At 66.6% G+C, this 112,700-nt stretch carries 107 protein-coding genes, 4 tRNA genes, 1 other RNA gene, 3 pseudogenes and 1 other annotated feature (1 of these 116 cut by a window edge); of the genes and pseudogenes, 49 read left to right on the forward strand and 66 right to left on the reverse strand.

Translation table 11 applies throughout. From position 1 onward, the window contains the following. The 4 genes from BLT81_RS09450 to BLT81_RS09465 form a co-directional block, all read right to left on the reverse strand. Positions 1–114, reverse strand: the beginning of a protein-coding gene (locus tag BLT81_RS09450; protein ID WP_019193823.1) for a hypothetical protein. Its footprint begins 258 nt before the window's first position; 114 of the gene's 372 nt are visible here — the first part of the coding sequence; it begins with the start codon at positions 112–114; its stop codon lies beyond the left edge, outside the window. A gap of 96 nt (positions 115–210) precedes the next feature. Next, complete coding sequence (locus BLT81_RS09455) at positions 211–960, reverse strand: succinate dehydrogenase/fumarate reductase iron-sulfur subunit (protein WP_019193822.1); 750 nt, start codon at positions 958–960, stop codon at positions 211–213. Further along, positions 960–3,032, reverse strand: coding sequence for a fumarate reductase/succinate dehydrogenase flavoprotein subunit (locus BLT81_RS09460; protein WP_019193821.1), 2,073 nt, complete (start codon positions 3,030–3,032; stop codon positions 960–962). Before BLT81_RS09460 ends, BLT81_RS09455 begins: the two co-directional genes overlap by 1 nt. Positions 3,033–3,055: 23 nt before the next feature. Beyond that, positions 3,056–3,829 (reverse strand): succinate dehydrogenase cytochrome b subunit, encoded by a 774-nt coding sequence (locus tag BLT81_RS09465; protein WP_019193820.1) that lies wholly within the window; start codon positions 3,827–3,829, stop codon positions 3,056–3,058. 391 nt (positions 3,830–4,220) lie between these two features. Between BLT81_RS09465 and ramB the strand changes: the two genes are divergently transcribed. Next, entirely contained in the window at positions 4,221–5,624 is a 1,404-nt protein-coding gene (gene ramB, locus BLT81_RS09470; RefSeq protein ID WP_019193819.1) for an acetate metabolism transcriptional regulator RamB, read from the forward strand. Positions 5,625–5,707: 83 nt separating this feature from the next. Further along, positions 5,708–6,166 (forward strand): SRPBCC family protein, encoded by a 459-nt coding sequence (locus tag BLT81_RS09475; protein ID WP_019193818.1) that lies wholly within the window; start codon positions 5,708–5,710, stop codon positions 6,164–6,166. A gap of 72 nt (positions 6,167–6,238) precedes the next feature. Here the strand turns inward: BLT81_RS09475 and lpdA are convergent, their stop codons facing one another. Further along, positions 6,239–7,651, reverse strand: coding sequence for a dihydrolipoyl dehydrogenase (gene lpdA / locus BLT81_RS09480; protein WP_196794466.1), 1,413 nt, complete (start codon positions 7,649–7,651; stop codon positions 6,239–6,241). 248 nt (positions 7,652–7,899) lie between these two features. Here lpdA and BLT81_RS09485 point away from each other — a divergent pair, with 248 nt between their 5' ends. From BLT81_RS09485 to rfbB, 5 genes are all read left to right on the forward strand, one after another. Continuing rightward, positions 7,900–9,375 carry an alpha/beta hydrolase gene (locus tag BLT81_RS09485; protein WP_019193816.1) on the forward strand — a complete coding sequence of 492 codons (1,476 nt, stop codon included), beginning with the start codon at positions 7,900–7,902 and terminating at the stop codon, positions 9,373–9,375. A gap of 497 nt (positions 9,376–9,872) precedes the next feature. Next, positions 9,873–11,030: an alpha/beta hydrolase gene (locus BLT81_RS09490; RefSeq protein WP_019193814.1), complete on the forward strand. Its 1,158-nt coding sequence runs from the start codon at positions 9,873–9,875 to the stop codon at positions 11,028–11,030. A 25-nt stretch (positions 11,031–11,055) separates the two neighbouring features. Continuing rightward, positions 11,056–12,300, forward strand: coding sequence for a M1 family metallopeptidase (locus BLT81_RS09495; RefSeq protein ID WP_019193813.1), 1,245 nt, complete (start codon positions 11,056–11,058; stop codon positions 12,298–12,300). Beyond that, positions 12,297–13,475 (forward strand): hypothetical protein, encoded by a 1,179-nt coding sequence (locus BLT81_RS09500; RefSeq protein ID WP_019193812.1) that lies wholly within the window; start codon positions 12,297–12,299, stop codon positions 13,473–13,475. Before BLT81_RS09495 ends, BLT81_RS09500 begins: the two co-directional genes overlap by 4 nt. Before the next feature lie 9 nt (positions 13,476–13,484). Then, positions 13,485–14,471, forward strand: coding sequence for a dTDP-glucose 4,6-dehydratase (gene rfbB / locus BLT81_RS09505; protein WP_040421025.1), 987 nt, complete (start codon positions 13,485–13,487; stop codon positions 14,469–14,471). Positions 14,472–14,841: 370 nt separating this feature from the next. Here rfbB and BLT81_RS09510 read toward each other — a convergent pair whose 3' ends face one another. Genes BLT81_RS09510 through BLT81_RS12725 form a run of 3 tightly spaced genes read right to left on the reverse strand, consistent with a single transcriptional unit; the run spans position 14,842 to position 16,114 of the window. Further along, positions 14,842–15,294 carry a hypothetical protein gene (locus tag BLT81_RS09510; protein WP_019193809.1) on the reverse strand — a complete coding sequence of 151 codons (453 nt, stop codon included), beginning with the start codon at positions 15,292–15,294 and terminating at the stop codon, positions 14,842–14,844. Further along, positions 15,294–15,707 (reverse strand): hypothetical protein, encoded by a 414-nt coding sequence (locus tag BLT81_RS12720; protein WP_155860810.1) that lies wholly within the window; start codon positions 15,705–15,707, stop codon positions 15,294–15,296. Before BLT81_RS12720 ends, BLT81_RS09510 begins: the two co-directional genes overlap by 1 nt. A gap of 11 nt (positions 15,708–15,718) precedes the next feature. Further along, positions 15,719–16,114 carry a hypothetical protein gene (locus BLT81_RS12725; protein ID WP_155860809.1) on the reverse strand — a complete coding sequence of 132 codons (396 nt, stop codon included), beginning with the start codon at positions 16,112–16,114 and terminating at the stop codon, positions 15,719–15,721. A 482-nt stretch (positions 16,115–16,596) separates the two neighbouring features. On the opposite strand from BLT81_RS12725, the gene BLT81_RS09520 reads away from it, so the two are divergent. Then, the gene (locus tag BLT81_RS09520; RefSeq protein ID WP_172812389.1) at positions 16,597–17,151 is read left to right on the forward strand and encodes an IS3 family transposase; all 555 of its coding nucleotides are present in this window, start codon (positions 16,597–16,599) and stop codon (positions 17,149–17,151) included. 71 nt (positions 17,152–17,222) lie between these two features. Here BLT81_RS09520 and BLT81_RS09525 read toward each other — a convergent pair whose 3' ends face one another. From BLT81_RS09525 to BLT81_RS09535, 3 genes and pseudogenes are all read right to left on the reverse strand, one after another. Further along, complete coding sequence (locus BLT81_RS09525) at positions 17,223–17,567, reverse strand: hypothetical protein (protein ID WP_019193807.1); 345 nt, start codon at positions 17,565–17,567, stop codon at positions 17,223–17,225. A gap of 149 nt (positions 17,568–17,716) precedes the next feature. After that, positions 17,717–19,199, reverse strand: a pseudogene (locus tag BLT81_RS09530) (multicopper oxidase domain-containing protein). A gap of 71 nt (positions 19,200–19,270) precedes the next feature. After that, entirely contained in the window at positions 19,271–19,846 is a 576-nt protein-coding gene (locus BLT81_RS09535) for a CueP family metal-binding protein (protein ID WP_019193804.1), read from the reverse strand. A 403-nt stretch (positions 19,847–20,249) separates the two neighbouring features. Here BLT81_RS09535 and BLT81_RS09540 point away from each other — a divergent pair, with 403 nt between their 5' ends. From BLT81_RS09540 to BLT81_RS09550, 3 genes are all read left to right on the forward strand, one after another. After that, a complete protein-coding gene (locus BLT81_RS09540) occupies positions 20,250–20,972 on the forward strand; it encodes a response regulator transcription factor (protein WP_019193803.1) in 723 nt (240 codons plus the stop codon). Next, positions 20,969–22,096, forward strand: coding sequence for a sensor histidine kinase (locus BLT81_RS09545; RefSeq protein ID WP_019193802.1), 1,128 nt, complete (start codon positions 20,969–20,971; stop codon positions 22,094–22,096). Before BLT81_RS09540 ends, BLT81_RS09545 begins: the two co-directional genes overlap by 4 nt. Positions 22,097–22,203: 107 nt before the next feature. Continuing rightward, on the forward strand, positions 22,204–22,530 hold the full coding sequence (locus BLT81_RS09550; protein WP_019193801.1) for a heavy-metal-associated domain-containing protein: 327 nt from the start codon (positions 22,204–22,206) through the stop codon (positions 22,528–22,530). A gap of 6 nt (positions 22,531–22,536) precedes the next feature. Here BLT81_RS09550 and BLT81_RS13115 read toward each other — a convergent pair whose 3' ends face one another. After that, complete coding sequence (locus BLT81_RS13115; RefSeq protein ID WP_019193800.1) at positions 22,537–22,773, reverse strand: hypothetical protein; 237 nt, start codon at positions 22,771–22,773, stop codon at positions 22,537–22,539. On the opposite strand from BLT81_RS13115, the gene BLT81_RS09555 reads away from it, so the two are divergent. The 4 genes and pseudogenes from BLT81_RS09555 to BLT81_RS09570 all read left to right on the forward strand — a co-directional run bounded on the left by BLT81_RS09555 (position 22,708) and on the right by BLT81_RS09570 (position 27,483). Next, positions 22,708–24,813, forward strand: coding sequence for a copper-translocating P-type ATPase (locus BLT81_RS09555; RefSeq protein WP_231908938.1), 2,106 nt, complete (start codon positions 22,708–22,710; stop codon positions 24,811–24,813). The genes BLT81_RS13115 and BLT81_RS09555 overlap by 66 nt on opposite strands. A 52-nt stretch (positions 24,814–24,865) precedes the next feature. Beyond that, positions 24,866–25,528, forward strand: a complete 663-nt coding sequence (locus BLT81_RS09560) for a DUF305 domain-containing protein (RefSeq protein WP_019193799.1) — start codon at positions 24,866–24,868, stop codon at positions 25,526–25,528. A gap of 188 nt (positions 25,529–25,716) precedes the next feature. Next, positions 25,717–26,235, forward strand: coding sequence for a hypothetical protein (locus tag BLT81_RS09565; RefSeq protein WP_019195194.1), 519 nt, complete (start codon positions 25,717–25,719; stop codon positions 26,233–26,235). A 41-nt stretch (positions 26,236–26,276) separates the two neighbouring features. Further along, positions 26,277–27,483 (forward strand): annotated as a pseudogene (locus BLT81_RS09570) (IS3 family transposase). On the opposite strand, the gene BLT81_RS09575 reads toward BLT81_RS09570, so the two are convergent. The 3 genes from BLT81_RS09575 to BLT81_RS09585 form a co-directional block, all read right to left on the reverse strand. Further along, on the reverse strand, positions 27,467–28,018 hold the full coding sequence (locus tag BLT81_RS09575) for an LGFP repeat-containing protein (RefSeq protein WP_231908939.1): 552 nt from the start codon (positions 28,016–28,018) through the stop codon (positions 27,467–27,469). The pseudogene BLT81_RS09570 and the gene BLT81_RS09575 sit on opposite strands and share 17 nt — an antisense overlap. A 147-nt stretch (positions 28,019–28,165) precedes the next feature. Then, a complete protein-coding gene (locus tag BLT81_RS09580; RefSeq protein ID WP_155860793.1) occupies positions 28,166–28,423 on the reverse strand; it encodes an integrase core domain-containing protein in 258 nt (85 codons plus the stop codon). A 388-nt stretch (positions 28,424–28,811) separates the two neighbouring features. Beyond that, positions 28,812–29,102: an IS3 family transposase gene (locus BLT81_RS09585; RefSeq protein WP_172812390.1), complete on the reverse strand. Its 291-nt coding sequence runs from the start codon at positions 29,100–29,102 to the stop codon at positions 28,812–28,814. After that, positions 28,992–29,120 (reverse strand) — a sequence feature (AL1L pseudoknot). It overlaps the preceding gene by 111 nt. A gap of 345 nt (positions 29,121–29,465) precedes the next feature. On the opposite strand from BLT81_RS09585, the gene BLT81_RS09590 reads away from it, so the two are divergent. After that, the gene (locus BLT81_RS09590; protein ID WP_083337246.1) at positions 29,466–30,704 is read left to right on the forward strand and encodes an IS256 family transposase; all 1,239 of its coding nucleotides are present in this window, start codon (positions 29,466–29,468) and stop codon (positions 30,702–30,704) included. 187 nt (positions 30,705–30,891) lie between these two features. Here BLT81_RS09590 and BLT81_RS12730 read toward each other — a convergent pair whose 3' ends face one another. Continuing rightward, positions 30,892–31,269 carry an LGFP repeat-containing protein gene (locus tag BLT81_RS12730; protein WP_231286583.1) on the reverse strand — a complete coding sequence of 126 codons (378 nt, stop codon included), beginning with the start codon at positions 31,267–31,269 and terminating at the stop codon, positions 30,892–30,894. A gap of 190 nt (positions 31,270–31,459) precedes the next feature. Between BLT81_RS12730 and BLT81_RS09600 the strand changes: the two genes are divergently transcribed. The 8 genes and pseudogenes from BLT81_RS09600 (at position 31,460) to BLT81_RS12735 (ending at position 39,249) form a co-directional block, all read left to right on the forward strand. Continuing rightward, entirely contained in the window at positions 31,460–32,788 is a 1,329-nt protein-coding gene (locus tag BLT81_RS09600; RefSeq protein WP_019193796.1) for a sugar nucleotide-binding protein, read from the forward strand. 3 nt (positions 32,789–32,791) lie between these two features. Continuing rightward, positions 32,792–33,655, forward strand: coding sequence for a glucose-1-phosphate thymidylyltransferase RfbA (gene rfbA, locus BLT81_RS09605; protein WP_019193795.1), 864 nt, complete (start codon positions 32,792–32,794; stop codon positions 33,653–33,655). Positions 33,656–33,666: 11 nt separating this feature from the next. Continuing rightward, positions 33,667–34,491, forward strand: a complete 825-nt coding sequence (locus BLT81_RS09610) for a glycosyltransferase (protein ID WP_019193794.1) — start codon at positions 33,667–33,669, stop codon at positions 34,489–34,491. A 13-nt stretch (positions 34,492–34,504) separates the two neighbouring features. After that, a complete protein-coding gene (locus BLT81_RS09615; protein ID WP_019193793.1) occupies positions 34,505–35,203 on the forward strand; it encodes a glycosyltransferase family 2 protein in 699 nt (232 codons plus the stop codon). After that, positions 35,200–35,541 (forward strand): DUF2304 domain-containing protein, encoded by a 342-nt coding sequence (locus BLT81_RS09620; RefSeq protein WP_019193792.1) that lies wholly within the window; start codon positions 35,200–35,202, stop codon positions 35,539–35,541. Before BLT81_RS09615 ends, BLT81_RS09620 begins: the two co-directional genes overlap by 4 nt. A gap of 380 nt (positions 35,542–35,921) precedes the next feature. After that, on the forward strand, positions 35,922–37,085 hold the full coding sequence (locus BLT81_RS09625) for an AMP-binding protein (RefSeq protein ID WP_019193791.1): 1,164 nt from the start codon (positions 35,922–35,924) through the stop codon (positions 37,083–37,085). Between the two features lie 61 nt (positions 37,086–37,146). Then, complete coding sequence (locus BLT81_RS09630) at positions 37,147–37,602, forward strand: DUF4442 domain-containing protein (RefSeq protein WP_019193790.1); 456 nt, start codon at positions 37,147–37,149, stop codon at positions 37,600–37,602. Between the two features lie 481 nt (positions 37,603–38,083). Beyond that, positions 38,084–39,249: pseudogene (locus tag BLT81_RS12735) on the forward strand (IS3 family transposase). A gap of 51 nt (positions 39,250–39,300) precedes the next feature. Here the strand turns inward: BLT81_RS12735 and BLT81_RS09650 are convergent. The 10 genes from BLT81_RS09650 to BLT81_RS09695 form a co-directional block, all read right to left on the reverse strand. Next, positions 39,301–40,125: a hypothetical protein gene (locus tag BLT81_RS09650; RefSeq protein WP_019193787.1), complete on the reverse strand. Its 825-nt coding sequence runs from the start codon at positions 40,123–40,125 to the stop codon at positions 39,301–39,303. A gap of 143 nt (positions 40,126–40,268) precedes the next feature. Then, the gene (locus BLT81_RS09655; protein ID WP_019193786.1) at positions 40,269–41,285 is read right to left on the reverse strand and encodes a restriction endonuclease; all 1,017 of its coding nucleotides are present in this window, start codon (positions 41,283–41,285) and stop codon (positions 40,269–40,271) included. Positions 41,286–41,322: 37 nt separating this feature from the next. Next, positions 41,323–41,691, reverse strand: coding sequence for a PH domain-containing protein (locus BLT81_RS09660; protein ID WP_040421023.1), 369 nt, complete (start codon positions 41,689–41,691; stop codon positions 41,323–41,325). Then, positions 41,682–42,059, reverse strand: coding sequence for a hypothetical protein (locus BLT81_RS09665; RefSeq protein WP_019193784.1), 378 nt, complete (start codon positions 42,057–42,059; stop codon positions 41,682–41,684). The genes BLT81_RS09660 and BLT81_RS09665 overlap by 10 nt, the downstream gene beginning before the upstream one ends. Before the next feature lie 98 nt (positions 42,060–42,157). Next, a complete protein-coding gene (locus BLT81_RS09670; protein ID WP_155860808.1) occupies positions 42,158–42,490 on the reverse strand; it encodes a hypothetical protein in 333 nt (110 codons plus the stop codon). A 284-nt stretch (positions 42,491–42,774) separates the two neighbouring features. Then, positions 42,775–43,002, reverse strand: coding sequence for a hypothetical protein (locus tag BLT81_RS12740; protein ID WP_155860807.1), 228 nt, complete (start codon positions 43,000–43,002; stop codon positions 42,775–42,777). A 19-nt stretch (positions 43,003–43,021) separates the two neighbouring features. After that, the gene (locus BLT81_RS09675) at positions 43,022–44,209 is read right to left on the reverse strand and encodes a VG15 protein (RefSeq protein ID WP_019193782.1); all 1,188 of its coding nucleotides are present in this window, start codon (positions 44,207–44,209) and stop codon (positions 43,022–43,024) included. Continuing rightward, complete coding sequence (locus BLT81_RS09680) at positions 44,206–45,198, reverse strand: hypothetical protein (protein ID WP_231286582.1); 993 nt, start codon at positions 45,196–45,198, stop codon at positions 44,206–44,208. The genes BLT81_RS09675 and BLT81_RS09680 overlap by 4 nt, the downstream gene beginning before the upstream one ends. 1,166 nt (positions 45,199–46,364) lie before the next feature. After that, positions 46,365–46,440: transfer RNA gene (locus BLT81_RS09690), tRNA-Thr, on the reverse strand. Between the two features lie 74 nt (positions 46,441–46,514). After that, a complete protein-coding gene (locus BLT81_RS09695; RefSeq protein ID WP_040421022.1) occupies positions 46,515–47,714 on the reverse strand; it encodes a DNA polymerase III subunit delta' in 1,200 nt (399 codons plus the stop codon). 57 nt (positions 47,715–47,771) lie between these two features. Here BLT81_RS09695 and BLT81_RS09700 point away from each other — a divergent pair, with 57 nt between their 5' ends. After that, complete coding sequence (locus BLT81_RS09700) at positions 47,772–49,298, forward strand: adenylate/guanylate cyclase domain-containing protein (RefSeq protein WP_019193779.1); 1,527 nt, start codon at positions 47,772–47,774, stop codon at positions 49,296–49,298. 88 nt (positions 49,299–49,386) lie between these two features. Here the strand turns inward: BLT81_RS09700 and BLT81_RS09705 are convergent, their stop codons facing one another. Both BLT81_RS09705 and topA read right to left on the reverse strand, forming a co-directional pair. Continuing rightward, a complete protein-coding gene (locus BLT81_RS09705; RefSeq protein ID WP_019193778.1) occupies positions 49,387–50,001 on the reverse strand; it encodes a hypothetical protein in 615 nt (204 codons plus the stop codon). Beyond that, positions 49,998–52,931 carry a type I DNA topoisomerase gene (gene topA / locus BLT81_RS09710; RefSeq protein ID WP_040421020.1) on the reverse strand — a complete coding sequence of 978 codons (2,934 nt, stop codon included), beginning with the start codon at positions 52,929–52,931 and terminating at the stop codon, positions 49,998–50,000. Before topA ends, BLT81_RS09705 begins: the two co-directional genes overlap by 4 nt. A gap of 226 nt (positions 52,932–53,157) precedes the next feature. Between topA and BLT81_RS09715 the strand changes: the two genes are divergently transcribed. Continuing rightward, positions 53,158–53,784: a DedA family protein gene (locus BLT81_RS09715; RefSeq protein WP_019193776.1), complete on the forward strand. Its 627-nt coding sequence runs from the start codon at positions 53,158–53,160 to the stop codon at positions 53,782–53,784. A 41-nt stretch (positions 53,785–53,825) separates the two neighbouring features. Here BLT81_RS09715 and BLT81_RS09720 read toward each other — a convergent pair whose 3' ends face one another. Next, positions 53,826–54,029 carry a cold-shock protein gene (locus BLT81_RS09720; protein ID WP_019193775.1) on the reverse strand — a complete coding sequence of 68 codons (204 nt, stop codon included), beginning with the start codon at positions 54,027–54,029 and terminating at the stop codon, positions 53,826–53,828. A gap of 215 nt (positions 54,030–54,244) precedes the next feature. Here BLT81_RS09720 and BLT81_RS09725 point away from each other — a divergent pair, with 215 nt between their 5' ends. After that, a complete protein-coding gene (locus BLT81_RS09725; protein WP_019193774.1) occupies positions 54,245–56,578 on the forward strand; it encodes a DEAD/DEAH box helicase in 2,334 nt (777 codons plus the stop codon). A gap of 7 nt (positions 56,579–56,585) precedes the next feature. On the opposite strand, the gene BLT81_RS09730 is transcribed toward BLT81_RS09725, so the two are convergent. From BLT81_RS09730 to ssd, 7 genes are read right to left on the reverse strand one after another with little or no spacing between them, the layout of a single operon-like run. Next, on the reverse strand, positions 56,586–56,924 hold the full coding sequence (locus BLT81_RS09730; RefSeq protein WP_019193773.1) for an Rv3654c family TadE-like protein: 339 nt from the start codon (positions 56,922–56,924) through the stop codon (positions 56,586–56,588). Beyond that, a complete protein-coding gene (locus BLT81_RS09735; protein ID WP_019193772.1) occupies positions 56,924–57,217 on the reverse strand; it encodes a hypothetical protein in 294 nt (97 codons plus the stop codon). The genes BLT81_RS09730 and BLT81_RS09735 overlap by 1 nt, the downstream gene beginning before the upstream one ends. Continuing rightward, positions 57,217–57,438: a DUF4244 domain-containing protein gene (locus BLT81_RS09740; protein WP_019193771.1), complete on the reverse strand. Its 222-nt coding sequence runs from the start codon at positions 57,436–57,438 to the stop codon at positions 57,217–57,219. The genes BLT81_RS09735 and BLT81_RS09740 overlap by 1 nt, the downstream gene beginning before the upstream one ends. A gap of 40 nt (positions 57,439–57,478) precedes the next feature. After that, complete coding sequence (locus tag BLT81_RS09745; RefSeq protein ID WP_019193770.1) at positions 57,479–58,051, reverse strand: type II secretion system F family protein; 573 nt, start codon at positions 58,049–58,051, stop codon at positions 57,479–57,481. Continuing rightward, positions 58,048–58,815: a type II secretion system F family protein gene (locus BLT81_RS09750; RefSeq protein WP_019193769.1), complete on the reverse strand. Its 768-nt coding sequence runs from the start codon at positions 58,813–58,815 to the stop codon at positions 58,048–58,050. The genes BLT81_RS09745 and BLT81_RS09750 overlap by 4 nt, the downstream gene beginning before the upstream one ends. After that, positions 58,815–59,924: a TadA family conjugal transfer-associated ATPase gene (locus BLT81_RS09755; protein WP_019193768.1), complete on the reverse strand. Its 1,110-nt coding sequence runs from the start codon at positions 59,922–59,924 to the stop codon at positions 58,815–58,817. Before BLT81_RS09755 ends, BLT81_RS09750 begins: the two co-directional genes overlap by 1 nt. After that, a complete protein-coding gene (gene ssd / locus BLT81_RS09760; RefSeq protein ID WP_019193767.1) occupies positions 59,921–60,970 on the reverse strand; it encodes a septum site-determining protein Ssd in 1,050 nt (349 codons plus the stop codon). The genes BLT81_RS09755 and ssd overlap by 4 nt, the downstream gene beginning before the upstream one ends. Positions 60,971–61,378: 408 nt before the next feature. Here ssd and BLT81_RS09765 point away from each other — a divergent pair, with 408 nt between their 5' ends. From BLT81_RS09765 to BLT81_RS09775, 3 genes are all read left to right on the forward strand, one after another. Beyond that, positions 61,379–62,263 (forward strand): HAD family hydrolase, encoded by an 885-nt coding sequence (locus BLT81_RS09765; protein WP_019193766.1) that lies wholly within the window; start codon positions 61,379–61,381, stop codon positions 62,261–62,263. Positions 62,264–62,421: 158 nt separating this feature from the next. Continuing rightward, positions 62,422–63,018: a phage holin family protein gene (locus BLT81_RS09770; protein ID WP_019193765.1), complete on the forward strand. Its 597-nt coding sequence runs from the start codon at positions 62,422–62,424 to the stop codon at positions 63,016–63,018. A gap of 91 nt (positions 63,019–63,109) precedes the next feature. Beyond that, positions 63,110–64,012, forward strand: coding sequence for an alpha/beta fold hydrolase (locus BLT81_RS09775; protein ID WP_083337268.1), 903 nt, complete (start codon positions 63,110–63,112; stop codon positions 64,010–64,012). On the opposite strand, the gene BLT81_RS09780 is transcribed toward BLT81_RS09775, so the two are convergent. The 4 genes from BLT81_RS09780 to nth are packed head-to-tail and all read right to left on the reverse strand — an operon-like array spanning position 64,009 to position 67,382. Next, positions 64,009–65,199, reverse strand: a complete 1,191-nt coding sequence (locus BLT81_RS09780) for a MarP family serine protease (protein ID WP_019193763.1) — start codon at positions 65,197–65,199, stop codon at positions 64,009–64,011. The genes BLT81_RS09775 and BLT81_RS09780 overlap by 4 nt on opposite strands. A gap of 53 nt (positions 65,200–65,252) precedes the next feature. After that, positions 65,253–65,969: an NUDIX hydrolase gene (locus tag BLT81_RS09785; protein ID WP_019193762.1), complete on the reverse strand. Its 717-nt coding sequence runs from the start codon at positions 65,967–65,969 to the stop codon at positions 65,253–65,255. Then, positions 65,966–66,559 (reverse strand): TlpA family protein disulfide reductase, encoded by a 594-nt coding sequence (locus BLT81_RS09790; protein WP_019193761.1) that lies wholly within the window; start codon positions 66,557–66,559, stop codon positions 65,966–65,968. Before BLT81_RS09790 ends, BLT81_RS09785 begins: the two co-directional genes overlap by 4 nt. Position 66,560: 1 nt before the next feature. Then, complete coding sequence (gene nth, locus BLT81_RS09795; RefSeq protein ID WP_019193760.1) at positions 66,561–67,382, reverse strand: endonuclease III; 822 nt, start codon at positions 67,380–67,382, stop codon at positions 66,561–66,563. A 307-nt stretch (positions 67,383–67,689) separates the two neighbouring features. Here nth and glxR point away from each other — a divergent pair, with 307 nt between their 5' ends. Then, a complete protein-coding gene (gene glxR / locus BLT81_RS09800; RefSeq protein WP_019193758.1) occupies positions 67,690–68,373 on the forward strand; it encodes a CRP-like cAMP-activated global transcriptional regulator GlxR in 684 nt (227 codons plus the stop codon). Positions 68,374–68,438: 65 nt separating this feature from the next. Here the strand turns inward: glxR and BLT81_RS09805 are convergent, their stop codons facing one another. The 4 genes from BLT81_RS09805 to BLT81_RS09815 are packed head-to-tail and all read right to left on the reverse strand — an operon-like array spanning position 68,439 to position 70,331. Further along, entirely contained in the window at positions 68,439–69,251 is an 813-nt protein-coding gene (locus BLT81_RS09805) for an MBL fold metallo-hydrolase (RefSeq protein WP_040421017.1), read from the reverse strand. A gap of 49 nt (positions 69,252–69,300) precedes the next feature. Further along, positions 69,301–69,774, reverse strand: coding sequence for a RidA family protein (locus BLT81_RS09810; protein ID WP_019193756.1), 474 nt, complete (start codon positions 69,772–69,774; stop codon positions 69,301–69,303). A 2-nt stretch (positions 69,775–69,776) separates the two neighbouring features. Further along, complete coding sequence (locus tag BLT81_RS12745) at positions 69,777–69,932, reverse strand: DUF4177 domain-containing protein (RefSeq protein WP_155860805.1); 156 nt, start codon at positions 69,930–69,932, stop codon at positions 69,777–69,779. 39 nt (positions 69,933–69,971) lie between these two features. Then, entirely contained in the window at positions 69,972–70,331 is a 360-nt protein-coding gene (locus BLT81_RS09815) for a WhiB family transcriptional regulator (RefSeq protein ID WP_019193754.1), read from the reverse strand. Between the two features lie 214 nt (positions 70,332–70,545). Between BLT81_RS09815 and BLT81_RS09820 the strand changes: the two genes are divergently transcribed. Continuing rightward, positions 70,546–72,948, forward strand: a complete 2,403-nt coding sequence (locus BLT81_RS09820) for a transglycosylase domain-containing protein (protein WP_019193753.1) — start codon at positions 70,546–70,548, stop codon at positions 72,946–72,948. Between the two features lie 9 nt (positions 72,949–72,957). Here BLT81_RS09820 and BLT81_RS09825 read toward each other — a convergent pair whose 3' ends face one another. Then, the gene (locus BLT81_RS09825; RefSeq protein WP_040421015.1) at positions 72,958–73,407 is read right to left on the reverse strand and encodes a GatB/YqeY domain-containing protein; all 450 of its coding nucleotides are present in this window, start codon (positions 73,405–73,407) and stop codon (positions 72,958–72,960) included. Between the two features lie 35 nt (positions 73,408–73,442). On the opposite strand from BLT81_RS09825, the gene BLT81_RS09830 reads away from it, so the two are divergent. Further along, a complete protein-coding gene (locus tag BLT81_RS09830) occupies positions 73,443–74,354 on the forward strand; it encodes a metallophosphoesterase (RefSeq protein WP_019193751.1) in 912 nt (303 codons plus the stop codon). A gap of 76 nt (positions 74,355–74,430) precedes the next feature. After that, positions 74,431–74,507, forward strand: a tRNA-Pro gene (locus BLT81_RS09835). Positions 74,508–74,620: 113 nt separating this feature from the next. Here BLT81_RS09835 and BLT81_RS09840 read toward each other — a convergent pair. After that, positions 74,621–75,802, reverse strand: a complete 1,182-nt coding sequence (locus BLT81_RS09840; protein ID WP_083337269.1) for an IS1249 family transposase — start codon at positions 75,800–75,802, stop codon at positions 74,621–74,623. A gap of 293 nt (positions 75,803–76,095) precedes the next feature. Beyond that, entirely contained in the window at positions 76,096–77,490 is a 1,395-nt protein-coding gene (locus BLT81_RS09845; RefSeq protein WP_019193750.1) for a hypothetical protein, read from the reverse strand. Between the two features lie 157 nt (positions 77,491–77,647). Here BLT81_RS09845 and BLT81_RS09850 point away from each other — a divergent pair, with 157 nt between their 5' ends. The 6 genes from BLT81_RS09850 to BLT81_RS09875 are packed head-to-tail and all read left to right on the forward strand — an operon-like array spanning position 77,648 to position 83,582. Next, positions 77,648–80,563 (forward strand): DUF4040 family protein, encoded by a 2,916-nt coding sequence (locus BLT81_RS09850; RefSeq protein WP_040421013.1) that lies wholly within the window; start codon positions 77,648–77,650, stop codon positions 80,561–80,563. Further along, on the forward strand, positions 80,560–81,015 hold the full coding sequence (locus tag BLT81_RS09855; RefSeq protein ID WP_019193748.1) for a cation:proton antiporter subunit C: 456 nt from the start codon (positions 80,560–80,562) through the stop codon (positions 81,013–81,015). The genes BLT81_RS09850 and BLT81_RS09855 overlap by 4 nt, the downstream gene beginning before the upstream one ends. After that, positions 81,012–82,544, forward strand: a complete 1,533-nt coding sequence (locus BLT81_RS09860; RefSeq protein ID WP_019193747.1) for a monovalent cation/H+ antiporter subunit D family protein — start codon at positions 81,012–81,014, stop codon at positions 82,542–82,544. Before BLT81_RS09855 ends, BLT81_RS09860 begins: the two co-directional genes overlap by 4 nt. Beyond that, positions 82,544–82,978, forward strand: coding sequence for a monovalent cation/H+ antiporter subunit E (locus tag BLT81_RS09865; protein WP_019193746.1), 435 nt, complete (start codon positions 82,544–82,546; stop codon positions 82,976–82,978). The genes BLT81_RS09860 and BLT81_RS09865 overlap by 1 nt, the downstream gene beginning before the upstream one ends. A gap of 2 nt (positions 82,979–82,980) precedes the next feature. After that, positions 82,981–83,247 carry a hypothetical protein gene (locus BLT81_RS09870; RefSeq protein WP_019193745.1) on the forward strand — a complete coding sequence of 89 codons (267 nt, stop codon included), beginning with the start codon at positions 82,981–82,983 and terminating at the stop codon, positions 83,245–83,247. Continuing rightward, a complete protein-coding gene (locus BLT81_RS09875; RefSeq protein ID WP_019193744.1) occupies positions 83,247–83,582 on the forward strand; it encodes a Na+/H+ antiporter subunit G in 336 nt (111 codons plus the stop codon). The genes BLT81_RS09870 and BLT81_RS09875 overlap by 1 nt, the downstream gene beginning before the upstream one ends. Positions 83,583–83,710: 128 nt before the next feature. Here the strand turns inward: BLT81_RS09875 and BLT81_RS09880 are convergent, their stop codons facing one another. Beyond that, positions 83,711–85,306, reverse strand: a complete 1,596-nt coding sequence (locus tag BLT81_RS09880; protein WP_019193743.1) for a catalase — start codon at positions 85,304–85,306, stop codon at positions 83,711–83,713. 151 nt (positions 85,307–85,457) lie between these two features. On the opposite strand from BLT81_RS09880, the gene BLT81_RS09885 reads away from it, so the two are divergent. Together BLT81_RS09885 and BLT81_RS09890 are read left to right on the forward strand one after the other, a co-directional pair. Beyond that, positions 85,458–86,009, forward strand: a complete 552-nt coding sequence (locus BLT81_RS09885; protein WP_040421011.1) for an RNA polymerase sigma factor — start codon at positions 85,458–85,460, stop codon at positions 86,007–86,009. A 99-nt stretch (positions 86,010–86,108) separates the two neighbouring features. Further along, a complete protein-coding gene (locus BLT81_RS09890) occupies positions 86,109–87,488 on the forward strand; it encodes a YkvI family membrane protein (protein ID WP_019193740.1) in 1,380 nt (459 codons plus the stop codon). Positions 87,489–87,571: 83 nt separating this feature from the next. On the opposite strand, the gene BLT81_RS09895 is transcribed toward BLT81_RS09890, so the two are convergent. The 3 genes from BLT81_RS09895 to BLT81_RS09905 form a co-directional block, all read right to left on the reverse strand. Then, positions 87,572–88,051: a hypothetical protein gene (locus tag BLT81_RS09895; RefSeq protein ID WP_155860804.1), complete on the reverse strand. Its 480-nt coding sequence runs from the start codon at positions 88,049–88,051 to the stop codon at positions 87,572–87,574. Between the two features lie 126 nt (positions 88,052–88,177). Next, entirely contained in the window at positions 88,178–89,209 is a 1,032-nt protein-coding gene (locus BLT81_RS09900) for an aspartate-semialdehyde dehydrogenase (RefSeq protein WP_019193738.1), read from the reverse strand. 26 nt (positions 89,210–89,235) lie between these two features. Beyond that, positions 89,236–90,501, reverse strand: coding sequence for an aspartate kinase (locus BLT81_RS09905; RefSeq protein ID WP_019193737.1), 1,266 nt, complete (start codon positions 90,499–90,501; stop codon positions 89,236–89,238). 123 nt (positions 90,502–90,624) lie between these two features. Between BLT81_RS09905 and BLT81_RS09910 the strand changes: the two genes are divergently transcribed. The 5 genes from BLT81_RS09910 (at position 90,625) to BLT81_RS09930 (ending at position 96,616) form a co-directional block, all read left to right on the forward strand. Next, a complete protein-coding gene (locus tag BLT81_RS09910; protein ID WP_019193736.1) occupies positions 90,625–91,494 on the forward strand; it encodes a DMT family transporter in 870 nt (289 codons plus the stop codon). Between the two features lie 207 nt (positions 91,495–91,701). Then, positions 91,702–93,540: a 2-isopropylmalate synthase gene (gene leuA, locus BLT81_RS09915; protein WP_019193735.1), complete on the forward strand. Its 1,839-nt coding sequence runs from the start codon at positions 91,702–91,704 to the stop codon at positions 93,538–93,540. 45 nt (positions 93,541–93,585) lie between these two features. After that, positions 93,586–94,620 (forward strand): exonuclease domain-containing protein, encoded by a 1,035-nt coding sequence (locus tag BLT81_RS09920; RefSeq protein WP_019193734.1) that lies wholly within the window; start codon positions 93,586–93,588, stop codon positions 94,618–94,620. Between the two features lie 3 nt (positions 94,621–94,623). Beyond that, positions 94,624–95,904, forward strand: a complete 1,281-nt coding sequence (locus BLT81_RS09925; RefSeq protein WP_019193733.1) for a Mur ligase family protein — start codon at positions 94,624–94,626, stop codon at positions 95,902–95,904. Next, positions 95,897–96,616 carry a type 1 glutamine amidotransferase gene (locus BLT81_RS09930; RefSeq protein WP_019193732.1) on the forward strand — a complete coding sequence of 240 codons (720 nt, stop codon included), beginning with the start codon at positions 95,897–95,899 and terminating at the stop codon, positions 96,614–96,616. Before BLT81_RS09925 ends, BLT81_RS09930 begins: the two co-directional genes overlap by 8 nt. A 676-nt stretch (positions 96,617–97,292) precedes the next feature. Here the strand turns inward: BLT81_RS09930 and recR are convergent. The 9 genes from recR to ffs form a co-directional block, all read right to left on the reverse strand. Then, on the reverse strand, positions 97,293–97,919 hold the full coding sequence (recR, locus tag BLT81_RS09935; RefSeq protein WP_019193731.1) for a recombination mediator RecR: 627 nt from the start codon (positions 97,917–97,919) through the stop codon (positions 97,293–97,295). Between the two features lie 64 nt (positions 97,920–97,983). Beyond that, positions 97,984–98,334: a YbaB/EbfC family nucleoid-associated protein gene (locus BLT81_RS09940; protein ID WP_019193730.1), complete on the reverse strand. Its 351-nt coding sequence runs from the start codon at positions 98,332–98,334 to the stop codon at positions 97,984–97,986. A gap of 70 nt (positions 98,335–98,404) precedes the next feature. Beyond that, positions 98,405–100,378: a DNA polymerase III subunit gamma and tau gene (locus BLT81_RS09945; RefSeq protein ID WP_040421009.1), complete on the reverse strand. Its 1,974-nt coding sequence runs from the start codon at positions 100,376–100,378 to the stop codon at positions 98,405–98,407. A 56-nt stretch (positions 100,379–100,434) separates the two neighbouring features. Further along, positions 100,435–101,034 carry an RloB family protein gene (locus BLT81_RS09950; protein WP_081582873.1) on the reverse strand — a complete coding sequence of 200 codons (600 nt, stop codon included), beginning with the start codon at positions 101,032–101,034 and terminating at the stop codon, positions 100,435–100,437. A gap of 3 nt (positions 101,035–101,037) precedes the next feature. Beyond that, positions 101,038–102,363 carry an AAA family ATPase gene (locus BLT81_RS09955; RefSeq protein WP_019193727.1) on the reverse strand — a complete coding sequence of 442 codons (1,326 nt, stop codon included), beginning with the start codon at positions 102,361–102,363 and terminating at the stop codon, positions 101,038–101,040. A 61-nt stretch (positions 102,364–102,424) separates the two neighbouring features. Continuing rightward, positions 102,425–102,970: a suppressor of fused domain protein gene (locus BLT81_RS09960; RefSeq protein WP_019193726.1), complete on the reverse strand. Its 546-nt coding sequence runs from the start codon at positions 102,968–102,970 to the stop codon at positions 102,425–102,427. Further along, the gene (locus BLT81_RS09965; RefSeq protein WP_019193725.1) at positions 102,971–104,242 is read right to left on the reverse strand and encodes an aminotransferase class I/II-fold pyridoxal phosphate-dependent enzyme; all 1,272 of its coding nucleotides are present in this window, start codon (positions 104,240–104,242) and stop codon (positions 102,971–102,973) included. It abuts the gene before it with no gap. Positions 104,243–104,307: 65 nt separating this feature from the next. After that, on the reverse strand, positions 104,308–104,481 hold the full coding sequence (locus tag BLT81_RS12750) for a hypothetical protein (RefSeq protein WP_155860803.1): 174 nt from the start codon (positions 104,479–104,481) through the stop codon (positions 104,308–104,310). An 11-nt stretch (positions 104,482–104,492) separates the two neighbouring features. Further along, positions 104,493–104,589, reverse strand: an RNA gene (gene ffs, locus BLT81_RS09970) — signal recognition particle sRNA small type. Between the two features lie 124 nt (positions 104,590–104,713). Between ffs and BLT81_RS09975 the strand changes: the two genes are divergently transcribed. Beyond that, positions 104,714–104,802: transfer RNA gene (locus BLT81_RS09975), tRNA-Ser, on the forward strand. 59 nt (positions 104,803–104,861) lie between these two features. On the opposite strand, the gene BLT81_RS09980 is transcribed toward BLT81_RS09975, so the two are convergent. Together BLT81_RS09980 and gluQRS are read right to left on the reverse strand one after the other, a co-directional pair. Continuing rightward, complete coding sequence (locus BLT81_RS09980; protein ID WP_172812392.1) at positions 104,862–106,406, reverse strand: RNA-binding domain-containing protein; 1,545 nt, start codon at positions 106,404–106,406, stop codon at positions 104,862–104,864. 567 nt (positions 106,407–106,973) lie between these two features. Continuing rightward, on the reverse strand, positions 106,974–107,864 hold the full coding sequence (gene gluQRS, locus BLT81_RS09985; protein WP_019193723.1) for a tRNA glutamyl-Q(34) synthetase GluQRS: 891 nt from the start codon (positions 107,862–107,864) through the stop codon (positions 106,974–106,976). 18 nt (positions 107,865–107,882) lie between these two features. Here gluQRS and BLT81_RS09990 point away from each other — a divergent pair, with 18 nt between their 5' ends. Further along, complete coding sequence (locus BLT81_RS09990; RefSeq protein WP_019193722.1) at positions 107,883–108,530, forward strand: queuosine precursor transporter; 648 nt, start codon at positions 107,883–107,885, stop codon at positions 108,528–108,530. On the opposite strand, the gene tgt is transcribed toward BLT81_RS09990, so the two are convergent. The 4 genes from tgt to BLT81_RS10010 all read right to left on the reverse strand — a co-directional run bounded on the left by tgt (position 108,515) and on the right by BLT81_RS10010 (position 112,655). Continuing rightward, entirely contained in the window at positions 108,515–109,762 is a 1,248-nt protein-coding gene (gene tgt / locus BLT81_RS09995; RefSeq protein WP_019193721.1) for a tRNA guanosine(34) transglycosylase Tgt, read from the reverse strand. The two genes, BLT81_RS09990 and tgt, sit on opposite strands and share 16 nt — an antisense overlap. Next, positions 109,763–112,213, reverse strand: coding sequence for an MMPL family transporter (locus BLT81_RS10000; protein ID WP_019193720.1), 2,451 nt, complete (start codon positions 112,211–112,213; stop codon positions 109,763–109,765). A 105-nt stretch (positions 112,214–112,318) separates the two neighbouring features. Beyond that, positions 112,319–112,406, reverse strand: a tRNA-Ser gene (locus BLT81_RS10005). Between the two features lie 39 nt (positions 112,407–112,445). Continuing rightward, the gene (locus BLT81_RS10010) at positions 112,446–112,655 is read right to left on the reverse strand and encodes a CsbD family protein (RefSeq protein WP_019193719.1); all 210 of its coding nucleotides are present in this window, start codon (positions 112,653–112,655) and stop codon (positions 112,446–112,448) included. Between the last annotated feature and the right edge of the window lie 45 nt (positions 112,656–112,700).

Raw genomic sequence — 112,700 nt, forward strand, 5'->3', positions numbered from 1 at the left:
CGCGCCCAGCGAGACTGGGTCGTAGCCCTCGATGTAGGAGTCCTCGATACGGGCCACATAGTCCGGGAAGGACTCGTTGCGGATGTCCGCCACGGATTGGTTGGAGTTAGCCATGTCGCTCAGTTCCTTCGTTCGCCTCGGAAAAAGGGGTTCTCTGCCTCAGTATATGGCACCCCGTCAACGGCGCCCGGTCAGCGCCGCGTCGTTGTTTTAGTCGTCGCCGCCGCGGAACGCTGCGCGGGCGCGCTCGGCGTTGATGGCGCCCACCGCGTCGAGCGGGATGCCCGCCGGGCAGACGTCCGCGCACTCGCCGAACAGCGAGCAGTGGCCGAAGTTGGTCTCCAGCTCGTCGACCATCTGGCGCGCGCGCTTGCCGCGCTCCTGCTTGCCCAGCGGGAGCAGCTTGAGGTGCTTCAGCTTTGCGCCCGTGAACAGGTGCGCGGCACCGTTCGGGCAGGCCGCGACGCAGGCTCCGCAGCCAATGCAGGCGGCGTAGTCGAGCGCAAGCTCGGCGTCGTGGTGGTTGACGTGCAGCGTGTCGGCGTCGGGGGCGGTGCCAGCGGCGACGGAGACGTAACCGCCCTGCTGCATGACGCGGTCGAGCGCGGAGCGGTCCACCGCGAGGTCCTTGATCACCGGGAACGCACCGGAGCGGAACGGCTCGATGCGCAGGGTGTCGCCGTCCTTGTAGTTGTACAGACGCTGCAGGCAGGCCGTCGTGTTCTGGCCGGCGCCGTGCGGGCGGCCGTTGACGCTCACGCCGCAGGTGCCACAGATGCCTTCGCGGCAGTCGGAGGCGAAGGTGAAGGGCTCCTTGCCCTCCTCGACGTACTTATTGTTCACGTGGTCGAGCAGCTCCAGGATGGACATCTGCTCGACGGCGTCGTCGACCTGGACCGTCTCGTAGCTACCTTCAGCATCGGGTCCGGCCTGACGCCAGATCTCAAGTGTCAGTTTCATTACTTGTAGTTCCTTGCCATCAGAGGGATCGAATCGAAGTGCAGGGGCTCGGCGTGGCGGATGAACTCGCCCTCGCCGGCCGGCTCCCAGGCGGAGACGAAGCACCAGTTTTCGTCGTCACGCTGCGCCTCGCCGTCCTCGGTGAGGTGGTCGAGGCGGTAGTGGGCGCCGCAGGACTCGTCGCGGTCGAGGGCATCAATGCACATGAGCTCGCCGAGGTTGATGTAATCCACCAGGCGGATAGCGGCCTCGAGCGTCTGGTTCATGTCGTCCGCCGAGCCCGGGATGGAAATGTTGGCCCAGAAGTCATCGCGCAGCGCGCGGATCTTCTCAATGCCCTCCTGGAGGCCCTCGACCGTGCGGGACACGCCGCAGTACTCGTAGAGGAGGTCGCCGAGCTGCTCGTGGAAGTACTCCGGGCCGTGCGGCTCGGGGCCCTTGACGCTCATCAGGCGCTGGATCAAGTCCTGAGCGCGCTGGACGGCCTCCTGCGCCTCCGGGGAGTCGGCGGCCGGCGCGTCTTCGCCGAGGTGATCCGCCAGGTAGTTCGGGATGGTGAACGGCAGGGTGAACCAACCGTCCACGGAGGCCGACAGCAGCGAGTTCGCGCCGAGGCGGTTGGCGCCGTGGTAGGTCCACGAGCACTCGCCGGCGGCGAAGAGGCCGTCGATGGAGGTCATCTCGTTGAAGTCGGTCCACAGGCCGCCCATGGTGAAGTGGACGGTCGGCGCGATGCGCATCGGGGCCTTGTAGGGGTCCTCACCGGTGGAGTCCTCGTACATCTCGAAAAGGTTGGAGTAGCGCTCGCGGATGGTGGACTCGCCGAGGCGCTCGATAGCATCCGTGAAGTCGAGGTACGCCGAGTTGTGCAGCGGACCCACGCCATAGCCGTCGTTGAGCTGCTGGGAAATGGCGCGCGAGGCGACGTCGCGGGGAACGAGGTTGCCGAAGGCCGGGTAGCGGCGCTCGAGGAAGTAGTCGCGCTCCTCCTCGGGGATCTCGTTCGGGTCGCGGTCGTCTTCCTTTTCCTTCGGCGTCCAGATTCGGCCGTCGTTACGCAGCGACTCGGACATCAGGGTGGTCTTCGCCTGCCACTTGGCGTTGACCGGAAGCCCGGTCGGGTGGAACTGGATGAAGCAGGGCGAGGCGAGGTAGGCGCCGCGCTCGTAAGCGCGCATCATCGCGGAGGAGTTGGAGTTCTTCGCCAGCGTGGTCTTGTGGTAGACGTTGCCGTACCCGCCGGTGGCGAGGATCACGGCGTGGCCGGTGAACGGGGCGATCTCACCGTTGATGAGGTTGCGGGTGACAATGCCGTTGCAGTGCTTCTTCCCGTCCTTCTCGGTGATGATCAGGTCCATCAGGTCGTGGTGGGTGAAGATCTCCACGTTGCCCAGGTGGATCTGACGCTGCAGGGCCGACGCGGTGGACAGCTGCAGCTGCTGGCCCGTTTGGCCGCGGGTGTAGTACGTGCGCGAGACCTGCACGCCGCCGAAGGAGCGGGTGGCCAGGGTGCCGCCGTACTCGCGGGCGAACGGTGCGCCGATGGCGTTCATGTGGTCGATGACGCGGACGGACTCGATGGCCAGGCGCCAGCAGTCGGACTCGCGGCAGCGGTAGTCGCCGCCCTTGACGGTGTCCTTGACGTGGCGGTACGCGCCGTCGTTGTCGACCTTCTTGCCGCGGGCGGAGTTCACGCCACCCTGCGCGGCGATGGAGTGCGCGCGGCGGGGAGCGTCGTGGTAGGTGAACACCTTGACGTTGTAGCCAAGCTCGCCGAGCGCGGCGGCCGCGGCGCCGCCGGAGAGGCCCGTGCCCACCACGAGTACGGTGAACTTGCGGCGGTTGAGCGGGGAGACCAGGTTCATGTGGTCCTTCTGGTACTCCCACATGTCCTTCATGCGGACCTCGTGGCGGTTCGGCTCCGCGCTGTCGAGGATGAGGCCGGGGGTCACGCCGGGGACAACGGAGTCGGGCTGACGGAAGGCCTGCGGGGCGCCGGCGGCGGTCGCCTCGGTGGCCGCGGGCTGCTGGGACTCGGACCCGGAGCCCTGCGGGTTAATGGATGTAGTCATGTGAATGTTCTCCTAATCAGCCGTTACCGCTCGAAATTGGGGACCCAGCCGAGCATGATCGCGATCGGCATGACGACGTTGCCGAGGACGACGAGCGCCGGGAGGATGTAAGCGAGAATGACCATGATCGCGTGGCCACGCTTGCCCAGCCACCCGAGGTCGGAGACCGCGAGGTAGATACCGTGGGTGAGGTGGAGCAAAAGCGCCAGGTTGGCCACGATGTAGATCAGGGCCACCCACCAGCGGCTCGGATCAAAGGTGGCAATCAGGTTGTTGCGCACCGCGCCGTGGACGAACTCGTCGGATGCGACGACCTCGCCCAGCGTCATGTCGAGGATGTGGAAGATAACGAAGAGCAGCAGGATGACGCCCGTGATGAGCATCGAGCGCGTCGCCGTGGACTGCCAGCCGCCCATGAGGCCGGTGCGCTTGAACTTGCCGCGGGACCGAGAAGAGCGGGCGCGCAGCGCGAAGGCGCCGTAGATGTGCAGGACAAGGGCGACCAGCAGGACGATGCGGATCACCCAGAGGAGAACGCCCTCCGGCAGCAGCGGCGCACCCATGGTGCGCAGGAACTCGGCGTACTCGTCGATCGGGGCCACGCCGTTGCTGTGCAGCGGCATGAAGATCTTAAGGTTGCCCACCATGTGGCCGAGGACGAACAGTCCGAACAGGATGCCCGTAATGGCCATGGTGAGCTTAATGGCCCACGTCGGGAAAGACGGCTGCTCGCGCAGCGGCTTTTCAGTAATTTTTCCGTGACGAACTGCGTCACGATCTGCGTTTTGAACAGTCATGGCACCTCCAGTGTCGTACTCACCTTACGAAATGCGCCGAACCTTCACCTACTTCTCCGCCCCCGAACGGCCCCCACCACCACCTCGCGCACCGCGGCCCCGCCGAAGGCGGTCGTGTCCCCCAGCGCCACGAAAGCCCACTCCCAGCGTTTTCCGAGCCGAGTCCGCTACCCCGTCGCGCCACAACGGGCATATGTGACCTTCGTCACTACCCGCGCGCGGGTATGGCCCGTGCCCCTCACGTGACCCCAAAGGGTGTCAAACTTTCGACTGTTAGGCAGCACTAACCCCTCGTCACCCCAGTGGCCTGTACCGATGCACATGCGAAGACTTTTCACACTTCTTCGCACACATGCGTGCCCGCTCCGCGCGGGGGTGGTTAGATAAAGCCATGCCCAAGACCTACGTGGGGTCGCGGCTGCGGCAGCTGCGCCGCGAACGCAACCTGAGCCAGGCCTCCCTCGCCGCCGCCCTCGAGCTCTCCGCGTCCTACGTCAACCAAATCGAGCACGACGTGCGGCCACTGACGGTGCCGGTGCTCAAGCGGATCACCGAGGCCTTCGGAGTCGACGCCACCTTCTTCTCCCGCGACGACGATTCGCGGCTGCTCGCCGAGCTGAAAGACGTCGTGGAGGACCAGGAGCTGGGCACCCCCCAGATCGAACTGCAGGAGCTATCGGAGCTGGTCTACCGCCACCCATCCGTCGCGCGCACGGTCGTGGAAATGCACCGCCGCTACAGCAACGCCCGCGACAAGCTCACCCTGGCCACGGACTCGCGTGTCTCCTCAGCCGAGAGCCTGTCCATGCCGCACGACGAGGTCCGCGACTTCTTTTACTCGCGCCAGAACTACCTCGACGACCTCGACCACGCCGCCGAGTCCCTCGCGGAGCTGATCGGCGTGGAGCGCTTTGGCATCCACACCACTGAGCGCGAGCTCACCCGCCGCATCACGCGCGAGCACGGCATCGAGGTGACCACGATCCCCGCCGAGGAGGGCGTCCTCCACCGCCTTGACATCGAGCGCGGAGTGCTTACCCTGTCCCCCATCCTGTCGTCGGGCCAGCGCGCCTTCCGCATCGCCTCCGAGCTGGGCTACCTCGAGGCAGGCTCGCTTATCGACGCCCACGTCGCCGCCGAGCCCTTTTCCACCGAAACCGCGGCCAACCTGGCACGGCGCGGCATCGCCTCCTACTTCGCCGCCGCCACCCTGCTGCCCTACACGCTCATGCACACCGAGTCGGAGCGCCACGGCTACGACGTCGACTACCTCTGCCACGTCTTCGGCGTCGGCTACGAGACGGTGGCCTCCCGCCTGTCCACCCTCCAACGCGCCAACATGCGGGGTGTTCCGTTTACCTTCGTGCGCGTCGACCGCGCGGGCAACATCTCCAAGCGCCAGTCCGCCACCGGCTACCATTTCTCCACCTCGGGCGGCACGTGCCCGCTCTGGGGCATTTACGAGTCCTTCGCCCGCCCCGGGGAATCCGTGCGCCAACACGCGATGATGCCGGACGGGCGCACCTACTTGTGGATCGCCCGCGCCGTGCGCCACCACCGCTTCCAGTTCAACGAGACGGAAAAGCTCTTCGCCATCGGCCTCGGCTGCGAGGCGCGCCACGCCGACCGGACCATCTACGCGCGGGGGCTACTGCTTGACGACGCCACCCAGGCCACCCCCATCGGCGCCGGCTGCCGCGTCTGCCCGCGCGAAAACTGCCCCCAGCGCGCCTTTCCCTCGATCCAGCACGGCATCCACGTCGACCCGCACACCACATCGATCGCGCCCTACTAGCCCGCGGCGAGCTCTCACCGCCTCCAACCAGCACCAGCACCTGCACAGAACCGCGGTAGGCGTTTTTCTCTACACTGGGCGCCATGACTGAGACCAAGAACACCGTAAACCGAGTCATCGACGCCCCCGCCGACCAGATCTTCGACCTTCTGTCCAACCCCGAGCGCCACCCGGAGACCGATAACTCCGGCATGGTCGCCTCCGCGGACCAGGCAGAGCGGATCAAGGCCGTCGGAGACGTCTTCACCATGAACATGAAGAACGACGACGGCGACTACCAGACCCGCAACGAGGTCTTCGCCTTCCAGGAGAACAAGGTGATCGGCTGGAAGAACCTCGAGAACATCACCTCCAACGTCACCGTTGGCGCGAAGTGGCTCTACGAGCTCGAGCCGGTCGACCCGGACCACACCAGCGTGACCCTGACCTACGACCGCTCCGAGCTCGCTGACGACGACCTGCTGCCCATGACCGAGAAGTTCGACGACGACTTCCTCGAGACGAGCCTCGACGCCGTCGCGGCCGCCGTCTCCGGCGCATAAACCCCGAACCACACCGACACAAAAGGAGCTCACCGGTACGGTGAGCTCCTTTTGTGCGTCGTCACGCGATGCCTACAGGTTGATCATGTGGCCTTCGACGCCGTGGGCGACCTCCTTGAGTGCCTCGGACAGCGTCGGGTGGATGTGGATGTTGCGCGCGATCTCCTTGGAGGTGAGGTCGAAGCGCTGCGCCAGGGTGATCTCGGGCAGCAGCTCGGAGACGTTCGCGCCGACAAGGTGCGCGCCGAGGATTTCGCCGAACTCGCCGTCGGCGACGAGCTTGGCAAAGCCCTGCGACTCCGCGAGGCCGAGGGCCTTGCCGTTTGCCGAGTAGGGGAAGGTGGCCACCTTGATGTCGCGGTCCGGCCACTTCTCGCGGGCTTGGGCTTCGGTGTAGCCCATGGAGGCGACCTGCGGGTTACAGAAGGTGGCGCGGGGCGTCATCATGTAGTCGTCGATAAGCAGGGTGTCCTCACCGGCGATGACTTCGGCGGCGATGATGCCCTGGGCCTCGGCCACGTGGGCGAGCTGCAGCTTCGCGGTGACGTCGCCGATGGCGTAGATGCCGTCGACGTTCGTGCGCATGCGCTCGTCGATCGCGATGGCGCCGCGCTCGGTGAGCTCAACGCCCGTGTTCTCCAAGCCGTAGCCCTCGGTGCGCGGGGCGAAGCCGACAGAGATCATGACACGGTCGACGGTGAGGGTCTCGGTGTCGTCCGAGTCGTTCTTCTTCACGTCAACCTCAACAGAGTCGCCGTTGTCGCGCACGGCGGTAGTGGCGTGGCCGGTGAGGAGCTTGACGCCGAGCTTCTTGTACTCGCGGGCGATGGCCTTGGACACGTCCTTGTCCTCGTTCGGCAGCACGCGGTTCATGTACTCGACGACGGTGACCTCGACGCCGTAGTTGGACAGCACGTAGGCGAACTCCATGCCGATCGCGCCCGCGCCCACGATGACCATCTTCTTCGGGGCCTCGGGGTTGAGGATCTGCTCCTCGTAGGACACGACGTTCTCGGAGAGCTCGATGCCCGGCAGGGTGCGCACCACGGAGCCGGTGGCGATGATGCAGTTGTCGAAGGTGACGGTCGTGCCCTTGTCGTCGCCCTCGGTGATCTCGATGGTTTTCGTGTCCTTGAAGGTGCCCACGCCGTTGATCTCGGTGATCTTGTTCTTCTTCATCAGGAAGTGCACGCCGCCGACGATCTTCTCGGAGACCTTGCGCGAGCGCTTGTGTGCGTCCGCGTAGTCGAACTCCACATCGCCCTTGATGCCAAAGGTCTTGGCGTCGTGCTTAAAGATGCTGGCGACCTCGGCGTTCTTGATCAACGACTTCGAGGGGATGCAGCCCACGTTCAGGCACACACCGCCCCAGTACTTCTTCTCAACAACGGCGACTTTCTTTCCCAGCTGTGCAGCGCGGATCGCGGCGACGTACCCACCGGGGCCCGCGCCGAGGACAACAACGTCAAAATGTTCGTTACTCACGCCCACAAGGATACGTGCGTCTCAGCCACCGTGGCGGGGTGGAGCAAAATTATTCTCTGCGCGGCGGCATATATTGCCCTTCGCGTTGTAATGCCGCACACTTCTGGCAAGATATTCCCAGAGACTGCCACGGTATCGCCTCGGTCCCGTCCCGGTTCGGGCCAGGTAGGTACACGGGCAGCGCCACCACGCACATACGAGGCCGTGGGCTCACCGATCCACCCCCGACAACGAGTAAAGCGAGTCGCATGAAAATCACACGCCCCGCCGTCGCCGCCTCCGCGGCCATCGCCATTGCGCTCGGCGCCATTCCCGCCACCGCTCACCTGTCCGCGGAGCCGCTGAGCGAGCCCCCGCTGCACGAGCCGACGGTCAACTTCCGGCACGCCAAGTCGACGCTCGCCGCGGAGGCGGGCGACACCTCCGTACTGGAGCAGGCTCTGGCCAAGCTGACGGAGTCCGGCGCTGCCTCGAACGAGGGGAAGGACACCACGGACGCCGGCGCCGCTCAGCCCGCGACGAGCCAGGGTACGAAGAGCCCGAAGGCAGCGGCGCCCGCCGCTGCGGTGGCCCCTACTCTGCCCGCCGGGGAGTCGGGGGCCGCGATCGCGCAGACTGCCGCTACCCAGGGCGCTGCCGAGCAGGGCGCGAGCGAGCAGGACGCCGCTGCTGAGGACCCCGCCGAGCAGACCGTCCAGGGCGTCACGCAACTGGCCGCCGCGCCGGTGGACTACCAGGGCAAGCCCCAGACGTGGTTCGGCACGGTCCAGCGCAACGCGCAGTGGGAGGCGCTGTCGGTGCACTCCCCCGCGATGGAGCGCGACATCCCGGTCGCCGTGCGCTGGGCGACCGACACCGCGGGCCAGCGCGTCCAGGGGGCGCCGACGGTGTACCTGCTCAACGGCGCCGGCGGCTCCGAGCAGAACACCGACTGGATCGCCCAGGCGTACTCCCAGGTGGAAAAAACCTTCCGCGGCCAGGCCGTCAACGTGGTCATCCCGATGGAGGGCGCATTCTCCTACTACGTCGATTGGCAGTCCGTCCCAGCACAGAACACGTACTACAAGGGCAAGCAGCTGTGGACGACCTTCCTGGGCGACGAGCTGCCCCAGGCCATCGAGGCTCACCTGGGTGCAAACGGGAAGCGCGCCGTCGTGGGCTTCTCCATGTCTGCGACGTCCGCCCTTCTCCTCGCAGAGCAGCGTCCCGGCACCTTCGACGCCGTTGGCGCCTTCTCCGGCTGCCCGGCGACCTCCACGCCGGTGCCGTACTTCGCCACACAGCTCACCCTCAACCGCGGTGGGGCGACCCCGGAGCAGGTGTGGGGCCCGATGGGCTCGGACTACAACCGCTCTAACGATGCCCTCGTCAACGCTGAAAAGCTGGCCGGCACCGCGCTCTACGTGTCCAACGCGTCCGGCCTGGCCGGCGAGACCGACCTTCTCGGCTACTACCTCAACGACGACAGCTCGAACTTCCCGCAGGCGTCCTCCAACGCGTTCACGCTGCAGGTCGAGGGCGGCGTCATCGAGGGCGTGACCAACAGCTGCACCCACGACCTCAAGGCGAAGCTGGACAGCAAGGGCATCCCCGCGAACTTCAATTTCCGCAACACCGGCACGCACTCGTGGCCGTACTGGCTCGACGACCTTTCCATTTCCTGGACCGAGACCATCGGCCCGGCGCTGACCGGCAAGCCCTCTGCGGAGCTCGGCCCGAAGTAAGAATCGCGCCGGGCCCCGCTCCCCGAGCGTTAACCATCGCCGCGGACATAAAAAAACCGCCCCTATTCAGGGGCGGTTTTTTCGTTCCCGCCGCGCGCGGCGGGCGCTGCTGCCCGGCGCCTTAGAAAAGGCCCAGCCCCAGTGCGATGTTTGAGGAGGTCGAGGAGCCGAGGTGGACCAAGTGGCCGAGGGCCTCGTTGATCTGCAGCTGAATCTGTTCAATCGGGTGCATAGGTAGTCCTTCCAGGTTGGAGATTGGTATGTCCGCGTCGTACGGCTTGTACGTCGCCGTGGGCAGGGCAATTGTTACACAGTGAACCAAACCTCGCTAGTAACAATTTTCACATAAGTAACAATGGTATGTGTGTTTCGGGTCGTGCCCGGCGGGGAAATCAGCTACATTAACCTCGATACCCAGCTAGCATGCCGCAGACTGCCTTCCGGCGTGCCGCGGGGTGTGAAAACGCTGAAAGCCGCCTATTCGAAGGAACCTTCCAATGACCATGTCACGCTCGGCCCTCGCCCTGGCCGCTACTTTCTCTCTGGCGCTCGGGATCGCCCCCGCGGCCGCCCACGCAGACGCCCCTGCTTCTGACGCCTCCCAGGCCGCGGCCCAGGACGGCGTCCGGGAGGGCACCGTCAAGGCCTGGGACGCCCCGAACGATCCGCCCCTCGTGGTGGGCACCTCCAGGCCGCAGGGCTGGGTGCAGCAGGTCGACCACAAGAATGTGTTGTCCTACAAGGTCTACTCGCCGTCGATGGACCGCGACATCCCCATCGCCGTCATCCCTGCGACCGACGCCGAGGGCAACCGTGTTGCAAACGCGCCGATCGTCTACTTGCTCAACGGCGCTGGCAGCGCCGAACAAGACGCCGACTGGCTGACGCGCTTTGGCACCCGCGACTTCTTCGCGGGCAAGGGCGTGAACGTGGTCGTGCCGCAGGACGGCGCGTTCTCCTACTACACCGACTGGGTCCGCGACGACATCGAGTCCATGTACATCAACGGCCCGCAGAAGTGGGAGACCTTCCTCACCCGCGAGCTGCCCGGACCCATCGAGCGCACCCTCAACGCCGACCAGCGCCGCGCGATCGTCGGATTCTCCATGTCCGGCACCTCCTCCCTGGTGCTGCCGACCCACAACCCGGGCTTCTACGACGCCGCCGCCTCCTTCTCCGGCTGCGCCGCCACGTCCTCGCCGCACGCGTACAACTACGCGCGCCTGACCGTCAACCGCGCCTCGGGCTCGGGCGACTTCCGCACCGTCACCCCCGAGATGATGTGGGGCCCGATGGGCGGGCCGTACAACGTCTACAACGACGCGCTCGCCAACGCCGAGAAGCTCCGCGGCACCGCGCTGTACATCTCCACCGGTACGGGCCTGGCCTCGGAGACCGACATGGTCGGCTTCCTCGCCGGGCAGGGCGTCCCGCCGGCGATCGGCTCGATCGGCGCGGCGCAGCTGCAGATCGAGGGCGGCGTCATCGAGGCCGCCATCAACCAGTGCTCGCACGACCTGCGCGCCAAGCTGAACAAGCTGGACATCCCGGCCCACTACGAGTTCCGCAACAAGGGCACTCACTCCTGGCCGGTGTGGCGCGAGGATATCCAGAAGGCGTGGTTTACCACCATCGCCCCGGCCTTCGGCATGTAGGCCACCCCCGAGTAGACTAGCCCGGGTGAAAACCCACAGGCTGCGCTCGACCCCGATCCCCGGTACCCGCGACGAGTACACGGGGGTCGACTTCAACCTGGGGTTCCATGTCACCCACTACCACCTCGACATGGACTACAAGGTCGGGCCGAACAGGCTCGCCGCCACGGCGACGCTGACCCTCACCAACTGGCGCGACGTCGAGCACATGACGCTCGACTTGGACGAGAACCTCCGGGCCCGCCAGGTCGACGCCTCCGGCGGCATCGCGGTCGCGAAATTCCGCCAGTCGGGCGGCAAGCTGCGCATCCGCTTCGCCGAGGCGGTGCCGGTGGACTCCGAGTTCACCCTGCGCATCCGCTACCAGGGAAACCCCCGCACGAAGCCCACCGCGTGGGGCGCGCTGGGCTGGGAAGAGCTCGACAACGGCTCGCTGGTCGCCAACCAGCCCAACGGCGCCTCGACGTGGTTTCCCTGCGACGACACCCCCGACGAGAAGGCGACCTACTCCTTCGATATCCGCACCGACCGCGGCTACACCGCGGTGACCAACTTCACTGCGGCCCCAATGGCCTCCTACCTGGCCACGGTGCAGGTGGGCCAGTACGCCCGCCGCCGCCTTGGAGAGGACACCTACGCGTGGCTGCCCGCCGGGACGCAGCCGGGGGACCTCACCGCGCAGCAGGAGATGCTCGAGGTCTTCCGCGACCTCTTCGGCCCGTACCCCTTCGAGCGCTACGAGGTCGTGGTCACGGAGGACCCGCTCGAGATTCCGCTGGAGGCGCAGGGCATGGCCATTTTCGGTGCCAACCACCTGCGCGGCAACGAGCGCCTGATCGCCCACGAGTTGGCCCACCAGTGGTTCGGCAACTCCCTCGGCATCGCGCAGTGGAACGACATCTGGCTCAACGAGGGTTTCGCCTGCTACGCGGAGTGGCTCTGGGCCGAGCACACGGGCGAGGCGATCGACGACATCGTCCGCGAGCACTACGGCCGGCTCCCCGCCCCGAGCTTCCCGCTGGGAGACCCCGGCGCGCGGCACATGTTCGACGACGAGGTGTACAAGCGTGGGGCGATCACGCTGCATGCTTTACGACGCCACATCGGCGACCCGGGCTTCTTCGCCGGCCTGCGCCAGTACGTGGCGAGGAACGCCCACGGGATCGTCGAGCCGTGCGACCTCGCGGCCGCACTGCGCCCGCACGCCGACGGCGTCGACGAGGTGCTCGACGCCTGGCTCAACCACGCCGTGCTTCCGGAGTGCCCGTGAGAAGCCTGTCCCTCGCCACCATCTTCGCGGCCGTCTCCGGCTTCGTCGTGCTGTGGGTGGCGCAGTGGGCCCTCGATGCCGACACGGACTACCGCTACTTCGCGGCGTTCTGGGGCCTATTTTTCGCCTCCGCCGGGCTGATCGACGGCCTCACGCACGAAACCACCCGCGCCGTCGCCGCCACCGGCGACACCGGCCGCCGCGGCAGCGCGCGGCCGTGGCGTGTCGCCGCCTGGCTCGCGGTGGCGGCCGTCGTCGCCGGCGCGGTGGGCGGGGTCCTGTTCATGCCGCACGTCGTCCCCCCCGCCCCCGGTCAGGCCACCGGGCTTCTCGTCGTCGGCCTCGCCAGCTACGTGGCGCAGGCGGCGCTGTCGGGGGTGCTCAGCGGCACGCGGATGTGGGACCGCTACGCGGGTCTCGTGGCGCTCGACTCGGGCGTCCGGCTCGTCCTCGCGCTGGTGGCGTGGTGGGCCGGGTGGGGCCTCGGGGCCTTCCTGCTGATCACGGTGATCGGGGCGGCGAGCTGGGTGGTGTTTCTGCGCCGCGGGTTGGGCGGCGAGGTGGACGTCGACAAGCGAGCCTTTGCCCGGCGGGTGGGCTCGGCGATGCTGGCCTCGGGGGCCTCTGCGGCGCTGATCACGGGCTTCCCCACGGCGGCGAACGCGGCGTTCCCCCTGTCGGAGGGGGCGGCGGTGTCGGCGATGATCAACGCCGTGATTCTCACCCGCGCCCCCGTGCTCGTGCCGCTGCAGCGCTTCCAGTCCGCGCTGGTGGTGCGCTTCGTGGACCACCGCGGCAGCATCTACCGAGCTCTCGTCGCCCCCATCGCCGCCGTGCTGGGCGTGGGCGCGGCGGGCTTCGTGGCGGCGTGGGCGTTCGGCCCGTGGATCCTGCGGCTGGCGTTCACCCCGGAAATGTTCGTGCCCGGGCCCATGCTGGGGGCGCTCACGTTCGCCTCGGCGCTCATCGGCGCGCTGATGATTACCGGCATCGCGGTGCTCGCGCAGGACAAGCACGCGTGGTACGTCGCCGGCTGGGGCGTCGCCTCCGTCGTGGCGTTTAGCCTCATGTTCGCCCTGCCGTTCGACGTCGCGACGACGGTGATCGTCGCCCTCGTCGTCGGGCCCCTGGCGGGCGCGGCCGTCCACGCCGTCGGCCTGGCGCGGGCCGTATAGTTACACGGCATGGGAAGAATGCTCGTCACGGGAGGCGCCGGGTTCATCGGCTCCAACTTCGTGCGCCTAGTGCGCGAGCGCGGGGTGGCCGAGGTGGTCGTGCTCGACGCGCTGACCTACGCCGGCAACCGCGCCAACCTCGACGGCTGCGACGTCGAGTTCGTCCACGGTAGCGTCACCGATGCCGCGCTGGTGGACGAGCTCGTGGCCCGCTGCGACACCGTGGTGCACTTCGCGGCGGAGTCCCACAACGACAACTCGTTGGCCGACCCCTCCCCCTTCGTCCAGACGAACCTCGTGGGCACGTTCACGCTGCTCGAGGCGGTGCGCGCCCACGGGGCGCGGTTGCACCACATCTCCACCGACGAGGTCTTCGGCGACCTCCCTCTCGACGGCGACGAGGCCTTCACCGAGGACACCCCCTACAACCCCTCAAGCCCCTACTCGGCGACGAAGGCCGGCTCCGACCACCTGGTCCGCGCGTGGATCCGCAGCTTCGGCATCGATGCGACGATCTCGAACTGCTCGAACAACTACGGCCCCTACCAGCACGTGGAGAAGTTCATCCCGCGCCAGATCACCAACCTCCTCACCGGGCGCCCCGCCAAGCTCTACGGCAGCGGCGCCCAGGTGCGCGATTGGATCCACGTCGACGACCACAACGACGCCGTGCTCACCATCCTCGAGCGCGGCCGCAGCGGGCACACCTACACCATCGGGGCCGGACCCAGCCGCACCACCAACAAGCAGGTCGTCGAGCTCATCTGCGAGATCATGGGCGGCGAGTACGTCCACGTGGCCGACCGGCCAGGCCACGACCAGCGCTACGCCATGGATGCCACGAAGCTGCGGCGCGAGCTGGGGTGGAGCCCGCGCTACAGCCCCACCATCCGTGAGGGCTTAGAGCGCACCATCGCCTGGTACTCCGAGAACGAAAGCTGGTGGCGGGGCGTGAAAGAGGGCGTCGAAAAGCGGTACGCGCAAAACGGGCAGTAGAAGGCGCTAGGAGTAGCGCAGCAAGGCAACTTCTTTGCTGCCCTCCTCCCCGAACTCGTGAACCTCCTTGTCCACGATGATCTCAGCTTTAGGGTCGATCTCCGTACCCGGCTGTGTACCATCAGGGCACGCATTGATGCTCCGCGGGTCAAACCACTCCACATGCGGTTTTGCGTCTTGTCAAGGTTGAAGGTGCCGCCGCCTGTTTCTTTGATCAAGGCCCGGTGGTCGTCGGGTAATGTCCGGCCGACGGCATGCTCGATTGCGGTGAGGCGGGCATTGTCGGCCGGTTCAGCGGGTTTCGAAAACGAATGTGTAAAAGGTCATTGTTGTTTTCATTTCGGCGCAGGCTGTGTGGAGCGCCTATTGCCTAAAATTCCGGTTCGACGGTTTCTGCGAGAAATTCTTCGTGGGACCAGTATGTCCGGTCCCAGTAGCAGATGAAGTCACGCGGCTCGATCGTGATGTAGTGATCCGGAAGGACGAGGCCATACTCCTGGGTGATAACTTGTAGGCCCTTTGCTTCGAGTGCCTGCGCTGTTTCATCGACCGGTAGGCTGTTGTCTGGGCCGATGGGGACGCCGAGGAAGGTGACGTTGTCGTTGTTGAAGTCCACTCGGGCGGTGACGCATCTGCCGTCTTCGATGATCGAGACGATCTTCCACATCTCTTCCTCCGCACCGTCATTGTCGATGAGGAGGAAGCCCTCGAGGTCGGTACCGGATCCCTTCTTGTTGAAGAAATAGTCGTCGAGAAGGGCGATGTTTTCCTCGACCGTGCCGCCGAGATTGAAGTGCAGCGGCAAATCAAAAGTGAAATCCATTAGTCGCCTTTCGGGTTAGCGTCCGGATCCATCGCGGTCCAACAGATGGTGGCAGTTTCTCCTTCGAAAACGTAGAACGACACTCCGGTGCCAGTGACCGTGATGCCGCCTGATTCTTTCTTTGTGGGGATATCGCGTTTTTTCAACTCGTTTTGGAATTTGGTGGCACGCATGGGTACCGGAATGCCCAGGAACGTGTCGCCTGGTTCCAGCGATAAGACCTCGCATTCGGTAGAGAGACCCTTTTCGAAAAGTATTTTCACGTAGCGACTCTCTCCATTGAAATCAGCTGTTCCTCTTAAGGTTTCCATGGACAAAAGATCGCGTCGGAAGGGGTCGGCAATTCGGGATGCAAGGTCGTCGATGTTTTTCCCGAACTCGAGCGGTTCAGGCGGATGAGTAGAAAATTCCATGCTGGGGTCTCCTAGGTGAGTTGGTTTGGGTTGACGCGTGGGGAAGGTGATTTGGTGATGAAGCCTTCTTTCAGTGCGTATTCGATTGCCTCGTCCAGGGCTTCATCATATCGACCTTCGAATTGGGGTTGAGTTAGAAAATCGTATTCCATTTGGAAGATCTTATCCGTATCACCTTTCTTGAATAATTCAGCTTGGAGTTCACGATACCGCTTAGCTTCTTTCTTAGGCCCCCAGCTTTCTGTCAGTCTGTGATCCTCCGGGGTCATTTGGATAGCGGGTGCGTTACTCGGGTTGAGCCCCTTTCTTCCCAGTCCTCCTGCGGCATCAGGATTGCTCTTGATAACCTCCTGCGCTATCAGGTGGTGGCGGTGAAGCTGGATGCCTGTTACGTGTGTCGCGTTCAACCTGTAGTAGCTGCTACCGCGCAATGGCTGTTCAACGGTAGACTTTACGCTACATCTTAAGGATTCTGCTAGGAGGAATGCTGCAGGTGCAGCGTGAGCGGTTCGGTGTGTCGGTGGGGCTGTCGCACTAATTGCTTGGTTCGCCCCGGGTTTAATAGAGGGTAGGAATTTGGAAAAGGAGCCCTACACATGCCCTCGAAGTACACGCCTTAAGTTGAGGCAGCGCGCCATCGAACTGGTGCTGCACGCGCAAGCTGACCCTGACACGTCTCGTGGTGCGATATCCCGCATCGCTGTCGAGCTCGGAATCAGTCAAGGAAACTCTGCGCGGCTGGGTCCGCGCTCATAAACAATCCGGCGCGGCAACCCCGGGCGGAATCTATGGATCTTGCAGCAGAAAACCGCAGACTGCGAGCTGAACTGATTGAAGCGAAGCGCGCCAACGAGATTTTGAAAAGAGCATCAGCTTTTTTCGCGCCCGCGTGCGAGCGCCCACACACGCAGTCGTCCGGTTCATCGACGACAACCGGGAGGAATTCGGGGTCGAACCGATTATTCGCGCCCTTTCAGCAACCAACGCGAAAATCGCCCTGAGCACCTACTACGCCCACAAATCCCGGCCTGAATCATCTCGATCTATCCGCGACCGACAACTACGCAACACTTTGCGTGCCATCTACGACGACAACTACTCCTGCTATGGAGCGCGCAAACTATGGGCCGAGATCAACCGCCGAGGCGATGTCGGTCACCTCGCCCGGTGCACCGTTGAGCGCCTCATGGCACTCGAAGGCATCCGTGGTATCCGGCGCCGGAAGAAAAAGCCTTCCACCCGCAGCGCTGCCCCCGATAACTGCCCATCCGATGTGGTCACACGCGACTTTTGTGTCGATGCGCCGAACCGACTGCAGGTCGCGGACATCACCTACATCCCCACACGTGCCGGATGGGTGTACGCCTCGTTCGTCCTCGACGCGTACACCCTGCGAGATTGTTGGCTGGCAGATCACCAACCACATGCGCCCATCACTGGCTAAAGACGCACTTGACATGGCCTTGTCAGCGCGCTTGCGCGCCGGTGACAACGTCTCCGGTCTGATCCATCACTTTAGACAGGGGCGTGCAGTACAGGTCGGTCGTCTACGGACAGACCCTGGCTCAGTCGCAGGTTATCGCCTCGGTTGGCTCGCAGGGGCCCGACCTCGCCTTCAAAATCAGACAGGCTGATCTCCTCACCCTCCTCCATCAGCGACGGGCCGGAGAAGTCCGGCAGCGGGGCACGTTCCTCCTTTGCGTAGATAATCTCGGTTTGGCCTCCTGGTGAGTGGAACTGGAAGGTGCCCCCGACGGCGACGGCGTTTCGGGCGCCGTCGCCTGAGGAACAGGCCGTCAGGGTCACGGCGCTGAGCACCGCGGCAACCGCGATGGCGGCTCTGCGGGGTGTGCTCGGCATGGATTAGATCTCCTTATTCCGGGGCGGTGGGTACGAAGACGGTGTTCTGGTTGTCCCGGAAGACCACAACACCGAGGAAGGTCATCGTGCTGCCCGGTGGGTGGTCTGCAGCGACCCAGCTCACCCCAGCGACCGACCATGCTGTGGGGTTAGGCGTACCGCAGGGAACTCATCATCCCAGTTTCCTGGTGATAAGCGTTGTGGCAGTGAAACGCCCACTCACCGGGGTCGTCGGCGATCAAGTCCGCGTTCACCGTTTCGCCGGGGAGAATGAGGACAGTGTCCTTGCGCAGACCGCTACTTCCGGGCAGAGCCCAGGTATGCCCGTGCAGGTGCATCGGATGGGGCATGGCCGTGGGGTTGTGCATCCGCATCCGCAGGCGTTGGCCTTCTTGGACTGTGCCCGGGGAATCAGCACCGTCGATGCGCAGTCCCCACTGGTAGGGCATCATCTGGCCGGTTAATTCGACCGCTGTTTCCTTATCCACGTCACCGGCCGGGAGCAGGGCTCGTTCCGCCGGCTCAAAGGACGTCAAGAAGGTACCGGGGGCAGTGAGTTCGGGGAAGGTAGTCTCTGGTGCGGGGGTCTGGCCCGCGGCGGTCCGGATGACGGCAAACGCCCAGTCGTCCTTGCCGGCGGCCAGGGCGGTCAGGGGAAAGACCCCATCACCGAGTACCACCTCCACGTCGACGCGTTCACCCATCGAGAGGTAGAACGACTCGATGTCGTGGGGACGGACCGGGAAACCGTCGACGTGGGTGACGGTCATGCGGTGGCCACCGAGAGCCACCTTGAAGATGGTGTCAGCGCCGGAGCTGATGAACCTCAGGCGGGCTTTATCCCCCGGTCAGGCATTAAACGTTCGGTGCGCCCGGGGAATGCGTCCGTTGATGAGGTAGTGCGGATACATCACATCGCCGGCATCCCCGCCCAGTACCCGGTCCGGGGTGCCGTGCGTCATCTGGCCGTGACCTCCCATCCCCTTCTTCCCGTTATGGTCGCCCGAACCCATTCCGGTGAGCTTGTCGAGCTCATCGTCGGGAGTGCCCTGAATGCCATTTACCCAGTCGTCGAGCACGATGGTCCACTCGACGTCCTGGTCCTCAGCGTCGTCCGGGTCGCGGACAATCAGTGGGGCGTGCAGACCCCGGTCGAGTTGTAGGCCGGAGTGGGAATGGTAGAAGTAGGTGCCACCGTGGGGGACTTCAAAAACGTAGGAGAAAGACTCGCCAGGTTCAATGGGGTCCTGGGTCATGCCGGGCACACCGTCGGCTGCGTTGTGGAGTGCGATGCCATGCCAGTGGATGGAGGTGCTCTCAGGCAGTTCATTGGTGATATCGACCTGGAGGACGTCGCCGGCGGTGGCCTCAATGGCCGTATCCCTGGTGTCAGAGACGTATCCCCACGTCTTGGCTTCGATGCCGCCGATATCCAGGGAGAGGGGCCGGGGTGGTCAGTGTCCGGCGCACCGTCGGCTCACCGAGCGCAGTGGGGGTGGGAGTGGGGCGAAGGGAGGGATCTGGTGCCGAGGCAGCGGGTCCAGGGTCGCTGGTGCAGGCGGCCACGGCCCCGGTGCCGGCGAGGACGAGCCCGCCGAGCAGAAACTGTCGTCGGGAAAACGCGTTCATCATGATTTAACCTTCCTTGGTGTTAGATTTCAGTGACACGGGAGACAGGCGCAGGTGAGGACCCTGCTGAGCCATCACGTCAGGCGCAGGTCTGTGACACAGGTGGCGCCGTCGTCGGTGGTGGAAAACTCCGTGGTGCCGGTACGCCCCTGGTAGCTGACCTCAATCAGGCCGGTGGCATCATCGGGAAGCCAGAAGCCAATAAACCCGTTGTCGAAGGTGGTTGTCGCCTCGTCCACCAGCACCTCACCGGTCGCCTCATCGGTGATCGTGACCTGGATATCCTCATTGTCGAGTTCCCCCAGGCAGGTCGTGAGGCTGTGGTAGAAGCAGTCGTGGGTGGAGGTGAGATAGGGTGCGATCGAGACATACGTCTGATTGTCGGGAAGATCGACCATGACTTCCTGGTCATCGCTCGAGAGCAACAGTTCATCGGCGCGCACTGAGGCGATCAGATCCGTGGGACGCTCTGTGACCTTCTGCCGGTCGAGGTGATCAATGATCTCCACCGCGTCCATGGCGGCCAGGCCATGGACAGTCAGGAATGTGTCCTGGGACACCGTCCCATCGGCGGTGGGTTCCGGGTCGGCGGCCGAACACCCCGTGAGGGCGAGGGCGAGGGCGGCGGCTGCGATCGCTGCTCGTTTCACGTCAATCTCCTTGGATCGTGGTAGGGCCATAAGAAGACACCGCCTCAAGGTCGATGCCATACCTTTATCTAGCACGGGTGCCTGACGGACTAGAATCCAAAAACCCTGCTCACAGTCTTATAACAGGGCGAAAAGGGGGTGAATTCGGTGGGCTGGGTCACCACCGGGGCACCACCCCACAGTCGTGGGCGATGTCCTTCTACCCGCCCCGGGTATGCGGTGCAGGCAGTGAAATCCCTGGTGGCGCCTGCTGAACCGACCAGGGGAGGCGATGCCGCCGGCCCGGGTTGGGGCACAGGGGTGACGGCGGTCGAAGGGTGATGTTTGAAGATTTGATGAAGTTTTCCCCGCCGGGCACTGAGCGAGGGTGGTATTCCCCCTGGCCGGAGCGATACTGGGGTCTATGGCTGACCGCACACCGACCACCGCCACGCCCCCGGGGCGGGTGCTGGTCGTCGATGATGAACAATCCCTGGCTCAGATGGTGGCCTCCTACCTCATCCGGGCCGGCTTCGATACCCGCCAGGCGCACACCGGCACCCAGGCCGTGGACGAGGCCCGTCGCTTTTCCCCCGATGTTGTGGTGCTGGATCTGGGGCTGCCCGAACTCGACGGCCTGGAGGTGTGCCGACGGATCCGCACCTTCTCGGACTGCTACATCCTCATGCTCACCGCGCGTGGCAGCGAGGACGACAAGATCAGCGGTTTGACCCTGGGGGCGGATGACTACATCACCAAACCTTTTAGCATCCGGGAACTGGTGACCCGGGTGCATGCGGTGCTGCGCCGCCCGCGCACCAGCACCACCCCACCGCAGGTGACCACCCCCTTGATCGTTGGTGACCTCATCCTTGACCCCGTCGCCCATCAGGTGCGGGTGGGGGAGACGACCGTGGAGCTCACCCGCACGGAGTTCGAGCTGCTGGTTGCCCTGGCCCTGCGCCCCGGCCAGGTGCTGACCCGCCACGACCTGGTCACCGAGGTCTGGGACACCGCCTGGGTCGGTGATGAACGCATCGTCGATGTCCACATCGGCAACTTGCGTCGCAAGCTCGGTACCGACACCCGGGGCCGGGGGTTTATCGACACCGTGCGTGGCGTGGGCTACCGGGTGGGGCAGCCATGAATCACGGACCCGGCCTGACCTTCCGCTTCCTGGCTGCCCAGGTGTTTGTCGTGGTGATTAGCCTGCTGGTGGCCTCGGCCGTGGCCACGGTGGTGGGCCCGACCCTGTTCCATGATCATATGTTGATGGCCGGCCGGGAGGACCCCTCGCTGGAGCTGTTCCATGCCGAGCAGGCCTACCGGGACGCCAACCTGATCACCCTGACCGTCGCCCTGCCCACTGCCTTGATCAGCGCCCTGCTGGCCAGCCTGTGGTTATCGCGTCGCCTGCGCACCCCCCTGCAGGATCTCACCCGCGCCGCTACCAGCCTGGCGGCCGGCAACTATCGTATCCGCGTGCCCGCCGCAGAAGCAGGCCCCGAGGTCACCACCCTGGCGCATGCCTTCAACGCCATGGCCGACCGGCTGGAACACACCGAACAGGTCCGCCGCCAGATGCTCTCTGATCTGGCCCACGAAATGGGCACCCCCTTATCGGTGCTCACGGCCTACCTCGATGGTCTCCAGGACGGGGTCGTGGACTGGAATAATGCCGCCCACACGATCATGGCTGACCAACTCACCCGCCTGACCCGGTTGATGGAAGACATCGACGATGTCTCCCGGGCCCAGGAACACCGGATCGATTTGGACCTGGCGGAGGAAGGGCTCGGGGATCTGCTCCATACCGCCGCTGCTGCCGCGGGGGAAGCTTATGCTGACAAAGGCGTCGATTTACAGGTCGAGACCATTACGGACACCGCCCGGGTGCTCGTGGACCGGCAACGCTTCGGCCAGGTGATGAGCAATCTCCTGTCGAACGCGCTACGGCACACCCCGGCCGGCGGGCAGGTCCGGATCGGCGTCCACCGACAGGGGGAGTCCACCGCGCTCATCCACGTCGCCGATGACGGCGAGGGCATCCCACCTGGCCAGCTCGGACACATCTTCGAACGCTTCTACCGGGGGGATGCCGCCCGCAGCCGGGACAACGGCGGGGCCGGTATCGGCCTGACCATCTCCAAGGCATTGGTCGAGGCCCACGGCGGCACTCTCACCGCCACCTCCCCCGGACCCGGTCGCGGAGCGGTGTTTGCCCTCCGCCTCCCGCTGTCCCCTCCCGACAGTGAGGAGGCTGCTCGGTGACCACACCCTGCCCCGCGTGAGGGCCGTGCCCGCCACCCCTTGAAAATATACCCCGGGGGGGTATATGCTAGGCATCGCCCATCCCGCCGACCAGTAGGAGCTTTCCCATGATCACCTCCCCGCCCCGCCTCTTGCCGATGGCCTCCCACGGCTGCAGCTGTTGCGGACCTGCCTCACGTGCCGACACCGCCTCCATCCCTGCCGCCAGCGACTCGTCAGCGGGAGGGTCCTCCCCTAGCTACCAGGTCACCGGCCTGACCTGCGGGCACTGCGCGAAAAGCGTGACCCAGGCCCTTCAGGCCCTCCCCCAGGTCGACGACGTCCAGATTGATCTCGCTGCTGGTGGTGTTTCCACCGTCACGGTCACCGGTGCCGTACCTCCGGAGATGGTTCGCCGGGCCATCGAAGAGGCCGGCTACACCGTCTTATCCTGATCAGTTTTACCCATCATCTCGACCCTGACCGGGTTGAGCGGAAGGAACGTCATGAGCACTCCCCACCATTCCGGTGATCACTATGGTGATCACCCCGCTCCGGAAACAGACCACACCCACCACCCGGATCATGCCAGCCACGAACACCACGCAGATACCGACACCCACGGCCAGGCGATGCCCCACGATCACCCGCACTCCGCCCTGGACGAAGACCACCGCGTTCATGGTCACGGCGAACACGCCGGACACAGCACCGCAATGTTTCGGGACCGCTTCTGGTGGTCGCTGATTCTGTCCATTCCCGTCGTTATTTTCAGCCCCATGGTCGCCCACCTGCTCGGCTACCACCTCCCGGCATTCCCCGGATCCACCTGGATCCCCCCGGTGCTGGGCACGATCATCTTCGTCTACGGCGGAACGCCTTTCCTCAAGGGCGGATGGAACGAACTGAAATCCCGCCAACCCGGGATGATGCTCCTGATCGCCATGGCCATCACCGTGGCGTTTGTCGCCTCCTGGGTCACCACTCTGGGGCTGGGCGGTTTTGACCTGGACTTCTGGTGGGAGCTGTCCCTGCTGGTGACCATCATGCTGCTGGGCCACTGGCTGGAGATGCGTGCTCTCGGGGCCGCGTCCTCCGCGCTTGACGCGCTGGCTGCCCTGCTGCCGGACGAGGCCGAGAAAGTCATCGACGGGACCACCCGCACCGTGGCCATCTCCGAGCTGGTCGTCGACGACGTCGTGCTGGTGAGGGCCGGTGCCCGGGTGCCGGCCGACGGAACCATCCTCGACGGAGCCGCCGAATTCGATGAGGCGATGATCACCGGCGAATCCCGTCCCGTCTTCCGCGACACCGGTGACAAGGTGGTCGCCGGTACCGTGGCCACCGACAACACCGTCCGCATCCGGGTGGAGGCTACCGGCGGGGACACCGCCCTGGCCGGGATCCAACGCATGGTTGCCGACGCCCAGGAGTCCTCCTCCCGGGCCCAGGCCCTGGCGGATCGGGCGGCGGCGTTGTTGTTCTGGTTCGCGCTGATCTCCGCTCTGATCACCGCGGTGGTGTGGACCATTATCGGCAGCCCGGACGATGCCGTGGTGCGCACGGTCACGGTGCTGGTCATCGCCTGTCCGCACGCTCTGGGCCTGGCGATTCCGCTGGTCATTGCGATCTCCAGCGAGCGGGCCGCGAAATCCGGGGTGCTCATCAAGGACCGGATGGCGCTCGAGCGGATGCGCACCATCGACGTGGTGCTCTTCGACAAAACCGGCACTCTGACCGAGGGGGCGCACGCGGTCACCGGTGTCGCCGCAGCTGTCGGCGTCACCGAGGGCGAGCTGCTGGCCCTGGCCGCCTCCGCGGAGGCCGACAGCGAGCACCCCGTGGCCCGCGCCATCGTGGCGGCCGCGGCCGCCCATCCCGAGGCCTCCCGTCAGCAAATCCGTGCAACTGGTTTCAGCGCCGCCTCCGGCCGGGGGGTCCGGGCCACTGTCGATGGCGCTGAGATCCTCGTGGGCGGGCCGAACATGCTGCGCGAGTTCAACCTCACCACCCCGGCCGAGCTCACCGACACCACCAGCGCCTGGACCGGGCGTGGGGCCGGTGTGCTCCATATTGTCCGCGACGGTCAGATCATCGGTGCGGTGGCCGTCGAGGACAAGATCCGCCCCGAATCCCGCGCCGCCGTGAAAGCCCTGCAGGACCGCGGGGTGAAGGTCGCGATGATCACCGGCGACGCCCAGCAGGTGGCCCACGCTGTCGGTCAGGACTTAGGCATTAATGAGGTCTTCGCCGAGGTCCTGCCCCAGGACAAGGACACCAAGGTCACCCAGTTACAGGAGCGTGGCCTGAGCGTGGCCATGGTCGGCGACGGTGTCAACGACGCCCCCGCTCTGACCCGCGCGGAGGTCGGTATCGCCATCGGGGCCGGCACGGATGTGGCCATGGAATCCGCCGGAGTGGTCCTGGCCAGTGATGACCCTCGTGCAGTGCTGTCGATGATTGAGCTCTCGCAGGCCAGCTACCGCAAGATGATCCAGAACCTCATCTGGGCCTCTGGCTACAACATCCTCGCCGTGCCGCTGGCCGCCGGCGTGCTCGCCCCGATCGGGTTCGTGCTGTCCCCGGCCGTGGGCGCGATCTTGATGTCTGCCTCGACCATCGTGGTGGCCCTGAACGCCCAGCTGTTGCGCCGCATTGATTTGGATCCGGCCCACCTGGCTCCGACCGACGGGAAGGAGGAGAAGGCTGCTATGAGCTCTGCAGCCCCCGTCCGCTGACTTTCAATCCTTCATCGACTCCCCCATACACAACCTCCGAAAGGGAACCCCCATGAAGCGCACCATCACCATCGCCGCTCTCGCCTTGACCTCCATTCTGGTTTTGTCCGCCTGCGCAGATAACACTGAGGGAGAAAACACCGACACCACGACCATCGCCACTACGTCCGCCCCCGACACCACCGAAACGACCGGGGCCACCACGGATCCTGAGACAGAGACGGGGGCGGCCGGAGAGGTCTCCGCCGAGCACAATGACGCGGACATCATGTTCGCGCAGATGATGATCCCGCATCACCAACAGGCCGTGGGGATGAGTGAAATCCTCCTGGCCAAGGACGATATCCCGGCCGAGGTCATCGAGTTCGCCCAGGGTGTTATCGATGCCCAGGGCCCGGAGATCGACCGGATGAATACCATGCTCGAGACCTGGGAAGAAGATCCGGTCACCGGTGATATGGGTGAGATGGACCATGGCGGGATGAGTGGAATGATGAGCGAGGAGGACATGACAGCCCTCGAGGACGCCCAGGGCACCGAGGCTGCCCGGCTATACCTTGAGCAGATGACCGCCCACCATGAGGGCGCCGTCGATATGGCCCGCGATGAGGTCACTGATGGCCAGAACCCGCAGGCCATCGCTCTGGCTGAGCAGGTCATTGAAGATCAGGAGGCCGAGATCGCCGAGATGGAGCAGATGCTCAACGAGCTCTGAACAAGGACGTTCCCCGACCACCCCAGATGAGAAACACGACCATACAGCCATCGTGTTGCGCGGTCGTATCTAGTAACACCGTGGTGAGTATCGAGTAACACATTGGTGAGTACCCAATAACAGTCCGGGGGAGGATTCTGGTGACCGCGTGACTTCAGGGCACGCGGCGTTACCAGAGGAGTCTGATTGTGACTGACTACCGGGCGGTAATGGATCAAGTGTTGAAAGGCTGGTCTGTCCGCCAAATCTGTTCGAGTTCGCGGTGCTCGCACACCACCGTGCAAAAGGCTCGCGATTCGCTGGTGGAACACAACATCACAACCCGTGAGCAACTTCGTGGGGTTGCGGATCATGAGCTGGCGGGCTGGTTCGTCGACGGGCGCAGCCATGCTCAGGGGGATTTCGTCCCGATCGATTTCGACGCTGTCGCCAAAGCGCGCATCGGGCGCAACAAGGTGACCTTGCAGGTGCTGTGGGGCCGCTACACCGCACAGCCTGGGGGCACAGGCCAGCGGTACTACAGCTACGAGCGGTTTCGGCAACTTGTGGCTCAACACGTTGATGCAGCCGGGCTGAGCGCCAGGATCACCCATGCCCCGGGCCATACGATGCAGGTGGACTGGGCAGGCACGAAGATGCGGTTGTTTGACCCCACCGGCGGACAAGGCTCGAAGGTCAGGGACCTGACCCCCTGTTGGTGGACATAGGCTAGCCCCGGTTGATAGCCGGAGGAAGGTAGTCTCAGTCCATGCCTCGTAAGTCCTACTCTGAGGAGTTCAAGCGCGACGCGGTCGCGATGTATGAAGACACAGACGGTGTGTCTTGTAACTCGGTTGCTCATGATCTCGGTGTTAACCGTGGCAGTCTCGCTGCCTGGGTCACACGCTATGGCACGGGCAAAAAAGCCCGCGCGATTGATGCTGCAGCTCGAGCGCGAAAAGCATCGGATTCAGAGCGGATCCGACAGCTCGAGAAGCACAACCGGCTTCTTCAAGAAGAGCGAGATATCCTTCGCACCGCGGCGCAGTATTTTGCGAAAGAGATGGGCTTGTGATCCGCTTCAAGTTCATCTGGGACCATCGCACCGAGTTTTCGGTCACACGGATGTGCGACGTGCTGAAGGTGCGGCGATCTTCCTATTACAAGTGGAAAAACACGCAGGCCGCGCGCCGTCAAAAGGTTGTTGACGATGCTGTTCTTGGTGCTCGTATCCGCACTGTGTTCACCGACGAACACGGACTCTACGGAGCCAAACGCATCGCCGCGGCGTTGAACGACTCTGATTCGGGGGCGCATGAAGTGGTCAATCACAAACGCGTTGCACGCATCATGAAGGCCATGGGCATCCAGGGGTTTGACGAAGAAACGCCGCGTACGCACCACCGTGGCAGATACTGGCCGCAGTGTCTTTTTCGGATCTTGTTCGCAGGCAGTTTCATGCCCCGGCGCCGAATCGCGTGCTCGTCGGCGACATTACCTACCTGCCGGTATCCGGTGGCGGCAATATGTATCTTGCCACCGTGATCGATTGTTATTCCCGCAGGCTGGTGGGATTTTCTATTGCTTGCCACATGCGCGTCGATCTGGTTATCGATGCGTTGGACTCAGCGCGGCGCGCCCGGGGCAGTCTGAAAGGAGCGATTTTTCATTCCGATCACGGCAGTGTCTATACCTCGAAGGCATTTCGCTCACGATGCACGATGCTAGGGGTGACCCAATCGATGGGGGCGGTGGGAACCAGCGCAGACAACGCGCTGGCGGAGTCGTTCAACGCGACATTGAAACGCGAGGTGCTGCACAACCGGAAATGCTTCGACTCGATGCTGCACGCCAGACGGGACGTCTTCGCCTGGTGTGTGCGCTACAACCAGAAACGCAGACACTCATGGTGCGATTATCTCTCGCCCATCGAGTACGAAAACCGCACCTGCGGTAAACTCACCCTGACCGCATAAGTTCAATTCCCTGTGTCCACTTTCCCGGGGTCGGGCCCTTCTCATCCGCCGGTGGGGCGGTGACCTCGTCGAAACGGATGGTCAGCAGGCGACCAGCTCCCTCGGGGTGGTCGGCGGCTGTTTTTAGGGTGAATCCGGTATCCGAGATGCGGTCAACGGTGACTTTTCCGCTGCGCCCACCGACACCGGTGAGAGTGCATACCGCACCCAGGGTGATTTCTTTCGGACACCCCGTTAGCGGGAAGTACTTGTCCATGTTCTGAATCAGTTCGCGGTGTGCGCCCGCGGCGTGCCAGCGAGGAAGGTCTTCTTTTGCGAAAAGGGGGTAGACCTGCCGGTAGCTGGAGTAGGCCTTGTTGTCGAACTTTTCCAGGGCTATACTGGTGGGCTCTAATGCTTGGATGGAACCACCGATGAAGTTTTGTTTTATCCCGCCGCCGGCGGTGTACGGATCCGACGACGGGAATCCGAGGGGGCTTTTCTCCCAGTCGGCTTTGGCCCAAAAGTCGCGAATCTTCCCGCTAACCGTGCGCACACCACCTGTAGGCGAGTAGTAGATCGATCCGTTCTGAAAGTGGTTGTACTTGCCTTTCCGTCCGGGGTTGTCAACTCATCGGTGGTGGGATAGCCCAACGGCCCGGTGTCAAGCCCTGGGTTGTGTAGGGGGTCCTATTGTTGTTGGTTAGGCCGCTTGGGTGTTCGCGGCGGTGTATTCCTGATGGGCCTGGCGGGGTGGGCGGTACCCTAGCGCCGAGTGCAAGCGGCGGTTGTTGTACCAGCCGACCCATGTCGACGTCGCGACGAGAACATCTCGCAGTGCCGGCCAGGTCCTACGGTCGATGAGTTCAGCTTTGAACACTGAGTTCAGCGCTTCTGCCATCGCGTTGTCGTAGGAGTCTCCCCGCGAGCCAACCGAGGCGATAACCTGCGACTGAGCCAAGGTCTCTCCGTAGACGACCGACCTGTACTGCACGCCCCTGTCTAAAGTGATGGATCAGACCGGAGACGTTGTCACCGGCGCGCAGGCGCGCTGACAAGGCCATGTCAAGTGCGTCTTTAGCCAGTGATGGGCGCATGTGGTTGGTGATCTGCCAGCCAACAATCTCGCAGGGTGTACGCGTCGAGGACGAACGAGGCGTACACCCATCCGGCACGTGTGGGGATGTAGGTGATGTCCGCGACCTGCAGTCGGTTCGGCGCATCGACACAAAAGTCGCGCTTGACTAAGTCGACTGGGCAGTTATCGGGGGCAGCGCTGCGGGTGGAAGGCTTTTTCTTCCGGCGTCGGATACCACGGATGCCACGATGCTGTCGAGTGCCATGAGGCGCTAGGCGGTGCACCGGGCGACGTGACCGACATCGCCTCGGCGGTTGATCTCGGCCCATAGTTTGCGCGCTCCATAGCAGGAGTAGTTGTCGTCATAGATGGCACGCAAAGTGTTGCGTAGTTGTCGGTCGCGGATAGATCGAGATGATTCAGGCCGGGATTTGTAGGCGTAGTAGGTGCTCAGGGCGATTTTCGCGTCGGTTGCTGAAAGGGCGCGAATAATCGGCTCGACCCCGAACTCCTCCCGGTTGTCGTCGATGAACCGGACGATTACGTGTGTGGGCGCTCGCACTCCGCCGCGAAAAAAGCTGATGCTCTTTTCAAAATCTCGTTGGCGCGCTTCGCTTCAATCAGTTCAGCTCGCAGTCTGCGGTTTTCCGCTGCAAGATCCACCGATTCAACCCGGGGTTGCCGCGCCGGATTGTTTATGAGCGCGGACCCAGCCGCGCAGAGTTTCCTTGACTGATTCCGAGCTCGACAGCGATGCGGGATATCGCACCACGAGACGTGTCCAGGTCAGCTTGCGCATGCAGCGGTTGCGTCCGCTAGCGTGGTGTACCTGTGACTGTCGGTGAGGGACCTCATGAACGTGTGAGGCGGCCACCGCAGTACCTTTCGAATCAATTCCAACATCTCCTCGAAAGGAACCAACGCGATGACCGCTGGACCCAATCATATCGACCCGACCGCCTACCTTGATGAGCTGCTCGCCCAAGCATCCCCGGATCTGATGCGTCAGATGCTGCAGGACTTCATCAACCAGATCCTCTCCACCCAAGCAGACAGCATCTGCGGGGCCGACTACGCCACAGTCAGCGACACCCGCACCAACCACCGAAACGGCTACCGCCACCGCGACCTGGACACACGCGTGGGCACCATCGACGTGAGAATCCCGAAACTTCGCCACGGATCATTCTTCCCCGACTGGTTGTTGGAGCGCCGCTCACGAGCAGAACGCGCCCTGGCCACCGTCGTAGCCACCTGCTACCTCAAGGGGGTCTCCACCCGCCGCATGAACGACCTTGTCGCCACCCTCGGGATCACCAACCTGTCGAAGTCACAGGTGTCTACCATGGCCAAAGAACTCGACGTGATGGTCGAAGACTTCCGCACCCGCCCGTTGGACACCGGCCCCTACCTCTATGTTTCCTGCGACGCGCTGACGATGAAGGTGCGTGAAGGCGGGCGCGTCGTCAAAACCAGCGTGCTGCTGGCCACCGGGGTTAACGCCGACGGGTACCGGGAGTTGCTTGGTATGCAGGTCGCCACCGCCGAATCGGCCGCGTCGTGGACCGGGTTCTTCCGCGACCTGAAAGCCCGGGGCCTGGATCAGGTGTACCTGGTCACCAGCGACGCCCACCTAGGCATCCAAGCCGCTGTGGGTGACTGCCTACCCAACGCATCCTGGCAGCGGTGCCGCACCCATTTCGCGAAGAATCTGTCATCGATGGTGCCGAAAACCCAGTGGCCGACATTGTCGGCGATGTTTCACACGATCTTCCAACAACCCGACGCCCAGGCCGTGTGGGACCAGGCCCGAGACGTCATTGAGTTTTGCCAGCAGAAGTTCCCCCATGTGGCGGATTACCTGGAGGAATCCTTGGACGACCTGCTGGCGTTTACGAACGCGCCGAAAGCGGTGTGGACGAAGGTGTGGTCAAACAACCCCACTGAAAGGCTCAACCGGGAGATCAGACGTCGCACCGACGTCGTGGGGATCTTCCCCAACCGCGACGCCGTCGTGCGTCTGGTCGGGGCGGTACTCGCCGAGCAACACGATGATTGGATCCAGCAGAAACGCTACATGTCGCTAACCAGCCTGGAACAGACCAAGACGATGATGACAGCCACCGTCATTGATGCCGGCGAATCCACTCAGGAGGTTGCATGAGCCCACGCCAGCACCGAGCTCGTGACGGCCCCTGACACCGTCATCCTGCTTGTTCATATCGGAAGGCAGATACACCACCACCGTGGACTTGACCCATGCAGCACCAATTCGATGGCACGCTGCCTCAACTTAAGGCGTGTACTTCGAGGGCATGTATAGGGCTCCTTTTCCAAATCCCTACCCTCCATTAAACCCGGGGCAAACCACCACCCCGGCCTAAAAAACCGCGCCGAAACGGCCTACAACAACTTGACAAAACACAAGGTGTTTTCAACTCATCGGTTACGGGGTAGCCCAGTGCGGCGTTTTCCCGCCCGAGATCGCCCCATTTGTCGCGGATGCGTCCTCCGATCTGGTGGGCGGTGCCGTTGTCGACGTTGGGGTGCCAGTAGATGGAGGCGTCGCGTTGGAAGACCTGGAAACGACCGTTCCATGCAGCCACACTCTCCGGTGTGGTGGCATCCCCGAACCTGCCCCATCCACCAAGCCGGTGGTAGGTCTCCTCAATTCTCCCGCCGATCCAGTAGCCGTGGAACACTGCGGCCGAGGCGGTAGCCACCGTCATTGCACACACCATCACAGCGCCAGCGACAACAGCCGTAACCCGTGCACCGAGCCTCACGGCACACCACCTCACACACAGTAAATAACAACGCTTCTCTACGAAACCTTTGGACATCCGAAATACTAAGACACCCCCGGCACACTTCCTCACATCCAGGAAGAACCTTCCACCCCGCCTACACTTGATCCCCATGAGCCCTACCCCCATCAACGGCCTGGAAATCCACCCCCTGACCATCCACGAGGACAACCGCGGCTGGTTCAAGGAAAACTGGTCCGGCCAGCGTCTGCGCCCGGCGCAGAACAACGTCTCCTTCAACGCCCGGCGCGGCGCGACCCGCGGCATGCACGCCGAGCCGTGGGACAAATGGGTCTCCGTCGCCTCCGGGCGCGTCTACGGCGCGTGGGTGGACATGCGCGAGGGCTCGCCAACCTACGGTGTGACCTGGGGCACCGAGATCGGTCCCGACACTGCCGTGTTCGTCCCGCGCGGGGTGGCCAACGGCTTCCAGGCGCTCGACGACGCCACGAGCTACATCTACCTGGTCAACCAGCGCTACAACCCCGAGGGCGACTACGCGTTCTGCTCCTACCGCGAGATCGAGTGGCCGCTCGAGCCCACGGAGCTCTCGGCCGCGGACGCAACCCACCCCATGCTTGCCGACGCCACCCCCGTCGCCCCCCAAAAAATCCTCGTCACCGGCGCGAACGGCCAGCTTGGGCGCGCGCTGCGCGCCGTGTACTCAGCGGGCGAGGCCGAGTTTTTCGGCCGCGAGGAACTCGACATCACCGCCCCCGGCGAGCGCGACTGGTCGCGCTACCGCGCCATCATCAACTGCGCCGCCTACAACGACGTCAACGGCGCGGAGACCGACCGCGAGCGCGCCTGGGCGGTCAACGCCAGCGCCGTGGCGGGCCTGGCGCGCATCGCCGACGAGCACGATCTCATCCTCGTGCACGTCTCCAGCGACTACATCTTCGACGGGTGCACCGAGGTGCACACGGAGGAGGAGCTGCCCTCGCCGCTGTCGGCCTACGGGGCGTCGAAGGCCGCCGGCGACACCGCCGCGCAGACGGCGCGCAAGCACTACGTCATCCGCACCTCCTGGGTCTTCGGCGAGGGCGAGAACTTCATGGAATCCATGGCGCGCCTCTACGAACGCGGCGTGCAACCCAGCGTGATCATGGACCAGCGCGGCCGCCCCACCCACGCCGAGGACCTTGCCAAGGGCATCGCGCACCTTCTGGCCACGGGCGCCGAGTACGGGGTGTACAACATCACCTCCGCGGGCGATACCGCCGGGCGCGACGAGATCGCCATGGCCGTCTTCGCCGGGCTCGGCGGCGACCCGGCGGACGTGCACCCGGTGACCACCGCGCAGTACGCCGCCCTCGCTGGACCGGAGGCGCCGCGCCCGGCGGAATCGACACTCAGCCTGGACAAGATCACGGCAACGGGCTTCACGCCCTCGCACTGGCGCGCCGCGCTGGCCATCTACCTCGCGCTTCGGGGGGCCTAAACCGTGAAAGGCATCATCCTGGCGGGCGGGTCGGGCACGCGGCTCTACCCCATCACCAAGGGCATATCCAAGCAGCTCATGCCCATCTACGACAAGCCGATGATCTACTACCCGCTGAGCACCCTCATCAGCGCCGGCATCCGCGAGATCCTCGTCATCACCACCCCCGAGGACGCCCCCGCTTTTCGACGCCTCCTCGGCGACGGCTCCCAGTTCGGCGTCATGCTGGACTACGCCGTGCAGCCCTCGCCCGACGGCCTGGCCCAGGCCTTCATCATCGGCGAGGATTTCATCGGCGAGGATTCCGTGGCCCTCGTGCTCGGCGACAACATTTTTGACGGCTCCGGTCTGACGGAGGTGCTCGGGCAGGTCCGCGACATCGAGGGCGGCGCCATCTTCGCCTACGAGGTCTCCGACCCGCAGCGCTACGGCGTGGTGGAGTTCGACGACTCCGGCACGGCCCTGTCGATCGAGGAAAAACCCGAGCACCCAAAGTCCCCCTTCGCGGTGGTGGGCCTGTACTTCTACGACAACAGCGTGGTCGACATCGCCCGCCGCATCACCCCCTCGGCGCGCGGCGAACTGGAGATCACCTCGGTCAACGAGGCCTACCTGCGCCGCGGCGCCCTCACGGTGCACCGGCTCCACCGCGGCGACGTGTGGCTCGACACCGGCACCATCGACTCCATGAGCGAGGCGAGCTCGTACGTCGAGGTCATCCAGAAACGCACCGGGACCGTCATCGGCTCCCCCGAGGTCGCGGCCTACCGCGAGGGGTTCATCTCCCGGGAATACCTGCGCCAGCTCGGCGAGACGATGCTGAAATCCGGGTACGGGCGCTACCTCATCGACGCCGCACGGGACTAGGATTAGCCGCCGTGGCCACCGTTTCCGCTCTCCTGTCCGCCTATCGCGGCACCCCCGCCGACGAGCTGCGCACCGCGCTCGACTCTTTGCTCGCCCAGACCCGCCCCGCCGACGAGATCGTCCTCGTCTTCGACGGGTCCGTCTCCGACGAGGTCGCCTCGACCGTCCGGGGCTACGGCGACGCGGTGCGCGTGGTCGCGCTCGAACGCAACGGCGGCCTCGGCCCCGCGCTTCAGGCGGGGATGGAGTCCATCGACTCCGACTATGTACTGCGCCTCGACACCGACGACGCCGCCTACCCGCAGCGGCTGGAGAAACAGCTGGAGTTCATGGAGGCCCACCCCGAGGTCGCCGCCCTGGGTTCGGCCGTGACCGAGTTCCAGCACGAGGCCGAGCTGGGCGACCCCGCCGCGCTGCGGGTGCGGGCGCTGCCCGAGCACCACGCCGAGCTCGCGCGTTACGCGCTGATCAACTCGCCGCTCAACCACCCCTCCGTCATGCTGCGCACCGCCGACGTCACCGCCGCCGGCGGGTACAGGGGCGTGCACTTCATGGAGGACTACGACCTGTGGGCGCGGCTCATCGCCGCGGGCTACGCGCTGCACAACCTGCCCGAGCCGCTGACGCACTTCCGCGTCAGCCCCGCTCAGTTCGCGCGCCGCACGGGGCGCGGGATGTTCCAGGCGGAGCGCCAGATGCAGGCCAACCTGCTGCGCTACGGCCTCATCGGCCCGTGGCGGGCACGCGCCAACCTCGTCGTGCGCACCGCGTACAGGCTCCTTCCCACGGCCGTCCTGACCCGCGTGTACGCCAAACTTTTCCACCGCGCGGGGTAACCTAATCGGTGCGATGAACAAGATTCAGGATTACTCAGATACCTGGCTGGTGGTCCCGTGCTTCAACGAGGGGCAGGTCATCCAGTCGGTCATCGAGCACGCCCGGGAGACCTTCCCGAACGTCGTGGCCGTCAACGACGGCTCCAAGGACAACTCCGCCGACGCAATTCACGCGGCGGGCGCCCACCTGGTCAACCACCCCGTCAACCTCGGGCAGGGCGCCGCGCTGCAGACGGGCATCGAGTACGCGCGCTCGCAGCCGGGGGCGCGCTACTTTGTAACCTTCGACGCCGACGGCCAGCACCAAGTCAAAGACGTCGTGCGCATGGTCGCCCGGCTACGCGAGGAGCCCCTCGACATCGTCGTGGGCACCCGCTTCGCCGGGCAGGACAACTCCCAGGTGCCGTGGATCAAGCGCGTGGTGCTCAAGACCGTCGTCTTCCTCTCCCCCCGCACGCGCCGCCTCGGGCTGTCCGACGCCCACAACGGCCTCCGCGCCTTTAACAAAAAAGTCGCCGACGAGATGAACATTCGAATGAACGGCATGTCCCACGCCTCCGAGATCGTCGCCATGATCGACGACCGCAACTGGCGCGTCTCCGAGGAGCCCGTGGACATCCTCTACACCGAATACTCCATGAGCAAGGGCCAGTCTCTCATCAACGGGATCAACATTCTGGCCGACGGCTTCGTCGCAAGGAGACTCCCGTGATCCAGATCCTCCTGCTGCTTGCAGCGTTCCTCCTCGCCCTGTACTTCTTTGTCAACCGCCGCAAGGCGAACGCAAAGGCGTGGGTCAAGGTCGGCTTCTTCGCCCTCGTTCTCGCCGCCATCTGGGCGATTCTGCGCCCCGACGACGTCACCGTCGTGGCCAACTGGCTCGGCGTGGACCGCGGCACCGACCTCATGCTCTACGTGCTCATCGTGGCCTTCTTCTTCACCACGATCTCCACGTGGACCCGCTTCCGCGAGCAGGAGCTGCGCTACGCACGCCTCGCCCGGGCCGTGGCGCTGCAGAACGCGGTCGCCCCAGAATCGCGCACGCCATAGCTTCTTCCCTAGCCCACCCCGACGTGCTCCGCGTGGATGGGGTGTGGGCGGTCTTCGGGCCGGGGCCGCGAGATGTTCTCGTCGCGGCGTCGACATGGGTCGGTTGGTGCAACAACCGTCGTGTGCACTCAGCGCTGGGGTACCGTCCACCCTGCGAGGACCATCAGGAATACACCGCCGCGAAAGCCCAAGCGGCCTCATCAACAACAATAGGGCCCTCTACAAAACTCGGGGCTTGGCAAACCCCCAAAACATCACCAAGATCCGAAACCCGATACACCACTACCCAAGACTAGACCCAACTGGCCGGTACCTTCGCCGAAAACAATGTCAACGTCCTTTTCATCGACGACGAGTTCGCCGACCGCATCCCGGAGGACATGGAGGGCATCACGGTGGTGTGGGCGCACACCACCGCCGACCACGGCGATGACGACACCATCGAGCGCATTGTGCTCAGCGGCGACGACGATCTGCCCCCGCTTTCCATCTTCCCCCCGCACGGCAACATCGTGCTCATGTCCTCGGGCACCTCGGGCGTGCCCAAGGGCATCCTGCGCCCCGAACCCGTGCTCCCCTTCGTCGTCGCGGGCTACCTCGAGGCCGTCCCGTGGCGCCGGGCGATGACGGTGCAGGTCACCGCGTCCATGTTCCACACCTGGGGCTGGTCCGCCGTCAACATCGCCTTCGCCGCCCGCAACACCGTGGTCACCCAGCGCGTGTTCGACCCGGAAAACGTCTTCCGCCAGATCCAGAACTTCCGCTGCGACGGGCTCGTCTCCTCGCCCATCTTCTTCAAGCAGATGCTCGACCTGCCGGGCAACGAGAAGTGGAACACCTCGACCCTGAAATTCATCGCCTCCGCAGGCAACGCTCTCACCCCGGTGCTCGTCGAGCGCACCATCGACCGCTTCGGCCCCATCCTGGCCAACTACTACGGCTCGACCGAGCTCGCCCTCGCGGCGTGCGCCAGCGCCGACATGATCGCCGCCGACCCCACCATCGCCGGCAAGATCCCGCCGGGCACGATCCTTCGGCTTTACGACGACAACGGCAACGACGTCCCCCGCGGCGAGGTCGGGCGCATCTTCCTCACCAACGAAACGGCTTTGACCGGCTACTCCAACCCCGACACCGAGCTGGTCACCATCGACGGTCTCGTCGACATCGGCGACCTCGGCTACATCGATGACAACGGCTACCTCCACGTGCTGTCCCGCAGCGACGACATGCTCATCGTCGGCGGCGAAAACGTCCACCCCCAGTCCGTCGTCGAGGTCCTCGAGCGCATGCCCGGAATCCACGAGGTCCACGCCGGCGGCGTCGACGACGAGCACACCTTCAAGCGCGTCGCCGTCTGGGTCGTGCGCGAGGACACCGAGGCGGGCCGCGCCCTGACCGCCGCCGGCATCCGCGACTGGGTGCGCGACAACTTGGCCGACCATTCCATCCCCCGCGACGTCAACTTCGTCGACTCCCTGCCGCGCAACGCCACCGGGAAGGTCGTCGCCCGCCATCTCCCGCCCTCGACCCGCGAGGATTAAGGGGCGCCTGTGGTGCGCGTCACGTAGAATCGCTACGCAAACGTACACTTAAGGAGCCCCCATGCACTTCTCCCCCAAAGCGCTGCGCCGCTTCATGTTCCTCTGGCCGCCCTTCCTCGGCGCCGGAATCCGCGTCGCCGAGTTTGCGGACGACGGCTCTCGGGTCGTCGTCACGCATAAGCTCACACGGCTCAACCGCAACGCCGTGGGCACCGCGTTCGGCGGCACCATCATGGCCATGACCGACCCCTTCTTCATGCTCGCCTCGATGGCGCGGCTGGGGCGCGACTACCGGGTGTGGGACGTCGCGGGCGAGGTGCGCTTTGTCAAACCCGGCAAGGGGCGGCTCACCGCCACCATGGAGATTCCCGACGAGACGTACGAGCTCATCGCCGAAAAGACGGCCGGCGGGGAGAAGTACCTGCACTGGTTTGACACCACCGTCGTCGACGAGGAGGGCGACGCCATCGCACACGTGCGGCGCCAGGTGTACTACCGGCGCAAGCGCAGCAAGTAGCGCAGCGCTCCGCGTGCCCGTCAGCGCGGTGACACGGTCAATGTTCGGCACGGCCACCGCCGGAATGACGAGGTCGAAGCATTGCCGAAAACTCGGATTTTTGGCAAAACTCCAGGTAAAAGGCCCCTATGAGGGCTCATGATCGTTCGGGCGTGCCCGCGGTGCGGATTTCCGGCGCCCGTCGGGCCGCCCTCACTTGTGCTGCGGTGCAGCTGGGGTCGCCGGCCTTCTTTCACCACCGGTAAACAGCACGCTGCCGCTCCGCGTGCGCAGCACCCGTGGGTGTCAAGCGCCTTCCCCCGCCGATTTGCGGTGCGCATTCGCGCCGGATGGTCGGTGGAGCTCTGCTCTGCCGCGGCGCGGGAAATGAGGAAAACCCCAGCTAGAATGAACTGCTGCCCATTAGTTGGAGGGGCTGGTGCACGAGTAGGTGACATCTGATCTGGCTGGCCCTGCGGGGCCGGCCTGGAAGGATGTTACTATGCCCAAGCCCTACCCCCAGGAGTTCCGTGACGACGTGGTGCGCGTTGCTCAGAACCGCGAAGACGGTGTGACTATCAGGCAGATCGCTGCCGACTTCGGTATCCACCCGATGACCCTGAACAAGTGGATCCGCAAAGCCGACGTGGAGGCTGGGATCACACCTGGCACGACCGCCGCAGCGTCCCAGGAACTGCGCGAGGCCAAGCGGCGCGTGCGTCTGCTTGAACAGGAAAACGAGGTCCTGCGCCGCGCGGCGGCGTACCTGCCCCAGGCGAATCTGCCGGGAAAAGGTGGTACCCGCTCGTGACCGAGCTCGCCGCTGACGGTGTCCCCGTCGCGGTGGCGTGTCGGGTACTTGGAATAGCTCGTCAGCCCTACTACCGGTGGCTGAAGAACCCGATCACCGACGCCGAGCTCGCCGAGGCGTACCGGGCCAACGCTCTATTTGACGCCCACCGAAAGGACCCGGAGTTCGGCTACCGCTACCTCGCCGACGAGGCCGAAGCCGCGGGCGAGAGGATGTGCAGGCGTACCGCTTGGCGGATCTGCTCCGCCGGCGGCTGGAAAAGCGCCATCAGCGAGAAAGGTCGGGGTCGGCACCGCAAGGCCGGGCCTTCCGGTCCATGACGACCTCGTCGAGCGGGATTTCACCGCCCACCGTCCAAACGAGTTGTGGCTGACCGACATCACCGAGCACTGGACGGGCGAGGCAAAGCTCTACCTGTGCGCGATCAAGGACGTCTACTCGGGGCGGATTGTCGGGTATTCGATCGACTCGACAATGAAATCCCGGCTGGCCGTCAACGCGCTCAACAGCGCCGTCGCCAGGCGAGGCGACGTGACCGGCTGCGTTCTACACAGCGATAGAGGATCGCAATTTCGCTCGCAGAAGATGCAGATGGCGATCACCCATCACGGGCTGATCGGCTCGATGGGCAGGGTCGGGGCGTGCGGCGACAACGCAGCCATGGAGAGCTTTTTCTCGCTGCTACACAACAACGTCCTGGATCGTCGATCCTGGGCAACCAGAGACGAGCTCCGCGCGGCGATCGTGCACTGGATCGAGCACACATACCACCGCCGTAGACGGCAAGACCGCCTCGGCAGATTGACCCCATCGAATTCGAGACCATCATCAACAACGAGGCCCTTCAGGCCGCGTGACTAACCATGTCACCTATCCGTGCATCAGCCCCAGATCCGCTACTTGGCTTCCTACGGGGCGTCACGTCCTAAGCCCTCCAAGACGATCCACGCCTCGGCTGTGGTGTAGATGATTGAGAAGGGTAACTCGCTACCGTCTTCGGTGAACCAGAACATGACCGGGCCGTTAGTCCCGAAAACATGCTCCTCCGGGAGATTTACCGGCGCGCCGGTGAGGATTGTGGTCTCAGCAATTACCCGCGCACCTGTCTCGTCCATGTTGGCCGCGAACTGCTGGCGGATGTCCGCAACCGCCGTAGACGTACCCAGAGCGTTTGGGATTGAAGATTCGTATGTGAGCTGCTGCGCCGGGACGGTGATGTGGGTGAGCGGTCGTTGAAGCTTTTTGTCCTCCGCTCCCCTCCGCCATCGCGCCTCGTAGTGCCGCGTTCTGGCGAGGAGCTCAAACCCTTCGAGCTCCGCTGGGGCCTGCTTTAACTCGGCGAACCAGGCTCGGATTGGAGCGCCGCCGGCCGTAGTTGCGCGCATGGGCACCGCGGCGACAACCGCATCGCCACAGTTCACCACCGTTGCTTTGCCGAGGTGGACTCCCCAGACCTCGGAGCCGTTGTACGCCGTGAATTCCTCTGCGAATGGGGCGAGAGTTTCATCCCACCGCAGCAGCCCTGTATCAATCTTCACAGTCACCGAAGAGGCAGTGCAGCTCACGTCGGCGAGAGAACGCAGGACCCGCGGCGCACCCGGCCGGAGCGCCTCGCCCGGCTCGAGGCCGAGAACCTCAGCCGCAATCTTCAGCGTCGTCGGGTCGAACGCCGCTACGCCGCCGTTAAGGGTGAGCGGCGCGACTGCCCTGTCGGAATTACCTGGCGTCGACATTTCTTCTCCTTCCTAGCGCCGCTTTTGCGTCTGTCCTCTTTGGTCTGTCACGGCATCTCGATGATCCGTTGTCCGCACCAGCCTCGCCTGTAATCAGCTCAGCTCGGTTCCTTCGCAGAGGTGGTCATTCTCGAATCGAAGGCTCACTCCGCGCTGGTGTCGACGGCCATCACCGGGCGAAGCGGCACTACCTTGCGCCACTTCTCCGGCAACTTCTCGTAGTTCGCGATGACTAAGGCAGCGAATTCGCTGCCCCCGATCAAACGGAGTCGGGCGTTCTGCCTTTCAATTATTTGGGCGTCCCGAGTGAAGCTCCCAGTGGTGACGAACAAGAGTGAGCTCCCCCAGCCAGCTCCCACCAATTGCTGGACGTCAGGTACCGTTACGGATCCAATTATTTGCTTGCACTGCACCATGATCTGCGGCGGCTCCACGCCCAACGGGTCTTTGTGCGCAATCACGTCAACCCCGCCGTCTCTGCTGTACGGAGTGACCCGGGCGCGGTACCCGAGAGCGCGGAGCACATCTGCGGTGAGGCTCTCGAACTCGGCTGGTGTGATCTCTTTACTCACTGCTTCGAGCACAAAGTCCCCCGTCGCCTGCTCGATGCGAGCGGCATTCGGCATCTCAGGGGTCGGCTCGTCCGAGTCGGTGACATCAGCGACGGGCTGCGCCTGGGGAGTTGTCACCCGGTCGCCTTCGAAAACCGCGAGAATTTCCTGCTGATGGCGTCGCACGGAAAAGAGCGTGACCGCTGATCCCAGTTCATACAGCGCACTCTGGCTGAACTCGTTGCGCGCTACACCCGTTTTGAGCCACTCAACTGGACGGCGGTGACGGTGGAGCGGCGCATCTGACTCGTAGTAGTACTCACCTGAGATGCGACCGATGTTGATGGTGCTGTCAGGCCTGTAGGGTGCAACAACCAAGTCACCGGGTTCCATCACGTGAGCGAACCGGTAGACCACGCCGGCATGAGTACTAATGCGTCCCGCAGAGTCTTCCGGGTGCAGGCGGGCCAGCTCCGCCTTGATTGCCTCTCGGCGCCTCGCCAATGCCCTCAAGTCTCCCAGCTCATCCCACCCGATGCTGACAAACCCCTGCTCGAGAAGCTCTTCCTTCAACGCGTTGTTATGAAGCCCCCAGATGTGAATTCCCACCAGTGCCCTTTCTCTCGCCAGCCGTTTTTACTCCTCCTCAGCCCCCCAGCACGCAGCGACCGATGAGTGCGTCGACTTTGCGCACGTCGAGGCCGCGGCCGATCTTGATCTTGATGCACCCGGCGCGTGTCCACAGCTCAATCTCGGCGTTGAAGTCGAGCGTGCCGGCATTCTCCGTGGACCACATGTTGATCGAGGAGTACGGCAGCGAGTACATCTCAACTTTCTTGCCGCGGATGCCCTGGGCGTCGCGGACGATGAGTCGGCGGGTGGTGAAGATGGCGCTGTCCCGGTAGGTCTTGAAGGCCACGATCGGTTCCTCGCCGGGCACAACGATCTGGCGGAAGTCCTCCGGGATGGGGGCCTCCGCCACCAGCGTCCATTCGGCGATGTTGCTCATTTCCATTTAGTTTTTCCTTTCTCCGTGGGCGCTCGCCCAGCTCGCGCTGCGGGGGCATCCTCGATCAGCTTGACCAGTGTATCGGTGACGAGGAAGAAGGTTCCGTGGTTGGCACCGTTGGCGACCAGGCCGTCCCACGTGCGCTCGCGGTTGGCGAAGACGACGAACCACGTCATGACACGGTTGATGTCGAAGTATTCGACCTCGGCGGGGTTGCCGATGACGGCGAATTCCTTGCAGTCCCGCTGGCAGCCAGCCCCGCGGAAGCCGCAGAGGTAGACGGCATCCCCGGTTCCGTAGACCAGCCACCCCCGTATTCGAGCGAGCTGAGGGGGTCGGCCGGGGCCGCCGGTTGCCGCGCAGGACAACCACACCGCCGGGCCACTCCTGTGGCTGATCCTCGGGATATGTTCTGGCCATGGTGAGAAGCTAACCCGCGGCCCCGACACGCGGCCGTCCACGTTCGAACGCGTTAGCGCCCGGCGACGTCGCGCATCTGCCGGTCGAGTGCACCGTTGAGCATCGGGTTGAACAGGACGCAGCTCACCGCCGCGAGGTAGAGGCCCTGATCGGCGCCCACGAAGCGTGAACTCGTCCCAGCGTTGCTGTGAGCGCACTCCTTCAGCTGGCGGTACGGGCTTCCCGGAGTGTCCCAGGGGACGGGCACGCTATACGGCAGCATCTGAATGGCCTCGTGGGCGTAGGGGCTGATCCCCGACATCGGAGCATGTTCGGCCGCGGCCACAGGCGCGGACAGGGTGAATAGAGCGGCGGAGGCAGCAGCAGTTTTACGGAGGAAACTCATGGCTGCAGGTTAGTCTCTGCGGTCCAGTCGCCGGGCAGAATTCGTTGCGTGAAGTACGGCCCCGGGTTGAAAACCTCGCCGGCGCCGTTTGCGCGGCACAGCCCCGCGTAGGCTCGGTGCCGATGTTTCTTCTCAGGAGACCCCCGGAAAACTCCTCATGAACTGCTCCCCACAAGTCGGTAACTGATTTCTCAGTCCAACTAATGGGGAGCAGTTCACCAGCCAGGGGCAATGGGGTTTTGCTGTGCGCCGACCGGGAATCGAACCCGGCGCGAACCTACCGACTAGGCGACGCTATCTTTGGAAGCATTTTCTGCGATCAACCGCACAAGGACACCAGCACCGGAATCGAGATCAAGTGAGAGCGCAAATTCCAACGCTTTACGCGTCAGTTTCCCAGACTCATAAGCGTCTTCTACAAGTGACGAAATAGCGGCATCTTCCTCGCCCGCGTTTAAGGCCGATTCTGCAGCTTCGCGTGGGACATCTGGCGCAATCATCTTATCGATCATCTCGTACCTGCTATCCACTTCAATCACCTACTTTTCGTGCTCGCGGTGGGATCTTGTTCTTGACTTCAGGATACGCCATGATGAACTGCTCGTATCCATCAGCTGTGACGTATTTGGCGTAGACCACAATCCCATCGATGATCCGCCATACCTCTCTGGCCGAACTTGTCTTCCTCGTCCATTGGGGGTCTTCGATAGTATCGCGAACTGCGTCGACGATCATTTGGTCCGTCCACCCCCTCGGGAACTTTGAGGCGCCTTTTCGCTTTGAATCCCACCTGTGCCCTTCCGCAAGCAACTCATTATGTGGCCACCCGCGGACTGACTTCCCTTCCCTTAGTTTCTTTTTGTCTCCCTCATTAGGGTCTCTCCACCCGTAGAGAACATGCCCCGGCATCTTATCTAGTGGCGGCAGCTTTTCTCCTGGAAACACCGACGATATCCCATTTCCCATGTAACTGGGGATTCTGCAGTACTTCAGCCGTGGCCAGCTTGCGCCTGTGTCAGTCTGCTGGCGCGAGGCATCAACCCACTGTCGCCAATCATTCAGATCAGCAGCATGCCCTACCTCTCGGCTAATCACCTGATGCTGTTTCATCAACTCGCGATTGATCCGCGGTAAGTCCGAATCTACCTTCACCTCAATGGCCAAGCAGCGGCAATTATCGTGATACCTGCCGAGCTCACTCAGTACCGTCTTGCTGCTGTAGACCGCGCCACGTGAACCCAGCATGAGGCAAAACGAACACGCCCCCGGCTCCGGCACACGCGCATACCGTGTGCCCGCTTTCAAAGTCGCCAATCCGACCGTCCTGCGGGCAGGATCCACAACCAGCCGATTCGTGATCCCCTGCAGCTTTCGCAAAGCAAGAGCACGCTTTTCTGCATCGTTGATGTTATCGACCCACGTCGCGGCCTGAAATGACCCCCGCGCCTGCTCGAACCCCACAGGGTCAGCCACCTCTGGATACTCCAACTCGCGCAGAGTGTCATCCAGCGAGCGCTCCAGGAACAGGTAGTCGGCAGCAGCATACGCCGCATGCTCCCCGTACTTCGCCACGATCGCCGCGAACGGCTCGACAAGAAGGCGCTTCTGCTCCACAAATCCAAGCCCCTCAGTGCGTTTCCACCACGCCAGCAGGTCACGCTGGGCAAGAATCCGCAGATTATCCAGTGTGCCGGCATACATGTCACGGTGTTCACTCACTGGGCATCACCGCCAACAGGGCGATTCTGCCTTGCTGCTGCACGTGCTTCCTCCGGAATGCCCTCTGCCTCTGCCTGGGTGGCAACCGACGCCAACGCTGATGACCGCTCGAGTGCCTCAACGCGGCGCACCTCGGCTTCCATGACGCGCTGCTCTTCCGGCGTGTAGCCGAGACGGTCCCACACGACCCGCGAGTTCTTCGGGGCCACGCCCGCCTGCACCTGCTTGACCATCGCGTCCGTCGTCGCCGCAACCGTGGGTGTTGCCGGGTCACCCCAGCGCACACCCACCGGCGCCGCGTCCGCAAACGTCGTCCCCGCGGTGGCAGCCCCAGCAAGACGCCCGACATCACCCCACGCGCGGCCGAACGACTTCTGACGCCGCTCCGCGCGCTTCACCAGGCGCGCCTCCATCGCGCGGATCGCGTCCGCCGACGTCGCCTGGTCACCACGAAGCCCGAAGTAGTGGCCCGGCAGGCCCGCCTCGGCCGCAGCCAGCTGCGCCAGGCCCTCGATCTGCTCGAGGAACGGCCCCGCAGGCTGCGGCTTGAACTCACCCAACTCCGGGGCCTGCTCGTCTTCCCCGCTCGTTCCAGTCGCCCACATGCGGCCCACTACAACCTGCCACGGCGACATATGAGCACCGTCCGGGGAGACAAACGAGTCCCGGTCCAACCCGATCGCATAACGCTGCGGGGTGGAGAAAAACTCGCGGTTGATGTCCATCGCGATCAGCGTGTGCACCGCGGAATCGGTGTATCGGCGAAGCGGCGCCGTAATCTCCGACTTCCCCCACCGCGCCCCCGTGCGGGAGCGGTTGACGAACGGCACCAGCGGCGCCGCCCCAGCCCGCGCGGCGGCCAGGTCAACGAAGTCTTCACCGTCGACGAAGTCCGTTGCCAGCAAAGCGGGCTTCGCGAGGAAACTCGGCGTCTGGGAGCCAACCGGACTACCCGGCGCGCTGCTCGCGTCGCTGTCGGAGTTCGTCAAGAGCACTTCCCTCCTTCTCCACGACGTCCGCCAACCGTGCCGAGAGCACGGCGACGTCGTGCGGCTGGTCTGACTCGTCGATCTCGAGAGCCAGCCGGTCACGCAGCGCCTGGTACGTCGCCAGCGCCTCATTGGTCGACGCCGCCTCGAAAACCGAGGCCAGGCCCCGCGGGCTAACCTCTACCCCGTTGGTCCCGGGCTGAAGTTCCGGGTAACGCTCCGGAGGGCGCTGAACCCGCTTTATACACTTATCGGAGCACCACTTCCTCTGGCGGCCGAGCAGCGGCGCCCGGCCACGGCGACGCCTCCACCACCCTCAACATCTACGGCCATCTCTGGGACGAAGGACTCGACGCCAGTCCCCACGCCCTAGACGCACACCTCACCGCCGAGCGTGAACGCGAAGCCCGGCACGCGGCGCGGCGTGCAGAGAAAACTGCCAGGCGCGGAGCTATGCGTGCGGTGCCGGCCGCGGGCTAGTACGCCTTGTTTATCCACAGGCTTTGGACATTCGCGAACCGTCTCTATGTAGCGCGAACGCGGAAAATGGCAGGCACGTGATTCCGGGGCCTCGTTTGAACAGGCCCCCTGAAATTCTTGTCAGAAGAGTGACACCTTTGGTGGAGCTCTACTTCCTTCGCGGTGCGATTGTCTCCACCGCCAAGGTTGAGGCGATTGACCCGCGATCACCTCTAACCGTGAAGGGAGGTGAGACCGAAAGTGCCTAACGAATCGGAACCCCAGAAGGGTAAGAGGAGGGCCTGGCCCGCGATGCGTGAAATCGCGAGCCGGCCGGGGTGCGGCTGGTGGCCATGTACCTTGCTGACGGAGTTCGCAAGGCTGTCGAGCGGCTGTCCAGCTAGTCTCACAGAACACCCGCATTAGGTTGGCGCCGGTGCGGGGGTTCCGCCTTTTTGGGACATGGCGGAGTGGCTCATGTCGGCTTCCGACATATCCATCTCCGACGGTGCGTGTGGTAATCGCTGTAGCGGTTCCTCAACTTATAGCGCAATTACTGACGGTCCTCGGCGATCACCTCAACGCTCGGTCTGTGCTCGGTCTGTGCTCGGTAATACGAGAAACTTCCTGGGCTTTCTTGGGACAACTTCCCTGCGCGGTGAACGAGTGAAACCCCAGCTAGAAACGCTGTCTAGCTGGGGTTTTCGTGGAGCCACCTGCGAGAATCGAACTCGCGACCTTCTCATTACGAGTGAGATGCTCTACCGACTGAGCTAAGGTGGCCGGAACGCCTGCGCAGGGCAGTATGTCCGCGCCATAGCTTAACCGAGGGGCACTGAAAGTGTGAAACCCGCAGGTTACTTGACGTTACAGGCCTGGCGGATGCGCCCGAGCATCCCGTTGAACGCGATAGTCGGCTGCACGTTCTGGTCCAGGCTTTCGCGGCACTTCGCAATCGCATCCTGGCACGCGACCAGGCCCGCGAGATCCACCCGGGCGGCGATCTCGGCGCTCAACCCCTCGAAATCCGGGTGGGTCAGCCCGACGTCGGCGCCGCTTTTGAGCACCATCGCGTCGCGGTACACCCCCGCCAGGTCCACGAGTGTGAGGTCGAGGACGTCGCGGCCGCGGCGCGTCGAGCGCTTCTTTTGCCGCTCCTCGAGCTCGCGTAGTGCCGCCTCGCTGCCCCGCAGCGCCTTCGCCGCCCCCTTCCCCCTGGCGCCGACACCGACGGCCTGCGCCAGCTCCACGCGCTCCTTCTCGTCCTCTTCGGCGTAGGCGGAGACGGACTCCTTCTTCGCCGCGGCGATGAGCGCGCCAACGGCCTGGAAGGCTTGGTCGCCGTGGAACACCAGCTCGGCAAGGTTGATCGCCTGGGCGCGGCGGGCCTGCACGTCCGTGTTCTTCACCAGCAGGCGGGCGCGGCCGATGTGGCGCAGTGAGGTGGCGGCGGCGAGGCGGGCGTCGTGAAGCGAAGCTCCCTCTTCCTCCGTGAGGATGCGCACGATCTCGTCTTCCGAGGGGGCGGGGATATAGAGGTGGCGGCAGCGCGAGCGCAGCGTTTGGGAGAAGTCCTCCGGATCCGTCGAGGGTGCGGAGAGGATGATGACGGTCTTGGCGGGGGGCTCCTCGACGGTTTTGAGGAAGGCGTCGGCGGCCTGCTCGGTGAAGCGGTCGGCGTCGTCGATGATGATGACGCGCCAGTTCGCCACCGTGGGCAGGCGGGCGGCCTGGTGGACGATGTCACGCATCGCCTCGACGTGGATGACCAGCTCCTTCGGTACGACGTGGACGATATCGGTGTGGGAATCCGACAACGCGTCGAGGCAGCCCTGGCAGCGCCCGCAGCCGATCGTGTCCGGGTCGGTGCACACGAGCGCGGCGGCGAACGCAACGGCGGTGGTGGACCGGCCCGAGCCGGGCGGGCCGGTCAGCAGCCACGAATGCGTCATCGCCCGCGGGTCGCCGATGCCCCGGGCTGCGGCCGCGGCCGCCATGATGGTCTCGCGCACCCGCGGGGTGTCGGCGAGCCTGTCGCTCACGCTTTTCACCGTCACACCAGACACACTACTGGTTCCCGCGGCTCGCGAATCATCCCATTAGAGTAGGTAGCCATGGACAGACTGTGGCGCGGCCTGAAGTGGCTTTGGGGAACCTCGTGGCCCCTGTACGCTGCGACTGTTTTGGGCACCAACGTGCTCGGCGCCTTGGCAATCATGCTGTTCATCCGCTTCTTCATCCCGCTGCCGGAGGTGGAGTCGCTCTCGGTGACCAGTAACGGCGCCGGCATCATCGGCCTGACGTACCTCGTCGTCGCCGTCATTATCGGCGCCGCGGTGACCTTCCTGCTGTTCCGGCCGGTGCTGGACTGGCAGCGCAACCCCGACGCCCACGACCCCAACATGGTGCGCAACCTCGTCATGCGCATCCCGGGGATGCAAACGTGGGTCGTCGTCGCGGTCTGGCTCATCGGCATTGCCATCGCGGGGATCATCTCCTCGCGCGTCAGCGCGCGCCTCACCGTCGTGGTCGTGGTGTCCACGCTCATGGCGTGCGTCATCGTGGCCATCCTCACCTACGTCCAGGCCGCCCGCCTGGTGCGGCCCATCGCCGCCAGCGCCCTGGCGCGGCGTTTCGAGGACGCGACGCTGGAGCCCCCCATCGCCGCTCGGCTCTACTTCACCTGGTTCACCACCACGGGCGTCCCGGTTCTGGGCATCCTGCTGCTCATCTGGGCGCAGCGCAACAACTACTTCACCAACACCCCCGGCGAGCTCATCCCCGCCGTCACCGCGCTGGCTGTCACGGCGCTCGTGACCGGGATCTTGGGCACCACCTTCGCCATCATGAGCGTCGTCGACCCCATCAAGGAGCTGCAGGCGGCGATCAACCGCGTGCGCCGCGGCCAGTCCGATACGCAGGTGGACATCTACGACGGGTCCGAGATCGGGGTGCTCCAGGCAGGCTTTAACGAGATGATGCGCGGGCTCAACGAGCGCCAGCGCGTCCGCGACATCTTCGGCCGCTACGTCGGCATCGAGGTGGCGCAGAAGGCGCTCGAAGAAAAGCCCGAGCTTGGCGGCGAGGACCGCAAGGTCGCCGTCGTGTTCATCGACGTCATCGGCTCCACCACCTTCGCCGTCGACCACACGCCCGAGGAGGTCGTCGCGGCGCTCAACGACTTCTTCGAGGTCGTCGTCGAGGTGGTGCACCGCAACAAGGGCGTGATCAACAAGTTCGAGGGCGACGCCGCGCTCGCGGTCTTCGGCGCGCCCATCGCGCTTCACGACGCCACATCCCACGCCCTCCAAGCCGCCCGCGAACTGCGCGAAGAGATCCTCGGACTGCAGCTGCAAGCCGGCATCGGCGTCGCCTCCGGCCACGTCGTCGCCGGCCACATCGGCGGCTCCGACCGCTTCGAATACACCGTCATCGGCGACGCCGTCAACGCCGCCGCCCGCCTCACCGAGCTGGCGAAGGACACCCCCGGGCAGGTCCTCACCAACGCCGCGACGCTGCGCGCCGCCAACGAGGTGGAGCAGCAGCGGTGGACCCTCATGAAGTCCATCGAGCTGCGCGGGCGCAACCAAATGACGCAGCTGGCGCGCCCCGTGCGGGCGACGCTGGCGGACAGGTCGTAGCGTCCTACCTAACTTCCTACCTAACTTCCCACCCAACATAACAATTGGGAAGTTAAGTAGGAAGCTGGGTAGGAAGTTCAGTGAGAAGTTAGCCCCGCAGGCCGTCGGCGAGGAGCAGCTGCCCGACGAGGCCCGTCGCGGTGCAAAGCGCGGACACGACGCACACCTGGGGGCGGCGGAAAGCCGCGTTGACGGCAAGACGCAGCCCCTCCGCCGCAAAGCCGAGGTTGGCGCCGTGGCTGATGCCCTCGGAAGCAGGCGCGCCGTTGCGCAGGGCGGGGTCGTTAGCCAGCGCCGTGGTCACAGTAGAGGCGGCACCGCCGACCAGGGCGGCCGGGGCGAGGCCTGTGCCGCGGGCGGAGTAAGCGCCGACGGCGGTGGCCGCCGCGCAGGCGAGCGCCACCGGGACGTCGGGGCGCGCCCCGACGCGCAGCAGCCGCGCCGCATACACCGCCTGGCCGAGCGCGAAAGCGCCCACGCCGAGCAGCGAGGGTGTGCGCGGCACGCGCTGCTGCTCGATCGACGCCACCGCCGCCGCGGGGTTCCACGGGGCAGCGAGCGCCCTGGCGGCGGGTTCCGCGAAGCGCGCACCAGCCACAGCTGCGACCGTGCACGCGACCCAGGCGGCGCGATCCGGGCGGGTGCGCGCCGCGGCTAAGGAGCGCGCCAGCGCCTCCGCGCCGCGCAGCGTCCGTCGGATCACTTCTTCCTCGCGCGGACGACGCGCTTCGTCGTTTTCGCAGGGCGCTTCGCGGCCTTCTTTGTCGCCTTCTTCGTCGCCTTCTTTGTTGTCTTCTTTGTTGCCTTCTTCGGGGCCGCCTTCTTGGTCGCTTTCTTCGTCGCGGGCGCGGTGCCCTCCTCCGCCTCGCGAGCGCGGCGGGCCGAGAGCAGCTCGTTGGCGCGCTGATCCGTCATCGTCTCCGGGGTATCCCCGCGCTGCAGAGAGGCGTTGGTCGAGCCGTCGGTAACGTACGGGCCGAAGCGGCCGTCCTTCACGCTCATCGGTTTGCCGGAGACGTCGTTGTCGCCCAGCATCTTCAGCGGCGGCTTCGCCGCGGCACGGCCGCGACGCTTCGGCTCGGCGTAGATGCGGCGCGCCTCATCGAGGGTGATGTCGAAGATCTGCTCCTCGCTACTCAGCGAACGCGAATCGCTGCCCTTCTTCAGGTACGGCCCGTAGCGCCCGTTCTGCGCGGTGATGACCTCCCCGTCCGCCGGGTCGACGCCCACCTCGCGCGGCAGAGACAACAGCTTCAGCGCCTCCTCGAGGGTCACCGTCGACGGCTCCATGGTGGAAAACAGGGAGGCTGTCGCCGGTTTCAGCTGCTCGTCCACCAGCGCGGCGATCCGCTTTTCCTTCTGCGCCGCCGCGGTCTTGGTCTCCCAGTTCTTCGCCCGCTTGCCCTCCGCGGCGCGCTGTTCGTCCTCGGCGGCGCGCTCGGCGGCGACGACGGTCTCGGCGTGCGCCTCGGCGCGCTCGCGCTCGTCGTCGCGCACGAGCTCGGTGACGTACGGGCCGAAGCGGCCCTCCTTGGCCACCACCATGCGGCCGTTCTCCGGGTTCTCGCCCAGCTCCCGGCCAGAGCGCGGGGTGGCGAAGAGCTTTTCCGCTAGCTCCAGGGTGATCTCGTCCGGGGTGGCCGACTCGGGCACGTTGGCGCGCTGGTAGTCCGGGTCGCCGTTGTCGTCCGTGCCCACCTGACGTTCGATGTAGGGCCCGTAGCGCCCCACGCGGACGATGACGGGGCGGCCCTCGTCGTCGTCGAAAAGCGCGAGCGAATTCGCCGCTCGGGCGTCGATGCTTTCGAGGTTGTCCTCGATCATGTGCTTGAGCCCGCCGCGGCGTGCCACGGCCTCGGCCATGCTGTCCTCAGCGTCAGCGTCGCCGAAGTAGAAGCCGGTGAGCCACTCGGTGCGGTTCTCGTTGCCGTGGGCGATCTCGTCGAGCTCGTCCTCCATCGAGGAGGTGAAATCGTAATCGACGAGCGCGTCGAAGTTGTTCTCCAGAAGCCCCACCACAGAAAACGCCACCCACGTGGGCACGAGCGCGCTCCCGCGCACGGCGACGTAACCGCGGTCCTGGATCGTCTTGATAATCGAGGCGTACGTCGACGGGCGCCCAATGCCCAGGTCCTCCATCTTCTTCACCAGGCTCGCCTCGGTGTAGCGGGCCGGGGGGTTCGTGGAGTGGCCGTCGACGCTGATCGCCTGCGTCTCCAGCGCGTCGCCCTCGCGCAGCCGCGGCAGGTGCGCCTCCTGATCGGTGGCGTCCGAGTACGCGCGCAGCCAGCCCGGGAACGTGATCGTGCGCCCCGTCGCGGCGAACTCGACCGCCTCGCCGGAGCTGGCGGTCCCCGCGACGGTGACCTTCATGGACGTCCCACGGGCATCGTTCATCTGCGAGGCCACGGTGCGCTGCCAGATCAGCTCATAGAGCTTGAACTCCTCCGCGTCGAGGGAGCCAGCCAGCTGGCCCGGGGTGGCAAAGCGTTCGCCCGCCGGGCGGATCGCCTCGTGCGCCTCCTGCGAGTTCTTCACCTTCCGGTCGTACCGGCGCGGCGCGTCGCTGACATACTCCGAACCGTAGAGCTCGGTCGCCGCGGAACGCGCCGCGTCGAGCCCCTGCTGCGACAACGACGTCGAGTCCGTACGCATGTAGGTGATATGGCCGTTTTCGTACAGGCGCTGCGCGATGCGCATCGTGCGCGCCGAGGTGAAGTGCAGCTTGCGCCCTGCCTCCTGCTGCAGCGTAGAGGTCATAAACGGCGCGTAGGGGCGGCGGGTGTAGGGCTTCTCCTCCACCTTGTCCACCTGCATCGCCGCGCCTTCGAGACCTTCGGCGAGGGCGCGTGCCGCCGGTTCGTCCACGACGTAGACGCCCTGCGACGTCACGTGGCCGCGGTCGTCGAAGTCACGGCCCTGCGCCACGCGCTTGCCGTCGACGCCGACAAGCTTCGCGTCGAAGGGATCGCCACCGGGCGTCAGCGTCGCCGTCAGGTCCCAGTACTCAGCGGAAACGAAGGCCATGCGCTCGCGCTCGCGCTCGACGATGACGCGGGTGGCCACCGACTGCACGCGACCGGCGGATAAGCGCGGCATGACCTTCTTCCACAGCACGGGCGAGACCTCGTAGCCGTAGAGGCGGTCAAGAATGCGGCGAGTCTCCTGCGCCTCGACAAGGTCCATGTCCAGCTCGCGGGTGTTTTCGGCGGCCTCACGGATGGCGGACTCGGTGATCTCGTTAAACACCATCCGCTCCACCGGCACGGTGGGCTTGAGTGTCTCCAGCAGGTGCCAGGCGATCGCCTCGCCCTCGCGGTCCGGGTCGGTGGCCAGCAGCAGGCGGTCGGCCCGCTTGAGCTTGTCCTTAAGGTCGGAGACCTTCTTCTTTTTGTCGGGGCTGACCACGTAGATCGGCGCGAAGCCCTCCTCGGGGTTGACGCCCAGCTTGGCCCACGGCTCCTTCTTATACTTCGCCGGGATGTCTGCGGCGCGGCCCGGAAGATCTCGAATATGCCCGACCGACGCCTCAACGATGTAGTCGTCGCCCAGGTACTTCTGGATCTTCTTCGCCTTCGTCGCCGACTCCACGATGACGAGGGTTGTGCCGTTGTCTGCCACGCTGGGTGACACCTCTTCTTTCTTCTCGATCTGCGCCTTATATTAAGGGCGCTTGCTCGCACCCACCATAAAGGTGGTCCCGCAGGGGTATGCCGCCGCACTCCGCGCACATGTCCGAAACTCCCCTTTTTCTATCAGAGAAGTAGCACGCAGACGGTGACTCAAGGAAATAAAATCCCCGGGCGAGCCCCCGGTAGGATCAGGACGGCGTGGCACGGCCCGGAAGGAGCACTCCCCTGTGATCGATTCTTTGATCGGTTTCCTTGAAAACCTCATGCAGATGCCGATCTTCTATCCGCTGGTCAGCCTGCTGATCATCGCGGACGCGCTGGCCCCGGTCGTGCCCTCGGAAACCGTCCTCAACCTCGCCGGCGCCTTCTCCGCCTCCCGCGGCGTCCCCCACGTCGGGTGGGTCATCGCCGCCGCCATCATCGGCGGCATCATCGGCGACAACATCTGCTTCCGCCTCGGCAAACGCCTGATCACGGTGGTTGACCGCCTCGACCCCAACTCCAAAGCCGGCCAGTCGATCGCGTGGGTCAAACGCAACATGAACCGCGGCGCGGGCGCGACGATCATCGTCGCCCGCTTCCTGCCCTGGGCCCGGTGGGTGGCCACCATCGTGCTCAGCTCCGTGGGGTACAGCTGGGTAGCGTTTATCATCTACGACACCATCGGCGTCGTCGTCTGGGCGTTCCTCAGCGTCGGCGTCGGCTACCTCGGCGGGGCGCTCTTCGCCGACTACCCGCTGTTGGCCATGATCGTGGGCGTTGCCCTCGGCTCGCTCGTCGGGCTGCTCATCCAGAAGCTGCAGGCGTGGCTGTTTGACTGGAACGACGTGCGCCGCGGCGTATCGGCTGCGTAAAAATCCCCCTCCGCGGGGAGAAGGTGAGTGCGCTCGGGGGCTTAGAGAGCCCGCACGTCCTGGGCCTGCAGGCCCTTGGCACCCTCGCCAATCTCGAACTCGACCTGCTGGTTCTCCTCCAGGGTGCGGAACCCCGAACCCTGGATTTCGGAGTAGTGGACGAAGACGTCAGCGGAGCCGTCGTCAGGCGCGATAAAGCCGAAGCCCTTCTCCGCGTTGAACCACTTAACTGTTCCGGTAGCCATGGTGTGCTGTACCTTTCGAAAATTGCTGGCAACGAATGGTCAATCGATCACCAGGCCGCGAAAGGACCTGGTGCCCGCGCAACAAAAACTCACGAGCACCTGACTGAGGCGCACAAAGAATCTGTGACCGTGCACATTGTGCCACGAAATTCCCGCCGGGGAGCGGCGGGCTGGCATACTTTACGGATCCGCTGTTCCAACCGGGGGTAAAACGCATGTCCAACCACGGCCGATCCTTCGGCGCCGAGATCCTGGACATACTCCAGGCCCGCCTCCCGTCCTCCCGCATCACGCACGTCGAACACCTCGAGGCCTCCCCCGCGCGCTGGGCCGCATGGCCCTCATGGGTCGACGCCAGGCTCAAGAGCACGCTTATCGACGCCTCCATCACCCGCCTCTACACCCACCAAGCGCGCACGGCGCAGCTCGCCTGGGAGGGCACCGACGTCGTGGTGGCCACCGGCACCTCCTCCGGCAAGTCCCTGGGCTACCAGCTGCCGGTCCTGACCACCCTGGCCGCCGACCCGACCGCCTGCGCGCTGTACCTCACCCCCACCAAGGCGCTCGGCTCCGACCAGCTCCACGCGGTCGCCACCCTCGCGCCGCCGGGAGCCAACCCGGCGCCCTACGACGGCGATACCCCCGCCGAGGCGCGCCCCGCCATCCGCGCCAACAGCCGCTTCGTCTTCACCAACCCGGACATGCTGCATGCCGGCCTCCTGCCCAACCACGCCCGGTGGGCGCGTCTGCTGCGCCACCTGCGCTACGTGGTCATCGACGAATGCCACGTCTACCGGGGCGTATTCGGCGCCAACGTGGCCTTAACCCTGCGGCGACTCCTGCGCCTCGCCGCCGCCTACGGCGCCTCCCCCACCCTTATCTTCGCCTCCGCCACCGCCGCCGACCCGGCCGCCCAGGCCTCCCGGCTGGCGGGCCGGCCCGTCGTCGCCGTCGCCGAGGACGGCGCACCCACCGGCGAGCGCACCCTCGCCCTGTGGGAGCCCGGCTTCATCGAGGGCGCCGAGGGTGAGCACGGCGCCCCCGTGCGCCGCGCCGCCACGACCGAAGCTGCCGCGCTCCTGTCGGGACTCGTCCTCTCCGGCGCGCGGACATTGGCGTTCGTGCGTTCCCGGCGCGCCGCCGAGCTCGTGGCCATGCGGGCCCAAGAAGACCTCGTCGTCGCGGGCCGCGCGGACTTCGCCAGCCGCGTCGCCTCCTACCGCGCCGGCTACCTTGCCGAGGACCGGAGGCGCCTCGAGCGGGCGCTTGACGAGGGCGACCTGCTCGGCCTGGCCACCACCAGCGCCCTCGAGCTGGGCATCGACGTCGGCGGGCTCGACGCCGTGGTCATGGCTGGCTTCCCCGGCACCGTGGCCTCCTTCCGCCAGCAGGTGGGCAGGGCAGGCCGACGCGGCCAAGCCTCCGTCGCCGTCTTGGTCGCGCGCGACGAGCCGATGGACACCTACCTGGTCAACCACCCCGAGGCCCTCGTGGGCCGGCCCGTGGAAAACAGCGTGTTTAACCCCTCCAATCCGTTTATTCTGCGCGGCCACATCTACTGCGCGGCCGTCGAGCGCCCCCTGAGCGCCGAGGACGTTGCGGACTTCGGCGCCGAGGACGTCGTCGCCGAGCTCACCCGCGACGGCTACCTCCGCGAGCGCGGGCGCGGCTGGTTTGCCGTGCCGCGGCTCGAGGGAGAGCTCACTCCGGAGACCGCCCACGCCTCGGTATCACTGCGCGGCGGTTCGGGCTCCGAGGTGATGATCGTCGACGTCACCGACGGGCGCCTCCTGGGCACCATCGACGCCGCGCGGGCGATGAGCCAGGTCCACGAGGGCGCCGTCTACATCCACCAGGGCGAACACTTCGTCGTCGAGTCGCTCGAGCTCGACGACTGCGTAGCGCTCGCCCGGCCTGAGGCGCCCGACTATTCCACCCAAGCCCGCTCGTCCACCTCCATCACGATCCTCGGGGAGGCGTCCGCCCGGGCGAACCCGGCGCCGGGGCTGTGGGTGGCCAACCTCGACGTCGAGGTGATCGATCGGGTGACCGGCTACGTCGTCCGGCACGCCGACGGCACCATCTCCGAGCACGTGCCCCTCGACCTGCCGGAGCAACGCCTGGTCACCCGCGCGGTGGCCTACACCATCGACCCGCTTGTTTTAGACGCCATGGGCATCGCCGCCGGCGAGGTACCCGGCGCGCTGCACGCCGCGGAGCACGCTGCCATCGGTTTGCTGCCGCTGCTGGCCACCTGCGACCGGTGGGACATCGGCGGCGTGTCCACCGCGCTGCACCACGACACCCTGCTGCCGACGGTGTTCGTCTACGACGGCCACCCCGGAGGCGCGGGCTTCGCCGACGAGGGCTACGCCCGCTTCGCCGAGTGGATGACAGCGACTTACGAGGCCGTGCGCTCCTGCCCCTGCGAATCGGGCTGTCCCTCGTGCGTGCAGTCCCCCAAGTGCGGCAACGGCAACCAGCCCCTGGACAAGGCCGCCGCTCTGACGTTGCTGGGCGGGCTGTGCGCCATGCTGGCCGGACAGTAGGTCCCCATCAGAGCGGCCCTGCGCGCGCCTGGGCGCTCGCGCGGCCGAGGCTTACCTCCACCACCACGTCGGGGGCACGCTCCTGGCAGAGCTCCACGCGTGCCCCGTTGAGCTCAGCGGCCTGGCGCGCCGCCTGGCAGGCGTCCGCGCCCTCGTAGAAGGCCGTCGCCCCCGCCACGGCGGCGAGGTCCGCGGCGGTGCGGGCGCGGTGAGTCGTGGCGACGTGCGCGCCCGCGCCCACCACCGCGAGCATGAGGCTAACGACGGCAGCGATGATCCCGACCGACATCACCGTGGCGTAGCCAGCGTCGTCTGCGTAGGCGCGGGGGCCGTGTCCGCGGCGCATCAGCGGAACTCCGTGGGGTAGCGGGCAGTCGCCGACACCTCGAAGAGTGCCGCGGGGACGGTGGCGGTGACGCTCACGACGCCGCCGGATTCCGAGACGCTGACGCTGCCCAGCGGCGGGGCGTAGTCGACCCCGATCGCGTGGGCGCGGGCGGCAGCCCCGGCAACGTCCACGGCCCCGATATAGGCGGCGAGCGTCGCAAGCCCTCCGATCATCGCCGCGGCGACGGTGACGAGGGCCGCTAGGGCCAGCGCCGCCTCGACGGTGACGGATCCGTGGTCGTCGCGAAGCATTAGCCCGGCGTGTTGCTCAGGGCGTCGGTGATGACGCCTTCGATAGCGCTCACGACGCCATTGCCGTTGACCACCATGTACAGCACGCCCGCGAGGGCGGCCGCGGCCAGTGAGCCGAAAGCATACTCAATCGTGCTCATGCCGCGGTCGTTCCTCAGCGTGGCAAGGCGGGTGGTCAGGTGTGCAGCAAGGCGCGTGGAGACGGTTGTGAAAAGAGACATGAGAGTCCTCCTTGGGAGTCTGAAAAGTGTCGAGGTGGGGTTAGGTGAGCTTCCCCGCCAGCCCGATCACCACGGGCGCGAGCCCAAGGACGAAGAAGGCTGGGAGGAAGAAGGCGGTCAAGGGAAGGGCGATGAGCACCCCGGCGCGCTCCGCTTTCGCGGTGGCGAGGTCGGAGGCGTCGTCGCGAAGCCGGGCGGCGATGCGTTCGCAGCCCGCCGCGACGGCGGTGCCGGAGGTGTGCGACAAAACGACGAGGTTGAGCAGCTCCTCCCCGCCGGGGAGGGCGCGCATCGCGCCCCAGGAGCGCTCCGCGTCAGCCCCGAGCGCGCTCAGCGCGGCGACAGTGCGCCACGCGTCTGCTCCACCCGTGGGCGCGTGACCGGAGGCGTCCGCAACGGCGGCCGCTGCCGCAGGGACCGTCAGCCCCGCCCTCACGCACGCGGCGAAAAGGTCGAGGTCGGCGGCCATGCGGTGGTGTGTGACCTGCGACGGTGGGGACGCGGCGCCCGGCCCGTCGCGCGGCCGCGACGAGGGGGCCACGCGCGCGCCCGGCCGGGGCGGCGCGAGGGCGAGGGCAGCCGCCACGAAAAGCGCTGGGAGGAGCAAACTCATCGTGCCGCTCCCTCGATGATGCGGGCACAGGCGAGGTAGCCGGCGCACACGAGGGCGCACCCGGCGATGAGCAGCACGCCGCCGACCCCGCCATCGACGAGGACGCCGAGCGGGTTCGCCCCCATCGCGGTGCCCATGAGGATGCCCGCGGCGGGCAGCGCCGAGAGAACGATCGCCGTGGTCTTCGGCCCCGCCAGCGCGGCCTGAGTGGCCGCGCGGTGGCGCTGCTCGTGGTCGATGCGCTCTCGCGCCCGGGAGAGGAGCTCCCCGACCGGCAGGCCGCGGACGGCGGAGATCGCCCACAGGGCCCCGACCTCGCGCAGCTGTGGGGTCTCAGCCGCACCAAGAGCCGTGTCGGGCGCGGCCCCTGAGCGCGCCGCCGCGGCGGCGCGGCGGATGTCGCGGTGGACGGATTCCGGGGTAGATGAGGGCAGGCGTTGCGCGGCCCGCGCGATGGCGTCCGGTGTCGTCGCGCCCGCCTTGACGTTGGTGACGAGGTGGCCGAGAAACGCCGCCACGGCCTCCGCGCACGCGCTGTCGTGCGCGCTGCGCCGCCGGCGCGCGAGCGCTCCCGCCACTGTCGCCGCCACGATTCCGAGGGAGACGACCACGCTGATCCGGTCCACCGCCACCACCCCCAGCAGCGCGGCCGCTCCGAAGGCTGGCGCCCATGTGGTCGCTGAGGTCCGCGCGGTGGCTTCGACCCGGCGGGCGGGCCGCGGCGGGGTGGCCGCCGCTACGGCTGCGGCCAGAAGTAACCACATCACGACGCGTCCTCCCACACCACGTTCACCGCGACCGGGTTGCCCTCCAGCGCCCCGATCTGGTGCACGCGCCTCGTGCCATCGCGGCGGCGGCGCACCACGACGACGTAGTCCACCGCCGCGGCGAGCTGCGCGTGCAACCCCGCGCGGTCAAGGCCTCCCAGCGCCGCCAGCGCCTCCAGACGCGCGGGCACCTCCGCGACGGAATTCGCGTGAAGCGTTCCGGCGCCGCCGTCGTGCCCGGTGTTCAGCGCCGCAAGGAGGTCAACGACCTCGGCGCCGCGGATCTCGCCGACCACAATCCGGTCCGGGCGCATGCGCAGCGCCTGCCGTACGAGGTCGGCGATGGTGATGCGCCCCACCCCCTCGGCGTTGTCGCCGCGGGTTGTCAGGTTCACCACGTGCGGGTGGTCGGGCACCAACTCCACCGTGTCCTCGATAGCCAGGATGCGTTCTGCGTGGTCCACCTCCGCCAAAAGTGCAGACAGCAGCGTCGTCTTCCCGGCTCCTGTCCCGCCGACGACGAGGAAGGACTTGCGCTCCCGGACCATGCGGCGCAGGCGCGCCGCGCAATCGGGTCCCATCGAGCCTGCGGCCTCCAGTTGGGCGAGCGTCGTGGTGCGGCCGCGCAGGACGCGCAGGGAGATGCACGTGCCCACGTGGGCAGTGGGGGCGAGCACGGCGTGGAAGCGCAGCAGAGCCCCGTCGGGGCGGACGAGGTGGCCGTCGCAGAACGGCTGGGCGTCGTCAAGCCTGCGGCCGCACCCGGCGGCGAGGCGGACGGCGAGGCGGCGGACGTCGGCGTCGGAGGAGAAGCGAAACTCGTCGAGCTCGAGCCCGTGGCCGCGGTCGACGTAGACGGCGCCCGGGCCGTTGACGCACACGTCCGTGATGTCTCCCCCGCTCAGCAGGGCCTCGAGGGGGCCTGCCCCGGAGGTGTCGTCGCGCAAGGTGCGCATGACCTCGAGGACGTCGACGTCGCTGATCACGACGGCCTCCTCCCGCACGATCGCCGCCAGACGGGCCGGGTCGGGGGCGTGGGGCTCGTCCGCTAGGCGGCGCTGAACCCGCCCGATGACGTCGGGGCTGACCGTGTCTGCGCCGCTCACAGCCCTGCCTCCTCGAGAACCGCGCGCGCGGCGGCGGCCAGGGTGCGCGGCAGGCGCTGCGGCAGGCCCTCGACCTCCACGGCCCGTGGCAAGCGCGGCGCGTGCTGGATTTGCGCGATGACCTCCGCGCGGGCGATCCGTGCTATCTCTCCGCTCTCCAGCGACGACCACCCGCGATGGCGTACGACGAGGGCGGCCGGGGTGCTCGCCGCGGAGCACTCGGCCACGATTCGGGCGGCCGCCGCGGCGCCGCGCACCTCAGCTGGCGTGAGCACGACCGCGAGGTCGCAGCGGGCCGGCATGAGGCGCACCGGGGAGTCCACCACCGTCAGACCTGCTCCAGAGGTGGCGGCGACGAGCCGCTCGATCTCGTGTTTGTCTGCGCCGGAGGGGTCGTTGATGGTGGTGCGGGCGTGGGTCAGCACCGCGATCCCGTCGCGGGTGGAGGGCAGGGCGCGGCGGACGTCGGCGCGGTTGACGCTGCCGTCGCCGAGGACGATTTCTCCCCAGCGCGCGCCGATCTCCTCCTCGATTCCGAGCAGGAGGTCGAGGCCACCGGAGTAGCGGTGGGCGTCGACAAGCATGGGCTCAAGCTCCCTCGGCGCGGCGCGGCAGATGGCGGCCCCGAGGGTCGACGCCCCGACGCCCCCGGCCGCCCCGAGAACGGCGATCACCGCCTCCCGGCCGTGCGGGGAAGGCGCCGCCGTACGCAGCGCACCCACCGCGCGCAGCAGGTCACCGGCTTGGGCGGGGACGACGAAGGCGCCCTCGACTCCCGGGGACGCGGCGTGCTGCGCGGCGATCGTTTCCACGTCGGAGCCGAGGAGAAACACGCCTGGGCGCGGGGGGAGGGTCTGCAACGCGGCGGAGTGCGCGGCGTCAAGGAAGACGGCGTGCGCTCGGGCGTAGTGGCGGCGTAGCGCGTCGGGCCCGTCGGCGTCGATGACGGGGCGCCCGGTGGCGGCCGCGATGTGGACGGCCTCGGGGTGGACGAGCGGGTCGTCGATGGCGATGAGCAGCGGCTCGGTCGGCGTGGTGTGGGGCATGCACTCACCATCCACCAGCCGCGCTACCTCGGGCAACGGAGGGCGCCGGCGCCTGTGGATAACCCCGTTTTTTAGTGACGCGTCACGCCCGTTCTGTGGATAACTCCTCCACTGGAGGGCGCGCATAAGGGACGGCCCGCGCCTCGGGGGGGTGTGCGCGGGCCGTCAGTAACCCGGCCTCGGGGGGGGTGGGCCGGGGCAGGCCACACTGTATATCGGGGCCGTGCAGAAGCAATTATTACACATCGGCCGACGGAGAAGCAATACGCGTGGGCGCGTTTTGCGAACATTTTTTCTATTTGTTTCAGTTCGCAGGGCGCGCTCCACGCGACTCGACACGTCACAGGAGCCTCATCCGTACCACAACGGGCCTTTTGTTCCACGGCGGCGCGGTCTAAGCTACTGGGTATGAACCCACGCGAGGCAGCCGATCAGACGCATCAGGCCGGTCAGGCTGGGTCCACGCGCGCCCCGTCCACGCGCGCCCCGCGCCCGACGGCAGCGTTCTTCGACCTAGACAAGACGATCATCGCCACCTCCTCCGCGTACGCCTTTGGCCGCGAGTTCGTCAACAACGGCCTGATCAGCAGACAGGAAGCGCTCGAGCTCTCCCTCGCCAAGGCCTCCTACATGCTCGCCGGGCATACGAGCGAGCAGATGGACTCCGCCCGCGACTCCCTCACCCAGATGGTGACGGGGTGGTCGGTCGACGAGATCCGACGCATCACCACCGAAACCATGCACACGGTGGTCACCCCCGCCATCTACGCGGAGGCACGCGACCTCATCGAACAGCACCGCGACGCAGGCCGCGACGTGATCATCATTTCCGCCTCCGCCTCGTTCCTCGTGGAGCCGATCGCCCGCGAGCTCGGCATCGACCACGTCGTGGCCACCGAGTTGGAGGTCGAGGACGGCAAGCTCACCGGCTCCATCACCCGCTACCTCAAGGGCGGGGCCAAGGCCGACGCCGTCACCGGGTACGCCGCGGCTCACGGCTACGACTTGGCGCGCAGCTACGCCTACTCCGACTCCGCCACGGACATCCCCATGCTGGCCACGGTCGGCCACCCCGTCGCCGTCAACCCCGACCGGGCGCTGCGCAAACATGCCCTCGCGCACGGGTGGCAGGTGCTCACCTTCAAAAACCCCGTCCCCCTCATCCAGTTGCCCAACGCCCGCGAGGTGGGCATCGGTGCCGGCGTCGTCGCCGGCGTGACCGCGCTCAGCGTCGCGGCGTACTGGCTTACACAGCGGATTTTCAAGGACCCGAAGGGGCGCCACAGCGCGTAACAATAAACATCCGCGCACATGTCGGGTAATTCTCTAGGATTGATCGTGGTGTGATCGTGTCGCGCCACCAATCCGTGCACGGTGTTACAGTTGAGGCTGTCAATCGCGAGGGTGCGGTATGCCACAACCCCACGCCCCGAGAAAGGTACTTGGAGAAGATGAGCAACAAAGGTCTTTACACTGACGGTTCCACCGCGGTCACAGGGAAGGTGGAGTCCATCCCGCTGCGCGACACCGGCGTTACTACCCCCGGCCAGGACTCCTTGGGCACCTTGGTGTCCAACGCGGCCGAGCAGGTCTCTACCCTCGTGCGCAACGAAATTGAGCTGGCCAAGACCGAGGTGATCGGCGAGGTCAAGAAGGGCGCCGTTGGCGGCGGCCTCTTCGCTGGCGCGGGCGTGGTCGCCCTCTACTCCAGCTTCTTTTTCTTCTTCTTCCTCGCCGCCCTGCTGGCGATCTGGCTGCCGTGGTGGGCCGCGTTTCTCATCGTCTTCCTGGTTATGATCGCCGTCGCCGGCATCCTGGCGTTCGTGGGGGTCAAGAAGTTCAAGGCCATCCGGTCCCCGGAGAGGACCATCTCCTCGGTGAACGAGTGGAAGAACCTGGTCCCGGGGAAGGCACAGGAGAGCCTCGCGCGCAAGGAGGACTCGAGCGCGCTGTACACCAACGCTGCGGGCCGCCCCGCGGCGTCCGATAAGGCCACCGAGGCGCGCCTGCGTGACGGCCGCGGCTCCACCTCTGTTGACGTCGACTAGCCCCCTCTTTTCCGTTGCCCGCGCTCCCTCCCGGCGCGGGCGTTTTCTTCGGTTGACGCGCGCCACCCCTGGAGAACCGAAAGGAGCGCCCATGCCGGGCAGGGAGTACTCCCCCAGCGTTGTTGAGCTCGATGGGCCATTTTCCCACGAGTACCTGCATACCCGCGGGCTTCGGCTCCACGCCGTGACGGCAGGGGATCCCGCCGACCCGCTCGTGCTCCTCCTCCACGGGGCCTTCGGCGGGTGGTTCGACTACGCCGAGGCCATCGCGCCCCTCGCCGCGCGCGGCTTCCACGTCGCCGCCCTCGATATGCGCGGCTACGGCATGTCGGATAAGCCGATCCATCGCGGCGGCAACGATATGCTGCTCGCCTGCGGCGATGTCAAGGGCGCCGTCGCCGCCCTGGGGCACCGCGACTGCATCCTCGTCGGCGCCGACACGGGCGGCTCTGTGGCGTGGGCCTGCGCGGCGGCCTACCCCGAGCTTGTCGCGGGGCTCGTCTCCATCTCCGCCGCCCACCCGGCCGACATGCGCGCCGCGATGCGCAGCCACCCGTGGGATTTTCTGCCGCTGATCACCCGCCTTGTTATGCGCCACCCCCCGCACTCGGACGCGGTGCGCGCCCGGGTGTACCGCCGCGCCCTCATCTTCGATACCGACCCCGCGTTCCACCGCTCGCCTCGGTTCCAGGACACGTTGGACCTTCGTCTGCGCGCCGCCGGGATCGCCAACTCCCGCTCCTACGCCCGCGCGACCTCTTTTTTTTTGGTGCACCGCGCGCCCGGCGGGGAGGTGTCAGCCCCAACCCTGCTGCTGCACCCGCCGCTTCGCCTGTGGGGCCCGCTGGTGGAGCGCCAGCGCCGCCGCCTGCGCGGCCCCGTCACCGTCGATGCGGTGGAGGGCACGAAGAACCTCCCGCACATCGAGGACCCCGTCGCCTTCGCGGACACCATCGCCCGCTTTGCGACGCCCCAGCCGCGCCCCGCCCCCTAGCGGGTTACGCACATCCCGGTGTCCACCGCCATCCCCAAGGCGCGCACGTCGCCGACCTTGTCCACGACCTGGCGCGCCGTGAGCGCGTAGCCCGTCTCCGAGGCGTCGGCAGACGCCCCGAAGACCACGCCGGCGACCTCCCCTCCCGTGGTGAGCACCGGCCCGCCGGAGTTGCCCTGCCGGATGCTGCCGCGCAGCGTGTAGGCCTCGCGTTCCACGCGGCCAATGGCGTAGATGTCCGGGCCCGCGATGGTGAGAGTGCCCCGGATGCGGGCCGGCGCCGCTTCGAAGGGCCCGGAGCGGGGAAAGCCCATGACCACGGCGTCCTCGCCGCGCGCGAGCTCGTCGGTGGCGATGGGCAGGGCGTCGAGGCCGAGCCCGGGCGAGTGCAGCACGGCGATGTCGGCGCCTGGGTCGTAGAAGACGACGGTCGCCTCCTTCACGCCGAGGACGGTGTCGAGCTCGACGCTGTTCGTGCCGGCGACGACGTGCGCGTTGGTGATCACGTAGTCCGGCGCTGCGACGAAACCGGAGCCCATCAGCTGGCGCCCGCACGCCTCCGCGTCGCCGATGACGTGGATGACGCTGGGGCGCACGCGCTCGACCATCGCCGGGTCGACGGCGGCGGGGTCGGGAGCAGGGACGGGCGCGCCGGTGGTGGCGAACGGGGAGACGAGGGGTGGCAGGCCGGAGTCGTCGAGAAGCGCGGCGAAGCGCGCGGGGAGGTTCTCCGCGCCTGGGGGCACCACCCTGTCGATGAGGGCGAGCACACGCGATTCGCGCACGCCCGCGCCGAGCGGGCCGGGTAGCACGGTGGCGAGGGGGAGGGAGACGAACCACAGCACCAGGCTGAACGCGAGGGCCTGGAAGAGGGCGCCGACCACGGAGTCGAGCGTCTGCGTCGTCTTGAAGCGGGCCCGGTCGCGCACCTGGGCTCCCGCGACGCCGCCGACGGCGCTGCCCAGCCCGGCGAAGAAGACGATGACGGCGATGAGGAGGAGGACGCGGAGGAATTGGGTGTCGGCAAGCCTGACGATGTAGGGCGCGAGCGCGAGGCCGATCACGAGGCCGGCCGCGATGCCCAGCACCGACAGCACGGCGGAGCTGGCGCCGCGGCGCCAGCCGCTGACGAACGCGGAGAGGATGATGACGACGATGACCACGTCAACGACGATCTGGGCAGTCACGCGTCAGCAACTCCTTGGCAGGCTACATGGGCCTTTCACCTTACTCCCCCGGCCTAGCCCAGGTTTTCATCGTTGCGCGATCCGCGCAGAGCCGCCTCGAGCGGCACGACACGCCCGCGGTCCCACGGTTCCTCCCAGCCGGCGGCGGCGAAGAGGACGTCGAGAAGCACCCCGGTAAAGCCCCAGACCACGTAGCCGTTGATCTCAAACGCCGGGCCGTCCCACCCCAGGAAGCTGACCTGGAGGCGGTTCGCGGGGTCGAGGAGCTGCGCGACGGGGGCGAAAAACACGTCGTCGGTCTCCGCCGGGCTCGCGGCGTAGGGTCGACCCGGGTCCGCGGAATAGGCGAGGACGGGTCGCACCGACCGCTTGCTGCCCGCCGTCGTCACCGAGGTCAGCGTGGCCAGCGGGGCGACGCGCCAGCGCTCGAGGCCGGTCTCCTCGCGCGCCTCGCGCAGCGCAGCGTCGACGGGGCCGCCGTCGCCGGGATCGATGCGCCCGCCGGGAAACGCCATCTGCCCCGAGTGGCTGCGCATGGTAGGCGTGCGGTGCGTGATGAGTACCCCCGCGTCGCCGGGGCGCGCCGCGGCGTGAGGCGCGCCGCCGACAAAAAGCATGAGCACGGCGGCGTCGTCGGGCCGGCCCGAGCCCGGTGAGCGCCCCGCGAGGCGCTCACTAACGAGAGCCGACGCGGACCCATCGCCCAGACGCTCGACGAGGGGCGCGAGCCACGCCGGCGCGGCAGCGGGGGTGAGGTCGACGTCGCTCATCCTTCCACCGCCCCCGCCACGGCCGCCTCGAGATCCTCGACGTCCTCGAAGGGGTAGGGGAACGCCGCCAGCTGCTCGTCGCCGCGCAGCACCACCGTGATCGGCACAACCCGGGGCAGGCCAAACTCGCCCCCAAAGAGGTTCTCGCTGTCCTGGTAACTGGGCAGCCCTACACCCAGGTCGTTGAGCAGGGCCGCGCCGTTGCCTGCCGCGGGGTCGGCGTGCACGCCCACCACCGTGTACTGAGCGTTGCGCTGCGCGAACTCCTCGATCACCGGCAGCTCTGCCCGGCACGGTTCGCACCACCACGCCCACAGGTTCACCACAGTGATGCCCCCGTCCTGCGCCTGATCGGCGCCGCGCTCGCCGCCGAGGCATTCCAGCTCCACTCCCCCGGCTCCTCCCGCCGGGCAGTCCGGGCGCGGGGGCACGACCTCGCGTGACGACGCCTCATCCGGCGCCTCCCCCGCCGACGGCAGCGCCTGCGACTCCTGCCCCGTGGGCTCGGGGCGCAGCGCTATGAGCCCCACCGCCAGCAGGGCGGTCACGGCCAGGATGGCGGCGACGCTGATGAGGATGCTCTTGCGCACGCTAACTGTCCTCCCCACGTCCGACGGAGTCGAACCCCACCATCTCGAGGATGTGCTCCCGTTCGTTCCCCGTCACGTACTCCGCCGCGGTCTCCGGCTCGGTCGGACCCTCGCCGAAGCTCGGGCAATCGAAGGCGATCGGGCACGCCCCGCACGCGGGCCTGCGGGCGTGGCACACGCGGCGCCCCTGGAAGATGATGCGGTGGGAGAACATGGTCCATTCCTTCGGCTCCAGCATCTCGCCGACCGCGCGCTCGATCTTCACCGGGTCTTTTTCCTCGGTCAGCCCGAGCCGGTGCACCAGCCGTTGGAAGTGGGTGTCCACGGTCAGGCCGGGCATGTCGAAGGCGTTGCCCCGCACCACGTGGGCCGTCTTGCGCCCCACCCCGGGCAGGGTGACGAGGTCGTCGAGCGCCGTGGGCACCTCCCCGCCGAAGTCGGAGACCAGGGCGCGGCCGAGACCGATCAGGTTGGCGGCCTTCGCGCGGTAGAAGCCGGTGGGGCGGATGATCTCCTCCACCTCGGTCTGGTTGGCCGAGGCGTAGTCCTCGGCCGTCGAAAAGCGAGCAAAAAGCTCGGGCGTGACCTGGTTGACCCGCACGTCCGTCGTCTGCGCCGAAAGCACCGTGGCCACGAGCAGCTCAAGCGGATTGCGAAAGTCCAGCTCAGCGTGCGCGTCGGGAAAAGCCGCCGCGAGCGTCCGGTTGACGCGGCGCGCGCGGCGGGTGCGTCCGAGCGACGTCTCGCTCCCCTTCGCCGCCGGGTGGGAGCCCGGGCGGCGGTGCCGTTGTGGGGTTAGGCCAGCAGGGCTCGCGTCACTCATAGTGGCCACTATAGTGAGGCCCCAGGTAGCATCACAGCCATGACAGTTTTGCTTGTCGCGCTCGTTCCGCTGGTGTTCGGCCTGTTTGCCGCCTTCATGGAAAAGCTGGAATCTGTCGCGCTCGGAGAATAGCGCGGCGCGCTACCCCCGAGTGCGCCACAGAATCTCGATGATGTGACGGACCTCCCACGAAGTTGGTAGGGTGTGGGCTTGTAAACGTGGCCACATCAAGCCCGCGAGCAGCCCATACACCAGCAGAGGCGCACACGCGCGTCGCTCATACGACACCCTCACGGTAGGAGGATCCATGGAAGGCGTACAAGAGACGCTTGCCCGCGCCGGAATTTTCCAGGGAGTGGAGCCCGCAGCAGTCTCCGCCCTCATCGGGGAGATGGAAACAGTCAATTTCACTCGGGGCACAACGATTTTTGACGAAGGTGAGCCCGGGGACCGCCTGTACATCATCATCGACGGCAAGGTGAAGCTCGCCCGCCACGCGCCCGACGGCCGCGAAAACCTCCTGTCCGTCATGGGCCCCTCCGACATGTTCGGCGAGCTGTCCATCTTCGATCCCGGCCCCCGCACCTCCTCGGCCGTCTGCGTCACCGAGGTCACCGCGGCGACGATGAACTCCGACATGCTCAAGCAGTGGATCGAGAACCACCCGGAGATCTCGCAGCAGCTCCTGCGCGTCCTCGCCCGCCGCCTCCGCCGCACCAACGCCTCGCTCGCGGACCTCATCTTCACCGACGTCCCCGGCCGTGTGGCCAAGACGCTGCTTCAGCTGGCCAACCGCTTTGGCACCCAGGAGGGCGGCGCGCTGCGCGTCAACCACGACCTCACCCAGGAGGAGATCGCCCAGCTCGTCGGCGCGTCGCGCGAGACGGTAAACAAGGCCCTGGCCACCTTCGCGCACCGCGGGTGGATCCGTCTCGAGGGCAAGTCTGTGCTCATCGTCGACACCGAGCACCTCGCGCGCCGCGCGCGCTAGGCGCAGACAAACGCCCCCCGCCCAGACCTTCCGTGGCGGGGGAGCCTTGCTCTTAGGCCTTGCGCTTAGGCCTTGTCGCGCAAGAAGCGCAGGGCGACGCGCGTCGACTGCTCCGCCGCGCCGCGCAGGACGGGGTCGACGTCGTCGTAAATCTCGTCGACGATCGTTCCCACGTCGACGTTGTTGCCGTACTTGGCCAGCGTGTCCCGGATTTGCTGCAGCCGCAGGTTGCGGCGGTCGATGTACTTGCGTGCGAACGCGGAGAGGTCCTGGCCCTCCGGTCCGTGGCCCGGCAGAAGCATGACGTCCTTGCCTGCATCCTCGAGCATGGCGAGGGTGTCAAGGTAAGCGCCGAGGTCGCCGTCCGTCTCCGAGATCATCGTGGTGTGCCGCCCCGCAATGGTGTCGCCGGAGATGACGCCCTCCAACTGGTCGTCGTCCGGCGTGGCGGTGTAGACGAAGTAGCACACGGAGTCCATCGTGTGGCCGGGCGCGGCGACGACCTTCACGCAGGGGGTCACGCCCTCGACCGAGATCAGCTCGCCGTTTTCCACTGGGTCCGCCCCCGCGCAGTAGTTAGGGTCCAGCGCGCGAATGGGGGCGCCGGTGAGCTGGCGGAAGCGCCGAGCGCCGTCCGCGTGATCGTGGTGGCGGTGGGTGAGCAGGATCAGCCCCACCTTCTCGGCCTTCGCCTGCAGGACGTTGAGGTGCCCCTCGTCCTCCGGGCCTGGGTCGACGACAATGCTGTACTCATCGCCCGGGGCGCGGACGACCCAGGAGTTCGTCCCTTCCAAAGCTGCGTAGCTCGGGTTGGGGGCGAGAACAACCGCGGCGGACGGCGTCACTTGGCGCAATTGGCTGTAAGCAGGGTGCTGCATGTTCCCAACCCTACCGGTTTACGCGGGGTTTTCTAGTCGTCGCGTGGCCTTAACTGTCCAGGCCGGAGGTCAGCTCGACCACGAGCTCCAGCTCGACCGGAGCGTCAAGCGGCAGCGCGGTGACACCGACCGCGGAGCGGGCGTGCTCGCCGGCGTCGCCGAAGACCTCGCCGATCAGCTCGCTCGCGCCGTTGATCACGCCCGGCTGTCCGGTGAAATCGGGGGCAGAGGAGACGAAGCCCACCAGCTTGATCACACGGGCGACATTGTCGATTCCCACGAGGTCGTCCACGGCGGCGAGCGCGTTGAGCGCGCACTGGCGCGCCAGGTCGGCGGCCTGCTCGGCGCTGACCTCCGCGCCGACCTTGCCGGTGGCGGGCAGGGAGCCCTGCACGAGGGGCAGCTGGCCGGAGGTCCACACCTGGTTGCCCACGCGCACGGCGGGCACGTAGGCGGCGACAGGCGCGGCGACCGGGGGGAGCGCGATGTCGAGCTGCGCGAGGCGCTCAGTCCACGTCGTCATGCTTACTCGGCCTCCCGCTTCATGTAGGCCACCATGTTCTCCGGCGTCGGGCCGGGCGTGACGGTGACGAGCTCCCAGCCGTCCTCACCCCAGGTGTCCAGAATCTGCTTGGTCGCGTGGCTCAGCAACGGCACCGTTGCGTATTCCCATGTAGTCATGCCCATACCCTACCTGGGCACGCGGGTGGGGCGCCGGAGTTAGAGCCCGACGACCTCGCCGCCCTCGGCGAGGTAGGTGGCCCAGTCCGTCACGTGGGGGTTCTTGCGCAGCACGGCGCGGCGCTGGCGCTCGGTCAGGCCGCCCCAGACGCCGAACTCGACCTTGTTGTCCAGGGCGTCCGCCCGGCACTCCATGAGCACGGGGCAGCGACGGCAGATCGCGGCGGCCTTGCGCTGCTCCGCGCCACGCACGAAGAGCGCGTCCGGATCTCCGGAGCGGCAGGTGGCGTGGGTGACCCACTCTCCTCGGTCAAGAACCAGGTTGCCGTTTGCATCACATTTGCGGGGGGAATCCTGTCGCTGGTGAGCGGCGGCGTGGCGGCTGAGAGTGGTCGTCATTGAGATCTCCTTACAAACGTGCGTAGTGCGCGTTGACTAGGCTCTTGGGCCCTTCCAGTTACGGCGCTCACACGCCGTATCCTGCGACGGTTCCCAACTGAAGCATCGGTGGCTGTAAGTCTATTCACACGGACACAGTGATGTCGAATGCATCACACATTTAGGGGGAGGACGCGGTTCCCCCACATGGGGTCCGTCCTTTAAGGTATGGAGGGTGTCCGGATTGTCATCTCTCCTCAAACTCGCCCTCGCCACCGTCGCGTCGGCCCTGGCCATCGCGTTGTGCGTGGCCCCGGTGGCGGGCCTCGGCGGTATCGCCGTCGCGCGCACCGACGCGACGATGCGCTCGAACCTCTCCGACCTCGCCACCGGTGAGCTGCCCGGCGTGACCACCATCACCGATGTCAACGGTGACCCCATCGCGTGGCTGTACAAGCAGCGCCGCTACGAGGTGGCCAGCGAGGACATCGCGCAAAGCGCGAAAGACGCCCTCGTGGCCACCGAGGACCGCCGCTTCTACGAGCACGACGGCGTGGACATCCAGGGCTTCGCGCGCGCAATGGTGACAAACCTCATGGCCGGCGGTGTCGAGCAGGGCGCGTCCACCATTAATCAGCAGTACGTGAAGAACTACCTGTGGCTCATCGAGGCCGAGGACGAAGAAGACGTCCGCGCGGCCACCGAGCAGTCGATTCCCCGCAAGCTGCGGGAGATGCGTATGGCCGCCGACTTGGACAAGACCCTGTCAAAGGAGGAGATCCTCACCGGGTACCTCAACCTCGTTTCCTTCGGCAACCACGCCTACGGCATCGAGGCGGCCGCGCGGACCTACTTCGGCATCCCCGCCAGCGAGCTGGCCCCCGAGCAGTCCGCGCTGCTCATCGGCCTGCTGCAGTCCGTCGAGTACCTCAACCCGTACACCAACCCCGAGGGCGCGACGCAGCGCCGCAACACGGTCCTGGCAAACATGGCGGCCGCCGGCGCCCTCGACCAGGAGGAGGCCGATCGCCTCGCCGCTAGCCCGCTGGGCATTTTGCCCGAGCCCGCCATGCTTCCCGACGGCTGCATCGGCGCCGGGGACAACGGCTTCCTGTGCGACTACGCGTTGCGCTACCTCGAGGACAAGGGCCTGTCGTCCGAGGAACTCGAAACCGGCACCTACACCATCACCACCACCCTCGACCCGCAGGTCCAGCAGGCGACGCTGCAGGCCGTACGCTCCGCCGTGAACCCCAACACCCACGGCGTGGCGCAGGTGCTCAACGTCATCCGCCCGGGCGAGAACTCGCGCGACATCGCGGCGATGGCGTCCTCGCGCTACTACGGGCTGGAGCTGGCGGAGAACCAGACCTACCTGCCGCAGCCCTCCTCGCTGGTGGGCAACGGCGCCGGCTCCGTGTTCAAGATCTTCACCGCCGCGGTCGCCCTCGAGCAGGGCTACCGGCTCGACACCATGCTGGACACCCCGACGCGCTCAGTGGTCTACGGCATGGGCGCGGGCGGCGCCGAGGGCTGCCCGCCGAACGCCTACTGCGTGGAAAACGCCGGTACCTACGCCCCGAAGCTCACCCTGAAGGACGCCCTTGCGCAGTCCCCGAACACGACGTTCATCGAGCTCATCCAAAAGGTCGGCGTCACGCCGACCGTGGACATGGCCGTGCGCTTGGGCCTGCGCTCCTACAAGGCGGAGGGCACCTACGACGGCGAGCGCTCCATCGCGGAGGCCGTCTCGGAGGGCAACATGGGCTCGTTCACCCTCGGCCCCACGGCCGTCAACGCGCTGGAGCTGTCGAACGTAGGCGCCACCATCGCCTCGAACGGGCGCTGGTGCGAGCCCAACCCGGTGGCCAGCGTCACGGACAAGCGCGGCCAGGAGGTCTTCATCGAGCGCCCCAGCTGCGAGCAGGCCGTCAGCCCCGACATCGCGGCCGCGCTCGCGCAGGGCATGTCCGAAGACGCGCGCAGCGGCACCGCCCAGCGCGCCGCCAACGCGGCAGGCTGGAACGCGCCGGTGGCCGCAAAGACCGGGACGACGGAGTCCCACCAGTCCTCCGCCTTCCTGGGCTTCACGCGCGCGCTCGCGGGCGCACCCTACATCTTCAACGACGGCCCCGAGACCACCCCGCTGTGCACCGCGCCGGCGCGCCAGTGCTCCTACGGCTCGCTCTTCGGCGGCAACGAGCCGGCGGACACGTGGTTCCGCATGGCCAACAACGTGCCCGGCGCGCGGGAGGCGGGACTGCCGGAGACGAGCCGGACCTTCCAGCTCAGCGGCCTCCGCAGCCTCATCAGCGAGGTCACCGGGATGACGGCGGAGGAGGCGCGGCAGCGGCTTGAAAAGGAGGGTTTTCGCGTGAGCGTTCAGACAGTCGCCGGAAACGGCGCGCCCCGCGACACGGTCGTGTGGGCGGACGCGGAGGACCCGAGGCTCGCGAACGGCAGCCTGGTCACCCTCAACGTTTCCGACGGTGCCTCGGCGCGCGGTGGCCGCGGCAGTGAGCGGCCCGGGGCCGACGCCCCGCTGGGCGTGCCCGACACGCCCAGCCTCGACCTTGACGAGCTCGGCCAGCAGATCGAGGAGGCGCGCAACGCGCTCGACTCGCTGCTGCGCAGCTAGCGCGCCCCGCTAGCCCAAGCGGGCGCGCACCGCCGCGGAGAGGCGCTTGCCGTCGGCGCGGCCGGCCGCCCGGGCGGTGGCCTCCTTCATCACGGCGCCCATCTGGGACATGTCGCTGGCCCCGAGGTCGGCAAGTGTGGCGTCGATAAGCGAGGAAAGCTCCTCGTCCGTCAGCTGCTTCGGCCGGTACGCCTCGAGGATGTCGGCCTCGGTGCGCTCCGTCTCGGCGAGGTCCTCGCGCCCGTTCGTGGAGTAGATGTCCGCGGACTCGCGGCGCTTCTTGATCTCGCGGGCGATGATCTTCTGGATCTCCTCATCGTCCACCTCGTGCTTGCTGCCTTCCGTTTCAGCGGTCTGGATGGCGGCGAGCAGCATGCGCAGGGTGCCCGTGCGCTCCTTCTCCTTCGCCTTCATCGCTTCCTTCAGGTCGGCGCGGATCGTATCCTTCAGATCACTCATGGGTCCGAGACTACGCGACCTGTAACGTGGGATGGGTGAGAAAGTCGAGTTACGTTGCGCCAGCGCTCGCCGCGCTCTGTGCACTCGGGGCCGCCGGTGCCGCCACCGTCGCCTACGGCGTCCGAGAGCTCACCAATTTCAGGCTCAAAACGTACGACCTCGCGCTGCTCGCCCCCGGCACGCTGCGCGGCGCGCGCTCCTTCGACATCCTGCACGTCGCGGACCTGCACATGATCCCCGGCCAACGCCGCAAGGTGGACTTCGTGCGCTCCCTCGACGAGCTCGCCCCGGACCTCGTCATCAACACCGGCGACAACCTCTCCGACCCGGCCGGAGTGCCCTGGGTACTCGACGCGCTCGGCCCGCTGCTCGACCGCCCGGGCGCCTTCGTCTTTGGCACCAACGACTACTGGGCGCCGCGCCCCGTCAACCCCCTGACATACCTCCTCGACGCCAAGCGGACCCCCTCTTATGTGGACCTTCCCTGGCAGGGAATGCGGGCCGCCTTCCTCGAACGCGGCTGGCACGACGCCACCCACCAGCGCCTCGAATTCAAGGCCTCCGGCGTCCGTCTCGCGCTGGCCGGCGTCGACGACCCGCACCACGACCTCGACGACTACGCCCAGATCGCCGGTGCCCCGAACCCGGACGCCGACCTGTCCATCGCCCTCACGCACGCGCCGTATCGACGCCCCCTCGACGCCTTCAACGCCGACGGCTACGACCTAGCCCTCGCCGGCCACACCCACGGCGGGCAGATCTGCCTGCCCGGCGAGCGCGCCTTGGTGACCAACTCCGACATCGACCGCCGCCGCGCCTCCGGCCTGCACCGCTACGGCCGCATGTGGCTGGAGGTCTCCACCGGCCTAGGCACCTCCAAGTACGCCCCGGTGCGGATCTTCTGCCCTCCCTCGGCGGCGCTCATCCGCGTCACGGAACGCTCCTAACCAGGCGTTTTGGGCTTTCCCGCGCGCTGGGTTAAAGTTGCTCGAGTAACGCGCGCCGTCAGGTGCGGGTCGCAACCGGGATATGGCGCAGCTTGGTAGCGCGCTTCGTTCGGGACGAAGAGGTCGCAGGTTCAAATCCTGTTATCCCGACCATCACACCAACCCGCTGGCACAGGCCAGCGGGTTTTGTCGTGCCGCGGCGCTTCGCGTGACAAACGGAGGGTTATACGACAAAATGTGTGTCTGGTGTCGGCGTGTCGCGGGGGCTAGATGTGGCCTTTTTGGATGCCGATTGAGTGGGTGTAGTTGGTGTCGATAGCGTTGTCGTAGAGGGCTGGTCGTCCTGTTTCGTGGTCGGCGTGGTTCTCATTGTGGGTCAGGGTTGGAACTTTGGCGAGTTGGTCCTGACCCCAGTTGGACTGTCTGGCGATCTCGACTGGGTCGTCAGGCAGTTCTGTTTTCAGGTAAAGCCACCAGTCGAGCATCCGGCGTTGATGCTCACCGGATCTGCCGCGATGGGTGCGGGCAAGCAGTTTCAGCTGGGCGTTGATCCCGCCTTCAAGACTGTTAGTCGTCGGTTTGATCCGCCCGGGGTTGATCACACCAGCGGGTGGGGCGAGGTAGACAAACAACAAGTTGTTGCGCCACAGGTGGTTGAGGCTGTTGTAGGCCTTGCGGGTGCGCTCATGCGTCCACGACCAGGTGCGTTGTTTCGTCAATGGGTCGGTTGTCCACGTTTTCTGGTTCATCCAGTCGCGGTAGACGTTGCCGTATTCGTGGAGCTTGGCACCCCACGCGGCCGCCTCATCAAGATCGGTGATCTTCGTGAGGTTAAGCGCGAGATGGTAGATCGCTCGTCCAGCATCCGTGCGCGGGCGGGAGGTGGTGTAGCGGCGCACCACACGTTGGGCGTGGACAAGGCAGCGTTGGATCTTGGTGTTAGGCCAGCACTTCTTGATCGCGCTGGCCGCGCCTTGTCCACCGTCGATCACGGCGATCAGGGGCGCGGGGATGCGTTCACACAGTTGCTGGTAGTCGCGGGTGGTTTCGTGTGTGCACCAGTGCCAGGCAATGACGTGATCCAAAGTGGCGGCAACTATGAGACATCCGCCGGCGGTGTAGGTGCCGTCAAGAAAGACCTGGTCATAGACTCGGCCTTCGTGCCCGATGGTGGGATCGGGAACATCAACTAGCCAGAAGTGCTCAAACCGGCGTTGCAAGGTGCGTGGGTTGCAGCCTGTTTTGGCAGCGGTGATTTTCAGACTGTCACCCGTGGTGACGTGAGTGATAAAGGCGTTGAAGGCGGCGGCGTTGGTGATATCCGGCCGTCGTTTCGTGACGGAGGCACCGCAGATCTTGCATCGCCACCGAGTGCGGTTCGCGGAGGTTTTCCCATTACGCTTCATTTCGCCGCCGCACACAGCGCAGCGGGGTCGGTTCTTCGGCATTGGGCCACCACACCACCGGCCCCTACCACATCAACCACGCCACACCGGGGATATACGACCACAACAGCGGATATACGCTCTTGGGGCATATACTTCCGGAAATCGCCGAGGTCAGATACCGGAAATCACCAATTCCGGACACACATTTTGACCCTTAACCCCAAACGGAACACTAAAAATCCGCGCGCGGCGCTTCGGGCTAAAAACGGAACACTAAAAATCCGCGTGCGGGCGCCTTATTCGCGGATTTTTAGTGTTCCGTTTTTGGAGTTTCGCCCAGACCCCACGGCCCGCTACACCGCACCCGCACCCGCACCCTTCCTCGCGCGCAGCCCGACGAGCCCGAGCAGCGCCGCGGCGGCGGACAACCCGACGCCTGCCCACAGTGCCGCGGCCGACCCCGCGTTGCCGGCCGCGGACAGCGCGGCGGTGGACCAGTGCATCGGCAGCGCCGCCGAGACGGCGGCGGTGGCGCCGCCAACCGCGCCCGTCGCGGCGACCTTCCACACCCAGCCGACGACCGCGACCTGGACCGCCACGAAAGCGGCGGCGGCCGAACCACCGGCCCGGGCGCCGAGCGACCTGATAAGCAGCGTGCTCAGCCCCGCGGAGGCGAGGGTGGCGGCGACGCAGGCGAGCAGCGCCGCGGCTAGGGCGGCGGCGCCCATATCGACGCCGAGCAGGAACACGAGCAAGAAGCCGAGCAGCGCGAGGAACGCACCGCCGGCGCCGAGGATCCACCAGCGCGCATGCGGCACGGCGAGCGCGGTGGCGGCAAGCGCGGCGCCGCCCACGATGAGGAGCGCGCTGATGAGCATGGCGGCGAGCGGGGCCAGCGCGGAGGAGGGCGCCTCGTCGTCCGCGGCCGCGGGCGGGGCGGCGGGCAGGGCGCGACTGACGGCCGCGACCTTCTCTGCGGTCAGCCCGGCGACCTGGTCCAGCTGCTCCGCCCCGTCGCGCAGCGCCCCGACGCCCTCGCCAGCCTCGCCCGCCCCGGCGTTGAGCTCGCCGAGCCCGCTCGCCAGCGCTGCGGCGCCGTTCGTCGCGGTGTAGATGCCGTCGTGGTAGGCGTAGCCGGGGACGGAGAGCTGGTTCGCCACCTCGCGGGAGCCGTCTTTCAGCTCGTTGAGCTGCCCCACGACCTCCGGCGGCAGCTCCGCGACGAGCGCCTGGCCGCGCAGGCCCTCGAGCGCGTCACGGGCGCGGACCACGTCGGGGTCGCGCGAGCCGCGCATGGCCGCCAGTGCGTTGTCGATGCCGGCGACGACTTGGCCGCGCACGGCGTCGAAGCCCACCACCTGGTCGACGACCCCGCCCACGGAGTCGGCGATCCGCGTCGCGCCCTCGGCCAGCTGGCCGGTGCCGGCCTGGAGTTCGACCATTCCCTGGGACAGTTCCTGGGCTCCGGAGTGGGCGGTGGAGATGCCGTCGATAAGCTCCTGCGACCCCTCGTCGAGCTGGGCCGCGCCGTCCTTGAGCTGGGCCGTCCCCTGGGTGAGGAAGCTCGTCTGCGAGACTGCCTCCCCGGCGGCGCGGCGGGCGTCGACAAGGGTGTCGGGGCCGGGCGCGGCGGGCGCCCCGGTGGGGGCGTCGTCGGCGGACCCCGTCGTCCACGTGTCCACGGGGTTCATCGGAAGGAACGCCCCGGCGACGAGCAACGCGGCCGCGGGCAACAAACGCCATTTCATGTCTGGCAAATATAGTGCCGAGGGCCTTCGCGCTGGGCCAGGCACACCCTGCGCGGGGAGGGGCAAGGCCCTAAGTTTGGTAGTTGCTACCCTTTGTTTGTTCCCATGACAACCACAAAGATCTGACGAGCCGCCCTGTGGCTTTGGAGAAAACCCCATGACACTACCCCTTGTACTCGCGCTGGTTGGGGCGACGGTCGCGCTGTCGCCGCTGCTCGTGCGGTTAATGGACAGGAAAGCGGGGTGGCCGTTAAGTATTATTCTTCTCGTCGCCGCCTTCGTCCTTGGGCGCGAGTACCCGCGCGTGATCGGCGGTGAGGCCGTGACCTGGGAGGTGGCCTGGGCGCGCGACCTGCTGGGCCCCGGCACCCACGTGGACTTCGCGCTCCGCGCCGACGGCCTCGGCATCTTTTTTGCCCTGCTTGCCCTCGTCATCGGCGCGGTTGTCCTTCTCTATTCGGCCTCCTACCTGCCGAAGCGTCAGGGCAACACGAGCTTCTACACCATCATGACGGCGTTTACGCTGTCGGTGCTGCTGCTCGTGCTCGCCGACGACGTCGTCTTGCTCTTCATCGCCTGGGAGCTCGTCTCCCTGGCGTCGTTCTTCCTCATCGCGCGCTCCGGCTCCTCCGGCGAAGCCGGCTCCTACCGCACGCTGGTTCTCACCTTCTTCGGCGGCCTGACCCTGCTCGCGGCGCTCGGCCTGGCCGCGGTGGCGGCGGGCACGACGCACCTGTCGGAGATCCTCGCCTCGCCGGTGTTCGCGCAGCGCCCGGAGCTCACGACGATCATCGCGATCCTCGTCGCCGCCTCGGCCTTCACCAAGGCCGCGCAGTTCCCCTTCCACTTCTGGCTGCCCGAGGCGATGGCCGCGGCAACGCCGGTCTCGGCCTTCCTCCACGCGGCAGCGGTGGTCAAGGCGGGCGTGTACCTGCTGGTTCGCTTCTCGACGCTCTTCCGCGACGTCCCCGTGTGGAACGGGCTGCTGCTGGTCATCGGCCTGCTCACCGCGATCATGTCCGCCGTGTTCGCCATCACGAAGACGGACCTGAAGCACCTGACCGCCTACTCCACCGTCTCGCACCTGGGCTGGATCGTCGCCGCTATTGGCGTCGGCACGCAAGCGGCGCTCGCCGCGGCCCTGCTGCACACGCTCGCGCACGCGCTGTTCAAGTCCTCGCTGTTCATGCTCATCGGCGTGGTGGACCACGAGGCCGGCTCGCGTGACATCCGCCGCCTCGGCCCGCTGCGCACGAAGATGCCGTTCACCTTCGCCTCGACGGTCGTCGCGGCGGCCTCCATGGCGGCGATCCCGCCGCTGTTCGGCTTCGTGTCCAAGGAGTCCATCCTGGCGGCCTTCGAGGACGCACCCTTCGGCCCGCTGCTGCTCGCCCTCGCCGGCATCGCGGCCTTCCTCACCTTCGTGTACTCGGCGAAGATCGTCTTCGGCGCGTTTATCGACGGCACAGCGGACGCCTCCGACGTCCACGAGGCGCCGGTCTCCCTCTGGCTTCCGGCGGCCCTGCCGGGGCTGAGCTCGCTCGTCCTGCCCTTCATGCTCGGCGCGCTGGACGGCCCCATCACCGCGGGCGTGCGGGCCGTGACCGGCGACGAGGACTTTGCCACCCACATTGCCCTGTGGCACGGCGTAACCGTCCCGCTCCTGGTCTCGCTCGCGGTTCTGGTGGCCGGCATCGCCTTCCTCTTCGTGCGTCGGCCGGTCTTCGCGGCCGTGGAAAACCGCCAGTTGCTGCCCCTGAGCGGCAACGACATCCTCGCGCTTCTGACCGCGGGCCTGACCAAGGTCGGCCGGGTGCTGGGCAAGCCCGCGGACGGGCTCAACCCCTCGCGGCACCTGGTCTGGCTCATCGGCTGCGTGATCGTCCTTGGCCTGTCCGTCCTCCTGCTGACCGACGGCATCGACGGCGTCACCCCGGCGGAGCGCGTCCCGGGCACGACCTCCTGGTGGGACCTGCTGCCCTTCGGCCTCATCGCGGCCTCCGTGGTGGGCCTCGCGTTCACGCGCAGCCGCCTGGCCGCCGCGGTCCTCGTCGGCACCGTCGGTGTGGGCATGAGCTTGCAGATGCTCATGCTCGGCGCGCCCGACGTGGCCCTGACGCAGCTGCTCGTGGAGTCGCTGACCGTCGTGGTCATCATGCTGGTGCTGCGCTACCAGCCGCGCTCCTTCCCGGCGACGCCGGCCCGGCGGACGTGGCTGGCGGCCGTGCTGGCCATTGCGGCGGGCATCGTCGCCTTCGCCGGCGTCTACGGCCTGACGGGCCGCCGCGAGCGCTCTGACCTGGCCATGTGGTACCTCACTGAGGGTGGCGTGGCCACCGCCGCCGACAACATCGTCGCGGTGATCATCGTCGAGTTCCGTGGCTTTGATACCCTCGGCGAGCTGTCGGTGCTGGGCATGGCCGCGGTGGTCATCCTGGCGGTGACCTCGTCGATGCCGCGCCACAAGTTCGAGGCGGGCACCCGCCCGCGGCCCTTCGGCCAGTCGCAGCTGAACACCATGCCGCTGCGCAAGGTGACGCTGCTCATCGTGCCTGTGCTCATCGTGCTCTCCGTGCTCATCTTCTTCCGCGGGCACACCGCCCCGGGCGGCGGCTTCGTGGCCGCCCTAGTCATGGCCACGGCATTCGCGCTTCACTACCTGTCCAAGGGCGCGGACTCCTACGTCGTCGGCCACCACACGCCGGTGCGCCTGGCGGGCTGGGGCATCATCATCGCGATCAGCGCGGGCTTCCTCGGCTTTCTCGAGGGCGGCTTCCTCTACGCCATCCACGGCGAGATCGCCGGCGAGCACCTGACCACATCACTCATCTTCGACTTCGGTATCTACCTGGCCGTGCTGGGCATGATCACCCAGGCGATCAACCAGCTGGGCGACTACCTGCGCCCGGGCGCGACGAAGGAGGACTTGTCCTACCGCCGCACCGAGGACAACCCACTTCCCGACGTCCCCGAGCCCGAGCAGCCCGACAACGCCGTCGACTCCCACCCCGAGCCGATCAACCCGGCCGACGACCCGAAGCCCATGGCGACGCAGGAGGTTCCCCACCGATGATCGTGGCATTAACTATTGCCGTTCTTACCGCGGGGGCGGTGTACCTGGTGATGCAGCGCGGCATGGTGCGCATCATCTTCGGTATGACCCTCTTCGGCCACGCGGCCAACCTGACGCTGCTCGCCGGCGGTGTCGGCGCGTGGCGCGGCGAGGCCTTTCCGTCGCGGACCCCGCTCGACGAGATGTCCGACCCGCTGCCGCAGGCCTTCGTGCTCACCGCGATCGTCATCGCGATGGCGACGACGACGCTGCTGCTCATGACCGCTGCGCTGGGCAAGACCGACGACACCGAGGAATCCGCCACTACCGCCTCGGAGACCTCCCCCGACTACGACCCCGCGCGGTTGAGCCCCTCGCCCCTGTCCACCGCGGGCCGCCGCGCCCGCCTCACCGCGAAAAGCACGGATCACGCAGACAGCACGGATCCCGCAGACGGGGAGGCAAACGCATGACGATCGACGCCATCCTCCCCCTCTTCGCCGCGGTCCCGCTCATCGTCTCGGCCGTCACCGCGATCAACCCGTGGAAGCCGCTGAACGACGCCCTCGCGATCGCCATCCCCGCCCTCAACCTCGCCGGCGGCGTCTGGCTGTTCGCCTCCACCACCGCCAACGGCACCATCGGCCACGTGCTGGGCCTCTACCAGGGCGGTGTGGGCATCTCCTTCGCCGCGGACGCGTTCTCGGCCATCATGCTCATCACCACGATGGTCGTGGCGCTGACCGCCAACTGGTTCGCCATCGTCTCCGGCGAGACCGAGTCCCGCTACTACACCCCGCTCACCCTCGTGCTCATCACCGGCGTGAGCGGCGCGGTGCTCACGGCGGATCTGTTCAACTTCTTCGTCATGATCGAGGTCATGCTCCTGCCGTCCTACGGCCTGATCGCCATGACCGGCACGCGCTACCGCCTCGCCGCCGCCAGGATGTTCATTCTGGTCAACCTCGCGGCGTCGACGCTCCTGGTGATGGGCGTGGGCTACATCTACGCGGTCACCGGCTCGGTCAACCTCGCGGCGCTGCGGGGCCTCGCGGCCGGCAACGGCCCCCTGACCGTCGCCGCGGGCATCGTCGTCATCGCCATCGCCGCCAAGGCCGGCGTCTTCCCGGTGCACACGTGGCTGCCGCGCTCCTACCCCTCCTCCAGCGCGGCGGTGATGGGCCTGTTCTCCGGCCTGCACACCAAGGTCGCCGTGTACATGCTGTTCCGCCTGTGGGTCGTGCTCTTCGACATGGACCCGCGCTGGAACACCCTCATCGTCGTCATCATGGTCGTCTCGATGCTCATCGGCGGCTTCGCCGGCCTCGCCGAGAACTCGATCCGGCGCGTGCTGTCTTATCAGATGGTCAACGGCATGCCCTTCATCCTGGTCATGCTGGCCTTTACCAGCGAGGACCCGCGCCGCGCCCTCGCGGCCGGGCTGATCTACACGCTGCACCACATGATTACGGTGGGAGCGCTGGTGCTCAACACGGGTGCGATCGAGGAGACGTACGGCACCGGCCGGATCTCCAAACTCGCAGGGCTGGCGCGCCGTGACCCGCTCACCTCCGCGGTGTTCGCCGCGGGCGCGCTGTCCATCGTGGGCTTCCCGCCGTTCTCGGGCACCTTCGGCAAGATCTCCGTCGTGTTCGCAGCCGCCCTCGCGGGCGACTGGCGCAGCTGGGTGGTCATCACCGCGATCATCGTCGCCTCCTTCGGCGCGCTGCTCGCCATGATGCGTGTGTGGCGCGAGGTGTTCTGGGGTAGGCCCATGCAGCACTACCCCGCCGCTTTGCGGGTCCGCTCCAGCCTCATGGCGCCCTCCGCGGCGCTGATGGTGCTCTCGCTGGCCATGTTCGTCGCCGCTGGCCCGCTGTGGGGTGCGACGACGGCCGCGGTCGACGGGCTCTTGGACGTCGACGCGTACACCGCCGCCGTGCTCGGCAGCGACCCGATCGGCGTCCCCGACGCCGCTGAGTTCCAGGGAGGCTCCCACTAATGGCTCTGAAACGCATCGGCCACGCGCTCGGCTACGGCGCCTGGCTAATCAAGGAAATCTTCTCCGCCGGCACCGCCGCCTCCATCGCGGCGTTTAGACCCCATTCCGGGCTGCACCCGATCATCATTTTCTACCCGCTGCGCGTCACCTCCGACTGGGAGCGCTTCTGGCTGTCCACCTCGATCACCGCGACGCCGGGGACGATGTCGATCGGCTTCCGCCGCGGCTCGGGCGGCTCGGAGCAGACGTACCTGCTCGTGCAGGCGGCGTTCGGCGAGGACCCCACGGCACAGATCGAGGGGCTCATCGACATGGAGCAACGCCTCAGCCCCCACGTCGCGGCCACCCCCCTCGACCCTGCGTCGGTGGAGTGGACGCCCTACACAGACCGCGGCCCGCGACGGGACGTGCCTCCCGCGGAAAGGTTGGATTAGACATGTTTGAAACAATCATCACCGTCTGCATCGTCGTGATGGCGGCGTGCCTCGTGGTGGGACTCGGTGCGCTCATAGCGACGCGCGACGAGCTGTCCCGGGCCGTCATGGCCGACCTCATCTTCTACGGCATGGTGGCCACCTACCTCATGTGGACCCTGTTCACCAACACCATGATCGGCTACGAGGTGGCGATCCTCGGCGCCCTCGTCTGCGGCGCCATCCCCACCCTGTCGATGGCGCGCATCATCGCGAGGGGGCGACGCTAATGACTATCTGGGAAATCATCACCGCTGTCCTGGTCATCATCGCCACCCTGTACACGGTGGCTACGACCGTGCTGCAGCTGCGCGCCCCGGACGCCCTGACGCGCGCGAACCTGCTGGGCCCGCTCGTGTGCTTGGCGTTCCCGTTGCTCGTCGTGGCCAAGCTGGTGCGCTCGTGGTCGACTACGGGCTTCGACCTGAACGACTTCCTGCGCGCCCTCGTGGCCATCGCCGCGGTGTGGATCGTGGCGTCCGTGGTCACTTTCGTCCTCGGCCGCTCCATCTACGGGGTCACGGTCTCGGACCGCTATGCGGACCCCATCACGGACACGGCCTAGCTTGTCGACGCCCCGTTAGCCGCAGCCCCCGATTCCGTCGAGCCGGGGGCTGCGCTGTGTTTCACGCACAGGAAAAGGCCCGCCCCGGCGAACCGGTGCGGGCCTTCATTCGCGCCGCGCGATGTTAGTTAGAAGACCGTGGACTGGTCTTCCTTCTCTTCGGTCGATGCGGACTCGCGCTTGCGGGACAGCTCCTCGCGCAGCTTCTGCTCGAGGTCCTTGTCCACGTTGCCCCAGTAGGCGAAGGTGCGCTCTTCGACGTCCTTATCCTCGATGGGCAGCATCTTGTTGGTCACGTTGTGGATGAAGCGCTCTTTGGCCGCGTCGTCAAACACCTCGCGGTACAGGGTGCCAGCCTGGGCGAAGTCGTCGTCCTCGGCGTGCTTGACGTACGCCTCGCGCACCAGGTCGGTGCCGTGCGGGTCCGGGTTGACGTAGAGGTTCTCCGCCTGGCCGTAATCGGTGTGGTTCGAGGAGGAGTCCTCACCATTGTCCAGGTAGCCCGCGCCCTTGCCGGTGCGGTTCGGGGAGTAGTTCGGCTCGCCCTCGTTGGAGAAGAAGTACGCCATGGAGCCGCGCTCCGCGTAGGTGTTGACCTCGTTGATCGGGCGGTTGACCGGCAGGTCCTTGTAGTTCGCGCCGATGCGGTAGCGGTGCTGGTCGGCGTAGGCGAAGACGCGGCCCTGCAGCATGCGGTCCGGGGACAGGCCGACGCCCGGGACGATGTTGGCCGGGTCGAGGGCGATCTGCTCGATCTGGGCGTGGTAGTTTTTCGGGTTGCGGTTGAGCACGAAGTAGCCCACGTCCACCAGCGGGTAGTCCTTCTGGGACCAAACCTTGGTCAGGTCGAAGGGGTTGAAGCGGTAGTTTTCAGCGTCCTCGAACGGCATGATCTGGACCTTGACGTCCCAGATCGGGTAGTCGCCGCGGTCGATCGCGTCGTAGAGGTCCTGGCGGTGGAAGTCGGCGTTCTTGCCGGCCATCTCGGTGGCCTCTTCGTCGGTGAAGGTCTCCCAGCCCTGGCGGGTCTTGAAGTGGTACTTGATCCATACTGCGTCGCCAGCCTCGTTGACCCACTGGAAGGTGTGGGAGCCGAAGCCGTCCTGGTGGCGGGAGGTCTTCGGGGTGCCGCGGTCACCGAGCAGGTAGGTCACCTGGTGCGCGGACTCCGGGGTGCGGGACCAGAAGTCCCACTGCATCTCGTCGTTGCGCAGACCGGTGTTCGGCTGGCGCTTCTGGGAGTGGATGAAGTCCGGGAACTTCATCGGGTCGCGCAGGAAGAAGGTCGGCGTGTTGTTGCCCACGATGTCGTAGTTGCCGTCCTCCGTGTAAAAGCGCATGGCAAAGCCGTGCACGTCGCGCCAGGTATCGGGGGAGCCAGCCTCACCGGCGACGGTGGAGAAGCGGATGGCCATCGGGGTGACCGTGCCCGGCTGGAACAGCTTGGCCTTGGTGTACTTGGAGACGTCCTCGGTGACGTGCAGCTCGCCGAATGCGCCGTGGCCCTTAGCGTGCGGGATACGCTCCGGAACGTTCTCGCGGTTGAAGTGCGCCAGCTTCTCAATGAGGTGGATGTCATCGAGCGCGTTCGGGCCCTGACGGCCGACGGTTGCCGAGATGTTCTCGGATGCAACCGGCTGCCCACCGAGCTGGGTGGTCTTACCGTTACCTGCAGGGCGCTCGCCGCACGCGACGATCTCCTCTGCCTTCGACTTGTCTGCCATGGAGTGGCCTCCTAATCAAAAGGGTTTCATTATTGGTAGTGGACAATTCGTATCCTACGTGCGAACGAAATGGGCGGCAACGAGTTTTACCCCTACAACTTCCTACTTACCCCGCGCGGAGCGCCCCCGGCAGGCTGGTAACCTTCCACGTGTGAGCAGCAGAAACGACGATTACGTCACCGATCTGGCCCTCCGGGCTGGCCGTGGCGACAAGGCTGCTCTCTCCGAATTCATCAGGCATACACAGGATGACGTGTGGCGCCTTCTCGCCCACCTCGCAGGCCGCGAGCATGCCGACGACCTCACCCAGGAGACCTACCTGCGCGTCATGAGCGCGCTGCCTCGCTTCGCCGCCCGCTCCTCCGCCCGCACGTGGCTGCTCTCCCTCGCCCGCCGCGCCTGGGTCGACTCCGTGCGCCACGACATGGCCCGCCCCCGCAAGTCCGCGGCCGAGTACACCGACGTCGCCGCGCTGCAGCCCAGCATCGACGACCCCAACACGTGGTCCGACGTCATCGACGCCCGCAGGCTTCTCGACGCCCTCCCCGCCGAACGCCGCGAGGCCCTCATCCTTACCCAGGTCCTGGGCTACACCTACGAGGAGGCGGCGAAGATCTGCGGCGTGCGCGTCGGCACCATCCGCTCGCGCATCGCCCGCGCCCGCCGTGACCTCATCGAGGGCGCAGGGAAAGGTGACGCGTAAACGCGGCGACCTGTCTGAAGGCGCGTAACGAGGTCCGACGCACTAAGATAACCTCGGTCAGAATCGTCCAACCATTTTTTTCGGAGCCACAACCTAGCCATGCTCAGAAACGCAATCGGTATTTCTTTCGCCTTTCTCGGCGTCCTCGTCGGGGCAGGTTTCGCCTCGGGCCAGGAGGCGATGCAATACTTTGTCGCCTTCGGCACCCTCGGCTTCTGGGGCGCGATCCTTGGCGCCATTCTCATGCTCATCGGAGGCATCTCCGTCCTCGAGTTGGGCAGCTACTTCCAGGCCCGCGAGCACATGGAGGTGCTCGGCCGCATCTCCGGCACGGTCGTCTCGTGGATCCTGGACATCGCCACGATCATCACCCTGTTTTCGATCGGCTTCGTCATGTTCGCCGGCGCCGGTTCGAACCTCAACCAGCAGTTCGACCTGCCAGTGTGGGTTGGCGCGTTCCTCATGCTCGCTCTCGTGATGGGGGTCGGCATGTTGGACGTCGATAAGGTGACAAGCGCCATCGGCATTCTCACCCCCTTCCTCCTTGTCTTCGTCATCGCCGGGTGCACGTGGACCATCGTCAACGCCTCCCCGGACTGGTCTTCTTTGAACCAGGCCGCGGAGCAGGTGAGCACGACGCTGCCCAACTGGTGGGTCTCCGCGCTGAACTACACTGGCCTGAACTTCATCTGCGTGACCTCCATGGCCATCGTGATCGGCGGCAACTACCTCGACCCGCGTGCGGCGGGTATCGGCGGCGCGCTCGGCGGCCTGGGCTACCTCGTCATGCTCCTGCTCCTGTGCGGCGCTCTGCTCGTGTCCGTGGACACCGTCGCGGGCCAGGACATGCCGACGCTGACTCTTATCTCCGCTATCAACCCGACGCTGGGCCTGATCATGTCCCTGATCATCTTCGGCATGATCTTCGCCACCGCCCTCGGCATGTTTTACGCGCTGGGCAAGCGCCTCTCGCGCGGGCGCCCGGAGAAGTTCCGCGTCATCTTCATCTCCGCCTGCCTGCTCGGCTTCGTGCTGTCCTTCGCGGGCTTCCAAAACCTCGTGTCCTACGTCTACCCGGTTCTTGGCTATATGGGCCTCGTGCTCATCGTCGTCGTCTCCTTCGCCTGGCTGCGCGGCGGGAGCTACCTGCGTCAGGAGGGCAACCGGCGCCGCCGCGCCCTCGAACTCACCCGCATCAAGCTCGACCCGCGGCTGCGGTTTACCAAGAAGAACCAAGACGAGCTTGCCGTGATCACCGCCAGCTCGAACGTCGCCGACGCGAACTTTATCGAGGCCGTCGAGGACGAGGTGGGCCAGGAGCTGATCAAGGACGACGACGTGGACTTCGACCCGGAGGATCCCGGCGGCGAGGTCGTCTACGTGTCCTACTCGGACCCCTCCGGGCCCGAGGAGCACGTCACGGCCGCGCAGGACCTCGCGGAGGACCACGAGGAGACCCCCGGCGAGAACAAAAAATAGGCGCCCGCGCGCACGGCCCCCGGCGTCCCACTGAGGTGGGGCCGAGGGCCTTTTTTCGTGCTCCAGAGAGGCAGGCAGGAACGCTAAGCGCCGAAGAAGCTGGCCACGCGGTCAGCCAGGCGATCGATCCACGTGCTGGACGAGGATTCCAGCGCCCTGTCGGCCTCGTCGGGGGTACCTTCCACGACGATGCGCAGCGTGTCCGTCTCGCCCGTGGCTTCCTCGACCTCGACGACGGCGAACTCGTCGGGGGCCGCCGTGGCGGAGGCGGTGACGCGCAGGGTGTCCTCCCCGCGGATCACGCTCCAGCCGGCGGGAAGGGCGGGGGCGTCGCTTTCGGGGATGGAAAAGGTGCGCCCCTGCCCGGAGTCGAAAACGACGGTCTGGCCTGCGGCCACCTCGAGCTCGTCCACGCCTGCGACGTCGAGGACCCGCACCACCTCGCCGGACTCTGCGGCGACGGCGGGCGCGGACACCGCGAGCGTCATCGCGACAGGCAGCGCGGCCGCAGCCGCGCAGGCGCGAACCCAGGCGCGCTTGTGGAAACGATGCGGATAAGTCACTCTGACCATTCTGCCGAGACTAGCCAGGAAGGCAAACTGAGGGAGCGGCCTTTACCGTATTGCAACCAGGCTGTATCCCAGCCGAATCCCGGCCGCGCCTCATCTGCCCCAGGTGTGCCCCCGCTTTTACACCAGCAACTCGGCGATCTGGATGGTGTTGAGTGCGGCGCCCTTGCGCAGGTTGTCGCCGGCGACGACGAAGACGAGGCCGCGGCCGCCCTCGACGGCCTGATCCTGGCGGATGCGGCCCACGAGGGACTCGTCCTTGCCGGTCGCCTCGAGCGGCGTGGGCACGTCCACGACGCGCACGCCCGGCGCCGCCGAGAGGACCTCGCGCGCCCGCTCCGCGGTGATCGGCTCGGCGAACTCGGCGTGGACGACCATCGTGTGGCCGGTGAACACGGGCACGCGCACGCACGTGCCGGAGACGCGCAGCTGGGGCAGGTCGAGGATCTTGCGGGACTCGTTGCGCAGCTTCTGCTCTTCGTCGGTCTCCAGCGTGCCGTCGTCCACAATGCTGCCCGCTAGGGGCAGGACGTTGTAGGCGATGGGCCCGCCGTAGGGGCCGAGGTCGGAGGGGGCGAGCACGCTGCCGTCGGTGGTCAGTTCGCGGTTGTGCTCCCCGGTCTCGGCGACCTGCTCGGCGAGGGCGTTGACGCCGGCGATGCCGGAGCCGGAGACCGCCTGGTAGGAAGCGACGCGCAGAGCGGTGAGCCCGGCGGCGTCGTGAAGCGCCTTGGCCACCGGCATAATCGCCATGGTCGTGCAGTTCGGGTTGGCGATGATGCCCTTCGGCAGCGAGGACGCCTTGTCGGGGTTGACCTCGGAGACGATGAGCGGGACAGCGCCGTCCTTGCGGAACGCGGAGGAGTTATCCACCACCTTCGCGCCCGCGGCGACGAAGACGGGGGCCCATTCCTTCGATGTCGCGCCGCCCGCGGAGAAGAGGGCGATGTCGACGTCTGCGACGGAGTCCGCCGTCACCTTCGACAGGTCCTCCACGACGACGCCCTCGCCGCGGAACTGCAGGACCGTGCCCGCCGAGCGCGGGGAGGCGAAGAAGCGAACCGTGTCGGCCGGGAAGTTGCGTTGCTCCAGGATGGAGCGCATGACGCGCCCCACCTGCCCGGTTGCTCCGACGACTGCGATGGTGGTCATTGGGGGTCCTTCCTTCGGTTACGGTTCTAGCGCCCGGTGCCGGCGTAGACCACGGCCGGTTCGTCGCCACCGAGCTCGAATCGGGCGTGGAGGGCGCGGGCGGCCTCGGCGAGGTCGATCTGGCGCACCACGGCCGTGATACGGATTTCTGAGGTGGTGATCATCTCGATGTTAATTCCGGCGTCGCGAAGCGCCTCGGCGAAGTCGGCGGTGACGCCGGGGTGGGACTTCATGCCCGCTCCGACGAGGGAGACCTTGCCAATCTGGTCGTTGTAGATCAGGTCGTCCCAGTCCTCCGACCGCTGCAGGGTGGCAAGGAGCTCCATGCCGCGCTTGCCGTCGGCCTTGGGCAGCGTGAACGTGATGTCGGTCTTGTTGCTCTCCAGGGAGGAGATGTTCTGCAAGACCATGTCGATGTTGATTTCCGCGTCGGCGAGGCTGCGGAACACCTTGGCGGCCTCGCCGGGGGTGTCCCGGATGCCCAGGATGGTGATCTTCGCCTCCGAGTCGTCGGTGGCGACGCCGGTCAGTACTGCTTCCTCCACGGGGATATCCTCCATTGCTCCGGCGACGAGGGTGCCGGTGTCGTTACTGTAAGACGAGCGCACGCGCAGGGGCACGTTGAACGCGCGGGCGTACTCCACGCTGCGCAGGACCAGGATCTTCGAGCCGGACGCGGCGAGCTCGAGCATCTCCTCGAAGCACAGCTGGTCCAGCTTGCGGGCGTCCGGCACGATGCGCGGGTCGGCGGTGTAGACGCCGTCGACGTCCGAGTAGATCTCGCACTCGTCGGCGCCGAGCGCCGCCGCCAGGGCCACCGCGGTGGTGTCCGAGCCACCGCGGCCCAGCGTGGTCACGTCGCGCGTGTCGCGGTTGACGCCCTGGAAGCCGGCGACGATGGCGATCTTGCCCTGGTCCAGCGCCTCCTGGACGCGGCCCGGGGTGACCTCGAGGATGCGCGCGTTGCCGTGGCGCTCCGTGGTGATCACGCCCGCCTGCGAACCGGTGAAGGACTGCACCTCGGCGCCGAAGGAGGCGACGGCCATGGCGACAAGGGAGTTGGAGATGCGCTCGCCCGCGGTGAGCAGCATGTCCATCTCGCGGGCCGGGGGGACGGGGTTGACCTGCGCGGCGAGGTCCAAAAGCTCGTCGGTGGTGTCGCCCATCGCGGAGCAGACCACGACGACGTCGTGGCCCTGGCGCTTTGTATTCACCACACGCTCCGCGACCGCGCGGATCCGCTCCGCGCTTTCCAGGGACGACCCCCCGTACTTCTGGACGATCAATGCCATTCGCTTCCGCCACCTTCCGCTGCGCGCTTTGGGAATCCGCTCCAATAGTACAAGGGCCCCCCGACACCGACGAGGAATTAAGGTGAAAAGTATTCACCGCCCCCCTGCCTTACAGTTGGGCGCGTGCACAGCAACGCCCTCGCCGCCTTTTTCGCGCTCCTGTCGGCCGCGATGATCGCGGTGGGCACGGTCTGGCGCCACCGCATTCTCAGGTCAGGGCTCAGCCAGTGGGAGGCGAATGCGTCGCCGTTGGCGTCGCTACGCACCCCCGCCTGGTGGCTGTCCATTGCCCTCGCCTTCGGCGCGTACGGCATGCAAGCCCTAGCCCTGGCTGTTGGGTCGTTGCTCGTGGTGCAGCCGGTGCTCGTCCTCTCGCTCATGCTCACGCTCGTGCTCGCGGCGCGCGTCGAGCGGCGCCGCATGGAGGCGGACGAGACCTTCTGGGCCATCGTGCTCACGCTGTGCGTGGGCGTGCTGGTGTTCTTCGGCCGCCCGCTGCCCGGCGACCGTCCCAGCCGGACGTGGGAGTGGGTCGCCGCCATCGCGCTCGGCGCCCTCGTCTGCGGGGCCCTGTTCGCAGCCGCTTATCGACGCCCCACCCCCGCCCCCACCAAAGCGCTCCTGTACGGGATCGTTTGCGGCGCCGCCTTCGGCTTCCTCGCTGTTTTTGCCAAGGTGTCCGTGGACGCCTTTACTGCCGGTGGCCTGGACGAACTGCTGGGGACATGGCAGCTGTGGGCGCTGCTGGCCACGGCCGTCGTCGGCACCGCAGTGCAGCAATACGCCTTCGGGGCGGGCACGCTGTCGCGCTCGTTGCCCGCGATGAAGATCACCGAGCCCATCGTGGCGCTCGCGCTCGGGTTCACCCTGCTGGGCGAGGACTTCGCCGTCTCGAGCGTGCCCGGCTGGCTCGCCATCAGTGTCGCCGTGGTCGGCATGGTCGGCGCGACGGGGATGCTGTCACGGCGGCCCGATCCGCGCCACCAGCCGTAGGGCTGTTGCGCCGCGCCACGACACGGCTATGATGTGGCCTATGTCATCGTCATCGGCGCGACGGAGCCTGCGGAGGCGACTTCTCCTTCTACGCCGCGGCGGGAATCAGGCCTTTACCAGCTAGCACGGCCGGCACCCCGTCGCGGAGTTCGTGTTTGCCGGCCGTGAGACCCGCAACGACGTCCCCTCAACGACGAAGGAAACGCCATGACGCCGAACACCTCCGAATTTTTCGCCCCGAACGAGATCCGCACCCCCTCCGGCCCCCGCAACGAGGGCCAGCCCGCCTGGAACAAGCAGCGCGGCTCCCACATGCCCGTCGACCGCTACCGCCCCTTCGCGGAGGAGGTCGAAGACATCGTGCTGCCGGACCGCACGTGGCCGGACAAGAAGATCACCACGGCACCCCAGTGGTGCGCGGTGGACCTGCGCGACGGCAACCAGGCGCTCATTGACCCGATGAGCCCCGAGCGCAAGCGCCGCATGTTCAACCTGCTGGTGCAGATGGGCTACAAGGAGATCGAGGTCGGCTTCCCCTCCGCCTCCCAGACGGACTTCGACTTCGTCCGCGAGATCATTGAAAAGGACATGATCCCGGAGGACGTGACCATCCAGGTGCTGGTGCAGGCGCGCGAGCACCTCATCCGCCGCACCTTCGAGGCCTGCGAGGGCGCGCGCAACGTCATCGTCCACTTCTACAACTCCACGTCGAAGCTGCAGCGCGAGGTGGTGTTCCGCAAAGACCGCCCGGAGATCAAGAAGCTCGCCACCGACGCGGCGGAGCTGATCACGACCATCGCGCGCGACTACCCGGACACGAACTGGCGCTGGGAGTACTCGCCGGAGTCCTACACCGGCACCGAGCTCGACTTCGCGCTCGAGGTGTGCGACGCCGTGGTGGATGTCATGCAGCCAACACCGGAGAACCCGATCATCATTAACCTGCCGTCGACGGTGGAGATGATCTCGCCGAACGTCTACGCGGACTCCATCGAGTGGATGCACCGCAACCTGGCCAAGCGCGACAGCATCATCCTCTCCCTGCACCCGCACAACGACCGCGGCGAGGGCGTCGCCGCCGCCGAGCTGGGCTACCTGGCGGGAGCGGACCGCATCGAGGGCTGCCTCTTCGGCAACGGCGAGCGCACCGGCAACGTCGACCTGGTCACCCTCGGGCTGAACATGCTCACGCAGGGCGTCGACCCGCAGATTGATTTCTCCGACATCAACCGCATTCGCGAGGTCGTCGAGTACTGCAACCAGCTGCGCGTGCCGGAGCGCCACCCCTACGGCGGCGAGCTCGTGTTCACGGCGTTTTCCGGCTCGCACCAGGACGCGATCAACAAGGGCCTCGACGCCCTCGCGCAGAAGGTGCGCCCGGAGGCCTCCTCCACCGACGTCAGCTGGGAGGAGCTGCGCGACACCGCTTGGGAGGTGCCCTACCTGCCGATCGACCCGAAGGACGTCGGGCGCACCTACGAGGCGGTCATCCGCGTCAACTCCCAGTCCGGCAAGGGCGGGGTGGCCTACATCATGAAGACCGACCACGGCATCAACATGCCGAAGGCGATGCAGCCGGAGTTCTCCGCCATCGTCCAAGCCATCACGGACGCCGAGGGCGGCGAGGTGAACTCCAAGAACATGTGGGACATCTTCGCGGGCACCTACCTCGATCTGGATACCCCGCTGGAGCTGATCGACTTCGACATCACCGGCACCGACAGCGAGGGCGCGGACTCGAAGGTCGCCGCCCGGGTGGTCTACGACGGCGCCCAGCGCGAGATCCACGGCACCGGCAACGGCCCCATCGCCGCCTTCGCCCAGGCGCTGGAGAGCCTCGGCATCGACTTCGAGGTGCAGGACTACTCGCAGCGCTCGCGCAGCGCCGGCGATGACGCCGACGCCGCCTGCTACATCTACGCCGACGTCGACGGCACCGCCGCGTGGGGCGCGGGCATCGCGGCCTCGACGACGCGCGCGTCGTTCAAGGCGGTCGTCTCCGCCGTCAACCGCGGGCTGACCGGGGCCCGCGCGGGCGGCGTGTAGGGCGCTGGTGGGGCGTCGAAAAGCGGTGCCGCTAGACTCTGAGCAATGAGCGCTGCGAGAACCGACCCCGACGACTACCCCTACGTGGCGGTGTTCGTACAGGCGACGGGCATTCACCCGACGACGTCGCGGCTGATCTCCATTGACGCCGTCGCCTTCGACGATTCCGGACGCGTCGGCGAGGACCTGCACATCGTGGTCAACCCAGGCGAGGACCCGGGGCCGCGGCACATGCACGGACTCGAGCCGGGCGACGTCGGGCAGGCGCCGCGCTTCTCGCGGCACCTCAAGACGCTGGACAAGCTTCTCGACGCCCGCACCCTCGTCACCCACGACTCCCCCTTCACCTGGGGTTTCATCGTCTCGGAGGCGCGTCGCGCGATGAACGCCGCGGCGCGGGCGAACCGCTCGCGCAACCGCCGCAACGGGCGCCGGCGTCAACGCGTCGGCCACGTGCCGCGCCCCACCGCGATCGTGGACACCCTCGCCAGCGCGCGGCGCTGCGGGATCATCCCGGAGGACACGCGCATCGGCGCCGTCGCCCGCCTCGTCGGCGTCGACGGGCCCGACCCCACCGCCAGCGTCGAGCGCGCCCAGCGGCCGGAGGAGGAAACCTCCCGCGAGCTCACACTGACCGTGGTGGCGACCTTCCTCGAGCTGCGCTCCCGCGGCACCCTCTCGTCGTACGCTCCCGAGGACCTCACCGCGGACCGCTTCAGCCTGCAGCGCAGCACCCGGCGCGTCGACGCCGCCGCGGAGAAGGCCGAGGCCGAGAACCCGGGCGTGTACTCCGCCGGGCGGGGCGTGCGCGCGGGGATGGAGGTCGTGGTGGCCGACGACGTGCGCGTCGAGCCCGACGAGATCATCAGCGCCGCGCTCGAGGCGGGGCTGGTGTACGCCGAGAAGCTCTCCCGGCAGACCTCGCTGGTTGTCTCCGACGCTGTCGCCGCGGGCGCCGAGCTGCGCGGCAAGGCCATGCACGGCCACCGCAAGGGCATCCCCGTGCTGTCCGCGGAGGAGTTTTTCGCGGCCGTGTCCGCGCCGGGGCGGGCCTCGGCGGCGGGAGGGTCTAACGTATAGCCCATGAGTGAGAAAGGCCCCCTTGCCCGCCTGCGCAGCCGTGCCGCGCTGACCGCCGCTCGGCTCGCCACCACCGCCTCGCGCGCCACCGGCCGGGGGGCCGGCGGCATGATCGGCGGCCTGGTCGCCGGGGCGATCGACCCCTCCATCATGGATTCCCTCGGCGGGCGCCGCCCCGCCGCGCTGGTGACGGGCACGAACGGCAAATCCACCACGACGCGCATGCTCGCCGAGGCGCTGCGCAGCACGCACACCGTGGCCACGAACGAGGGCGGCGACAACATGGACGCCGGCATCATTTCGGCGCTCATGGCCACCCCGGACGCTACCCACATCGCGCTCGAGGTCGACGAGTTGCACGTGCCGCACGTCGCCGAGCGCCTCAAGCCGCAGGCGCTCGTGCTGCTCAACCTGTCGCGCGACCAGCTCGACCGCGTCGGCGAGATCAACAAGATCGAGCGCGCCCTGCGCGCCGCCGTGAAGGCCCACCCAGAGATGACGGTCGTGGCCAACTGCGACGACGTGCTCATCACCTCCGTCGCCTTCGACCACCCCAACGTGGTGTGGGTGGCCGCGGGCGGCGGCTGGTTGGGCGACTCGGTGACCAACCCCCGCTCCGCCGGCCACATCGTGCGCTCCGCGGACGGCGAGGACTGGTACGCCACGCAGCCGCTTGACGACGGCCGCGAGTTCCGCCGCCCCACCCCCGCCTACTCCGTCACCGACACGCACCTGCGCACCCCGCACGGCGAGGTCGAGCTGGCACTCTCCCTGCCGGGCCGCGCCAACCGCGGCAACGCCGCCCAGGCCATCGCCGCCGCCGTCGAGGCCTTCGGTGTGCCCCTGGACAAGGCTGTCGCCGCCGCCGCGACGGTCGACGACGTCGCCGGCCGCTACTCCACGGTCCACCTTGCCGAGCACGACATCCACCTGCTGCTGGCGAAGAACCCCGCCGGCTGGCAGGAGGCGCTCTCGATGGTTGACCGCGACGCCGACGGCCTCGTCATCGCCGTCAACGGCCAGGTCGCCGACGGTGAGGACCTGTCCTGGCTGTGGGACGTGACCTTCGAGGACTTCTCCGGCGTCTCCGTCAAGGCAGCGGGCGAGCGCGGCACCGACCTCGCGGTGCGCCTGCTCTACGCGGACATCGACCACGAGCTCATCCACGACCCCATAGACGCCATCCGCGCCTGCCCGCCCGGCCGCGTCGAGGTGCTGGCCAACTACACGGCCTTCCGCGACCTGAAGAAAGCCCTGAGCAAGCAGGAGGACTACCGTGCCTAACTCCCTTCGCATCGGCCTCGTTCTGCCCGACGTGCTGGGCACCTACGGCGACGACGGCAACGCCCTCGTCCTGCGCCAGCGCGCCCGCATGCGCGGCATCCGCGCCGAGATCGAACGCTTCTGCCTCAACGACGAGATCGCCCCCGACTGCGACGTCTACACCATCGGCGGGGGCGAGGACTCCGCACAGGTCATCGCCGCGGCCCGCCTCGCCGCGTCCCCGGGCCTGCAAGCAGCGGCCTCCGCCGGGCGCCCCATCTTCGCCGTCTGCGCCGGCATGCAGGTCCTCGGCCGCACCTTCACCGCCCACGGCAACATTGTCGAGGGCATCGGGCTTATCGACGCCACCACCACCGCCATGGGCACTCGCGCCATCGGCGAAGTCGCCTCCCTGCCCACCCGCGCCGGCGCCACCGCCGAGCTCACCGAACCCCTCACCGGCTTCGAAAACCACATGGGCGGCACCGTCATCGGCCCCGACGCTCACGCCCTGGGCACCGTGAAAAACGGCGTGGGCAACACCACCGGCGCCGCCGTGGAGGGCGTCGTGCAAGGCAGCGTCATCGCCACCTACATGCACGGCCCGGCGCTGGCCCGCAACCCCCAGCTCGCGGACCTCCTGCTCTCCCGCGCCCTCGACGTGCGCCTCGAAGAACTGGAGCCTCTCGAGCTCACGCTCATCGACCGGCTGCGCATGGAGCGCCTGCGCTAGACGCTCCCTCGCGACGGGCTGGATTGCGGCGAGGTCGTCGACGCCGGGTGTTCTGGTCGACCTCAACGAAAACCCGCACACAAAACCCCAGGTCACAAAACCCCGCACCACCTTGAGGTCGACTACGCCGGCTGCCCTGGTCGACCTCAGCGAAAATCCGGAAGCAAAACCCCAGGTCGCGTGACCCGGAAATCCGTTGACGTCGACTACGCCGGGTGTTCTGGTCGACCTCAACGAAAACCCGGACGCAAAACCCCAGGTCGCGTGACCCGGAAATCCGTTGACGTCGACTAGGCCGCGTGTTCTGGTCGACCTCAACGAAAACCCGCGCACAAAACCCCAGGTCGCGTGACCCGGAAATCCGTTGACGTCGACTAGGCCGCGTGTTCTGGTCGACCTCAACGAAAACCCGCGCACAAAACCCCAGGTCGCAAAACCCAGTAACACCTTGAGGTCGACTACGCCCACCGCCCTGGTCGACCTCAACGAAAACCCGGACGCAAAACCCCAGGTCACAAAACCCCACAACACCTTGACGTCGACTACGCCTACCGCCCTGGTCGACCTCAACAAAAAACCGGACACAAAACCCCAGGTCGCAAAACCCCACAACACCTTGACGTCGACTACGCCTACCGCCCCGGTCGACCTCAACGACAACTCAGACGCACGCGCCCTACATCTTCAACCGCCCACTTAGCGCGCGCGACAGCGTGAGCTCGTCCACGAACTCGAGGTCCCCGCCGAGCGGCATCCCGGACGCCAGCCGCGACACAGTGAGGTCCGGGAAGTCCTTGAGCAGCCGCGCGAGGTACGACGCGGTCGCTTCGCCTTCGGTGTCGGGGTCGGTGGCGAGGATGACCTCCTCGATGGTGGGCGCCTCCTGGCCGTCGACGTCGTCGAGAACCCCGCCGATGCGCTGGAGGAGCGGGGCGATGGCGAGGTCGCGCGGGCCGACGTTGGCCAGCGGGTCGAGCGCCCCGCCGAGGACGTGGTAGCGCCCGCGGTATTCGCCGGTGCGCTCGATGACCTGGATGTCTTTCGCGTCTTCGACGACGCACACGAGGCCGCGCTCGCGCCCGGAGTCGGCGCAGATCCGGCAGACATCGTCGCGCGAGACGTTGTTGCAGATGCGGCAGAAGGTCACGCCGTCGCGCACCGCGACGAGGGCGGCAGCAAGCCTATCGACGTCCTCGGGGTCCGTCTTCAACAGGTGGAAGGCGATCCGCTGGGCGCTTTTCGGCCCGACCCCGGGCAGCCGGGATAACTCGTCGATAAGGTCTTGCAGCGGTCCTTCAAACATTCGTGTGCCTTCCTTCGAACGTGGAAAAGCCCGGCCGGAAGCGGCCGGGCTGGTGCGCGTAGCGCTAGATGATGCCGCCGAAGGGGATCTCGCCCGGCGCGGGCTGCTGCGGGTTGGTCAGCGGGCCGATCTTTTCCTGCGCGAGCTGGCCAGCCTTCGTGTGCGCGTCGCGGTAAGCGGCGAGGATGAGGTCCTGGAGGGTCTCCACATCCTCGGGGTCGACGGCCTCCGGCTTGATGGTCAGGTCGGTGATCTCGGCGCCGCCGGTCATGGTGACGGTGACGAGCTCGCCGCCGGCGGTGCCGGTGACGGTTGCGGAGAGGAGCTCCTCCTGCGCCTTCTGCAGCGCGGCCTGCACCTCGGCGGCCTGGCGCATCAATTCCTGCATATCCGCGGGCATATTCGGGGTGGTCATAGCAGCTAGTGGCCTTTCTTCGTTGACCGTTGACGTTCGCCGACCATTGTAGCGGGCAGCGGGACGCGCCTCAGAGCGGCTTTGCTCCCAATTCGGTGGCAAGGAGGTCCATCGCGACCGCAGTCGCGTCTCGACGGTCCCGCTCACCTTCCTCCTGAGCCTGGTCTGCCATGGCTCGCTCCTCGTCCTCCTGGGTGTACTCCTCGGGCGGGGGCGGCGGCTCGTACTCTTCCTCCGCGGGCTCGGGCGGAAGCGGGATCTCTTCCGCCTCGCGGTGCTCCCGCCGGGCGGCTCGCTTACTGGCGGCGGCCGCGGCGGCGCGCCAGTCGTTGGCAGCGGGAGGGGCCGGCGCAGGGTCCTCGGGCTCGGGCTCGGGCTCGGACTTCTCCTGGGGTGTGGAGCGCGGGTTCCACACCTGGCGCGGCGGGGCCTCGGCCTTCACGCCCGCCTTGGCGGGGTCGGTGCCCACGACGCAGCGCACCTGGATCGTGGCCTCGAGGTGCTCGGAGAAGATGGACGCGATGTCGCGGTTGTGCTCGGGGGCGTTGATCCGCTGCGCGAGCGCGCCGGTGTTGTGGCCGATCACGAGGGTGTCGTCGTCGAAGCCGAGGGGCGTGGCCTCGGTGAGCATAATCTCGGCGGTTTTGTTGCGCGCACCAACGGACTGTCGCAGGGCGGTCCACTCGCGCCGCACCTTCTCCAGCAGGCCGCCAGTATCGGGCTGGCTGGCCGACGGCTCCGGGCGCGCGGGCTCCGGGGGAGCAGACGGCTCGGGCGCCTGTCGCGGGGCGGGCGTCGACGAGCTGCGCACGTCGCGCTGGGCTGCTGCCGCCGCCGCAGCTGCGGCGGCCGCGGCGCCCGTGCGGCCCTGGGTCACCGGCGCGGGAGAGTCGGGCGCGAGGGTCGGCTCCGCGGTCGGCTCCTTCGGGCCCTGGACCTCCGCGGCAACGTCGGGGGTGGTGATGAGGTGGGCCATCATGATCTCGAGGAGCAGCCGGGGGCTCGTGGCGCCGCGCAGTGAGGACACGCGGTCGTTGACCTGGGAGGCAAGCTCCGCGAGCTCGTGGCCGCTGAAGCGCTCGGCCTGCTCGCGCAGGATCTCGGCGCGGTCGGCGGGGGCGTTGACGAGGCCTTGGGAGATCGCGTCGGGGACGGTGCGCAGCATCATCAGGTCGCGCAGGCGATCCAGCAGGTCGAGGGCGAACTTGCGGGGCTCGTGGCCGGCCTCGATGATCTGGTCGACGGTGCGGAACATCAGGGAGGCGTCGCGGGTGGCCAGGGCGTCCACGATGGCGTCGACAAGCGTGAGGTCCGTGACCCCGAGGAGGGGAAGCGCGGCCTCGTACGTGAGGCCCTCGGGGCCGGCCCCCGAGAGCAGCTGGTCGAGGATCGAGAGCGTATCGCGCGGCGAGCCGCCGCCGGCGCGGATGACCAGCGGGTAGACGCTCTCCTCGACGTGGGCGCCTTCCTCGGCGACGACGCGGGTGAGCAACCCGTGCATCGCCTGCGGGGTGAGCAGGCGGAACGGGTAGTTGTGAGTGCGCGAGCGGATCGTGCCCAGCATCTTTTCCGGCTCGGTGGTGGCGAAGATGAAGATGAGGTGCTCCGGCGGCTCCTCCACGATCTTGAGCAGCGCGTTGTTGCCCACCTTCGAAATCATGTGGGCCTCGTCGATGATGAACACGCGGTAGCGGAACTCGGCCGGGGCGAACATGGCGCGCTCGCGCAGCTCGCGCATCTCGTCGACACCGCCGTTCGACGCCGCGTCCAGCTCCATCACGTCGAGGTTGCCCGCCCCGCCCGGCGCGAGCGAGACGCAGGAGGCGCACTCCCCGCACGGGGTCGAGGTGGGGCCGTGGACGCAGTTGAGGGAGCGCGCGAGGATGCGCGCCGAGGAAGTCTTACCGCACCCGCGCGGGCCCGAAAACAGGTAGGCGTGGTTAATCCGGCCGTTGTCCAACGCGGCGGACAAAGGGCGCGTGACCTGCTCTTGGCCGATCACTTCGCCGAAGCTTGCGGGGCGATACTTCCTGTACAAAGCCACGGCGACAAGCTTAGTCCATCGCCCGGACACGACTTACGGGTACATGAAGTGCGCCGCTAGCTTGCTTCTGCAGCACGGATGAGCTCTTCCACAAGCTTTGGCACCGCCGTACTGGGAGCGGGGCCGATCTCATTCCAGTTAGCTGTGCTGACGTTGCGGGACGCCGTTTCATACTCTTTCACTGGAAAATCGGCGGCGAGGTGTTTATCCGACCCCGCTTGGAGCGCTCCATGTTCGCGAAGCCCGGCGGTAAGAGCGCCGACCTCCATTTCACGCCCCCGAATATCCGCAAAATGGGCGAGTAGCCACACCTCGAAGCACCGATTCGACACTGCAAACAAGCACTTTGTGCCGCCCGTGGTGCTCTTGCGCGCTTTATTGAATCCTTGCTGAAACTGCTGCGGGCTCGAGTCATCGACGTCGACAACAAAGCAGACTCGGTCGTACGGGGCAGCCTTGTCGTTGGCCATGTTATACCTAACTTTGTCAACGATTTTTTCGGGTGAGTGCGGTTCGACAACGAGGTTCACACCGGGGATTCGAAACGTGCTTTTTAGACGTTTGAAGTAATCGAGCTCGGTAGCCTGACCTTGCACCACTATGAGGTACGACGGCTGTGTAGGACGGCTTCCCTTGGGCCTTCTCCTTTTCCGCATATGCTACTGCCCCCTTGCTTCACTTGTGCCGTACTTACGCCGCAGCGCAGCGAGGGCCTCCACGAGCTCACTGCTGCCAGGGATGGGTACGGCCCCATAGACTCCCTGGAGGTAGCGCTTCTCGACGTTATGGGCCTCGCGCACAGCAAACTCGTCAAGCGCGACAAGCTCCGAGCGGGATTCGCTCTTGGTGGCAAACCACACTTCGCCGTGGTGGAGGGCGGCCTGTGGGTGTCGGCCGATGAGCGAGGTGTCATGCGAACCGAAAAGTAGTTGGGCGCCGAGGGGGTTAAGGTCGGAATTATCGAAGTAGGAGACAAGCTCACGCACGAGCAGCGGGTGGAGTGAGGAATCGATCTCGTCGATAGCCAGCACACCGCCGACCGCCAGCGCGAACAGCGCTGGTACGGCGAGATCAAGCCACGTGCGTGTGCCCAGGGATTCGTCCGCCTCATCAAGGTAGAAACTCTGGTCGCATCCGTGATGCTCGAAGCGGAGGTACTGCAAATACTCGATAATGTCGTCCGCCTTCACCACCTCTGCGTCACGGGAGTCGCCGCCACCCTGCAACAGCTCCTGAATACGCCGCACCTCCGGAGGCACTTCGGCTTCTTCAATGCCCACGTCACGCACGCCAACATCCGCGACGCGGATGACCGTCTTCACAACTCCCAGCCAGTGGGGGTCGCGGTGGGCAAGCTCGATGAGCCATTGGTGCCCGTTGTGACGATCGTTCTCCCCCGTGATCAGGGGCAGCATCCTTCCCCACCAGTCGATGGCCGCCGCGTGTCTCCCCGGATTTTTAACCGTGGCCCACGCGGAAAACACGAGCGACCAGCTGCGCAGAAACTGCTCAATGTTTTCCTTCGCGGCTTGGTGCAGGCCCGCGCGCTGGCCGAAGGTAATCTCGTTGCGCTCGCGGTTGAAGATGCTGCTGAACCTTCCCCGTTCGTTGGCGTCAAGGCTCTCCGAGACAACTCCGCCGTTGTCCACGACCAGGATCCAGCGGTACCTGACATCATTGGCCACGTACTCGACATCGAATCGGGTCGGGCTCGCCTGCTGCAGCATGTGGGGATCACGCAACCGCCGTACGTGAGCTTCGCTGGTGAGCGAATGGATGATGGCGGTGCGCAGCAGGGACAGCGGCAGGAGGATGTTCGATTTTCCAGACGCGTTAGGGCCGAAGATGCCCGCCCTGCGCCAGGTGTTCTCAGTCCAGGATTCGCCTTTGCGGGGACGCAGCGTCTTAAAGCTGCGGCGCTGCATGTCGAGGACAGCCTCCTTGCCGAAAGAGCGGTAATTCTCGACCGCCAGAGAGAGCAACATGGCTCGATGGTACATTTCGCGCGGAGATCCTGCACAAGAAGTGCAAAATGCGCTCGTAAAATTACTCCCCGCGATACCAGTCCCCCACCCGCACGCCGCGGCGGCGCAGGCGGCGCTCCAGCACGGCCGCGCCCTGGGCGGCGGCAATCTGGCGCTCCTCCTCCGTCAGGGCCACGAGCTCGAGCAGCAGCGTGAGCTGGCCCGGCTCGGTGTAGGTGGGGGTGCCGCGCTCGAAAAGCTGGGGCTCGCGCAAAAAGCCGTGGCGCACCGTCGGCTCCCCCGCCACGGCGAGGTCGTCGATGAGGCCCTCCAGCAGCACGCCGGGCTGGGCGGCAAGCCCCTTATCCACCAGCTCGCGCGCGGCGGCGGCGACGGCCCTGGACTGCACGAACGGCGGCTGCGCGGCGGCGCACACCAGCTCGCAGCGCACCGCGGTGGACGGGTCGGAGTCGAGCGTCAGCCCGGTGTCGACGCCGCTGAAGCCCACCGTCATCGCCGCCGGCCGGCCCGCGAGGGTGGCCGAGGCGGTGGGGGTGGCGTCGATAAGCGAAAGGCTGAAGCCCTCGCCGAGCGAGGCGAGCCATGCGACGGCCTCGTCGCCCGTCACTTAGGCACCAAGCTTCTCGACGCCCGCCAGCAGCACACAGGTGGCAACGCCGTCCATGGCCTCGGTGACCTCCTCGAGCGGCGGCATCGAGGGGGCAAGCCGGATGTGGCGGTCGCGCGGGTCCTTGCCGTGCGGGAACGCGGCGCCCGCCTTGGTCAGGGTGATGCCCGCTTCCTTGGCCAGCTCCCACACGCGCGTGGCGGTGCCGTCGAGAACGTCGAGCGAGATGAAGTAGCCGCCCTCCGGGGTGGTCCAGGAGGCGACGTTGTACCCGCCTAGGCGGTTTTCCAGCACCTCGATGACCGCCGCGAACTTCGGCGCGAGCGAGCCCGCGTGCTTGCGCATGAGCGCGCGCACGCCCTCCGCGTCGCGGAAGTAGGCGGCGTGAGCGAGCTGGTTGACTTTGTTCGGGCCGATACCGCGGATCCCCGCGATGGAGGAGTACCAGTCCAGGTTCTCCTTCGAGGAGGCGAAAAAGGACACGCCCGAGCCCGCGTGGGTGATCTTGGACGTCGAACTCAGGTACCAGAAGCGGTTCGGATTTCCTTTTTCCGCAGCAAGCGCGAGCACGTCCGGGTTGTCCGGGAACTCGTCCGTCAGCGTGTGCACCGCGTAGGCGTTGTCCCACACGACGCGGAAGTCGGGGGCGGCCGTCTCCATCGCCGCGAGGCGCTCGACGACCTCGCGGGAGTAGTTCACGCCCGTGGGGTTGCCAAAGATGGGCACCGCCCACATGCCCTTGACCTGCGGGTCCTGGGCGAGCGACTCGATGGCGGCGATGTCCGGGCCGTCCTCGAGCACCGGCACGGAGACCATCTCGAAGCCGAAGGTCTCGGTGATGGAGAAGTGACGGTCGTAGCCCGGCACCGGGCAGATCCACTTCACTGTCTCCTCCCGGCACCACGGGCGTTCCGAGTCGTTGTTGCCCAGGGAGTAAGACCAAGAGATGAGGTCGAACATGATGTTCAGCGAGGAAGCGTCCGCCGCGACCAGGTTCGCTGCGTCCACGCCGAGGACCTCGGCCCACAGCTCCCGGATGTCGGCGATGCCGTCAAGGTTACCGTAGTTGCGCACGTCAGCGCCGGTTTTATCGCGGTAGTTGTCTGGGCCCGGCAGCGCCAACAGCTCGTTGCTGAAGTCGAGCTGCTCGCTCGACGGCTTGCCGCGGGTCAGGTCGAGGTCAAGGTTCCTGGCCTTCAGCTCCTCGTAGCGCGAGCGGACGTCGGCCGCGAGCTGCTCCAGCTCATTGTGCTCAAGTTCAAGCAGGGACATAGGGCATCACTTCCGTCTGGTGGGTTGCATGAAAAAGGGTCGCCTATATAACTGTCCCATGTATGCTACCCGCCGCGCGCACCTTTGCGGCCGCCGCAAGCGCACGGGCCAGGCTCGCTTGTCAGCGCCCCCGCCCGCACCGGGGCTTCCTCTCCGCGGCTGCGCCGACGGTCCGTCTTCCAGCGTGCGGAGCGATTCTCCCGCAGCGTCGAGCCCGCGTAGGCGTATGCGGTGGCCACTTCCCGGGCAAAATAAAGGGACCCCACGCACCTGCCAGAGCTCGCTGACCCTTGCTGCGTTCCCGCCCTGGGGGAGTTCACAAGATAAGCACCGCGTGGGATCCTGCCCCACACTTTAGCGGCTTGCCGGGGGGCACACAAAAAGCTCCCCGATGAATGGGCGGAGCAGCGATTTTGTTTCCGCCCGGCGCGTGCAGTAGAGTAATCCCCCGACGCCAACGGCGTATCTCATGGAGGATTCGACTAGCGGCCTATGTCACACGCCTGGAACGCGTGCGGGTAGCAATACCCTCGTGGGTTCAAATCCCACATCCTCCGCCACTGCCCATTCCCGGCCCGCCGAAGACCTAGCGGGCCGGGAATCTTTGTTTCAGCTCCGGTCAGTGCAAGAAATACGTGGTCCGCTTTCCGCGCCCACCTTCCATGCCCACCAATCCGGCGTCCAGGAGCGAATTAACTGCATAGCGCACCTGATTCACGGACAGGGTTGTCGCCGCGTGCATCTCCGAGATGCTCTGCTTTCCGCCCGCCTTGAGCAGCCGGAAGACCTGCGGGACGTTTTTGCCGAGCTTCTCCAGCTCAGCGTCGTCGGTGGCCAGCGCGGCGGCAACGGGCGCCTCGCCGGTTGTGACCCCTGTGGCCAGGAGCCCCTTCTCAGCCAGCCCTTGCGCACTCTGCTCCAATACCTCATCCGTGCACCACGGAAACTGCGTGCGCAACCGCTGCAGCGAGAGGTCCTCGCCGCGACGCACCATGACGAGCATGTCTTCCTGCACGGGAGTGAACGGGCCCGGCAGGCTATCCACCCAGTCGCGGTCCTTGGGGCGCAGCCTGGGCACGCGGGGGAAGACAACGCGGAAGGCCGTGCCCTCGTCGACGAAGCGCGGCCTGGCAAGACCGGCCTCGTGCACGGCCCGGAGCATTTCCGTCACTCCCCCGCCCGCGGTGGCCACCAGGGGCGCACCGTCGCTTGTTTCCAGCCAGCGCGCGAGACCGTACAAGCGCTGGTTGACAGGCGCTTTGACCAGCTCAACGTCTCCCAGCTGGTGCGTGGTCAGGTTCTTCAGTCCCCCGGGGCTCGTGATGGTGAGCTCGTTGGCGCTCAGGCGGATCTCCACCTGCCTGCCGGCCTCGAGAGAGACGTCCATCTCGCGGTGGATGAAGGCGTTGGACAGCGCTTCTCGGACGGCGGACAGCGGCAGGGGTGATTCCTCGGCCCCCTCGGCCGTGTGTCGGCGCACCCAGTCGAGGCTTTCGTCCAGCAGATCCGGAAGCGGCCCGACGAAGTGGACGGGGTCATCCGTCCCGCCAGTCACGTGCGCCGTTGCCCCCAGCGCCGGAAACGTCGATTGCGGGAGGAACCCCACGGCGTACAGCCCGGCGCGACGTACGCCTCCGCCTCGTGCGGTGACGTTGAGCACTTCGAGAACCCGCGCGTCCTCGTCGACGTCACCGAGCCGTCGCACTCCCTGCGTGGCGTTGGCGAGCAGGTCGTCAGTGAGTGCGTCGTCAAGCACCCCGCGTTCCAGACCTTCCTCAACGACCGCATCTGCTGGCAGTCGCTCCGCAGTGGGGCGCTGTGCCAGCTCCACCATCCGCAGGTCGTCGGTGGTCATGGCGTCATCTTTGCCCGCCCGCCGACGGTATGCCCGGCCCTGGTACAGCGCGGGCTTGTGCGTATCCAGGAGGGGAACCACGGTGACGACAAGGACCGTCGAGCCATCGACACTCACTGAGTGGAAAAGGAGGTGCGGCGCAGGATCCACCGCCTCCCGGCATAAGGAGGCGACCGCTTCCTGCGTCGCCCCCTCGTCCTGAACGCCGGTAACCTCAAAGTCCGCAGCCTCATCGACCCCGAGCACAATCGTGCCCCCGCTCGGCGTATTCGCGAACGCGCACAGCGTTCGCCCGAGCGATTCGGGCAATCCCCCCTCTACCCGCTCGCACGCAATCGTCGTGGTGTGCGCCCCAAACGCACGCAGTTCTTCCAATGTTGCAGCGACACGAGCGCTGTTCCACTTTTCTTCAGCCATAGTGTGAATCTACAAAATAAAGTTAGGCGGCGCAATCGTTGTTCTCACTTAAGCACGGGGTTTTCCGGTTTGGTCGATAGCGCTCGCCGCCAGACCCCGCTCTTGCCCGCGAGCCTGAGCGCTGATCATCGGCACATTTTGCTTGTCGACGCCACACCCACGCGCCCCGGCCCTACGGTCAGCGACACTGAAAAGTAGCCGGTGAGGTGTTTCGGCTGTTTTCAGGGAGCATTGGACCCCGCCGAACGGGAGGGGCGGAAATGGTGATACCGGCGGGGGATAAATGAAGTGAAACCCAGTAAGTACGTAAACAACAAGTGGACAGAAGCCGACCCCGCACAGGTAAAGTGCGCACCAGGCAGCGTGGCCTTTCATTGAGGGTTACTCGGTTTGATGGAAAGCCCCACGCTTCCCGCTTTGCCACGCTGCCCTCTCCACGCAGCGTTCCACGTGAAACCCCTACCGCCACACCCACGGCTGGCGCGGCAGGCGCTCCGGCTCGAACACCTCAAGCAGCTCCGCCGCCGACCCCGCGCCGGCGCACCCGAGCGAGCCGGCAATCTCCTTCCACGCAGCGTCGAACCCCATCTCGCGTAAGGTCACCGCTCCGTCGCGCTTGGCCAAGCGCGCGCCCGACGCGGTGACCACCAGCGGCACGTGCACGTACTCGGGCTCGGCGTAGCCCAGAAGGTGCGCGAGGTAGGCCTGGGCGGGCGCGGAGTCGAGCAGGTCGTCGCCGCGCACCACCTGGTCGACGCCGCTGTCGCCGTCGTCGACGACGACAGCGAGGTTGTAGGCCCAGTCCCCGGCCTGCGCCTGGTTGATGTTGCCGCCGCGCCGCAGCACCACGTCGTCGACGGGGCCGGTCACCTCGCCGTGGTAGTAGTCGCGCACGGTCCATTCGTCGGCGGCGGCGCGCAGGCGCAGCGCGGGGAGGCGGCCTTCGGCGGCGAGCTCGTGGCGTCGTAAAGCGCGCTGCTTATCGGTGAGGTTGCGGCAGGTGCCGGGGTACATGCCGGGGCGGGCGTGGGGCGCGGCGGCGGCCTCGCGGATGTCGCGGCGGGTGCAGTAGCACTCGTAGACGTCGAGGCGCGCGAGCGCCGCGGAGTAGTGCTCCGAGCGCTCGGACTGGTAAATCACGGGCGGGTCGGCGTCGAGGCCGAGCGCCGCAAGGTCCTCGAGCTGGCGCTCGGCCGACTCGGCGGAGGAGCGCTCCGAATCGATGTCCTCGACGCGCAGGAGAAAGCGCCGGCCGCTGCGGCGGGCGAACAGCCACGCCAGCACGGCGGTGCGCAGGTTGCCGAGGTGGAGGTCGCCGCTGGGCGAGGGCGCGTATCTGCCTGCAGACATGCCTCTAGGATATGACGGGTGACTCACGCTGCGACCCGCTCCCCGTACCCCGTCCTCGTCGCCGTATTTTGCGCGGTGTTCCTCATCTCCAACATCACGGCCCAGAAGGGTGTGGAGATCGGCCCGCTTATCACCGACGGCGCCTTCTTCCTCTTCCCGCTGTCCTACGTCATCGGCGACGTCATCGCCGAGGTCTACGGCTTCCGCGCCGCCCGGCGCGCGGTGTTCACCGGCTTCGGCGTCGCGCTACTGGGCGTGGTGTCCTTCTACATCGCCATCTGGCTGCCGCCCGCCGACTTTTACGACGGCCAGGAGACGTTCGCGGCGGTGCTGGGGCTGCTGCCGCGGATCGTCGTGGCCTCCCTCGCCGGCTACGTGGTGGGCCAGCTGCTCAACGCGTGGGTGCTGCAGAAGATGAAGGAGCGCCTCGGCCCGAACAACCTGTGGGCGCGTCTGCTCGGCTCGACGCTGGTCGGCGAGTTCGCGGACACCCTCATCTTCTGCGTCATCGCCGCGTCCGTGATCGGGGTTGAGACGGCGGGGCAGTTCGCCAATTACGTCCTCGTGGGCTTCGTGTGGAAGACGCTCATGGAGGTCGTCGTCATGCCGCTCACCTACGGCGCGGTCGCGTGGGTGCGCCGCACAGAGCGTCAGCTCGGGGCGTAGTAGCGGCCCAGAAACTCGTCGCGGTAGTCCTCGTAGCGCCCGGCGTCGATCGCCGCGCGGATGGTGTCCACGAGCCGCACCATGAACTCCAGGTTGTGCAGCGTGCACAGGGTGCCGGCCAGGTACTCCTTGGCCTTGAGCAGGTGGTGGATGTAGGCGCGCGAGTAGTTCTCGGAGACGTAGCCGCCGAACTCCTCGTCCACGCCGCGAAAATCGCGCCGGAACCGCGCCGCGGTGAGGTTCATCCGCCCGTCGAGGGTGTACACGCCGCCGCGCCGGCCCAGCCGGGTGGGCGCCACGCAGTCGAAGGTGTCGGCGCCCGCTTCGACGGCGGTGAAGATGTCGTCGGGCTCGGAGATGCCCAGAAGGTGCCGCGGCTTATCGACGGGTAACTCATCCGTCACCCAGCCCACAATGGTGCCCAGGTTTTCCTTTTCCAGGGCACCGCCGATGCCGAACCCGCCGAAGCCGCGCCTCCCCTCGGCGCGCGCCCGGGCGTCGAGGTCGAGCAGGCCGCGCGCCGCGGCGCGCCGCAGGTCCTCGTACTGGGCGCCCTGCACCACGCCCCACAGCGACTGTGTCGGCTTGTCCGCGCGCGCGGCGGTGAGCCGGTCGTGCTCGTCCAGGCAGCGCTTCGCCCAGCGGCGTGTGCGCTCCACGGAGTGCTCCTGGTAGGCGCGGGTGTCTACGAGCGTGGTCAGCTCGTCGAAGGCGAACATGATGTCGGCGCCCAGCTGGTGCTGGATCTGCATGGACACCTCGGGCGTGAAGCGGTGCGAGGAGCCGTCGATGACGCTTTTGAAGTCCACGCCGTCGTCGTCCACGCGCGCCATGCGGTCCTTCGCGGCGGCGCGGATGTCGGCGTCGCTGAGCCCGGCGGTGTCCATGGCGAGGACCTTTTTGAAGCCCACGCCGAGGCTCATCACCTGGAAGCCGCCGGAGTCGGTGAAGGTGGGGCCGTGCCAATTTTCAAAGGCGGCCACTCCCCCGGCCTCGTCGACGATGTCGGGGCCGGGCTGCAGGTACAGGTGGTAGGCGTTGGACAGGATCGCCTGCGCGCCGGTGGAGCGGACCTGCTCCGGGGTGAGCGTTTTCACCGTCGCCTTCGTGGCCACGGGGATGAAGGCGGGCGTGGCAATGTCACCGTGGGGGGTGTGGATCACGCCGGTGCGCCCGTGCTTGCCGGGCGCCTCCGGCAGGGTGGTGCCCACCTCGAAGCTCAGGTCCTGCATTTAGGCCGTCACCGTGTCCTTCTCGGCGTTGTCCTTCTCAGCGTTGTCCTTCTCGGCGTTGTCCTCGCGGCGGTCCTCGAACTCCTTCTCCAGCTGCGTGCCCTCGACGTCGAGGTCGGGCAGGATGCGGTCCAGCCACCGGGGCATCCACCAGGTGGCGCGGCCGAGGATGTACATCGTGGCGGGGACGAGGGCCATGCGCACGAAGAAGGCGTCGAAAAGCACGGCGGCGCCGAGCGCGAAGCCGAAGATCTGGATGAAGGGCAGCGGCTGGTCAATGAACGCGACGAACACGGCGATCATGATGACCGCGGCCGCCGTGACCACGCGGGCGCCCTGGGAGAAGCCCTCGACCGTGGAGGACTCCACCGCCGCGACTGGGTCCTTGTCGCCGCGCTCGCGCGCCTCGATGTACTGCTCGCGGATGCGGGTGACCAGGAAGACCTGGTAGTCCATGGCCAGGCCGAAGGTCACGCCGATGAGGAAGATCGGCATGAAGGACAAGATCGGGCCCGGGGTGTCCACGAGGCCGGTGACACCCTCCTGGAACACCGCGACCGTCACGCCGAAGGCCGCGCCGACGGAGAGCAGGAAGCCCAGGCCCGCGACCACCGGCACCATGATTGAGCGGAAGACCACGATGAGCAGGATGATCGCCAGGCCCACCACGATGGCCAGGTAGAGCGGCATCGCGGAGGCGAGCTCTTCGGTGATGTCCATCTGCACCGCCGTCAGGCCCGTCAGGCCGATCTCCACGCCGGTCGCGTCCTCGACCTGAGCCGCGGTCTCGCGCAGCGCCTCGGCGACGCCGAGCGTGTACTCGGACTCCGGGCCGTCGGCCGGCGTGGCGGCGACCATCGCCGCGGTGACGTCCTCGTTGACGTTGACCAGCTGGGCGTGCTCGACGCCGTTGACGCTGCCGGCCTCGCTGACCGCGTAGAGGAAGGACGCCAGCGAGGCGCGCTCCGCCTGGCCGCCCACGTCCTCCGGGATAGCGTCCATGTAGGGCTGGAGGATCTCGGCGTCCGGGTTCACCCCGTGCGCGTCGACGACGATGAGGAACTGGGCGTTGATGCCCTCGCCGAAGCCCTCGGCCAGAAGGTCCGCGGACTTACGCTGGGTCGAGTCTTTCTCCGCCGTCGTGTCCGCGGGCAGCGCCATCTCCAGGTTGAGCACCGGCAGCGCCAGCGCCCCGAGGCCAAGGACCACCACGGTGAGCACCAGAGCCGGGAAGCGGCGCACGAAGCGCGCCCAGCTGCGGCCCATCGACTTTTCGTCCAGATCCTTCGCCGGGCGCTTTCCCGGGCCGGGGTTGCCGGCGATGCCGGGGATCCGCACCGCGAAGGAGCGATCGCCCCACGCGCCCAGCAGCGCCGGGATGAGCGTGAGGGCGATGAGCACGGCGATCATCACCGTCAGCGCCGCCGCCAGGCCCATCCACGTCAAGAACTCGATCTGGGCGAGGGAGAGCGCCACGAGCGCCGTGAACACCGTCGCGCCGGCGAAGACGACCGAGGAGCCCGCCGTGCCCGCCGCCAAACCGGCGGCCTCGGGGCCGGGGAGCGTCTTCCTCTCTTGGCGGAAACGCGAGAGGATGAACAAGGCGTAGTCGATGCCCACGGCCAAGCCCAGCATGACCGCGAGGATCGGCGTGACGTTGTTGAGCTCCACCCACTGCGTGGCCGTGAGGATCAGCAGCACGCCGATACCGACGCCGATGACGGCGGTGATGACGGGCATGGTCGCCGCCACGAGCGAGCCGAAGGTGACAAGCAGGACAACGAAGGCGACGGCCAGGCCGATCGCCTCGCTGCCGGTGTTGATCTCAATCGGGGCGCCGTAGCCGGGCCCGCCGGCCTCGACCTGCAGGCCGGCGTCGCGGCCGATGTTCATCGCGTCCTCGACCACTTGGCGCTCCTCGTCGGACACCGTCATCGCGGTGTCGGCGCCGAAATCGAAGACGGTGTAGCCGATGCGGCCGTCGTCGGAGACCATGCGCACGTTGTAGGCGTCCGCGCGGGCGGTCTCCTCCGGCATGCCCAGGGAGGTCATCTGGGCGATGAGCCCCTTTGTGATCGTCTCGTTGACCTCGACGGGGTTGCCGAAGCGAATCGTATTCTCAATGTCGTCGAGGTTGTCCTCGATGTGCGCGATCGTCTCGTCGACCGCCTCCATGTTTTCGGGGCTATCGAGCCTCTCGCCCTCCGGAGCCGCGAACACGAGGTTGACCGTCGGCGCCGTGGCGATCTCCCCTGCCCCCGGGAAGTTCTCATCGAGGGTGATCAGGGCGTCGATCGAGGGGGTGCCCGAAATGGCGAACTCGGAGGTAAACGGCTTGGCCAAGGTGGCGGCGCCCGTCCCGGCCGCGACGAGCAGAAGAAGCCACGTGACAATCACGCGCCACTTGTGCAGGTATGACCATCGTCCGAGCCGGAAAAGAAGTTTCGCCATGAGCGTCCTATTGTTAGTGAAGATGAATAATTACGCCGCGCTCTATTGTAGACGGCGGCACAACAAAGCCCCCGCCGTGATGGTCGGGGGCTTTGTTTCAGTCTGTGGCGGTAGCGGCGGGATTTGAACCCGCGGTGGTTTTACCCACACTCGCTTTCGAGGCGAGCACCTTCGGCCGCTCGGACACGCTACCGTCACTCAGACTAACGGGTGCGTGCCCGAGCGACCAAATTTACTGGTCGTCGCGCTTGTCCTGGATCTTGCCAGCAACCTCGTTCGCCTTGTCCTTCACGGCGTCGCGTGCGTCGCCGAGCTTGTCCTTGACGTCGCCGAGGAGCTGGTTGGCCTTGCCCTCGTTTTCGAGGTCCTTGTTGTCAGCGACGTCGCCGGCAACTTCCTTTGCCTTGCCCTTCAGCTGGTCGCCTGCACCTTCGAGAGCCATGGTAAGTCTCCTTTTCTACTCGGCTTTCGCTTTAACAGAAACCAC

The sequence above is a fragment of the Corynebacterium timonense genome, assembly GCF_900105305.1.
Classification (GTDB): Bacteria; Actinomycetota; Actinomycetes; order Mycobacteriales; family Mycobacteriaceae; genus Corynebacterium; species Corynebacterium timonense.

Excerpts from the sequence above, each read along its gene's own strand:
- BLT81_RS09455 (WP_019193822.1), bottom strand. The coding sequence starts at position 960 with ATGAAACTGACACTTGAGATCTGGCGTCAGGCCGGACCCGATGCTGAA.
- BLT81_RS09460 (WP_019193821.1), bottom strand. The coding sequence starts at position 3,032 with ATGACTACATCCATTAACCCGCAGGGCTCCGGGTCCGAGTCCCAGCAG.
- BLT81_RS09465 (WP_019193820.1), bottom strand. The coding sequence starts at position 3,829 with ATGACTGTTCAAAACGCAGATCGTGACGCAGTTCGTCACGGAAAAATT.
- ramB (WP_019193819.1), top strand. The coding sequence starts at position 4,221 with ATGCCCAAGACCTACGTGGGGTCGCGGCTGCGGCAGCTGCGCCGCGAA.
- BLT81_RS09475 (WP_019193818.1), top strand. The coding sequence starts at position 5,708 with ATGACTGAGACCAAGAACACCGTAAACCGAGTCATCGACGCCCCCGCC.
- BLT81_RS09485 (WP_019193816.1), top strand. The coding sequence starts at position 7,900 with ATGAAAATCACACGCCCCGCCGTCGCCGCCTCCGCGGCCATCGCCATT.
- BLT81_RS09490 (WP_019193814.1), top strand. The coding sequence starts at position 9,873 with ATGACCATGTCACGCTCGGCCCTCGCCCTGGCCGCTACTTTCTCTCTG.
- rfbB (WP_040421025.1), top strand. The coding sequence starts at position 13,485 with ATGGGAAGAATGCTCGTCACGGGAGGCGCCGGGTTCATCGGCTCCAAC.
- BLT81_RS09510 (WP_019193809.1), bottom strand. The coding sequence starts at position 15,294 with ATGGATTTCACTTTTGATTTGCCGCTGCACTTCAATCTCGGCGGCACG.
- BLT81_RS12720 (WP_155860810.1), bottom strand. The coding sequence starts at position 15,707 with ATGGAATTTTCTACTCATCCGCCTGAACCGCTCGAGTTCGGGAAAAAC.
- BLT81_RS09525 (WP_019193807.1), bottom strand. The coding sequence starts at position 17,567 with ATGCCGAGCACACCCCGCAGAGCCGCCATCGCGGTTGCCGCGGTGCTC.
- BLT81_RS09540 (WP_019193803.1), top strand. The coding sequence starts at position 20,250 with ATGGCTGACCGCACACCGACCACCGCCACGCCCCCGGGGCGGGTGCTG.
- BLT81_RS09545 (WP_019193802.1), top strand. The coding sequence starts at position 20,969 with ATGAATCACGGACCCGGCCTGACCTTCCGCTTCCTGGCTGCCCAGGTG.
- BLT81_RS09550 (WP_019193801.1), top strand. The coding sequence starts at position 22,204 with ATGATCACCTCCCCGCCCCGCCTCTTGCCGATGGCCTCCCACGGCTGC.
- BLT81_RS09555 (WP_231908938.1), top strand. The coding sequence starts at position 22,708 with ATGCCCCACGATCACCCGCACTCCGCCCTGGACGAAGACCACCGCGTT.
- BLT81_RS09560 (WP_019193799.1), top strand. The coding sequence starts at position 24,866 with ATGAAGCGCACCATCACCATCGCCGCTCTCGCCTTGACCTCCATTCTG.
- BLT81_RS09590 (WP_083337246.1), top strand. The coding sequence starts at position 29,466 with ATGACCGCTGGACCCAATCATATCGACCCGACCGCCTACCTTGATGAG.
- BLT81_RS12730 (WP_231286583.1), bottom strand. The coding sequence starts at position 31,269 with ATGACGGTGGCTACCGCCTCGGCCGCAGTGTTCCACGGCTACTGGATC.
- BLT81_RS09600 (WP_019193796.1), top strand. The coding sequence starts at position 31,460 with ATGAGCCCTACCCCCATCAACGGCCTGGAAATCCACCCCCTGACCATC.
- BLT81_RS09615 (WP_019193793.1), top strand. The coding sequence starts at position 34,505 with ATGAACAAGATTCAGGATTACTCAGATACCTGGCTGGTGGTCCCGTGC.
- BLT81_RS09625 (WP_019193791.1), top strand. The coding sequence starts at position 35,922 with ATGGAGGGCATCACGGTGGTGTGGGCGCACACCACCGCCGACCACGGC.
- BLT81_RS09630 (WP_019193790.1), top strand. The coding sequence starts at position 37,147 with ATGCACTTCTCCCCCAAAGCGCTGCGCCGCTTCATGTTCCTCTGGCCG.
- BLT81_RS09650 (WP_019193787.1), bottom strand. The coding sequence starts at position 40,125 with ATGTCGACGCCAGGTAATTCCGACAGGGCAGTCGCGCCGCTCACCCTT.
- BLT81_RS09660 (WP_040421023.1), bottom strand. The coding sequence starts at position 41,691 with ATGGAAATGAGCAACATCGCCGAATGGACGCTGGTGGCGGAGGCCCCC.
- BLT81_RS09670 (WP_155860808.1), bottom strand. The coding sequence starts at position 42,490 with ATGAGTTTCCTCCGTAAAACTGCTGCTGCCTCCGCCGCTCTATTCACC.
- BLT81_RS12740 (WP_155860807.1), bottom strand. The coding sequence starts at position 43,002 with ATGATCGATAAGATGATTGCGCCAGATGTCCCACGCGAAGCTGCAGAA.
- BLT81_RS09700 (WP_019193779.1), top strand. The coding sequence starts at position 47,772 with ATGGACAGACTGTGGCGCGGCCTGAAGTGGCTTTGGGGAACCTCGTGG.
- BLT81_RS09720 (WP_019193775.1), bottom strand. The coding sequence starts at position 54,029 with ATGGCTACCGGAACAGTTAAGTGGTTCAACGCGGAGAAGGGCTTCGGC.
- BLT81_RS09725 (WP_019193774.1), top strand. The coding sequence starts at position 54,245 with ATGTCCAACCACGGCCGATCCTTCGGCGCCGAGATCCTGGACATACTC.
- BLT81_RS09730 (WP_019193773.1), bottom strand. The coding sequence starts at position 56,924 with ATGCGCCGCGGACACGGCCCCCGCGCCTACGCAGACGACGCTGGCTAC.
- BLT81_RS09735 (WP_019193772.1), bottom strand. The coding sequence starts at position 57,217 with ATGCTTCGCGACGACCACGGATCCGTCACCGTCGAGGCGGCGCTGGCC.
- BLT81_RS09740 (WP_019193771.1), bottom strand. The coding sequence starts at position 57,438 with ATGTCTCTTTTCACAACCGTCTCCACGCGCCTTGCTGCACACCTGACC.
- BLT81_RS09745 (WP_019193770.1), bottom strand. The coding sequence starts at position 58,051 with ATGAGTTTGCTCCTCCCAGCGCTTTTCGTGGCGGCTGCCCTCGCCCTC.
- BLT81_RS09750 (WP_019193769.1), bottom strand. The coding sequence starts at position 58,815 with ATGTGGTTACTTCTGGCCGCAGCCGTAGCGGCGGCCACCCCGCCGCGG.
- ssd (WP_019193767.1), bottom strand. The coding sequence starts at position 60,970 with ATGCCCCACACCACGCCGACCGAGCCGCTGCTCATCGCCATCGACGAC.
- BLT81_RS09765 (WP_019193766.1), top strand. The coding sequence starts at position 61,379 with ATGAACCCACGCGAGGCAGCCGATCAGACGCATCAGGCCGGTCAGGCT.
- BLT81_RS09770 (WP_019193765.1), top strand. The coding sequence starts at position 62,422 with ATGAGCAACAAAGGTCTTTACACTGACGGTTCCACCGCGGTCACAGGG.
- BLT81_RS09775 (WP_083337268.1), top strand. The coding sequence starts at position 63,110 with ATGCCGGGCAGGGAGTACTCCCCCAGCGTTGTTGAGCTCGATGGGCCA.
- BLT81_RS09785 (WP_019193762.1), bottom strand. The coding sequence starts at position 65,969 with ATGAGCGACGTCGACCTCACCCCCGCTGCCGCGCCGGCGTGGCTCGCG.
- nth (WP_019193760.1), bottom strand. The coding sequence starts at position 67,382 with ATGAGTGACGCGAGCCCTGCTGGCCTAACCCCACAACGGCACCGCCGC.
- glxR (WP_019193758.1), top strand. The coding sequence starts at position 67,690 with ATGGAAGGCGTACAAGAGACGCTTGCCCGCGCCGGAATTTTCCAGGGA.
- BLT81_RS09805 (WP_040421017.1), bottom strand. The coding sequence starts at position 69,251 with ATGCAGCACCCTGCTTACAGCCAATTGCGCCAAGTGACGCCGTCCGCC.
- BLT81_RS09810 (WP_019193756.1), bottom strand. The coding sequence starts at position 69,774 with ATGACGACGTGGACTGAGCGCCTCGCGCAGCTCGACATCGCGCTCCCC.
- BLT81_RS12745 (WP_155860805.1), bottom strand. The coding sequence starts at position 69,932 with ATGACTACATGGGAATACGCAACGGTGCCGTTGCTGAGCCACGCGACC.
- BLT81_RS09815 (WP_019193754.1), bottom strand. The coding sequence starts at position 70,331 with ATGACGACCACTCTCAGCCGCCACGCCGCCGCTCACCAGCGACAGGAT.
- BLT81_RS09825 (WP_040421015.1), bottom strand. The coding sequence starts at position 73,407 with ATGAGTGATCTGAAGGATACGATCCGCGCCGACCTGAAGGAAGCGATG.
- BLT81_RS09840 (WP_083337269.1), bottom strand. The coding sequence starts at position 75,802 with ATGCCGAAGAACCGACCCCGCTGCGCTGTGTGCGGCGGCGAAATGAAG.
- BLT81_RS09845 (WP_019193750.1), bottom strand. The coding sequence starts at position 77,490 with ATGAAATGGCGTTTGTTGCCCGCGGCCGCGTTGCTCGTCGCCGGGGCG.
- BLT81_RS09850 (WP_040421013.1), top strand. The coding sequence starts at position 77,648 with ATGACACTACCCCTTGTACTCGCGCTGGTTGGGGCGACGGTCGCGCTG.
- BLT81_RS09855 (WP_019193748.1), top strand. The coding sequence starts at position 80,560 with ATGATCGTGGCATTAACTATTGCCGTTCTTACCGCGGGGGCGGTGTAC.
- BLT81_RS09860 (WP_019193747.1), top strand. The coding sequence starts at position 81,012 with ATGACGATCGACGCCATCCTCCCCCTCTTCGCCGCGGTCCCGCTCATC.
- BLT81_RS09865 (WP_019193746.1), top strand. The coding sequence starts at position 82,544 with ATGGCTCTGAAACGCATCGGCCACGCGCTCGGCTACGGCGCCTGGCTA.
- BLT81_RS09870 (WP_019193745.1), top strand. The coding sequence starts at position 82,981 with ATGTTTGAAACAATCATCACCGTCTGCATCGTCGTGATGGCGGCGTGC.
- BLT81_RS09875 (WP_019193744.1), top strand. The coding sequence starts at position 83,247 with ATGACTATCTGGGAAATCATCACCGCTGTCCTGGTCATCATCGCCACC.
- BLT81_RS09880 (WP_019193743.1), bottom strand. The coding sequence starts at position 85,306 with ATGGCAGACAAGTCGAAGGCAGAGGAGATCGTCGCGTGCGGCGAGCGC.
- BLT81_RS09890 (WP_019193740.1), top strand. The coding sequence starts at position 86,109 with ATGCTCAGAAACGCAATCGGTATTTCTTTCGCCTTTCTCGGCGTCCTC.
- BLT81_RS09900 (WP_019193738.1), bottom strand. The coding sequence starts at position 89,209 with ATGACCACCATCGCAGTCGTCGGAGCAACCGGGCAGGTGGGGCGCGTC.
- BLT81_RS09905 (WP_019193737.1), bottom strand. The coding sequence starts at position 90,501 with ATGGCATTGATCGTCCAGAAGTACGGGGGGTCGTCCCTGGAAAGCGCG.
- leuA (WP_019193735.1), top strand. The coding sequence starts at position 91,702 with ATGACGCCGAACACCTCCGAATTTTTCGCCCCGAACGAGATCCGCACC.
- BLT81_RS09920 (WP_019193734.1), top strand. The coding sequence starts at position 93,586 with ATGAGCGCTGCGAGAACCGACCCCGACGACTACCCCTACGTGGCGGTG.
- BLT81_RS09925 (WP_019193733.1), top strand. The coding sequence starts at position 94,624 with ATGAGTGAGAAAGGCCCCCTTGCCCGCCTGCGCAGCCGTGCCGCGCTG.
- recR (WP_019193731.1), bottom strand. The coding sequence starts at position 97,919 with ATGTTTGAAGGACCGCTGCAAGACCTTATCGACGAGTTATCCCGGCTG.
- BLT81_RS09940 (WP_019193730.1), bottom strand. The coding sequence starts at position 98,334 with ATGACCACCCCGAATATGCCCGCGGATATGCAGGAATTGATGCGCCAG.
- BLT81_RS09950 (WP_081582873.1), bottom strand. The coding sequence starts at position 101,034 with ATGCGGAAAAGGAGAAGGCCCAAGGGAAGCCGTCCTACACAGCCGTCG.
- BLT81_RS09955 (WP_019193727.1), bottom strand. The coding sequence starts at position 102,363 with ATGTTGCTCTCTCTGGCGGTCGAGAATTACCGCTCTTTCGGCAAGGAG.
- BLT81_RS09965 (WP_019193725.1), bottom strand. The coding sequence starts at position 104,242 with ATGTCCCTGCTTGAACTTGAGCACAATGAGCTGGAGCAGCTCGCGGCC.
- gluQRS (WP_019193723.1), bottom strand. The coding sequence starts at position 107,864 with ATGTCTGCAGGCAGATACGCGCCCTCGCCCAGCGGCGACCTCCACCTC.
- tgt (WP_019193721.1), bottom strand. The coding sequence starts at position 109,762 with ATGCAGGACCTGAGCTTCGAGGTGGGCACCACCCTGCCGGAGGCGCCC.
- BLT81_RS10000 (WP_019193720.1), bottom strand. The coding sequence starts at position 112,213 with ATGGCGAAACTTCTTTTCCGGCTCGGACGATGGTCATACCTGCACAAG.
- BLT81_RS10010 (WP_019193719.1), bottom strand. The coding sequence starts at position 112,655 with ATGGCTCTCGAAGGTGCAGGCGACCAGCTGAAGGGCAAGGCAAAGGAA.